The following is a 108,291-nucleotide window of genomic DNA, read 5'->3' as shown; positions in this document are numbered from 1 at the left end:
CAGCGTGTGGTCCAGAACGTAATCCGCAGAGGCTTCGGCCGAAGGCTCGGCCGATCGCAAGGCGCGCATCAGCCGCTCTAGGGCCACCGCCGCCATCTGCCGCACGGGCTGGCGCACTGTGGTGAGCGGCGGCCAGAGCGTGGTGGCCACGGTCGTGTCATCGAACCCGACCACGGTCAGGTCGCGTGGCACGTCGAGATGGCGGCGGTGGGCCACCGACACGGCCGCAGCGGCCATGTCGTCGTTGCTGGCGAAGATCGCGGTGGGCGGTGGGTTGTTGTCCAGCAGCTCCTCCGCGGCGCGCAGACCCGAAACGTAGGTGAACGCCCCTTGGGCGAGGAGGAGTTCGCCCCCCTCGACTGCGGCGATCGCCGCGCGAGCGCCTTCGAGGCGCTCGGCGCTGGCGGTCTGGTCAGGGTTTCCGGTGATGAAGCCGATCCTCCGATGGCCAAGATCCAGCAGAAGCTGGGCCATGGCCTGGCTGGCGCGGCGGTCGTCGATTCGGACGCTGATCGCGTCGCTCGGCGGGCGTCCCGCGGCGACCACCGCGACCGGGAGATGGGCGGCGCGGAGGATATCGCGCAAGACGGCGGATTCTCCTAGGGGCGGCGTCAGGACCACGCCGTGGAGGCCTGACCCCAGCAGTCTTTGCAACTCGTGGGTCGACAAGGCTTGGCCGCTTTCACCTCGCACCAGGATCAGCCGCGCTCCGGCGTTGGTGGCCTCCTCGAACACGCCGATCAGGAAGTCGCTCATAAACGCGGCGCTGGGATTGGCATAGATCACCCCGATCCGCAGTTCGCCGGCCATGACGAGATTGCGGGCGGCGAGGTTCGGTTCGTAGTTGAGTTCCTGGAGCGCGGCCAGGACCGCCAGGCGCGTCTCTTCACGCACGCTGGTGACGTCATTGATGACTCGCGACACGGTCATGCGCGAGACGCCGGCCAGTCGCGCCACATCGACGATGGTGGCGCCTCGGGCGCGGTCTGGCCTGTTCAATGGACAACCTTCACGTCTGCCAACACTGCGATCCTTGATCCGGCGTACTTGCCGCGACCCGGTTTTTGAACCGAACCGCGGCAAGGCGCCAGGCGTGGGCTAGAAGCTGTAGCGCAGGCCCACGTGATAGAACCGCCCCAGCAGGTCATAGAGCGCCGGATTGGCGTCGAGACCCGTGTTGGTCTGAGGGGAAGGCGTCGGATCCCGGTTCAGGAGATTGGCGACCTTGAAATAGGCCTGCAGATCCTTCGTCACCTTGTAGGAGCCGCTCACGTCGACATAGGTGGCGCCCTTCATCTGGTTGTAGTCGATGGTCGGATAGTTGTTGTTCACCGCCACGGTTCTACCCACCGGACAGCTGCCGGCGGCGCACTCGATGTACTGGCCGCCGATGACGCCGTCGCTGAACCAGCGCTCCTGCAGGCTGAGCATGAACCGGTCCGAGCTCCAACTCTGGACGGCGAGCACCTTCCAGTCTGGCGTGGCCCCGGAGTTTTGGCCCGCGGTATTGACGACGGAGCCGTTGGGGATGCCTTGATTGGTGACGAACTTGTGGGTGTTGGTCGCCAGGGCGCGTAGGTCGAAACGGCCCGGCACGCTTGGCAGTTCGAACCGGTAGCTGGCCTCGATGTCGAAGCCGCTGGTCTTGATCGAGGCCAGGTTGAACGTCTGTGAGTTAACGTAGGCAGTCGTCCCGGCCGGCGGGGCGAAGTTGAAGCTGCTGCAATACTGCGTCACACCCGCATAGCAGAAATTGACCACCTGCTGAGCGCTCAGGCTGGAAATGCCGCCGTTCAGCACGATGTTGTACCAGTCAACCGAGACGCTGAAGCCCGGCAGCCATTGGGGGTTCGACAGCACCACACCGAGGCTGGTGTTCTTGGCGATCTCGGGCTTCAAGTTTGCATTGCCGACCACGTTCTGGAGAACCAGCAGCGCGCCGGGGCCCGAGGGCTGGCCTGGTGGCGGCGTCGTCGACGTGGGAATGGTGAAGTTGGGTATCGTGGTGGTGACCGGGGCCGCGAAGAGCTCCGAAAGGTTGGGCGCGCGCACGTCACGCGAGGTGACGGCCCGCAGGCGGACGCCGTCGACGGGGGTGTCCCAGGTTCCGCCTACCTTCCAGGTATAGACAGTGCCCGAGGTGCTGTAGTCGGTCCAGCGGCCGGCAGCGTTCAGGTTGGCCTTGCCCGCTGCGTCCGAGTTCACCAGAGGAAGGTTTACTTCCAGATAGGCTTCCTTGACGCTGTATTTGCCGGCGCCAGAGTGATAGTTCCCCGCGTACCAGTTGTTGCCCGCCTTATTGAGCAACGGATCCGCCGGATATTCAGTGCTATAGGGCGAGGCCGCCGAGCCGTCGCCATATGGGTCGCCCTGGACGTGGTAGGCCTCGCGGCGATATTCGCCGCCCAAGGCCACAGCCACCGGTCCCGCCCAGCCTTGAATGGGCTCACCGCTGAAGTTGATGCTGGCGACGTCCTGCTTCTGGACCGAATGCTGGTGCGGGCCGTTCTCGGGCTCGATGTACTTGAGCGCCGCGTCGCTGGGCCGCTGGCCGCCGAAGACGTTGATCGGCGCGCAGCCATTGGCGCGGGCGACGGGGTCGGAACACACGATCTGGCCGTTGACCAGGGTGGCCTGGATGGCCGCCCTGTAGCGCGGGGTCAACATGATGTTGTTGACGTGGATGTTGGTGGTGTTCTCGCCGTGCGTGTAATAGGCGTCGTAGTGCCAATCCGAACCGAAGGCGGCGAACTTGCCGTCGGCGCCGATCACGCCGCGATATTGCGTCCGCGTGGGATGAACCGCGATATTATTGGGCAGCAGGGCGTTGCTGGTGCCGAAGGTGAAGCTGGTGATGTTGTTGGCCGCGCAGGCGGCCACGACCGAAGCCGGCAGATAGGGGTTGGAGCACTGCATCGTAAGGCCGGTGGTGGCCCCGCCCGGATTGGGCTGATTGCTGCTCTCGACGCGGGCGATGTTCAGCGTTCCGTAGATCTCGTTATTGTCGTCGATGTCGTAGGCGACGCGGCCATAGCTGTTCATCCGCTTGATTTCGGACTGCAGCGACGTGCCGATGCCGACATTGCCCGACAGGTCACCGCCGACGCAGAAGCCGCCGGACGAATAGCAGCCGACGACCGCGCCGTTCGCGGCCTTGGACGGCACGCCGTTGGAGCCGTACTGGAACTGGAACGGGTTGCCGGCCTGGTCGAAGGCGGTGCCCTGCAACGGCCCGGCGCTGATCAGGCCATACTTGGTGTACTGATAGGCTTGGGCGTGCTCGCGATAGAGGTACTGTGGCGAGCCGTCATTGGTGACCCCGCGATTGACCAGGGTCGCGGTGGTGTACCAGTCGCGACTGCCCGGCGCGTCTTCACCGAAGCCGCCGGCCGGCACGCCGTCCTCGTCGTCATATTCGCCGCTGACCTGGACGTGCAGGCGATCGTTCAGGAACGCCTTGCCCGCCGCCAGTTGCAGCACGACCTGCTTGTCGTCGCCATAGGTGGTCTGCCCGGCCGAGACATTGGCCTTGAAGCCTTCGAAGTGCTTGTCGGTGATGAAGTTGACCACCCCGCCGACCGCGTCGGAGCCGTATGAGGCCGAGGCGCCGCCGGTCACCACATCGACGCGCTGAACCAGCAGTTGCGGGAAGAGGCTGATGTCGGGCACGCCCGTGATGTTAGCCGGCACCACGCGCTGGCCGTCCAGCAGGGTCAGGGTCCGGATGGTGCCCAGGCCGCGCAGCGAGAACGAGCTCAGGCCCTGCGCGCCGCTCGATGTGCTGAACGTGCCCGTGGTCGCGCCGGTCGAGCCCTGCAGGGAGGGCAGTTGAGCGATGGTCGTGAAGACGTTCGGTTCGGCATTGCGCTCGAGGTCCGCTTGGCCCAGCGCCTGGGTCGGCGTCGGGGCGGTGAAGCCGGTGGATCGAATCCGCGAGCCGGTGACGACAATCTCGGTCAAGGCCGTGGCCTCTGGTTCGGGCGATGCGGGGCCAGCTGACGCCTGCGCGCTGGCCGTTCCAGCCGATACGACCATCGCGATCGCGCTCGTCGCGAGCAACACGTTCAGGAAGGGTGACGCCCCTCGTTTCCGACCTAAAGCACTCATCCCTGCAGCCTCCCGTTTTTCGTTGAGTCCATCTGCGATGGCCTAGGCAGGAAGCTGTCAGACAAGCGGGGCGCTCACCATTACGACCATGGTCGTAGGTCGGCCGATCCGGCGCGCCAGCCGCCAGCCTCGAGGGCGCGCCAAAGGCCTGCCCCCGGACTCCAGGCGGCCGCAAACCCTGGATCTATGGACGCCGGATCGCGTAGAGCGCGTGGTGGGTCAGAACAAACAGCGTCTGCTTGTCGGGGCCTCCGAACAGCAGTTGCAGTGGTCGTTCAGGGATGTCCACGCGCCCCAGCTCCCGACCGTCCGGGGCATGGACGAACACCTGGCCGTTGGCGACATAGACGCGCCCCTCCCCGTCCGTCGCGACACTCTCGCCGCCGCGGTTGGCGAAGGGCTTCAGATCGGTGATCGCGCCGTGTGTTCCAACCAAGCCACTGTAGGTCTTGTTCTCGGAACTGTTGGTCAGGAACACCCGCTGGCCAGGCTTGGCCGTCGTGAACCCGTAGGTGTCGAGCGCATCGGAGAAGCGCAGCCCCCGGAAGTCTGGTGGGCCCATCTGGAAGACGCGATAGACCGGCAAGGCCAGGCTGCCGTCGGGCGAAACATATTCCTTGGACTTCGGCAGCGCCATGTCACGGGCGAACATCTCCGCCAGGGTGGTGAACTGGTCGGTCTTGACGTCGAACTGGTCCTGAAACTCGCCGTTGTTCCACCAGTTGACTGGCAGCATGGTCGCCGCGCCCGGATGGTCAACCACCGAGGTCGGCGCGATGACCGTGACCTCCGTGTCGGGGCTGCCAGGCTTGAAGCTGTAGACGTTCCCGTCGCGGCCGTCCGACGACAGCACCAGCAGGTTTCCAGTCCCGTCGATCGCCAGGCTGACGGGATCCAGGGCGTTGTCTCGCACGATCGACAGCTTGCGCGCATCCGACCAACTGTAGATGCGTTGGTGACGGCGGTCGGTGAAATAGAGGGTCCCGGCCGCATCAACCGCCCCGCCGCCCGCCGAATAGAAGCCGTCGGCCAGCTTCTCCAGGCGGGCGCCCGCGGGGAAGACAGAGGGCGCGACGGGCGGCGGGACGACCGGCAGGTCAAGCACCGCGAACTGGCGCTCGCGCACCTCCAGGCCGCTGGTGACGTCTTGGATTGCGTTCTCGTAGGGATACTTGCTCAGGCGTAGGAAGGTGGCGCAGCCGTTCTCGTCACACAGTCCCACTCCGCTTTCGGCGTTGACCGCGACATTGCGGAAGCGAATGTCATGGGAATTGTAGATACGAGCCGCCGCCGAAGCGGGTCGGCGGGTCCGGGTGACGCGGTAGGCGTGGTAATTGGCGACGAGAATGTCGTGGGAGTCGCGGATTTCCAACGAGACGGTGTCCTCGCCCTCGCCTGCCTCCTCCTCGGTTTGCGGCGCGAGCAACTCCCAGTGGGCGACGCGGTTCAAGCTGATCTCCGTGCGCACGTGATGTTCGACCGAGGCCTGGTAGACATGGCCGGGCGTCTGGGTGTCGGACACGTAGATGCCCGAAGAGGCATAGGTGCTGGGGCTCCAGAGATTGGCGAACGTGCCGCCGCCGCCATCTGTCACCCACAGGCTGGGATACTGGCCCGCCCAGCGCCTGGCGGGGTCGGCGTCGGCCGTGGCGTTGGCGTTGTAGGGGTTGAGCCGCGTCCCGTCATACAGGTTGGTGCCGTGCCCGCCCTGGAACTTGACGTCATTGACCATCGAACGTTCGCCCGAGGTCCAGAGCAGGGCCGTGGCGCGTGGATTCACTCCGCCAGTGTTGAGCCCCAACCCCGAGACGATGTTGTCGCCCCCCGCCGCCGACAGAATCAGGGCCTTGGGCGCGCCGACACCCTGATAGCCCGGCGTGTGATCGGGCAGGACGATCTGGGTGAGACTTGGGTGCAGGCCGATCAGCACCGAGTCCGGTCGCAGCCGCAGGGTGTCGGTGACGACGTAGAAGCCCGTCGGGAAATACAGGACCCTATGGCTGTTGATGGCATGCTGGAGGACGGCGGTGTCGTCGGTCGCATTGTCGCCCTTGGCGCCCAACGCGCGGACATCGGTCCATTCCGGCACGGGCGGAAGAGCACGGATCGCCGGCGCGCGCGATTCAGGCGAGGTCGCGACAGCCTCCGCCTTCATCAGCGTCTTGGTGACGCCCATTTGGCCTAGGCCAGGCAGGGTCAGGCCATGGCTGAAGGACGTCACCCTATAGGCGGCTCCCAGGCCCGGCGCCGTCTTGCCACTGTCGCGGAAACGAACAAACATTGGGGTGTTGACGGCTGTCGCGTTCTCGAAGCCGACCTGGGTGTAGACGCTGGTTTCATTGGAAATGACGATCGCCGCCTTCGAGACGTTCTCGAACCGGACGTCCTTGCCCCAGAGCCAGTCGCCATAGCCGCGATCGATCTCGATCCCCACGGGCGTGTCGCGGAGGGCAACATTGACCAAGGTCAGGCCAGCCTCATGCTCGCGGATCGCCGCGTCGCGTTGGCCCTCGAAGGTGGAATCGAGCAGCACGAAGCCCCAGGCCGGCGAGGTCTTCTCCGTCAGAATGCCGTAACGCCCGCCCTTAAAGTGCAGGTCCTCGGCTTCATTGCCGACCTGGTACAGGCCCGCCAGGCCAGACCCGATGTCGAACATCATGTGGCTGAGATAGGCGTGCTGGGCAGCGTGGAAGCGGATCGCCGTCGCCGCTGGATTGCCCCGGCCGATCTTGAAATCAATATTGCTCATCGCTGAATAGAAGGTGCCCGAATTGGCGTCGGCGATGTCCTTATTGAAAGGCACGCTCCCGGGCGGCGGGAACGGGACGCGACGCGACGGGTCCGGCTTGGCCCCGGCGAAAATCACCATGTTGGCCAACCCCCGCTGGAACCCGGGCGCCTTGTCCGCGAGCAGGATCAGCGGGCGGGTGGCGCCGACCCCGAACACCCGCACGCCCGGCCACAGGAAGATCGTCTTGCTGATCCGGTAACGGCCCGAGGGGAGGAAAACGAGCCCGCCGCCCTCCTTGGCCGCAGCGGCGTCGATCGCGCCCTGGATCGCGGCGCTGTCGTCGGCGCGGCCATCGCCCACGGCGCGGACCACCACGGCGCGGGGATCTTCTGGTGCGGTCGCGAAGACCGACACCGAGGTCGCCGCCAGCGCCACCGGAGCGCTGGCCGCTATGATCAGAGCCATCGCCGCCATTCCTGTCGTCACCCAACCTCGCATTGCGGACCTCGAAAAAAACGTCCCGGCGCGAGGGCCGGGACAGTTGGGGGTGGACGTTTATCGGCGCGCGGCCTCTCGGCTGCGACTGCGCGAATTGGGTGTGCGCTGGGCGCGTTTCACGGCGTCACCGCGTAGAGCGCGTTGTGGGTCAGGACGAACAAGGTGCGCCGGTCTGGTCCGCCAAAGATCAGTTGCAGCGGTCGCTCGGGCAGATCGATGCGTCCCGTGGACTGGCCGTCGGCCGCGTATTTGAAGATCTGGCCGTTGGCGACAAACACCTGTCCCTGACCGTCGACCGCGACGCTTTCCCCGCCCCGGTTGGCGAAAACCTTCAGCTCGGTCAGGGCGCCGCCGGGGCCGATCTTGCCGCTGTAGGTCTTGCCCTCGGACTCATTGGTGACGAACACGCGCTCACCCGGGGCGGCCCCTATGAGACCGTGGGTCTGCAGGATGTCGGACCAGCGCCAGCCCACATGGTCCGACGGACCTTGCTCCCACACGCGGAAGGCCGGCAGGACAAGGCTGCCATCGGGCGAGACATATTCCTTGGGCTTCGGCGCGCCAGCGTCGCGGGCGAACATTTCGGCCAGAGTGGTGAATTTGTCAGTCGACGAATCGTACTGGTCCTTGAACTCCCCGTTGTTCCACCAGTTGACCGGCAACAGCGTTGTGGCGGTCGGACGCGCCGCCGCCGGGGTCGCCGCTATGGTCGTCAACGCGTCCTTGGGACCATCCGGATCTATCGAATAGACCGTGCCCTCCGGACCGAACGAGGACAGCACTAGCAGCTTGCCCGAACGATCGATCGCCAGGTTCACGGGGTCGAGCGAATGGTCGCGGACCACCTCGAGCCCCCGCGCCGTAGTCCAGCGGTAGATCCGCTGGAAACGTTTCTCGACGAAGTAGAGCGTGCCGTCCGCGCCCACGGTGGCGCCCGAGATCGACCAGAAACCGCTCGCCAAGGTCTTGATCTTCATGGGCGGAGAAGCCGCTGCGGTGGGCTGCGGCTTGGCCGGAATGTTGAGTACGGCGAACTCGCGCTCACGCGTCTCGACCTGCTGGGTCTCGTCGATCAAGGCGTTCTCGAACGGATACTTGCTGGCCCGCAGATACGTGCCGCAGCCACTGGCTCCGCACAGGGCGATGCCGCTCTCGGCATTGATATGAACATTCCGAAAACGGATATCGGACGAGTTGAACAGCTTCACCGCCGTCTTGGCGGGGTGGTAAGACCGAGTCACCCGGTAGCCGTGATAGTTGGCGAACAGGATATTGCGCGAGTTGCGGATTTCCAGCGGCACCGTGTCCGGCCCGTCGCCGACCTCCTGCTCCGTCTGTGGAGCCAGGAATTCCCAGTTCTGGACATTGTCGAGAACGAACTCGTTGCGCACATGGTGCTCGACCGACACCTCGTAGATGTGGCCGGGCGTGTCGGTGTCCGAGATGTAGAAGCCGGCCGAGGCGAAGGTGTTGGGGCTCCAGACATTGGCGAAGGTCCCGCCGCCGCCGTCGGTCACCCAGATGCTGGGATATTGCGCGTCCCAGCGGCCGTCGGCCACCGGATCGCCGCTGCGGGCCTGGGCCGCGCCAAGCGGCTTGCCGTCCATGGTCGGCGTGCCGCCGCCACCCATGATCTTGACGTCCGTGACCTGCGAGGTCGCGCCCGACCGCCAGAGCAGCGCCGAGGCGCGGGGGTTGATGCGGCCGGTGAACAGACCGATCCCCGCGAGGATGTTGTCGCCGCTACGCGGTGTCGCGATCATCGGACCCACCGCGCCGACCCCAGCATGGCGGGGATTATTGTCGGGCAAGACCAGTTGGGTCACGGCCGGATGCAGGCCAAGCATCACCGTGTCGGGACGAAGCCGCAGCGTGTCGGTGATCTTATAGAAGCCGATCGGCAGATAGAGCACGCGGTGGCTGTCGATCGCCGCCTGCAGTGCGGCGGTGTCGTCGGTCTCGCCGTCTCCCTTGACGCCCAGCGTCTTGACGTTCGTCCACGCGCTGACCGGCGGCAGCGGGCGAATGGCCGGCGCCATGACCGCCGGCGACGCCGGCAGCGCGTTGATCTCCGCCTGGGTCTTGTATTTGCCCATCTGGCCCTGACCCGGCAGTGTCAGCCCGTAGGTGAAGGACGCCACCCGATAATGGCGCCCTTTGCCGACCACCGTTTTCCCACTGTCGCGGAAGCGGGCGAAGACCGGCGTATTCGAGGCCACGGCGTTTTCGAAACCCACTTGGGTGAAGACAGTGTCCTCGTTGGAGATGACCACAGCGGCCTTCGAGACGTTCTCGAAGCGCACGTTCTTGCCCCACAGAGAGTCGCTGTAGCCCCGATCGACCTCGATCCCGACGGGCGTGTCGCTGATGGCCACATTGACCAGGGTCAGGTCCACCTCGTGCTCGCGGATCGCCGCGTCGCTCTGCCCGTCGAAGGTCGAGTCGAGGAGAGTGAACTGCCAGGCCGGCGAGGTCTTTTCGGTGACGATCCCGTAGCGGCCGCCATGAAAGTGGACGTCTTCCATGATGTTGCCGGCTTGGTAGACTCCCGCGAAGCCCGCGCCCAGACGGAAGTCCATGTGGCTGAGAAAGGCGTGCTGGGCCATGCGAAACCGCACCCCGGCCGCAGCTGGATTGCCGGCCCCGATCTCGATGTCGACATTGCTCAACGCCGAATAGAAGGTGCCGGAATTGGCGTCGCGCACCGCTTCCTTGGCGCCGACCACCGTTGGAACCGGCACGGGAACCTCGCCGACGCTATATTGGTCACCGCCCGTGAACACGATCATCGTGCCCACGCCCTTCTGAAAGCCGGGGGTGCTTGGCCCGAGCACGAAGACAGGCCGAGTAGCGCCGACACCGAAGACGCGCACGCCCGGCGGAACCAGGATGCTGCGGCTCAGGCGGTAGCGGCCAGGCGGAAGGAACACCACGCCGTGACCGGTCTTGTCGCGGGCGGCGTCGATGGCGTGCTGCACGGCGTCTGTATCATCGGCCCGGCCGTCGCCCACGCCCTTCACGCTGATCGCGCGCGGATCATCGGGAGCGGTCAGAAAAACGGACTGACTGGCGGCCAGCGCGGGGGACGCGGACGCCAGGAACACCGCCGCCAGTATGATAACTCTCATGCCGCTTCCCTGGTTACTTCAACTACGGATAAGGGGTTGGAAGCGGGTCGCCATCCACGACCATGGTCGTAGTTCTCGCCTGCTCGCCTTGCCCCTAAAACTGCATCTTCACTCCTCGGCGGGCCCGCCGACCTATCGACGGGCCCCATCGCCGGTCAGCCCAAGGACGCCGTGTGCAGCCGCCCTCCCGTCAGACTGGACCGCCTGTCGCCGTCATCATCATGGGGGTGAGCGGCAGCGGAAAATCCACGCTCGGCGCCGTTCTCGCCGATGCCTTGGGCTGTGCGTTTCTTGACGGCGACGACTTCCATGACGCGACCGCGATTAGCAAGATGAGCACCGGCCAACCGCTTGTCGACGACGACCGCTGGCCCTGGATTGATCGGTTGGGCGGCGCCATCGGCCAAGCCTTGACGCCAAGTGGAACAGCCGTGGCGGCCTGTTCAGCTCTAAGGCGCAGCTATCGCGACCGCCTCCGCGCCGCCATTCCGGCGCTCACGCGTTTCGTGCTGCTCGACCCAAATCCTGACGAGCTTCAGCGTCGCCTTGACCAACGCACCGGTCACTACATGCCCGCCAGCCTGCTAGGCAGCCAACTGGCTACGCTCGAGCGCCCGGGGGCGGACGAAGCGGCCACGGCGCTCGCCGCCGAAGCCTCGCCCCTGCAATTGCGCGACGCCACGCTGGCTTGGCTGGAAGCGAACGACCGTCAAACCGGCCGGGTTTGGCGTCTATCAGGGCATGAGCCGTTTTCGCCCCTGTGACAGATGCCATCTCATGGCGAGAGCCGCGCCGTCGCCGTCCTGCACCCGGATCGCTTCCACGATCATCTCATGCTCGCGCATCATTTCGCCGATGGCCTCTGGAGGCCGCGAGCGTGAAATGCCGACACCCGCGCGCATGATCCGATCGACGTCGGGCTGCAGCGCCTCGAACGCGTGCAGGAAGGCCGGGTTGGCGGTGGCCAGCACGATTCGGCGGTGCAGCTCCATGTCCTCGACGTGGGCTGGTGCGTTCGACAGCAGCGCCGCGCGCAACGCCATGAGGCCCTCTTCGATACTTGCCATTTCCTCCGCGGACCGCCGGGCCGCCGCAAGGCGCGCCGCTTCCGCCTCGAGCACGAAACGCACCTCGTAGCTGCCGAGCGTAGACGGCAATTCCGAGAGCGGCATGTAGGCGCTCAGCTTGTCGGACGGCCGGTTCTTGACGAACGACCCCGCCCCACGTCGCGCCTCGGTGATGCTGTCGGCCGCCAAGCGGACCAACGCTTCACGCACAATGGTGCGCGACATGCCGAAAATCTCCGACAGGCGAGCCTCGGACGGCAAACGATCCCCCACGGCCAAGCCGTCGGCGTTGATCATTTCCACGATGCCCGTGTACGCCCGGTCGGCCAAGCGGCCTTCGCTCATTCATCGATCTCCCATTCGACAGGCGCACCATTGCGCCATCCGCGTCTCGTAGAAAGCCGCGTTGACCGAGGCGGCAGCTCAGCGCGTCACCGAACTCTGTCGAGCCAGGCCATCACACTAAAACCTGTATGACAGGTTTTAGTGTCTCTCTAGCTATTACAGAATGTGCACGCTCCCAAAGCCAAAACAGCTTGAACTTGTCCAACAGATAGCGTTACCATCAGCAACGTGAACCTGCATCGACCGACCGAGTCGACGGACAAGACAGGCAGGCGCCGCGTCATTGCAAGATGAATGCGCAGGGATGAAGCAGAGGGGATCAAGCATGACCACGACGGAAGTCCGCGTTCTCGACCGGGGCCCGCAGGCGGCGTTTGGCGACCTTACGCCGACCCAGATGAAGGTCCTGGCAGGCGTCAATTCAGGACTGCTCAACAAGCAGATCGCCTTTGACCTCGGCATCGCCGAGGCCACGGTCAAGGCTCACATGACCGCCTTGATGCGCAAGCTCAACGTTCACAACCGCACTCAGGCCGCGATTGCGGCCCAAGCCATGACGCATGGACTGCGATCCGCCGCCCGATAACCTACCCGCAGGCGAAGATATCCGATCTGGCGAGATCTATCCCCTCACCGCGAGCGCCGCCCCGGCAATTTACATGACCGAACGACTACGGTTGGATCGACCTTCCGGCCAACCGTGCGAGGCTGACCCGTGCGGTCGCCCACCGCGCGCTCCCAACTTTCCATGCGCGCCCGCCCAACCAACGACCTCCCTGTCCAACACCGCGTCGCAATGATACCGCTGTTATACGAGCCGCGCATCGGACGTGCGCGCTCTGGCCGACCACTTCGGCCTGCGGGGGGCGCCATGGTTCTACATGACTTCCGAGTGGGGCTTTTGGCCCTCATAATGATCTCTTCCGCCGGCATTGCGAACGCCCAGGTGCTCTATCGCTTTGCGGAGAAGGGGCTGTTTGACGGCCGCTACGGGCCGGTCAGCCAGGCGCAGGAGAAGGCCAAGGCCGGTTTGGTCGCTTGCGGTCGCGCCGCGACGATCACGGTCGATGGGCAATTTGGTTCTGGTACGCGGACCGCGCTGGCCCGTCTGGCCACCTGCCCCGCCTTCGCCACCGTCCTGGCCGGAGACGCCGATGCGCGGTCTGGCGCGCTGACCCTCCCCTACTGGAACGCCCTGGTCGGTGGCGCGCCACCCAACGTCGATGCGCGCGCCCGCACCTTGATGCTGACCTACGAGGACACCGACTATACCCGGATGGAATGGAACTTCTGCCAGTCCAAGCCACGCTATAATCCGGCGGCTGGCGCCAATCTTTGCTTCTCCAACGACCCGCGATCCTACCTGACCTGGGGGCCAAACGGCGCCACGGGCGGTGGCGGGCGCGAGGTGCAATTGATCTTGCAGGCCGTGGACACCGCGGATCCTGTCGTGCTGGCGTCAAGCTTTGGCGTCGAGGCGGACGCCGTGCGGCGCATGTTCCGCATGCCTGATCGCACCGTCGATCGCACGCTGGAGACCTATCTTTGCGGCGTGTGGGCAGATCCGGCGCGCCGGGCGGCTTGGAAGGCTGGGTTTGACACGATCGGTCGCGTGCCCGCCGTGCGGGCCACCTTCGATGGTCTCTACAAGAGCGCAAGCCTCGATGGCGGCAAGATCCGCACCTTCATGAGCGCCTACGCCGCCAACGGCCGCGTGCCCACGGAGATCGACTACGCCTTCTTCAAGGACCGGTCCGCGCACACCAGCCCCGAACTCGGCCCCATTCGCAACGCGATCGCGACCTTGCTCGCGAGCGATCCCCTGGCTCAGGCGTGGAAGGTTCGGCGCGCCATCGCGCTGAAGGTCCGCCCCAGCGCCCAGAGGGTCGATCGCCTGGGTCGCGACGTCACCTTCTATATCGACGGCGCCACGCTGGGCGGCCTGAGCGCCGAAGAGCGCCAGGCCTGGACTGGCCGGGGTCGACTGCACGCTTCGGATGCGGGGCTGTCCGACGCCCCGTCCTTCGCGACCTTCACGCCCGGTCCTCCCTTGGTCACGACGATCGCCAATCCGGCCAGCCTGACACCAGCCGAGCGCGCGGCTTGCCCCGCTGCTGTTCTCGCCACCCGGCGGCCTTGAGTCTTTTGATCCTAGGTCACGCGGCGCCTCATCCTATATGTCGAATCTCCCCACGACTGGACCCGCCATGGCCACGCCCCTGAAGATCGACTTCGTCTCCGACATATCCTGCCCCTGGTGCATCGTCGGCCTGGGTGGACTGGAGTCCGCGCTCGAGCGGGTCGGCGATCTCGTCGAGGCCGAGATTCACTTTCAGCCGTTCGAACTCAATCCAAACATGCCGCCCGAGGGGCAGAACATCGTCGAGCATGTCGCCGAGAAGTACGGCGCGACCCGTGAGCAATCGGCAGCCAACCGCCAGGCGATCCACGACCGGGCCGCCGCCGTCGGCTTCACCATGGTGACCGATGAGAATAGCCGAATCTACAATACCTTCGACGCCCATCGTCTGCTGTACTGGGCGGGGATCGTCGGCCACCAACCGGCCCTGAAGCGTGCCCTCTTCGACGCCTATTTCACGGACGGTCGAAGCCCTGCCGACCACGAGGTGCTGGTGGCGGCCGCGCTGCAGGTTGGCCTCGACCCGCATGCCGCGCATGAGGTGCTGACCTCGGGCCGCTACGCCCAGGAGGTCCGCGAGGCCGAGCGCGCCTGGCAGGCCGCCGGGATCAGCTCGGTGCCCGCCGTGGTGATCAACGACCGCTACCTGATCTCCGGCGGACAGCCCGCGGACTATTTCGAGCAGGCCTTGCGCCAGATCGCCGCCGAGGCCTAGGACGGCGCGAGCGCCAATTCTGCGTCGGCGACCACATATCGGACATGGCGATAGTCCTGAATGATGGCAATCTGGCCCTCACGCCAAGCTAGCCACATGATGTAGCTGGGCGCTGGCCCCAGGCCGTTCTCGAAAACGGCTACGACCTCGCGGTTCTCCAGGCAGGAACCAGGTGAACCGTTGGGCTCTGGGCGTAGATCGTGAAGAACATCCCCACATCCGCCGCGCCGACACGGAGCGGATGGGCGGACTGACTGAGCCGGACGTCGTCGGCAAGTAGCGCCCGTAGGGCCTCCCAGTTTCGCTGGTTGAACAGCGTCACATAACGCGCGACGGCCGCTGAAGTCGGACGGCTGACGGGCTGGGGCGGCGCCTCGGCGTTGATGGCCTTCAGCCGCGCGCGGCCTCGCGCGCTGCCACCGGTGACCACCACACATTTGTTCTTCAGGCTCATCGTTTGCTCCATCGCTACTGAAGCTAGGACGGATGAGCCTGCGAAAAAGAGCCACGATGAGCACTCCCGCCGCTCTACAGGGCGAGGCTATGCTTGGCTTTGAGCCATTCTCGCGACCTGCGGCTGGACCAGCCGGTCCGCGCCGCGACGGACGCTAGGCGAGCGCGCGCTTGTACAACACCAGAAGTTCGGCCCAAGCCTTCTCGGCGGCCGCTTCGTCATAGACCTGGCTACCCTTGACGGTCCAGCCGTGCGCAGCGCCGGTATAGACCTCGACCTTGGCGGGCCGCTTGGCCGTGTCGAAGGCCGCCTTCAGCTTGTCTTTCACGGTCGGGTCCGACTTGTCGTCGTTGTCAGCCACCGCGATCAGGAATTCGGCGTGAGTCTTGGGGATCAGTAGATGCGGGCTGGTCGGCTGGTCGGTGACCAGACCGCCGCCGTGGAAGCTGGCCACCGCGGCGATGCGACCCGGCGCCGCCGCGGCCGTGCGGAAGGCCAGCGGCCCGCCCATGCAATAGCCCTGCACGCCAATCTTCCTGGCCTTGCTGGTCTGCTTCTGGGCGTCCAGGAAGGACACATAGGCGGCAGCGTCGCGGTCAGTGCCCTCGGGGGTCACGGTGGCGCGCAGCGGGGTCAGCTTGGCCCGGTCCTCGGGATTGGCGAAATTGAACGCGCCCTCGATCACCGGCGCCTTCTTGGCGCGGTAGTAGAGGTTGGGCACCAGCACCACATAGCCGGCCGCCGCCAGCCGGCGGCCCATGTCGCGGAACACCGGCCGCAGGCTCATCACGTCGGGCCACACCAGAACGGCCGGCCAGGCGCCCTTGCCCTTGGGATAGTAAAGGGCGGCGTCGGCCACGCCGTCCGGCGTCTTGATCTGGACGTCCTGCTCGACGACCGTGTCCTGCGCGTGGGCGGCTGTCGCGGCCAGGCCGCCGATCGCAACGGTCATCAGGCCAAAGCCGCGGCGGGAAAGGCGGGGATCGTGCACCAGGCCCTGATGGATATCGTCGTCGCACATGTCGCTTTCCTTCGCTGTCTCAGCCGCCGCGCAAACTCAAGCACCGAGACCTTGATCAATCAATGGGCCTTGCGGCGCGGCACGAGATGCAGCACGCCCACCACGACACTGCCGACGATCGATCCAACCACCGCAGAGCCCGCCGCCATCGCCATCCAACCTGTCACCGCGCCGACCACCGGTGCGGACCCCGCCCAATGCGAGCCCGTTTCGACCAGTTTGGGAATGGCGTGGAGGCCGAAGTGCTCCAGGCCATGGACAATGATCCCGCCGCCGACCCACAGCATGGCCCCTGTCCCGATCACGGTCAGCGCCTCCATGGTCACAGGCATGGCCTTGACCAGCCCGCGTCCGAAGCCGCGCAGCGGGGCCGAAGCCCCCTTGGCCAGATGCAAGCCGATGTCGTCCATCTTCACGATCAACCCGACCACGCCATAGACCACGACGGTCAGCGCGATCCCGATAACCGCCAGCGCGGCGGCCTGGATGGCCAGGGGGCGGTCGGCGACGTCGGCCAAGGCGATGGCCATGATCTCGCCCGACAGGATCAGGTCGGTGCGAATGGCGCCGGCCACCTTCTGGGCCTCGAGCTCGGCGCTGCTCTGGGCCAGTTCCTCGACCTCGTCTCCCGCCTCGTGGTGACCAAAGGACTCGATGATCTTCTCGGTGGCCTCGAAACACAGGTAGGCCCCGCCGCACATCAGGATCGGCGTCACGGCCCAAGGGGCGAAGGCGCTGAGGATCAGCGCACCGGGCAGGAGGAACAGCAGCTTGTTGCGGAACGAGCCCACCGCGATCTTCCAGACGATCGGCAGTTCGCGCTCGGGCGTGAAGCCCATGGCGTAACCCGGCGTCACGGCGGTGTCATCGATCACCACGCCGACCGCCTTGGTTCCCGCCTTGCCGGCGGCGGCGCCGACGTCGTCCAAAGAAGCGGCGGCCAGCTTGGTGATGCCGGCTATGTCGTCGAGCAGGGCGGCGAGGCCGGAGGGCATGGGGATTCTCTGGGCGGCGAGTGGAACGGTCCTTCGCGAATAGACCGGACCACCCGCCGAGGTCGAGCCTGATCAGTCCTTCTTGAGGACGGCGTCGGCCTTCTTGTCGATCTTCGTCGCCTCGGCCTTCGACATTCGGCCCGCCTTCGCGGCCTGGCTGGCGCGAGCCTTGGCGTTGCGGGCGTGGGCCTTGTCCTCGATCGGATAGGCCCGCTTGTCCGGCTCGGCGAACGCCTTGTCGGGAAGCTTGTCACGCTTTTTGGCGTCGAGTTCGGCCATGGGGGTCAGTCTTTGGGATGGGCGAGCCCGAGCGACTCGACCGGCGCGTCGTCGTCGCTGTCGCCGCCGTCGGGCGTGACAATCTCGGCGGGCTCGTCCTGGCGGGCTAGGTCGCGCGCGCCGACTCCGCCGCCCTGCTGGATGTTGCGGTTGGCTTCGACCGTCGAGGGATCGTAGCTGTCGTCGGCGTCGTCGCCGTTGGTCACGTCAAGATCGGCCATGAGAAGTCTCCACTCGTGTTCAGAGCCAACGATCGGACGCCGCGAGACGTTCCGCATGGCCCGTTCAGATTCCCTGCGGCGACCCGCAGAATAAAATCAGCCCCTGTGACAGTTGCGATCCCATCGTGACGCTCCAGATAAGCTGGACGCCGACGCGGTCGTTGGCGACCCCTTCAGGGACTGCTTCCATGCCCACACTGTTCGACCCGCTTCGCCTCGGCGACCTCGACCTGCCCAATCGTATCGTGATGGCCCCGCTCACCCGGCTAAGGGCCGGCGACAGCCAGATCCCCAACACCCTGATGGCTGAATATTACGCCCAGCGCGCCTCCGCCGGCCTGCTGATCAGCGAGGGCGTGCCGGTTTCGCCCCAAGGCGTTGGCTACCAAGGCGTGCCCGGCATCTGGTCCAAGGAACAGGTTGAGGGCTGGAAGCTGATCACCAAGGCCGTGCATGACAAGGGTGGTCGGATCTTCATGCAGATTTGGCACGTCGGCCGGGTCTCCGATCCCTCGTTCCACGACGGCGCCGCGCCGGTCGGCCCTAGCGCCCTGCCCGCCAACGGTCATGTCAGCCTACTGCGCCCCGAGCGTCCCTATCCCACGCCGCGCGCCCTCGAAACCGAGGAAGTCGCCGGCGTGGTCGAGGCCTTCCGCCTCGGCGCCCAGAACGCCAAGGACGCTGGTTTTGACGGCGTGGAACTGCACGGCGCCAATGGCTATCTGCTCGACCAATTCCTGCAGGACGGCTCCAACAAGCGCACCGACCAATACGGCGGCTCGATCGAAAACCGCGCGCGCCTGCTGCTAGACGCCACCGACGCCGCCGTCTCGGTCTTTGGCCCGGGTCGCGTGGGCGTCCACCTGGCCCCTCGCGCCGACGCCCATTCGATGGGCGACAGCGATCTCGCCGCTACATTCGGTTACATCGCCACCGAACTGGGCAAGCGCGGCATCGCCTTCCTCTGCGCCCGCGAATATTCGGGCCCAGACAGCCTGGGCGTAGATCTGCGGGCCAAGTTCGGCGGCGTCTATATCGCCAACGAGCAGTTCACCGCCGAGACCGCCCAGACGGCTCTGGATACCGGCGCGGCCGACGCCGTGGCCTTCGGCAAGGCCTATATCGCCAATCCGGACCTGGTCGAGCGCCTCAAGGCCGGCGCCGCGCTCAATGCGCCGGACCCTACGACCTTCTATGGCCCTGGCGCCAAGGGGTACACCGACTACCCGGCCCTGACGGCTCGCGAGACGGTGGCGGCGGAGTAGCGACAAGCGCTCCGAAGATTTCCGACTGAGTCCGTATCCGCTGTGCCATTTGCCGCGTTGGGCCTTCACCGCGCGGCGCACAGCGGATACAGGCTTAACCATGAGTGAGTCCAACGATCATTGGAAGACCGTCCTGCAACGGGGCGGAGCGGCGCTGGCTTTCAAGATCATCGACCCCGCCAGCGCCAAGCCGACCATGATCGCCGAGCCGGCGCCGCAGAAACGCGCCCTTCCCGTCATGGTCTATTACGCCGTGGCCGCGTCGGCGGTGGTCGATAGCTGGGTCGCCGGAGGTGACGGTCAGGTACTGATCGACCGCCCGGCCATCCTCGCCCGCCAGCGCCTGCTGAACGCCAAGGCCGCTGAACCGCCTGGCAGCACGCCGTCACCATTCTCGACCGGCTATGCGACGACCTACAAGCTGGAACTGGCGCGCTTGGCCTGGCTGGCGATCATCGACGATCCTGCTCAGCGACTGGAAGCCCTGGCCGCGACGTTCGCGCCGCCAGAATTGCGCACCAAACTCGTTTAAGCCGCCTACCAAGCCCCGGTATTAGGCATCGAGGCCCAGGGTTCGACGGCATCCAGATTGCCATCCTGCAGCAGCTCCACCGAGATATTGTCGGGCGAGCGGACGAAAGCCATGTGGCCGTCACGCGGCGGACGGTTGATCGTCACGCCCATGTCCATCAGCCGCTGGCAAGTTTCGTAGATGTCATCGACGCGGTAGGCCAGGTGGCCGAAATTGCGGCCGCCGTCATAATCTTCGGGATCCCAATTATAGGTCAACTCGACCAGAGGCGCGCGGCGCTCCTTGGCCAGTTCGACGTCCTCAGGCGCGACGAGGAACACCAGGGTAAAGCGGCCCTTGTCATTCTCCATCCGGTACATTTCGGTCAGGCCCAGGCCGTCGACATAGAAGCGCAGCGAGGCGTCGAGGTCTTTCACGCGGACCATGGTGTGAAGATAGCGCAAGGGCGGCTCCTAAGCTCGAATGGGGCTAAGTTTGAGACTACAGCGGGCGGCGCCGGTCTCGCACCCCACAATTGTGACCCGTTAGAGCTCCCGACCTGACTGCGTCAGGTCGGGAGCTCTAACCTTTTGTTTTGACGCATTTTTCTTCACGCGAACCGAAACCGCTTCGCTCGAAAAATGCTCTAGCCCGCCGTCGAGGCTGTGTCGCCCTGCAGGACACGTTGGGCGCGCTCCACGGCCTCCAGCAGGCTGGCCAGCGCCAAGCTCTCCGGGCTGTCGGCGCGATAAATTTCGCGCAGGGCGGGCACGCGATCCTGACACGCGGCCATGGCGTCGAGAGCCCGATCGATCTTGCGCGTCAGCATCACAGTAACCGCCATTTTTGTTCTACATTCGTTCTAGCTTGGCGGCCGGCCGAGTCAATGACGCGGCTACTCCGCCGCAACCGGTTTCTCTCGGGTCTGCCTGCGCCACAACGCCGCGTATTCGCCGCCAGCGTCTAGCAGAGTTGCGTGCGCGCCGCGCTCGACCACCCTGCCTCGGCGTAGGACGATGATCTCGTCGGCGTCGGCGATGGTTGATAGGCGGTGGGCCACCACCAAGGTCGTGCGCCCGGCCCTGGCTTTGCGAAGCGTGGCCTGAATCGCCGCCTCGGTGCGGCTGTCCAGGGCGCTGGTCGCCTCATCGAGGATCAATACCCGCGGGTCGGCCAGCAGGGCCCGGGCGATCCCGACCCGCTGCCGCTCGCCGCCCGACAGCTTCAGGCCGCGCTCGCCGACCTTGGTCTCCATGCCTTCGGGTAGACCTCGAATGAACTCGCCCAGCTCGGCCGCCTCGGCGGCGGCCCAGACGTCGGCCTCAGACGCCTCGGGACGGGCAAAGGCGATGTTGGCCATCAGGGTGTCGTTGAACAGGGCCACATCCTGCGGCACCAGGGCGACGGCGCGGCGCAGGGAGGTTTGTTTCAGCGCTTTCAAGTCATGGCCATCCAGGGTGACGCGCCCAGCCTGGGGGTCGATCATCCGCAGGGCCAGACGCACCATGGTGGTCTTGCCTGCCCCCGATGGACCGACGATAGCCACCGTCGTGCCGGGTTCGGCGGCGAAGGTCACGGTCTGCAGCCCCTCGGAGCGCTGTCCATGGCGGAAGGACACGCCTTCGAAGGCCACCGCCCCGCCCCGTCTGTCGGCGGGCGGCGGCAGGTCGATGGCGTCGGCGGCATCGGCCACGTCCGGCTGGGCGCGGCGCAGCTCGAGCATGGCTTCCATATCAATGAACGACTGGCGGATCTCGCGGTAGGCGAAACCCAGGATGTTCAGCGGGCCATACAGATTGACCAGGATCAGCACTGCGGCTGTGACGTCGCCCGGGCCGATGTCGCCATGTGCGGCCTCGCTGCCAGCCAGGATGGCCATGACGCCCAGACCCAGGCTCATCACCGCCGACTGGATGACGTTCAGCAGGGTCAGCGAGTTGGTCGCCTTGATATTGGCCTCGCCGTAGGTGCGCAGGGCGTTGTCATAGCCGGCCACCGCCCGGTCCTCAGCCCCGAAGGCCTTGACCGTCTCGTAGTTCAGCAAGGCGTCGACAGCCCGGCCGGCGGCCTCGGCGTCGGCCTCGTTCATCACGCGGCGATGACCGATGCGCCAGTCGGAGATCGAGAAGGTGATCACGCCATAGATCACCACAGTGACCACCGCCGTCAGGGCGAAGCGCCAGTCATAGGCCTTGGCCAGCACGACGGCAGCCATGATCAGTTCGACGGCGGTGGGCGCGATGTTGAACACCAGGCCGCGCAGCAGGAAGTCCATCGACCGCGCCCCGCGATCGATCACCCGCGACAGCGAGCCCGTGCGCTTGGTCTGGTGGAAGTCGATCGACAGCGACAGGGCGTGGGCGAAGGTCTCGACCGCCGCCCGAGTCTGGGCCGCCTGGGCGACTGGCGTGAACACTGCATCACGGGCCTGGGGCGCGGCGGCGGCGATGAACCGGATCAAGGCCCAGCCGCCAGCCAGGCCCGCGAAGGCGAAGCTGACCTGCGCGGCGGCGGTCTTGCCCTGGCTCAGCTCATTGACGGCCTTGCCCAGCAGCAAGGGGGCGATCACGCCCAGGAACTTGCCGACGAAAGTGAAGGCCAGGGCGACGGACACGCGCCAGCGCAGCCCAGGCGCCTCGGAGCGCATGACGAGGCGGGCGAGGTCGGTGAGGGCCTTCCAGCCGTTGGGCTTGACGTCCGGGGCCGAGACCGCGCCAGAGACGGCCGCGCCGCCGCGCGCCATGCCTCTCACTGGGCGCCTTCTAGCAATTGCGTGGTCTGCACGCCGCCGCCCGGCGTGATCCAATCGACACGCCAGCCTCGCGGCGTGAGGGTCGACCGCACGGGACCGCCCGACGGCGGCTGGGGTGGGCTCACCTCGAGCACGATCTGTTGCTCCCCCCCCTCGCCGGCGACCTGAATCGTACGGGCGCCAGCCCCCAAGGCCTGGTTGAGCGATAGGGCGAACCGGCCTGCCTCGTCAGCCTTGCCCTCACCACGCGTGGTGCGATCAACGCGGACGCCCAGCCCTGCGCCGGGCATGGCGACACCGGAGATCACGCCTCCGCCGCTGCGGTCGTAGTCGACGGCCAGAATGCGTGGCGACGGCGAGGTCTGGGCCAGGACCTCCGCCCCCGCCCCGGCCCGCAGCAGCACGGCCAAGCCGCCGGGGGTCACCATCAGATAGCCCTGGGCCTGCACTGTGCGCCCCTGCAGGGTCATCGACAGGCCGTAGAGCCTAGGCTCTGCGGCCTGAGGGGCCAGCAAGCGCCAATGGCCGGCCTCGTCAGCCTGACCCAACAGGGCTTCACCAGTCGGCGCGCCCAGCCGTACGCTGGACCCTGGGGCCGCCTGACCCGACAGCACCACGCCGTCGGCCTGACGGGCCGCAGAAAGAACCTCCGGCGGCTTGAGATAGTCGGCCTGGGGCGAGGCTTGCTCGGCGTCAGTCGCGGCCGGAGCGTGCCGCCAGCCTTCGCCGCCATCACAGGCTCCCAAAGCCAGGGCCGCGGCCACAGCCAGGAGCATGGCCGACTTGAAACCGATCTTCCGAATCCTGATCATGGCGTATCCAACGACCGACGACGCCCCGCCGGCCAATTTCCTGGGTGTTCACGTGCGGCGCGCCGCGCTTGTCCACAAGAACCGGCCCGCTGTTTATTTTTCCTGGAGTGGACGACGATGCCCGACCTGTCCAGCGAGCAAACCAGCCCCGGCGCCAGCGCGCTGACGTCCGTCTGCGTCTACTGCGGGTCGTCGAACACGGCCGATCCCGCTTTTCTGAACGCGGCCTTCGAAATTGGCGGCGATTTCGCCAAGGCCGGGCTGAAGCTGGTCTATGGCGGCGGCGGCGTGGGCCTGATGGGCGCCACGGCGCGCGGGGCTCATGCTGCGGGGGGCAAGGTCCTTGGCATCATCCCGGACTTTCTGCGCGGCCGTGAGCAGCCGTTCGACGACGTCGAGACCGTGATCGTCACCTCGATGCACGAGCGCAAGATGATGATGTTCGAGCGTTCCGACGCCTTCGTGGTGCTGCCCGGCGGGATCGGCACGCTGGAGGAAATCATCGAGCTCCTGTCATGGCGACGGCTAGACCTGCACGCCAAGCCGATTATGTTTCACAACCCACGCGGCTTCTGGGACCCCTTGTTCGCCCTGCTACAGCACACCATCGACGAGGGTTTGACCCCGCCCAGCCTGGCCGATTGCTGGCGGTCCGTTGAAAAGGCCAGCGATATAACGCCAACCCTACTGGCCTGGAGCTTGGAAACCAGGCAAACAAACGCTTCGGACACGCTCCGCTTCTTGACTTAGTAGCGAAAAGAAACGAACCTGAGATGGGCCGACCTCCCCTTGTCGGCCCGGGGATATAGGAAACCATCATGCGTCTTTTTGTCGCCGCGCTTGTCGCGGCTTCCGCCATGTCGTCCGCCGCCTTGGCGGCCGAGGGAGCGGTCCTCAAGCTCAAGGCCCCATCCAAGGCTCCGACCTTGATCCTGGACGGCGCCGCCTGGCGCTGCACCGGTGACGTCTGCGCCGCGCCCGCAGTCAAGTCGCTTCCGATCGGTCGCGCCTGCCGCAAGGTCGCGGCGGAACTTGGCGCGATCACGACCTTCAACTATCGCGGCGAAGAGCTGGACGCCGCCGGCCTCGCCGACTGCAACACGGCCGCCAAGTCCTAGGATTTGGACATTGACGACAGGAAGGGGCGGCCCGCACGGCGGACCGCCCCTTTTTTTTCCTATTTCCGCTCCGACGCCTTTGACGGCTGAGCCGTCGGCTTGAGCGCGGGTCTCCCGCCGACGAGCATCCCGCCCAGCAGGGCGAAGGACAGCATGGCGTGGTTCATCTTCGATACGTTCATGGCGGCGTCTCCCAGACTTCGCTTGAAAAACAAGACAGGCCGTTGGACCAGGAGACGCGCGCGGCTCACAGGGGCTTGCCCCCTCCCAGTCGTCAGCGCGTCATCGTCAAGCATGCCCCAGACTGGCCGAGACGCAAGAAAAATCGTCCGAACCCTGATGAATTCCGCCTACGGACGATGGGCGTTTTCCTTGTTCAAGCAAGGCCTTGCGTCGCAAAGAAAAACCGCCCGCGACGGCATGTCGCGGGCGGTTTCGGCTTCAATCGACAGTTGTCCGTGAACGGCGGTCAGGCCGCCTTGCCGAACGACAGTGATTCATAGCGCTTCAGGTGGTGATCGACCGAGCCGAACAGGCCCTCGATGATCGAGGCGCGCTTGAAATAGTGGCCGATGGCCAGCTCGTCGGTCATGCCCATGCCGCCGTGGATCTGGATGGCGTTCTGGCCGACGAACTTGCAGGCCCGGCCGATCCGGACCTTGGCGGCCGAGACGGCCTTGGCCCGCTCGTCGTCGCCTTCGTCCAGCTTGATGGTGGCCATATAGGTCATCGAAACGGCCTGCTCGACCTCGATGAACATGTCGACCATGCGGTGTTGAAGCACCTGGAAGTTGCTGATCGCGGTGCCGAACTGCTTGCGCTGCTTGGCGTAGTCCAGCGTACCCTCGTGCAGCTTGCGCAGCAGGCCCACGGCCTCGGCGCCGACAGCGGCCGTGGCCTCGTCCAGCACCTTGCTGACGAGCGGAAGGCCGTTACCCTCTTCACCGATCAAGGCGTCCGCGGGGATCGAGACATTCTCGAAGAACACTTCGGAGGCGCGGCCGCCGTCCACCGTCGGATAGTCGCGTGTGACGATGCCCGGCAGGGTCTTGTCGACCAGGAACACCGACACGCCGCCGGTGTCGCGCTGGCCGCCGCCGGTGCGGGCGGTGACCAACAGGTGGCTGGCGAATGGCGCGCCCACCACCACGGCCTTGTGGCCGTTCAGCACATAGCCCGCGCCGTCCTTCTTGGCCGTAGTCTTGAGGTCCTGCCAGGTGTAGCGCCCCTGCGGCTCGGCATAGGCGAAGGCAATGGTCGTCGTGCCGGCGATGATGCCTTCGATGACACTGGTCGCGCCGGCATATCCCGAGTGCTTCATGAAGCCGCCGCCGATCACCACCGTGCCCACATAGGGCTCGATGACCAGGGCTTTGCCGAACTCTTCCATGATGATCATGTTGTCGATGGCGCCCCCACCCAGGCCGCCCAGCTCTTCGCTGAACGAGGCGCCCAAGATGCCCAGTTCCTCGGCGAAGGCCTGCCAGTAGTCGGCGCGCCAGCCGCTCTCCGAGGCCACGATCTTGCGGCGGGTCTCGAAGTTGTACTTGTCCTGCAGGAAGCTCGCGACGGTGTCGCGGACCATCGACTGCTCTTCGGTGAAGTTGAAGTCCATCCCTGGGTTTCCTCTGAAGACTATTCGTCTACGATCTGTTCGTTTCTGAGCACCGCTTCCAGATGGTATTTCAGACCATCTGGCTCAACGGCTTCGACTATTAGGAAGACGTCGGCATCCTTAAACGGAAGGATCACGCGTCCAGGCGTCTTCGCCAGGAAGCCGATCCTCGGCGAGGGTTCCCCATTCGCGGAAAATTGGGTCGCCTCGAACCGCGACGGGCCCTGCTCATCGCCGAGATAGCGGACATCGCCGCGCCAACCGGCTTGAGCGCCCTCGCCTGAGCTCCAGAGAACATCTCCAGGGCGGCCGAGGAAGGTCACGAGCACCGGCGTTTGACCAGGGGCCAGCCGTGTATGGGTCACGACGCCAGGGCCGATCGCCCTCGCGGCGGCTTCCAGAACCTCGCCCCCAATGGCGTCGCGAGCCGCTCCGAACGGAGCGACCGCGATCATGGCGGCCAGGACCGGCCCATGCGGGTTCATCGACCTGTTCCGCGCCGGCCGCCTTAGAGTCCCAGCACCATCTTGGCGATGATGTTGCGTTGGATTTCGTTGGAGCCACCGTAGATCGACGTCTTGCGGACGTTGAAATAGGTCGGGGCGGCGCGATGAGCGAAGTCCGGGCCGATCGGATGGGCGTTGTCGCCGTCCTTCGGGAAGCCGCGGAAATAGGGCGCGCTGTAATGGCCGGCCGCTTCAAGCACCAGCTCGGTGATCCGTTGCTGAATCTCGGTCCCCTTGATCTTCAGCACCGAGGACTCCGGACCTGGGCCCTTGCCAGCCGCTTCACCGGCCAGGGTGCGCAACTCGGTATATTCCAGGGCCGTCAGGTCGATCTCCAGGTCGGCGACCTTGCGCTTGAACGCCGGGTCGGTCAGCAGTGGCAGGCCGTCATCGCCCAGTTCAGTCTGAGCCAACTGGCGAATTCGCTCGATGCCGCGCTTGGAGCGCGCCACGCCGGCAATGCCAGAACGCTCGTGGGCCAGCAGGAACTTGGCGCAGGTCCAGCCCTTGTTCTCGTCGAAAATGCGGTTTTCGACCGGCACCTTGACGTTCTCGAGCCAGACCTCGTTGACCTCGTGCTCGCCGCCCAGGGTAATGATCGGACGGACGGTCACGCCCGGCGACTTCATGTCGATCAGCAGGAACGAGATGCCCTCCTGGATCTTGGCCACCGGGTCGGTGCGGACAAGGCAGAAGATCCAGTCGCCGTGCTGGGCCAGGGTGGTCCAGGTCTTCTGGCCGTTGACCAGGTAGTATTCCTTGCCGTCGTCGCCAGTGAAACGCTCGGCCTTGGTCTTCAGGCTGGCCAGATCCGAACCCGCGCCCGGCTCCGAATAGCCTTGAGCCCACCAGATGTCGCCCGACAGGGTCGGCGGCAGAAAGCGTTCCTGCTGCTCGGGGGTGGCGAAGGTGTAGATCACCGGGCCGACCATGTTGATTCCGAACGGCAGGATCGGCACGCAGTCGGCGCGAGCGGTCTCTTCCGACCAGATGTATCGCTGCACCGAGGTCCAGCCCGGGCCGCCGAATTTTTCCGGCCAGGCCGGGGCGACCCAGCCTTTCTTGGCCAGGATGCGGTGCCACGAGAGAAAATCGTCTTTGGCCATCTCTTCGCCCTCCTCCTGCTTCTCGCGCAGGCCAGCGGGGTAGTTCTCGGCGATGAACGCCCGGACTTCGTCGCGGAAGGCGACGTCTTCAGGCGAGAAATCGAGGTTCATGGCGGGCTCCCGGGAAATCGGCCTCTCAAGGGGCCGTCTTGACTGTCGGGAGTCACAATAGGGTTCGAACGCGCGTTTGGAAAGATGACCTTAGCGTCAACGTAAACAACGATCAGTTTTGAGCGGAAATGGCTACCGGACCTCGCAGGCCAGCCGCACCAAGGCCAGGGCGGTGACACCGCCGACCCCCTCCTCCTCGACGATGTCCAGGTCGATCAGGGGCCGCTTGTCCAAGACCTGGAGCAGCCGCGCATGGCCCTTTGCCGTCCCGACGTGGGCGGCCTGGCAGTGGGCGATCAACGCCGGATCGATCATATGCAACACGGCGGCCGCGGCGCAGGCGGCGTAACCATCGAGCAGAACCGGAATCTTCTGCACCCGGGCCGCCAGGATCGCGCCGACCAGGGCGGCGGTCTCGCGTCCACCGAGCTGACGCAGGACTTGCAGAGGATCGGACAGATCGTCCTCAGCGGCGGCGCGGGCCACGGCGGCGGCCACCGGCTCGGGCGCCTCGGTCCAGTCGGCGGCGTCTCCGCCGAACAGGGCCAAGGCGATAGTCGCGGCGGTACGCACGGTCTCGGCGGCGATGACGCCTGGGATCAGCAGATCTGGCTGCTTGGCCAGGGCCTCCATACCGAACGCCATCGTCGCGGCGCACTCCTTCTCGCTCATCGAGGCTTTTGAGGCCGCATCTGGCGTCGGACGATCGACGGCCAGGTCGAAGGCTTCCAGTCCCGCCCCCTGAGCGCCAGCGATACGGCATACATTGGCCCCGCCCGAGGCCACGGCCTCCAGGCGAGCTCGGGCGTAACCCCTCGGCCCCACGCCCTGAACCGCGCCGGCATACAGGGCGACCACGGGACGCAGCACGACAGGCGGCGTCTTGCCGGTCCAGGCCGTCAGCCAGGTCGAGAGCTCGGCCAGGCGATCGCCGCCGGGGGGAGCGCAGGCGATTGGCGCGGACGGCGCGTCGGCCGCCAGCTTGCGGATGTCGTCGAATGGAGAAGTGGTCATGGGCGCGGACTTAAGCCAGCCCGCGCCCGATGCAAGGGCGTTCGCCGGGTCGCCTCTTGCGCCGACCGGCAGGAGGGGCGAACTTTGACCATGACCTTGGCCGCTCCATCCTCTCCACCCCGCCCCATCGCGACACCCTGCGTGAAGGTGTGCGCGGTGGACGGGCGGACCGGGGTCTGCCTGGGATGCAGACGAACCCTTCCGGAGATCGCCGGGTGGGCGCGCCTGAGCGACGAGGAGCGGGCGGCGATCATGACCGCCCTGCCCCTGCGCCCTGACCCCGTGGCCAGCCTGACGGCCGACCTGGGTTCGCCTTGAACGTCCTAGTTCGCGGCGGAGGCGTTGAGCCAGGCCGAGCAGGCGCCCGAGCGTTCAGCCAGCAATTTTTCCTTCTTGGAGCCTTGGGCCTTGTCGCCTTCCTTCTGGGCGGCGGTGATCTTGTTGCCGGCCGAGACGCGAACCGGCAGTTCGCGAGCGCTGCCTTCCTGCTTCAGGAAGGTGTCGATGTTGCTGGTGTCCAACTTGCCGAGCCCTTCCGACGCGGCCAGGCCGCGGCAGCGAGCGGCTTGCAGGAATTCATAGTTGCTGGTTCCGGCCTGGGCGGCGCCCGCCAGAGCGGAAACGACGACGGTCGCGACGATGATCTTATGCATGGCGGTGTTCCTCGATAAACATTTACTTGCCGCGAGGCATTTGCCGCGAATTGCGCAAGAACTTAAGTTAAATCGAAGTCATATTGCACATTACCTAAGTGTAATCTCACACAACAACAGTATTACGGTTTTTTAACTTGCAGTAAGATTATTGTTTAATTAACTACAATGGGTCGCGTATCTGTCGATTCACGGGTTGAAAACCCATTCGCGACTATTCTCCCCTCAACGGCCGTAGAAACGGTCAGCAAGCCTGTATGGCGGGGTGACTTCGATGCTCAAGTTCGTGACCATCGCGATCGTAGGCGCGCTCTCTGCGGTCGGGGCGGCGAAAGCCGTCGTATCGCTGGATGATCTGCGCCAGCCGGACCTGCGCGGCTCGGCCCCTGCTACCGCCTCCATCGACGACGGCGCGGCCCAGATCGTCAAGGGTCCAGACGGCCACTTCTGGGCCGAGGCCAAGGTCGATGGCCGCGCTATTCGCTTCCTGATCGACACGGGCGCCACCACGGTCGCCCTGAGCCAGACCGACGCCCAGCGCCTGGGCATCGACGTCCGCAAGCTCGATTATCGTTACACGGTGATGACCGCGTCCGGCCAAGCCCGGGCCGCTTCGGTCAAGCTGGCCAGCGTGGCGGTGGCCGGCGCGCAGGTTCACGACGTCGACGCCATGGTCATCGAGCACGGCCTGGACACGTCGCTGCTGGGCATGAGCTATCTGGGCCGCCTCTCCAGTTTCCAAGCCACGCCGCGCGCGCTGGTCCTGCGGTCGTAGGGCTTAGCTCGCGATCCTCTCGGCGAAGCGCGCCTCGCGGGCGTCCATCGCCTGGCGGACAGCGGCCGCCGCCCGATCGACGACGTTCAGCCCCGCGTCGGGGCCGACCCCCTCGACCGTGAGTATCCGGCGCCAGGCCCGCGCGCCCGGCAGGCCGTGGAACAGACCCAGCATGTGCCGGCTCATGGCCGCCAAATGCACGCCCGTCGCCAATTGCTTGGCCATATAAGGTTTGTAAAGCTCGACGGCCTCGAAGGCGTCGATAACTCGCCCTTCGCCGAACACCCGCCGGTCGACCTGACCCAACAGGCCCGGCTCGTGATAGGCCGCGCGGCCCAGCATCACCCCGTCCACGAGCTCAAGCTGCGCCAATGCAACATCCACATCGGGGACCCCGCCATTGATGATGATCGTGAGGTCCGGGCGCTGGGCCTTCAGGCGATGGACCAATGGATAGTCCAAAGGCGGTACGTCGCGGTTTTCCTTGGGTGACAGCCCCTTCAACCAGGCTTTGCGAGCATGGACCACGAAGGTCGAAACGCCAGCCTTCGCCGACAAATCGACAAGTTCGAACAGGCTCTGTTCCGGATCCTGGTCATCGACGCCGATCCGACACTTGACCGTCACCGGCACGGACACCGCCGCCGCCATCGCCGCCATGCAGTCGGCCACCAGCGCCGGCTCGCGCATCAGGCAAGCGCCGAACCGGCCACTCTGCACGCGGTCAGATGGGCAGCCTACATTCAAATTGATCTCGTCATAGCCGAAGTCCTCGCCAATCTTGGCCGCGGCCGCCAGGTCGGCGGGGTCGGAACCACCCAACTGCAGGGCCACCGGATGCTGGCCATCGTCGAAGCCGAGGAGCTTTTCGCGATCGCCGTTCAGCACGGCGCCGCTGGTGACCATTTCCGAATAGAGCAGCATCCGGCGAGACAGCACGCGATGCAACGACCGACAGTGACGGTCGCTCCAGTCCATCATAGGCGCACAAGAGAATCTATGTGATTGAAATTGCTGCATTTTTAACGTACATTCAAAGAGTTAGATAGGCGGCGTGTACACCTAAAATACGCTGAAACACGCCACTTTTCGCCACGGTACGACGCCTCACTGTACACAGGGAGTACACGAAAATTGGCCACGTTCGTGAAGCTCCCGTCCGGGTCCTGGCGCGCCGTTGTCCGCCGCAAGGGGCGCTATATAAGCGAGACCTTCCACCGGCGCGAGGACGCGCGGCGTTGGGCCACGGCGGCCGAGAGCACCATCGATCGGGGCGGCAAGCCCAAGTCCACCCGTATCGCGGACAAGCGGACCCTGGTTGACCTGATCGATCTGCATATCGAAGACCTCAAGTCGGTCGGCAAGAAGATCGGTCGAACCAAGCTCGACATGCTTAAGATGTTGAAGGCCGATCCGGTCGGGAAGTCGAAGTTCGCCGAACTGGACCGCCTTCCGCTCATCGCTTTTGGCAAGCGCCGCGCCAAGGGCGGCGCGGGTCCCGTGACGGTGGGCATGTATATCGGCACGATCAAGACCGTCCTGATCAGCGTCGCTGCGCTACATGACATTGAGACCAAGCCCGACCAGGTGGATGTGGCGCGTGTCGCCCTCACCCACCTCGGCCTGATCGGCAAGAGCAACGAGCGTGATCGACGTCCCACCGACGAGGAACTCGAGCGGCTGTTCCTCTACTTCGACACCATGAACCGCCTGAGCTTGCCGATGTCGCGGATCATGAAGTTCGCCATCGCCACAGCCATGCGCCAAGACGAGATCTGTCGCATCGTTTGGGACGACTATCTGGCCCGCACAAAGATGCTGATCATTCGGGACCGAAAGGACCCTCGAAACAAGGCCGGCAACGACCAGAGGATCCCACTCCTGGCCGCGTCTGGTTTCGACGCGGTGGCCTTGATCGAGGTGCAGCGCGAGCTTCGGCGCAACGCCGAACAACGCATCTTCCCGTATAACGGCAAGTCGATCAGCGCCGCCTTCACACGGGCCTGCGCCAAGCTGGCGATCAACGACCTCCGCTTCCACGATCTCCGCCACGAGGGCACCAGCCGTTTGTTCGAGCTGGGCCTGCGCATCGAACAGGCCGCTCTGGTCAGCGGCCACAAGGATTGGAAGATGCTCAAGCGCTACACCCACCTCCGCCCGGAATCGATTCACGACGTCCTAGCTGGCAGAACGGCGGCCTGATCCCCACTCGACTGTCGCATCGCGGGCGGCGGTCTGACGACAGGCGAGCCTAGCGCTTCCGCAAGCCGACCTTGCCGTATCCGCCGGCGATAACCCGCCATTGTGGTCTCAGGTCTCTCCGGCGACGCGCGAACACACGCGGGCGGTGATGATCTCGAGAATCCTGGCCGCAGCCCGGTCCAGCGCGGCAGGATCCAGCCGATCGAGAGCGAGGCTGGCTAAGATTGCGTGTTGGGACTTTCGACGCTCTTGCGCATAGGCCAGATCATAATGGGCGGCCATCAAGGCTTCGGCGAGATCCGCCAGGGCTCCCGCCTCGACCATCTCGCGCCAAGCCGCGAGCCGCTTCTGGCTGGGATGGATCGGCAGGCGCTCGAGGATCGCCAACAGCGCCTCGCGCTGGTGGCCGATATCGCCATAGGCCTCGACCAGGTAGCGCGCCCGTTCCGGCAGGGGCGCGGTGACCTCGATCCGCGGCGCCCGGCGCATCGCCTCCCATAGCATCGGCGGCACGACGCGGTTGCCGATCTTGCTGGACTCGGCCTCCACGACCACCGGCCGCGCTGGATCGAGCCCGTCGAGCGCCGCGATCAGTTGGCTCTCGAACAGCTTCTGACCCGGTTGCGGCTGGCCGGCCACCGCCCCGAACAGCGAGCCGCGATGACAGGCCAGGCCTTCCAAGTCGATGGTCTGCACGCCAAGGCGGGCCAGATCGTTGAGGATCGCCGTCTTGGCCGAGCCGGTGTCACCGTCCAGCAGGACCAGGTCCAGATCGCAGGGCGCGTCATAGAGTCTGGCCTGCACCCAGCGACGATAGGTCTTGTAGCCGCCCTCCAGCACCGCCGTCCGCCAGCCAACCCGCTGAAGGATGGTGGCCATGGCGTTGGACCGCTGCCCACCGCGCCAGCAATAGACCAGGGGTTTGAAGTCCTCGGGTCGGTCGGCGAGACTGGTCTCCAGGTGATGGGCGATGTTGCGCGCCACATGGGCCGCGCCGATCCGGTTGGCGCGCAGCCGCGATTTTTGGACGTAGATCGTTCCGACCTCTGCGCGCTGGGCGTCGTCGAGCACCGGCAGGTTGATCGCCCCGGGCAGATGGTCCTGGGCGAACTCGCCGGGACTGCGCACATCGATGATCTGGTCATAGGCCGCGAGCGCGGCGGGATCGGCGGATTTCAGGACCTGAAGCGGCTTCATGTCCGCCTGAGGGTCCGCCACGGGTCGATCATCATCCTGTCGGGTCTCGTCATCATCGCTTTTCTCAGCGGCGACTATGCGCGACGCGCCGGGGAATCGTAAGGTCCCCGCGAGAAGACTCGCCCGGATCGTGGTGGCGATGTTGCAGGAGCCGTCCGCTTGCCCGATCCCGTTCGACTGACCTCCCTGGCCCACGGCGGCGGCTGCGGCTGCAAGCTGTCGCCCGCCGTGCTGCGCGAGATTCTGGCCCAATCGCCGGCCGCCGGCCTGTTTCCCAACCTGATGGTGGGAACCGAAACCTCGGACGACGCCGCGGTCTGGCGGCTGAACGACCAGCAGGCCCTGGTCGCCACCACCGACTTCTTCATGCCCGTCGTCGACGATCCCCATGACTTTGGGCGCATCGCCGCGACCAACGCGCTATCGGACGTCTATGCGATGGGGGCGACGCCGATCTTCGCCCTGGCAATCGTCGGCATGCCCATCGACAAGCTGCCGTTGGAGACCATCGGCGCGATCCTGGCCGGCGGGGCCTCGGTCTGCGCGGCGGCCGGCGTACCGATCGCCGGCGGCCACTCCATCGACAGCGTCGAGCCGATCTACGGCCTGGTCGCCCTGGGTCTGGTCCATCCCGACCGCGTGCTGTCCAACCGCGGCGCGCGGGCCGGCGACGTTCTGATCCTGACCAAGGCCTTGGGCGTCGGCGTGCTGAGCGCGGCGTTCAAGCAGCAGCGCCTGTCGGCCGAGGGCTACGCGGCCCTGATCGCCACCACCACCCAGTTGAACACCGTCGGCTCGGTGCTGGGGGAGATCGCCGGGGTCCATGCCGTTACCGATGTGACCGGGTTTGGCCTGCTGGGCCATCTACTCGAGATGTGCCGCGGCGCTGGGCTCGCCGCCGAACTCGACGCCGACGCGCCGGTCCTGCTTCCCGAGGTCGCGGCCCTGGCCCAGGCGGGGGTCCGCACAGGAGCCGCCGTTCGCAACTGGGCCAGCTATGGCGCGGCAGTCCAGATTCCCCCCGCCGCGCCGGACTGGCGGCGGGATTTGCTCGCCGATCCGCAGACTAGCGGCGGCCTGCTGATCGCGGTCGCCCCCGAGGACGCCGACGCCGTTCTACGCACGGTCGTGGACGCGGGTTTCAACGCCGCCAGGGTGGTCGGGCGGATGACGGCTGGACCGCCGGAGGTGAGGGTCGACGCCTTCCTCACCTGAGGGGGCCGAAACCCCGCCCTCGCCTTTTCTTGTCCCTATCCTCTCCCTTGGTGCATCCCGGCAGCAGCAGGGCCGCGCCGGCGGCGAGACCGACGGTGGCAGCGAAGGCGGCGCGGCGGGACGGCGAACGAGTTGGGGAAGGTGTGGCTGGTCTCATCGCGCGCTTGTCCTGTAAGGTGCGCGAGGGGGCTCGAACGGCTTGAACAAGCCGTGACAAGGGTCTCGACCGCGCCTATTACGGCCCTCGTTATCGATATCCGATTTCGTGGATCTGTCAACGGAATGACCTTGCGTGCTGGAACACCACGATCTCCTCGCCGGCCTGATCCGGCTGCACGTCTTGCATCACGCCGCCGACGGCGAGATCTACGGGCAATGGATGATCGAGGAGCTTGGCCACCACGGCTACAAGCTCAGCCCCGGCACGCTCTACCCGATGCTGCACGGCATGGAACGCAAGGGCTACCTGGCCTCGCGCAAGGAACAGATCGGCAAGACCTTCCGGCGGCTCTATCGGGCCACGCCCTTGGGCTTGGAGGCGCTCGCCATCGCCAAGCTGCGCGTGCGCGAACTGGTGCGCGAGGTCCACGACCAGGCCCCGGCCTGACGGCGGAAGGCCGGGCATGACGACGGCGGAGCCCGTGGCGTCGCCCGCGCCGCGACGATCGGCCTTCGAGGTCCTGGCGGTGTCGCTGGGCCTGGGCCTGACCTCGTTCGGCGGACCGATCGCCCACCTGGCCTATTTCGAACGCGCCTATGTCCAGCGCCGCCAATGGCTGTCGGCCGACGAGTATGCGGGCCTGGTGGCGCTGTGCCAGATGTTGCCCGGCCCGGCCAGCAGCCAGGTCGGCGCCCTGATCAGCCTAAAGCGGGCCGGCTGGCTGGGCGCCCTGGCCGCCTGGATCGGCTTCACCCTGCCCTCGGCCCTGGCGCTCTACCTGTTCGCCCTGGTCGCCCCCGCCCTGAAGGATCCGCTGACGCTGGCGGGATTGCATGGCCTCAAGCTCGTGGCTGTCGCTGTCGTCGCCCAGGCGGTGTGGAGCATGGCCCGCAAGCTCTGCCCGGACCTGCCGCGCGCCGGCCTGGCCCTGGTCGCCGCCGCCCTTCTGCTGGTGGTCGGCGGCGCGGCGCTGCAACTGGTCGCCCTGGCGCTGGGAGCCATCGGCGGCGTGATCCTCTGCCGCGGTGTGGACCTGCCGCCGTCGCCGCCGGCCCTGCCCGTGCGCCGGCGCGTCGGCGTCGCCGCCTTCGCGGTCTTCATCGCGCTGCTCGTCGGCCTGCCCTGGCTGGGCAGCCTCGCCCCGGGTTCGACGACGGACCTGATGGGGGTGTTCTATCGCGCCGGCGCCCTGGTGTTCGGCGGCGGCCACGTGGTCCTGCCGCTGCTGCACGACAGCCTCGTTCCGCAAGGCTGGCTGAGCGAGGACAGGTTCCTGGCCGGCTATGGCGCGACCCAGGCCGTCCCGGGCCCGCTGTTCACCTTCGCCACCTATCTCGGCGCGGCGGCCGGGTCCCCGCACGGCGCCATGACGACCGCCCTCTGGGCCCTGGTCGCCACCGTCTTCATCTTCCTCCCGGGCATGCTGCTCGTACTGGCGGGCGTGCCGCTGTGGAGCTGGACCAGCCGACACCCGGCGGCCAAGGGAGGATTGGCCGGGGTCAACGCCGCCGTGGTCGGCGTGCTGGCGGCGGCGCTCTATGACCCCATCTGGACGAGCGCCATCCGCGACGGACGCGACGTCGCCATCGCGGCGACCGGGTTCCTGCTCCTGGAGCGCTGGAAGGCGCCGCCGCTGGCCGTCGTGATCTTGTGCGTCGCCGGCGCCATGCTCATCAAGATGACGACCTAGCCGGCCGGCGAGAGACCCATCGCACCAACCTGCCCGTCACTCCTTGGGCGCGGCCATCGGCCGGGCCGAAACGGCCGCGGCCCTCACTGCCTGATGTTGCGCTGGTGGAAGCGGCACCAGTCCGCGCTGCTGGAGGTATCCGCCGCGCCCCACCGCCGAATCCGACACGAACTCGGCGATGAAGGCTTCAATCCGGGCGTATCGCCGAGATTGGCCGTCTTGACGTAGATGTAGAGGGCCCGCGACAGCGGATAGCTGCCGTTGGTGATCGTCTGCGGGGTCGGCTTGACGCCGTTGATGCTAGCCGCCTTGATCAGATGGTCGTTCTGAGCCAGGAACGAGTAGCCAAAGACGCCCAGCACGCCAGGGCGGCGCTCGATGGTCTCGACGATGTCGTTGTCGTTTTCGCCGGCGTCGGTCCAGGCTCCGTCCGGCCGGGGCGGATCGACCTTGGCCCGGAAAGCGGCCGGATCCTTCGCCCGTAGCGCCTGCCCGGCCGGCAGCTTCCCTGCCCCCGCCTCGATGGCCAGTTCGACGAAGGCGTCGCGCGTCCCTGAGCCGGGCGGCGGTCCATAGACGCGGATCGGCGCGCCGGCAGGCTTGGCGACACCTCCTTCCAGGTCTGGAAGGGATTGGCGACGAACTGGCCGCCGCGAAGGCTGTTGGCGGCCAGGCCAAGATAGAGTTGCTCGACGGTGAAGCCATAGTCCGGGGCCTTGTCGTCAACCGCGACCACCACGCCGTCGAAACCGATCTTCAGCTTGACGACGCCGGTGACCCCGTTGGCGTTGCAGGCTTCGAACTCCGCCTTCTTCATCGGTCGCGACGCGTTGGCGATGTCGGGGAAGCGCTCGCCCGTTCCGCCGCAGAACGACTTGAAGCCGCCGCCGGTGCCGGTGCTCTCGATCTTGGCGATCTTGCCGCCGGTCTTGCGCGTGGTGTTCTCGGCGACGCGGAGCGCGAACGGATGGACTGTCGACGAGCCCGTCGCCCAGACGAAGTCTCGCGCGGCCTGGGCGCTCGAAGCGCCGGAGAGCAGCGCCACGCCCGCAACGACACCGATCAGACTCTTCATGGCTATCTTCCCTTGCGATGCGCCGCACTGCGGCGGCTTCCTCATCTTCGAGACCTGCCCTAAGGGCGTGCTTCATCAGAATCGAAGTTCGATATCGAATGTCGATTTCAATAGCAGCGGCATGTGTCAGAGATGCGAAGCTGAAGTTGGGCGTTGCGCCGCGCCGGCCTGCTCGCGGGAATTTGATCACGTGATCGCCAAGAGCCTCACCGGCGGGCTAAACGGTCCGACGACGCGTCGGATAGGATCGCCAATGACCAAGACCGCCTTCCTCTACATCGCCGCCGCCGTGGCCGAGATCGCCGGCTGCTTCAGCTTCTGGGCTTGGCTGCGGGAGGGGAAGTCGATCTGGTGGCTGGCGCCGGGCATGGCGTGCCTGGCCCTGTTCGCCTGGCTGCTGACCCAGGTCGACAGCAGCGCCGCGGGCCGCGCCTACGCCGCCTATGGCGGGGTCTATATCTGCGCGTCCCTGGCCTGGCTGTGGTCAGTGGAAGGCCTGCGTCCGGATCGCTGGGACGCGATCGGAGCGCTGATCTGCCTGGTCGGCGCCGGCGTCATCCTGCTGGGGCCGCGCGGCGCGTGAAGCAATTGCGCGGCTGGTCGCGCCTAGAGTTTGGTTATGAACACCGGATTGGAATAGAATCAGAGGTCGGCCCAGGGGTCTTCGCCAGCGACGTCCGCGACCGGCTCCAACTCATCGGTGCTGGTTCCGCGGACCCGCAGGTACAGGCTGGCGTCGAGGCGCGGCAGGGTGTGGGTCACGACGATATATTCCCCATCCCGCACCCAGGTCTCTGGCGTGAACCGCTGCTCGACGCGTGTGGTCGGGTTGGTGTCGGCTGAACGGTCCGCCGCCGGCCCGGTGACCCGGCCCACGATCAGGTCGATGCGCCTGACCTCGGGCCGCCGGCCGGCATGGTTGGCGCCGGCTGGATCGCGCACACGGATCTTGACCTCGACCGCTTCACCGGGCTTGCCGCGGACTTCGCCGCCAATCATCGCCTCGTGGCCGCCGATCGTCCTCACCGTCAAGTCAAGCTCGGAGATCAGGTCGCCGGTCGTGACGAACACGCGGCCGCCGCGAAGACCCTCCAGGATGTCGGCGTGATCGCGCGTCGCGAGCACATAGGTCTTCGAGTATTCGCCTGGCCAGAAATCATCGCCGCCGTCGCGCCAGTTGTGGTGGGAATCCGAGGTGGAGGTGATCCAACAGCCACGCCCCTCGCCCAACATCGCGTCCCAGAACCCGCCCAGTCGGGCGGTCATCTGATCGAAACCGCCAAGCGTCGGGGATTTGCCGTAGCCACCCCTGACGCCTAGCCGATTGCTGGACCCGTCAGCGCGAAGGGCGGACGCCTGGTGCCCCGGCGCGCCCTCCATGCCGATGGCGACATTGGGCGCCGTGTCGTTCCAGTTTCGAAACTCCTGGGGCGTGTAGGCGCCCCAGGCGCCGACGCCGGTGGCCGAACGAGACGGGTGGTTGGCGATGACGATCGGCGGCGACTTCAGCGCCTTCATGTGCGTCAAGGCGTCGATCATCCTTGGCTCGGTGTCCCGGGAGGGATCGCGCGGCCAGGTATCCCGCTTGGAGAAGCCATGCTCGATGCCGTGGAGCGCCTCGCGCTCGTCACGCGTGTTGGGCACGATGAGGCTGCTGTGATCGCCGGCCGGGGTGTCAAATTCCATGCCGTAGAACTGCAAGACCTCCGGCACCAGCAGGCGCGAGCGCATCAGCTCAGGATAGGCCAGATCATGATCGATCTTGGAATGGTTGGGGCCGCCGTGATCGGTCGAGACCATCCAGGCCAGACCGTGGGTCTTGGCCATCTCGGCGTTTGTCGGGATGGGATAGCGACCATCAGCGCCGAGCACCGAGGTCGGCGGCTGGGCTGGATCGGCGGCGTTCTCGGTGTAGTCGGCGCTGAACTGGCTATGGATGTGGTGATCGCCCGCCAGCCAGCGTCGCTCGCCCGACGCCGGCGTCGCGATCGACGCCGAAGGATGCGCGCGATGGACGGCAGGGGGCGAACGGCGATGCCCCGGCTGGTGGCCAAAGGCGGGGGCGGCGATCATCGCGATGCCTACCGCAGCCGAGCTCACCTTCAACCAGTTCTTCAAGGGATGTCTCCGAGGTCAGGAAAAAGCAGCGATGGAATCGCGATCAACGTCGAGCGGTCGGCGGCCGATACCCCCATTGGATGACAAGTCGTCGGGCGGCGCGACTAGGCCATCCCCGCGGGTTCGCCGAGACTTTCGAGGACATGACATTCGGCGACCGGACCCAGGCAACCCGCATGGGCGAGACAGTAGAGTTCCTGCCTCAGCGTCTGCAGCTGGGCGATCTTCTCATCGACGGCGGCGAGTTGTTGCGCCGCCAGCTGGTTGGCCTGTTCACAGGAGCGATCGGGATGGTCGGAAAGCTCAAGCAGCGAACGGATCGCTTCCACGGGAAAGCCCAGTTGGCGCGCGTGCCGGATGAAGGTGAGCCGTCGAACGGCGTCGGCGTCGTACTGCCGCCGGGCGCTCGATGTCCGCGACGGTTCGGGCAGCAGACCGATCTGCTCGTAGAAGCGGATGGTCGGGACCTTGACCCCCGTGAGGGCGGAGAGTTGGCCGATCGCGCGCGGCGCATCCGGCGAGGATCTGAGATTTTCCATCGTGGGCGCATGATAGCCCCTTGCTCCTCTAGTCACTAGAGGAAGCTGAGTGTCCTCCTGATTCAAGGGACGCCATGACCGTAGAGACCGACACCAAACCCTGCGCGACCAGTTGCTGCGGCCAGTCCGTCGTCTTCGATGGCGCCTCGCCCGCCTATCGCCGCATCCTGACGGCGGTAATCGCCATCAACGCGGCGGCCTTCATCGCGGTCGCGCTCGGCAGCCTGTCGCAGGAGTCCGCGGCCCTGGCGGCCAACGCCCTGGACTTCCTGGCCGATAGCGCCACCTACGCCATCAGCCTCTGGGTCATCGGCCGGTCGACGCGAACCCGCGCCGGCGCCGCGCTGCTCAAGGGCGCCAGCCTCGCCGTCGTCGCTGTCGCGGTCCTGAGCTTCGCGATCTGGCGGGCGATGACCGGCGCGCCGCCGCAGGGCAATGTCATCACTGGCCTTGGCGTCCTGGGCTTTCTGGCCAACCTCCTGGCCGCCCTGCTGCTGGTGCGGTTTCGCGATGGCGACGCCAATGTGCGATCCGTCTGGCTCTGCACCCGCAACGACCTGATCGAAAGCCTTGCCGTGGTTGTCGCGGGAGGGTTGGTCTGGTTGACCGGATCGCGCTGGCCCGATCTGATCACCGGTGTCTTCCTGGCTGGGGTCTTCCTGCAATCGGCCTATGTCATCGTGCGCCAGTCGCAGGCTGAACTCAGGGCCGCGGCGTGAGGCGCCCACCGGGCTCGCGGAGGATCGACCACGCGAATGCGACCTTGCGCGTCTTGCATCAGGAACGCTCCGGGCGCATCACCGTCGGCATGGGCTTGGCGCTGTTTCGGCAAACGAGCGGGTGGGTCGCCATGCTGTGCGCGGCGATCGCGCTGTCGCTCGCCGGTCAGACGGCGGCGCAGGCCTTCGAGATGGCCGACCACGCCGGACATCATGCGACCCAGGCCGCCGGCGATGTCGGGGATGACCATCACCATTGCGACGACCCGGCGATCGACGATCCCGCCAGCCCCGCCGATCCCGCTGGCGAGCCGCATCAGCACCACGTGGATCACCACGCCGTTGGCCTGGGCGTTGATCTGGCCATGCCCCTCGCGGCCCCCGCCCACCGCCAGAGCGTCGCGCCGGCGCGGAGCGTTCATCATGCGGGCCTGGCCGGTTGCGGCCTGAAGCGTCCGCCAAAGGCCTGATCCAGACCTCGACCTGTCTGTAGCCGCGCCGGCCGTTCGGCCGCGCTGATCCCTGCCTTGGAGATTTCCCATGCCCCCGACCTCGCCGGGCCGCGCGCCCGCGCGTCGCCTCGCGGCCTACGCGCGCGCGCTCATCATGAGCACGGCCCTGATCGTCGCCACGCCCGCCTTCACCCAAACGTCGTCCGCGCCTCTGTCGCTGGACGAGGCGCTGCGGCGAACCCTTTCGGCCGACCCGTCGCTGGCCGGCGTCAAGGCCCGCCTCGACGCCTCGAAAGCCAATGTCCGCCAGGCCAATGTCCGGCCCAATCCCAGCCTTGGAATGGAGGTCGAGAACTTCACCGGCAGCGGGCCGTTCTCGACGTTGGGCCGCACCGAAGCCACGCTGTCCTACCAGCAGACCTATGAGCGTGGCGGCAAGCGCCAAGCGCGCACCGCCCTGGCGCAGCGCGAGATCGGCCTGGTGGAAGCCCGTGCCCAGGTCCGGCGCCTCGACCTGGCCAAGGCCGTGCAACTGGCCTTCGTCGATGTCCTGGCCGCGCAGGCCGAGGTCGCCGTGGCTGAAGAGCGCCTGGCCGTGGCCCTGCGCGCCGAGCGGGAAGTCAGCCGCCGCGTGGCCGGCGCGCGTGACCCGCTGTTCGCCGGGGCCCGCGCCGAGGCCGAACTGGCCCAGGCCAGGGTCAGCCTGGATCGGGCCCAGACCAACGGGCGCGACGCGCGCGCTGCCCTGGCCGCCTATTGGAGCGGCTCGGCCGAGTTCTCGGTCCCGGAAGACCTGTTCGAAGACACCCGCCGCCCAGAGGGCGCGACCGCCGCGGTCGATACGCCAGACCTGAAGCTGCTGGCCGTCGAGCAGGACGTCGCCGCCGCCCGCATCGCCGTCGAGCAGACCCGGGCCGTGCAGGACCCCACCGTCAGCCTCGGCGTCCGCCACCTTCAGGACGAAGGCGCGGTGGCCCTGGTGGTCGGCGCGAGCATCCCCTTGGGCCGCTACGACACCAACCGCGGTGCCATCGACCGGGCCCGTGCCGAACGGGCGGTGATCGCGGCCGATCTGGGCGCCTTCCAGATCGAACGCGAGCGCGAGATCGCCCGCCTGATCGCTCGCCGCGCGGCCGCCGCCGCCGAGGTCAAGCGGACCGACGCGGAGGTGCTGCCCAATGCCGAGCGCGCCGTGACCCTGGTTCGCGACGGCTTCAATCGCGGCGGCTTCAGCTATCTCGACGTCATCGCCGCCCAACGCGCCCTGATCGACGCCAGGACCCGCCGGGTCGAGATCCTCAAATCCTTCCATCAAGACGGGGCGGCCCTGGATCGCCTGACCGGCGCGCACGCGATGCTCGCCCGCACGGAGCTTCAACCATGAACCCGACCCTGACCCGCCGCCCCCTGTGGGCGCTGCTTCTCGGCACGGCCGCCCTGGGCCTGACCGCCTGCGGGGCCGGCGACAAGGCCGCCAAGCCCGATGACCATGGCGAGGCCGAAGCCGAGTTCGAGCGCGGCCCCCACAACGGCCGCCTGCTGCGCGACGGCGACTTCAGCCTGGAGGTGACGGTCTTCGAGACCGGCGTCGAGCCGGAGTTCCGCTTCTATCCCTACCGCAAGGACAAGCCGATCGATCCGCGACAGGTGACCGTTGAGGTGGCCCTGACCAGGCTTGGCGGCCAAGTGGATCGCTTCACCTTCAATCCGCGGGAAGACTATCTGCGCGGCGCGGGCGTGGTGGCCGAGCCGCACTCGTTCGACGTGGCGGTCAGCGCCGGCGAGGGCGGTAGGACGCACGCCTGGCGCTATGCCTCCTATGAGGGCCGCACGACCATGACCGCCCAGGCCGCCCAGGCCGGCGGCGTCAAGATCGAGACGGCCGGCCCCATGGCGATCGGCGAGACCGTGACGCTCAACGGTCGGATCGAAGTAACGCCGGAAGGCAAGGGCGAGGTCCGCGCCTGGTATCCCGGCCGGATCATGAGTCTGCGCGGCGAGTTGGGCCAGATGGTCCGCAAGGGCCAGATCGTGGCCCGCGTCGAGTCGTCTGAGAGCCTGCAGACCTATTCGATCCCGGCCCCGATCTCGGGCCAGATCATCGAGAAGAACAGCAATGTCGGCGACGTGGCCCATGACCGGCCGATCTTCGTGATCGCCGATCCGACCAAGCTTCACGCCGAGCTGTTCGTCTATCCGCGCGACTCCGAGCGGGTCCGGGTCGGCCAGAGCGTCGAGGTGCGCAGCCTGTCGGGGACCGACCGCATCCTGGCCACGGTGGAGTCGATCCTGCCCTCGGCCGACATGGCCAGCCAAACCCAGCTGGCCCACGTCCATCTGCCCGATGGGGCCGGCCCCGCCTGGCGGCCGGGCCTGGGCGTCGAGGGCGCCGTCACCGTCGGCTCGCGACCGGCGGCCCTGGCGGTGCGGACCAAGGCCATCCAGCGCTTCCGGGACTTCGAGGTAGTGTTCGCCAAGGTCGGCGACACCTACGAGGTGCGGATGCTGGAGCTTGGCGTCCGCACGCCCGAATGGACGCAAGTCCTGGGCGGCCTGGAGCCTGGAACCCAGTACGTCACCGACGGCGCCTTCCTCATTCGCGCGGACATCGAGAAGTCCGGCGCGAGCCACGATCATTAGGGGCGCGTCATGCTGAACCGCATCATCGCCGCCTCGATCGTCCATCGCTGGGCGGTCATGGCTTTCGTCGTCGTACTGGCGGGCTTGGGGATCTGGAGTTTCCAGCGCCTGCCGATCGACGCCACCCCCGACATCACCAACGTCCAAGTCCAGATCAACACCGAGGCCGCAGGCTACTCGCCGCTCGAATCCGAACAACGGGTCACCTTCCCGGTCGAGACGGTCATCGCCGGGGTTCCGGGCCTGGAATACACCCGCTCGATCTCGCGCTATGGCCTCAGCCAGGTCACCGCCGTGTTCCGCGACGGGACCGACATCTACTTCGCCCGCCAGCTGATCAACGAGCGCCTGCAGACCGTTCGCGGCCAGCTGCCCAAGGGCGTCGAACCCGAGCTTGGCCCGATCGCCACGGGGCTGGGCGAGATCTTCATGTACACGGTCGAGGCCAGCCCGGGGGCCCGCAAGCCCGGTGGCGAGGCCTACAGCCCCGAGGACCTGCGCACCCTGCAGGACTGGGTGGTCCGGCCACAGCTGCGCAACACGCCGGGCGTCACCGAGGTCAACACCATCGGCGGCTATGTCCGCCAGTACCATGTCACCCCCTGGCCGCAGCGGCTGGCGGCCTATGGCGTGACGATGGACGAGGTGATCGCCGCACTTGAGAACAACAACGCCAATGTCGGCGCCGGCTATGTCGAGCGCTACGGCGAACAATATCTGGTCCGCACGCAGGGCCAGGCCGCCGGCATCGCGGACCTAAATCGCATCGTGGTCGCCAATCGCGGCGGCGCGCCGATCCGCATCGCCGATGTCGCCGACGTGGTGATGGGCGAGGAACTGCGCACCGGCGCGGCCACCGAGAACGGCCGCGAGGTCGTGCTGGGCACGGTGATGATGCTGGTCGGCGAGAACAGCCGCACGGTGTCGCGCGCCGTGGCCGCCAAGCTGGAGGTCGCCGCCAAGGCCCTGCCGGCCGGGGTCACCGCCAAGCCGATCTACGACCGCACCGACCTCGTCGATCGCACCATCGCCACGGTCGAGACCAACCTGGTCGAAGGCGCCCTGCTGGTGATCGTCGTGCTGTTCCTGCTGCTCGGAAACATCCGCGCCGCCCTGATCACCGCAGCGGTCATCCCGCTGGCCATGCTGATGACCATCACCGGCATGGTGCAGACCAAAACCTCGGGCAATCTGATGAGCCTGGGGGCGCTGGACTTTGGCCTGATCGTCGACGGCGCGGTGATCATCGTCGAAAACTGCCTGCGGCGGTTTGGCATGGCCCAGCACCAGCTGGGCCGGCTGCTGTCGCGGCAGGAGCGCTTCGACCTGGCCGCCGAGGCCACCGGCGAGGTGATCAAGCCGTCGCTGTTTGGCGTGCTGATCATCACCCTGGTCTATGTGCCGATCTTCGCCCTGACCGGGGTCGAGGGAAAGATGTTCCACCCGATGGCGATCACCGTCGTCATTGCACTGACCTCGGCCCTGCTGCTGTCCCTGACCTTCGTCCCCGCCGCCGTCGCGCTGTTCGTGACCGGCAGGGTCGAGGAGAAGGAGAGCAAGCTGATGGGCCTGGCCCGGCGCGCCTATGAGCCAGCCCTGGCCACGGCCTTGCGGTTCAAGACCGCCTTCGTGGCCGGGGCGATCGTCCTGGTGCTGATCGCCGGCCTGGCCGCCTCGCGCATGGGCTCGGAGTTCATTCCCAGTCTCGACGAAGGCGACATCGCCCTGCACGCCCTGCGCATTCCTGGGACCAGCCTGACCCAGGCGGTGAAGATGCAGACGGCTTTGGAGGCGCGGATCAAGCAATTCCCCGAGGTCGACAAGGTCGTGGCCAAGATGGGCACCGCCGAGGTGGCCACCGATCCGATGCCGCCCAGCGTCGCCGACACCTTCGTGCTGCTGAAGGATCGCAAGGACTGGCCCGATCCGCGCAAGCCCAAGGCCCAGCTGGTCGCCGAACTGCAGGAGGCCGTCGAGACCGTGCCGGGTAATAATTACGAGTTCACCCAGCCGATCCAGATGCGCTTCAACGAGCTGATCTCCGGGGTGCGCTCGGACGTGGCGATCAATGTCTATGGCGACGACCTCGACGTCCTGCTGCAAACCGGCAAGGCCATCGAGGAGGTGGTCGGCAAAATCGAGGGCGCCCAGGACGTCAAGGTCGAGCAGACCACCGGCTTGCCGGTGCTGCAGATCACCCCCGACCGCGACGCCCTGGCGCGGTTTGGCCTCAACATCGCCGATGTCCAGGACGTGGTCTCCGCCTCGATCGGCGGCGCGACCGCGGGCCAGATCTTCGAGGGTGACCGGCGCTTCGACATCGTCGTGCGCCTGCCGGAGGTGCTGCGACGAGACGTCGACGAGATCGGTCGGCTGCAGATCCCCCTGCCCGCTTCCGACGGCGCGCGGGGCTTCGTGCCCCTGGCCGACGTCGCCAAGGTCGAGGTGGTGATCGGTCCCAACCAGATCGGCCGCAGCGATGGCAAGCGCAAGGTCGTGGTCACGGCCAATATCCGCGGCCGCGACCTCGGCTCGTTCGTCACCGCCCTGCGGAAGGCGGTCGATGATCGAGTCGAGGTTCCGACCGGCTATTGGGTCGACTATGGCGGCACCTTCGAGCAACTGACCTCGGCCGCGCGCCGCCTGCAACTGGTCGTGCCGGCCGCCCTGTTGGTGATCTTCGGCTTGCTGTTCCTGCTCTTTCGCTCCTGGAAGGACGCCGGGGTGGTGTTCTCCGGCGTGCCCCTGGCCCTGACCGGCGGGGTCGCGGCCTTGATGATGCGGGGTCTGCCGCTGTCGATCTCGGCGGCGGTCGGGTTCATCGCCTTGTCGGGCGTCGCGGTGCTGAACGGCGTGGTGATGGTCACCTTCATTCGGAGCCTGCTCGACGAAGGCCGAAATCTCGAGGACGCGATCCGCGAAGGCGCCCTTGGGCGTCTTCGCCCCGTGCTGATGACCGCCCTGGTCGCCAGCCTCGGCTTCGTGCCGATGGCGTTCAATGTCGGGGCCGGCTCGGAGGTGCAGCGTCCGCTGGCCACCGTGGTGATCGGCGGCATCGTCTCCTCGACGATCCTGACCCTGCTGGTGCTGCCGGCGCTCTATGCCCTGGCCTCTCGGCGGCGCAAGCCCGGGGAGGTCGCGGCCTGATCCTCCTGAGGAGCGCTCCCGCCCGCCGGCCCCTGGCCGAACGGCGGGAGCGTCTCCATCTTCGGCAGTAGGGATCAGCCCGACGACGCCTCAAGGATACAGGATGCCGGACCGCGCCGAGCACTGGGAAACCCTCTACGTCACCAAGCACGCCGACACCGTCAGCTGGTATCAACTCGCGCCCGCGCCTTCGCTGGACGCCCAGGCGCGGATCACGCCCGCCAAATCCACAGGATTGATTGATGTCGGCGGTGGCGCCTCCAACCTCGTCGACGCCCTGCTCGAACGCGGCTGGCGTGACCTGGCCGTGCTCGACATCGCCCAACCGGCCCTGGACGTGGCGCGAGCCCGACTTGGGGAAAGGGCTGACGATGTCGAATGGATCGCTACGGACATCACGACCTGGCGGCCAGGGCGCCGCTACGCGATCTGGCATGACCGGGCGGTGTTCCATTTCTTGACGTAAGCCGCAGACCGGGCCGGTCACCGCCCAGCGCTGGAACAGGGCCTGGCGCCCGGCGGCGCGCTGTTGATGGCCACCTTCGCCCTGGGCGGCCCCGAACGCTGCAGCGGCCTGTCGATCGTCCAATACGGCCCCGAAAGCCTGGCGGCCGAACTGGGCGAGGCCTTCAGCCTGCAAGACAGCTGGCGCGAGGACCACGTCACGCCGGGCGGCGGCGTGCAGGCCTTCAACCGGTGCCTGTTTCGCAAGACGGGCTGAACGGCCGGCCGGTCGTCATCCCCTGAAAGCCGTTGGACGCTATCCCCTCCAGGAGGATAGGTTCTAGCCATGGTCCACGTCGTCCACGAACCCCACCCCGAGATCGTCAACCGCCTCAAGCGCGCCGAAGGGCATTTGCGCAAGACGATCGCCATGATCGAAGCGGGCCGCACCTGCCTGGACCTCGCCCAACAGCTTCACGCCATCGAAAAGGCGGTCGCCGCCGCCAAGAAGACCCTGATCCGCGACCATATCGATCACTGCTTGGCCCACGCGGCCGAGGACGATCCCAAGGGCGCGGCGCTGGGCGGTCCGCGCACCGTGAACCTGCACAGCTATTGGGGCAGTGTCGTGGTCGATGGCCTGGGGCCGGACGCCGAGACGATCGCAAAGGCGCTCAGCGCCCAGATCACCCCGGCGCAACGCAAGGCCTGGGCCAAGGACGGGCCCAAGGCCTGGGCGCTGGAAAGCTATGCGGTGGCCAAGGCGAGCGCCTACACCCTGGGCTCGGCGCCGGGCTGCGCTTCGGACACCGCGCCGATCGCGCTGCCCGACGGCTACGAGGCCAAGGCGCGGGCCGCCGCCGCGCTGCAACTCCAACGGGCCGGGGTGCGACTGGCCTATGAGCTCAATCGCGCCCTCGGCTAGGTGGGTGAAACCACGACGTCAGCGGTTCCAGAACACATGGACCTCGTCATGGGCGGTCTTGATCGTGAAGATGTCGCCATTGAGCTCAGCGTCGCGGCCCATGGCCTCCCAATCGATGTAGTAGCGCAAGCGCTCGGGGATGACCGTGGCCTCCTCGGTCACCTCCTGGATACAGTCGGCAAGGCTGTCGAAGACGCCGTGATAGTCCTCGACCAGGGCCGTTTGCGCCGCCTCCAGGTCGTCGCCGAAATGCTCCAGCACCAAGGCGCCCAAGCCGCCGTACACACGCAGGAAGGCGGCGATCTCAACCACCTTGTCGATCCCGGCATATTCGGCGATCTCGACCCCGCCAAAACCCTCATGGTCGTGAATGGCGTACTCCTCGGCGCCGGGCATGGGCGAGGCCTTCAGCATGGCGTTGATGGCGTCGCGAACCGTGTCGGCGTCGTCCTCGACATCAATCCAGACGCCATGCAGGCGCCCGTTGTTGTAGGCGGCCAGACAAGCGATATAGATCCGAGGCTCAAGTTTTTCAGTGACTTCTCCCATCTTCCTCATCCTCAAAGCAGGGGTTCAACATGAACCCTTGCCCGTCGGCGAGGCCGGGTGTGCAAGCGGAGGGGCGGCTTCGCGGGGACCCGGCTGGCAGGCCGGCAAAGCCGGCCGAAGCTGGGCGGAAGACGATCCGAAGCGCGCCGGGGGCGGCGCCCCAAGCCAAGCGCCCGCAGACGCGGGCGAAAAGAACCTGCTAGATCATCATGCCCAAGGGACCTGAACTGCCGGGCCTTGCTAACCTGATCGCTTGAACCTCACGCGGTCCTTGCCGACCAGAAGGAAGGCGTCATAGCCGGCCTCGCGCCAAGCCTTCCGCTGGACATGGGCCGTGTCGGGGTCGGTCACGTTCGCCCACCATTGCGGCCGAGTGGCGCTCTTGGGGACCATGACGCCAAGGATGCGCTCGATCTCGGGGAAGGTTAGTTCGAACTCGGCGTGCCGTTGGCGACGCAAATGTCCGCACAGGGGATCGTACTTGGCCATCCAACCAGCATGACGGAACGATCCGGACCCGTCCAATCCGCCGTAATACAGCTTCATTGGAGAACGGGCTTGAAATGGAGCATCGCAAGCCGTTCTTCCGCTGAACCGCCGCCCTGTGATCGCGCGGCCCTTTCCGAGCTGAAACCGACGGAGCTGACACTTGACCTCTATCCCCGAAGCTCGAACCCCCAATCTGGTCGATCTCCATGTCGGCGGTCGCGTTCGCATGCGCCGCAAGATGCTCGGCGTCAGCCAGGAACATCTTGCCGACGCGCTCAAGCTGACCTTTCAGCAAGTCCAGAAGTACGAGCGCGGCGCCAATCGGGTCAGCGCATCGAAGCTGTACGAGATCGCCAAGACGCTCCAGGTCCCGGTGTCATATTTCTTCGACGGCCTTGCCGATCCTGTCACCGATGAGAGCGACGATGTCGGCGAGGCGGCCAATCGGGTCATCACGGACTTTCTGAATACGCCCGAGGGCCTGGAACTGGCGGCGATCTTCCCGAAAATTGGAAAGGGTCGTGTCCGCCGCCAGATCCTGGATCTGGTTCGCGCCATGGCGGACGACGATGGTCAGCAGAAGTCGTCGTAGGGATTAGCGAGGCTTGGCGGTCAGTCAGGCGTGTTGCCGGGGCGACGATGGCAAGGGGTGCATCAACGGCCCGATGAAGAGATTGCATCCCGCAGGACCCCATCCTGGGCTGTCCGATGAGGATGACAGTACGTTCCCGGCTGCACCCAGTGCTCTCGACCAACCACCTACTCTCCCGCCGGTTCGATAGAGGCATGCGTAACGTCGCCGAAAACGCCGGATTGATCGGTCGCCCAACCAGATTCCGCCGCATCCCCCTGCCGATCATGGCTTTCCGACCCGCCTTCCACGAACAAACCCCCGGTCCGTCTCAATGAACCGCGACAGCATCGGCCCGATCAGCTTGGCCGGCTCGACGGCCTTGCCGCCGGTCTCCGCGCCCAAGGCCTGGCCATAGGCCACCAGGTCCCGGTGCAAGACGGCCGGCAGGTCCAAGGTGACCTTGACCGGGGTGTCGTCCTCGATCGGTCCCAACTTCAACTTGGTCATGGGCGGCGTCCTTCGTCATAGGGCTCAAGCACAAGATCCCGGGTCAACAGCACGCGCAGCGGCGCGCCGGGCCGAATGGTCAGGGTCGGGGCGCGAGCCAGACTGGAGCCGGCCATCTGGCGGCCGACATCGCCCGCCGCGTCCGAGGCGCCCCGGCGCACCGCTCGCGCCAGATCGGACTCGTCCGACGCGCCCGCCTCGGCTCCGACCGCGAGCAAGGTGCTCAAGGCCGCCGCCGCCAGAACCTCCCGGCCATTGCGATCGACGCCGTCCTGCAGTCCGGTCATGCCCAGCACATCGGCCGCCGGCAGCGCCCCCTGGGCCTGCCGCAGTCGTGCCCGCGACAGGTCCAGCTTGACCATAGTAAAAACTAACCTATTGGCAGATATGAGTTTTCATGGGTTGTGCGAGCCGAAGGAGCACCATAATCAGCCCTATTAACCGTCACCGCTATCATAGGGTGACAAAGCGCGTTTCCCCCGGCAGGCTTGGCTCTCTTTTGATTCCCAGCAGATGAGCTGACTTATGAACGTTTCGGATCTGATCGACGCCACCGTGGCCGCCGACGACAAGCTGACCAAGGCCCAAGCCAAGGCCATCATCGACGGCGTCTTTAAGTCGCTAACCGATGCGGCCGTGAAGGGCGAAGAAGTTTCAATCCCGGGCTTTGGAAAATTCAAGGTGCAGGCCAAGCCGGCCCGCACCGGCCGCAACCCCTCGACGGGCGCGGCGATCGAAATCGCCGCCAGCAAGAAGGTCGCGTTCACGCCGGCCAAGCAGCTGAAAGACGCCGTCAACGCCTAATTCCACGGCGAGCGGTCGGTCTCCTGCCCAGGGCGCCCGACCGCTCATCCTGGCCCGCCGTCCGCCAGAGACAATACCGGACCGCGCGCCCGCGTCCGATGAAGGGGTACGCCCCCACGTCTGACAGTAGCCTCCTGAATGCTTAAGGCGTTCCGACGACGTTTCGGGGCTCGCCCGCCGCGAACGCTTCGATATTGCTCAGTGTGATTTCCATGATCCGCCGCACCGCCTCGTCGGTGTCATAAGCGATGTGCGGCGTCACGATGACATTGGAAAATTTCAGAAGGGCGTGATTGGCCACCAAGGTCCGCATCCCGTCCGCCCCAAGGCCTGAGCCGGCCCGGAAGATATTGGCCTCGTCACGCAGCCAGGGCTCTTCGCTCAGCACGTCCAGCGCCGCCCCGGCCAGCCGTCCCTCGGTCAGGGCGTGGATCAGAGCCTCGACATTGACCACCCCGCCGCGCGCGGTGTTGACCAGCACCGCGCTCGGCTTCATCCGCGCCAGCGCCTCCGCCCCAATCAGGTCGCGCGTGCCCTCGCCGCCCGGAATGTGGAGAGTGAGGACATCGCAGGTGGCGAGGAGTTCGGGCAGCGCCACGTAGCGCATCCCCAGCGTCGCCTCCAGGCCGGGATCCGGATAGGCGTCGAAGGCGATTACGGTCATGCAGAACCCCTTGGCGATCTGGATCACCCGTCGGCCGATCCGGCCGGTCCCGACCACCCCGAGAGTCTTGCCGGCCAGGTCGAAACCGCGCAGTCCCGTCTGGCTGAAGTCACCACGCCGGGTTCGCGCTACCGCTTCCGCCACCTTGCGGGCCAAGGCCAGCAACAGGCCGAAGGTATGCTCGGCCACAGTGGGGTCGCCATAGTCGGGAACGTTGCAGACAACGATCCCAGCCGCACGGCAGTAGTCCAGGTCAATATGGTCGTAACCGGTGGAGCGGGTGGCGATCAACTTCAGCTGGCAAAACGGTCGAAGCGCCTCGGCGGTGAGCTTGGAATCAATGAAGGTCGAAAGGACCTCGACCTTCGCCACATCATCCAGCCCCGCGACGTCCAACGGCCCCGACATGCAGCGGACGGAATGGGCGGGCGCCAGCCGCTGGGCCGCGTCGCGTTCCCAGTCCTGGGCCTCGGAGATCAGCACGTCCATCAATCAGCGCTCCCGCGCCTACTGACGCGGAGCGACGAGAGCACGGGCGGGAGCCTGACGCCATTCCGGACCGCCACCTAGGTCAGGAGGAACGGCTCGAGCCGGTTGGTGGAGTCTGGCCAGCGAGGCAGAATGGCGACGTAAACGGTGTAGTCCGCCACGCCGAAGATCAGCGCGCAATCAACGACATCCCCGCCGCCAGGCCCAGGCGTCGAACGATGGGCCAGGACGCCGAGCGATCCAGCGCTGGCCCCGTCGCCTGACACATCAGCGCCCCTATGCAGCAGATGATCGGCCGCCGCACGGACCCGTCCCAGAAGTGCGACGCCTGGGCGCTGATCCAACTCAGGGTCATGGCGGCATAGGCCAACAGCCAGACACCCACCGTGGCGATCAGGATCGTCGGGGTTGGCGTAGGACGGGCGGGGATGTCATCGGCCCATTGTCGCCGCTGACGGCGGCCGCGCAAAGCGTCGTTCGCAGATGTCAGGGGACTGGCAAGACGCCAACGGCGACGGAGCCAACTCGCGATTCTGTGGCGGCCAAGTTGTTAATCGAGGGACTTCATTTCACCGCGATCGGATCACCCGCTTCGACCTTTCGGTCCGATACACTGTGCCGTCCCGGTTCGTGCCGCTCGTGCCCCTGGTGGGCAACGAGGACAGCAGCGGGCTCGTATTTCGAGCCGATATCTTCCATGTCTTCAACTTTCAGGGTGGCGCCGACTACGACGAGTTCGGTTAGACGGCCGGCGGTCATCCCAGCGCCACCTACGGCAAGGTCCGGTCCTATCAGACGCCGCGCTCTCGACGTCTGGGCTTCGGCTGGCAATTCTAAAGCGAACACGGCTGCGGGACCTTCGCGGCCCGGACCACTAATCTCGAAGCAAAGGGCGCCGACTCCGTTGGCGTTCTTTGCGCGTCCGGGCCACAGCCACAGCCACAGCCAAGCGCCGCTCGCGCAAAACGACGTCTTGATATCCATCCACGTTTGGATGACACCGGTTTCCTAGAAGACTCGAAAATGAGCGGAATTCAGGGAGGGCGTCGTGTCCCGGAAAACCAAGATCACCCTCAAGGCCTCGCTGCTGCTGTCTGCGGCCTTGACCGCCAGCGCGGGGTCGGTCCATGCGGCGGAAGCCGGGCCTGGCGGTCTGCTGTTTCATTTGTCGGGCGATAAGGGCCTCACCGCCGATCTCGCCGGCGGTGTCGCGACCCCCAACTTCGCTGACAAGGTCAAGATCAAGGCCGATCCGGTGCGCGGGGCCTATATCGAGGCGGCGGGTGATCAGACACTCAGCTGGATGGCGCCGGGCAATATCTACGCCCAGCGCGGGACCCTGAGCTTCTGGTGGCGCGCCCGCGATCCGGTGGGCACAACGCCCTTTCCGCTGTTTCGGGTAGGCTATGCCGATCACACCAGCTGGGACATGACCTGGCTGCGCATCGACTGGAACGGCAAGGGCTTCGACGCCTTCGTCACCGACGACAACCTCTCCAGGGTACGGGTCAGTACGGTGGCGGTTCCCCCCCGGCCCGACCAGTGGATCCTGGTGACCTTCAGCTGGGACGAAGCCAAGGGAATCGCCCTCTATATCGACGGCAAGAGCGTGGCCTCCAAGGCCCAGGCTGCGGCGCTGGATGCGGGGCTCGATCAGTTCGGACCCCATAGCCGGGTGATCTCGCCTCACCAGGTGCAGAGCGCTTACCAGTTCATCCGCGGCGGCGATGTCGACGACATCCGGGTCTATGACCATGCCTTGGGCGGCGCCGATGTCGCCGGGCTGGCGGCGGGCAGGGATCCGGCGTCGGCGGCCGCGCCGGCCGTGGCTGACGCCAAGACCTGGCTTTACCGCTATGGCTGGGACCGCCCTGGCGCCCTGCCGCCCTATTTGGCCGATCCCGCGACCCGCATCCGCAAGGTCGAGTTCACCGACCAGTTCGACCTGAAGCAACGCATGTCCCAGGGCTCGGACGGCATCGCCGAAACCACCTGGCCAGGGGTCTATAATCGATCCAAGCTTCCGGGCCGCCACGACTATTTCGAGCTCCCCGACTGGAACACCTATGTCGAGGGCGGCAAGGCGATCACCTTCACCCTGCCTCAGGAGCCCTGGAACCGGCTGGAGGTCCAGGGGGCGGCCTATGGCTCACTGACCGCTATCAATGGCGCGGGCGCCGAGACGCTGCTGGCCAAGCGCGCCCAAGGCCCCTTGCGGACCTTCAACAGCTTCGCGGCCTTGACCGGCGGCAAGCTGCGGTTCGACAATACCGTCCAGGAGACCCCGATCCAGGAGTTGGCGGCCTACAATGTCGCCGCCGGGGCCGAGCCGGGCGGTTTCACCCTGAGCTATGTGGTGCGCCCGCAGGCCGACCCGGCCGTCTATCCGAGCCTGGATGATCTCACCGCCTTCGTGAAGGGCCGCTACCCGGCTGGCGAAAGAACCATCCTGGCCGCCCTGCCCGCCTCGGCCCCGGTCAAGCCGGAGGCCGCCGCATCGGCGTCGGCTCTGACCAGCCCCATCCTCCACATCCTGATTCCCGCCGACTTCCGCCTGGGCCGCCCTGGCGGCGCGGTCGGCAAGTTTCAATACGGTTGGCAGGGCCTGGACATGGGCCTGGACGGCGTGGCGCTGGACATCCCGGCCCTCAAGGTCGCGGCCAGTGCAGGCGGACTGGTCCCCCTGAACATCAAGGTCAAGGACCCCCTGTGGCCGGGCCGCGACCTGATCGACATCAATGTCTCGGTCAAGCCGGGCGAGGCGCGCACGATCTTTCTCGATACTCGCGACCGCATGCTACCGGCGGGCGCTAGCCTCTATCTGTCGATCGCCAGCGCCGCGCCCGATTTCGACGCCAGGGCCCTGGACGCCATGGCTGTGCGCCTGAAGTTCAAGCCTGCGGCCGACAGCAAGGCCGAACACGTCGCCGACCGCCTGGCCCAGGCGCGCGACAACCTGGCCTTCCTGGTCGAGGAGCACGACGTCTCCAAGCGCCTGGCCCGCTACGCGCGGCTGGACCTGGAGCTGTCGGACCTGCTGAAGGTCGATCCCACCAACAAGCACGGCCGCGAGATGTGGGCCGAGCTCAATCCCGAGCAACCCGGCGTTCCGGTCACACTGCCGGTCGCGCCGGCCGGAATCCCCAAATGGGCCTTCCTGCAGGTCGAGGATCTGAAGCGCGTTCGCCACTTCATCGAGTGGTGGATCGACAAGCGCCAGGACGCCTTTGGCGACTTCGGCGGCGGCATCTCCGACGACGATGACCTGACCCAGCAATGGCCGCCGCTGGCCCTGATGGGCGACATCCCCGACAAGACCACCGCCTCGCTCAACGCTCTTCTCGACGCGGCCTACCGGAACGACATGCTTCCGCTGGGCTTGTCGAAGATCAAGACCGACGAGCTGCACTCCTACGAGGAGGCCATCAATTTGAAGGCCGAGGCGATGTACACATCGTATGGCGACCCCAAGGTCGTCGAACGCCTGATGGAGACCGCCCGGGCCTATCCGACCATCGCCAAGGCCGGGGCCGATGGTCACACCCACATCATCAGCCGGTTCTTCTCGGCGACCGACGTCTCGACCGACGGCCCATGGGGTTGGTCGCATCCCTATTCCTACCTCATCCTCCACCCGGCGATCGCGCTCGCCGACTTCAACGGCGACCCGACGATGCGCAAGCTAGTCGTCGACCTGGCCGACGGTCACCTGGCGCACGGCAAGCAGGATCCGGACGGGACCTGGCGCTATCCCGAGGAAATCCAGGCCGCCACCGGCGCCTCTCGCGGCGAACTGGCCGGCAAGAGCCGCGGCAATGTCGCGCCCATGCAGATGTTCTGGGCCGCCTGGCGATGGACTGGCGATGACAAGTACTTGCTGCCCCTGAAGGGCGAGATCGCTCGCCAGGCAGGCCGGGGCTTGGACGAGCTCAACAGCGACGTCATCGACATGCTGGGCTTGCGCGCCCAGGCCACGCCGATGATCAAGGCCCAGATCGAGAAGGGAAGCGACGATCCGTTCCTGTTGTATCAGGCTTGGCGTTCGACAGGCGACACCTCCTATCTTGAGCGCGTCTATACGGACGAGATCACCACTGCCGAGCAGCGGATGTGGATGATGACAGACGCCCACTGGTGGAGCGACCGGGTGGAGCTGTTTAGCGACACGCTGCAGCGCTCGCGCCTCGGCGGCATGGCCCTGCGGCGCAACCAGATGGCGCCAGGCCATATCGTTGGCTGGCGGTTCGACACGCCGACAGCGGCCGAAGATGTCGGCATCGTGGTCACCGGCGGACCCAAGGGGTTCAAGATTACCGGCTATAACCTGACCGGGAAGCCGATCCATGCGGTGATGACCGGTTGGGATGTCACCGCTGGTCAGTGGACCTTGGCCCGGTCAGTCGATGGCGCGGCCGCCGAGCCGGCCTCTTCCGTCGCCTTTGAGCGCACCATTGGGCTCGATGTGGTTTTTGCCCCTGGCCAAACCACGACGTTCGACCTTGCCTTGGTAATCCCCGCCGCGCCGGTCATCGACCGGCCCGACCTCGGTGTCGGCCTAGACGACGTCAAGGCCGGCAAGGGCCGGCTCACCGTCACGGTCCACAGCCTGGGCGCCAAGCCCGCGCAGGCCAGCGTCGTGGTGCTGGAGGATGCGACCGGCCGCGAACTGGCGCGCGCCACCGCCCCCGCCCTCTCCGCGCCCCTCGACCTCAAGCCCAAGACCGCCCAGATCATCCTGGCGTCGACGGCCGGCTGGAAGGCGGGCTATCGGGTGCGCATTCTCACCCCGGCCGGCGCGCCGGAAATCACCCAGCTCAACAACACTGTCATCGCCCCTTGATCAAAAATCGGAGACCCGGAGCCTCACCGCTTCGGAGACGTTGCTTGCCCATGGCCGAAACCCTCACCGTTCCCCGCGATCTCGTCGCGCGTCTGCGCGCCCGGCTGCCCGCCGTCACGCGCGAGCACCTGTTCGACTGCTACGCCATATCCGAAACCACCTGGACCAAGCTGCGCGACGGCAAGCCCGTCAAGCGTTCCACGCTCGAGCGCATCCTGCAACGCTATGAAAGGCTGATGGCTCATGCCGCCTAAGGCGTTCGCCGTCGTCCTGGCCGGCGCGCTGGCTGTCGGCTTGACGGCGTCCAACGGTCTGGCCGCCGAAGTCAGCCGCGCGCCTTACGGTGTCACCGCCGCCGGCCTCGCGGTGGAGATCTTCACCCTGAGGAACGACCACGGCATGAGCGTCAAGGTGCTGTCCTATGGCGGAATCATTACTCAGATCAACACACCGGACCGCCAAGGCGTGGTCAAGAACGTGGTGCTGGAGCTGGCCGACCTGAAGGCCTACGAAGCCAAACCCTTCTTCAGCTCGTTGTTGGGCCGCTACGCCAACCGCATTTCCGGCGGCGGCTTCACGCTCGATGGCGTGCGTCACGACTTGCCAAGCGGCCCTGACGGCGTTTCCTCGCACGGCGGCCCGACCAGCATGGCCAAACAGGTGTGGACGGGCGCCCCGTTTCAGCATCATGGCCACGCGGGGGTCACCCTGACCTATGTCGCCACCGACGGCGAAGGCGGCTATCCGGGAACGCTCAAGGTGGCGGTGACCTACACCGTCACCAGCAAGAACGCTCTGCGCATCGACTACCGGGCGACCACCGACAAGCCGACGGTGTTGAACCTTAGCCACCATGTGTATTTCAACTTGGCGGGCGGAGGCACGATCTACGACCAGACCATCCAGGTGTTCGCCAAGGCCTTCACGCCCATCGACGCCCGAAAGCTGGCGGTGGGCACGGTCGCGCCGGTGGCGGGGACGGGGATGGATTTGCGCCAGCCCGGCAAGCTGGGCGCGCGGGTGGCGTCCGACGATCCGCAGATCAAGTTCGCCAATGGCCTGGACAACAACTTCGTCATCGACGGCGGCGGGCGGGGCAGGCTGGTCCCCGCCGTGCGCATGACCGATCCCGCCAGCGGCCGCACTCTGAATCTGCGCACTAGCCAGCCCGGCGTTCAGTTGTTCAGCGCCAACAGCTTCAACGGTTCGCTGGAGACCCCCGACGGTTGTCCCCTGGGAAAGGGCGCGGGCCTGGCGCTGGAAACCCAGCATTTCGCCGATAGCCCGAACCACGCCAACTTCCCCACCACCGTGCTGCGACCGGGCCAGGTGTTCAAGGAAAACGCCGAGTTCCGGTTCGGGGTCATGAAATAGGCTCGCAGTGCAACCCCCGGCGTCCGCCGACGCTACTCATGCTTACAAGGAGATCGTCATGGCCGACCCGAACACCCCAGACACGCTCGCCAGCTTGAACAAGGCGCTGAGCGATCAGCCGAACCCGAACCTCGACGATCAAGGCGACATCGCCGCCGATGACGCCGGAGCCACGGCCTTGGCCGAAAGGGTCACAAAGGACGCGGGCGTGCAGGGTGAGGAACAGCCCGAGACCTAGACGGTCAGGCGTGCGACGGCCTCAAGCCGCCGCGCTCTGCCGGAACTCGCGGGGCGACTGGCCGTACTGATCCCGAAAGGCCCGACTGAAATGGGCCGAGCCGTTGAAGCCCCAGCGGAAGCAGATTTCCGAGATCGACAGCCGGGCGTGCTGCGGGCTGGCCAGGTCGGTGCCGCAGCGCTCGAGCCGCCGCGTGCGCAGATAGTGGCTGAAGGTCTCGTCGGCGCTGGCGAACAGCTTCTGGACATAGCGGGGCGAGACCCCCTCCTCGTCGGCCACGCGGCGAAGCGACAGGTCCGGATCGGGCAACAGGGTCTCTATGGTCTGGCACAAGCGCTGCAGGTGAGCGGTCGGCGCGCCGGATCCCACGCCGTTCCCAAAGGCGTCGGCCTCGGCGCCGCCTTCGACCAGGCAGATGGCCAGAAATTCGGTCAGAGCCAATTCGACCGGCCGAAGCTGATCGATGGTCAGGTCTTCGAGGCCATCGGCCGTCGCGCGCAGCAAACCCGACAGGATGTGAGCCACGCCGGTCGCGCCCTGCAGCCGGCCGACCCGCAGGCTGACTGGAGCGATCAGCCGGTGATCCAGCGCCACGCGCGGCGCGCGGACGAACATCAACCGGCAGCGGGTCTCCAGCCGCAACGCCGCAGCCTGGCCGGTGGGGCCATAGGCGATGTCGCCCGGGACCATGGTCTCGGCCAGATCGTCGGTGACCAGGGTACCCTCGCCGCTCAGCAGCACCGCCAGCCAGACGGCCGCGGGCTGGCCAGTACGCCGGCCCGAGATTGCCTGGGCCCCGGCCTCGACCAGGGCGAATTCCAGGCCCAGGGGCGAGGTCTGGCAGATCACCGAAGCGCTGGCCGGCTCGGCGTCCGACAGACCCTCGATCGGCAGGCCCAGGCGGCTCATCGCCTCTCGCCAGGCCGCGGCCCGTTCGGCGCGGGGGTGGCTATCGGTGCTGAACGACCAGGCCTTCATGGCGCGTCCTTGCCCGTCTTCTTGGGAAAGATGTCGCGCGGGATGCGCACGTGGCAGCCTTGCTTGCCGTCGACCACCTGGGTGACGCCGAAGTCGGACGCTACGCTCATCAGCGAATAGGCGTCGTTTCTGGACAGGCCCACATGGTCGCTGAGCAAGGTCAGCATATTCAACGAAGCGTCACGCATGGCCACATTAAGATCTTCGTGGAAACCATGGACGATCCACCACTTTGGCGTCTCCAGGAGCGGTCCGGGGGATTCGAAATCCTTGCGCAGCACGATCTGCATCAGCACGTTCAGCGAGCTCTCGATCGCCGTGCCGGAAATCTCGCCGTCGCCCTGCGAAACATGGGGGTCGCCGATCGAGAACAGCCCGCCCTCGACCTGGACGGGGTAATACATCGTCGCCCCCGCCCCGATCCGCCAGTTGTCGATATTGCCGCCATGGGCGCCGGGCGGGATGGTGCTCACCCGGCCGTCGACGGCCGGCGCCACCCCGGCGGTGCCCAGGTGCGGCCGAGCCGCCACGCGCACCCCGTTTAGGGCCGGCCGGCGGTCGCATTCCGGGCAGCTGGTGATCGTGCCGGGGATCAGGTACGTGCCCGGAAAGTCGTATGCATAGAGGGCGCTGGCGGTGTTGGTGTTTTGATCGAGCTCATAGATCGTCACCCGCTCCTTCTCGCCGAATTCCTTGTAGAGGTAGCCCCAGTTGGCGGCGAGGTTTGAGCCGTAATTGTTGCGCGGGACCATGCGGAGGTAGCGCACCTCCAGCACATCACCGGGCTTGGCGTCCTCGACATGGATCGGGCCGGTCATGATGTGGACACCGGGATTGCGATCGGCCTCGGGAATCTCGGTGAAGATCCGCGTGACCGCTTCGTCCATCATCAGATGGGGCGCGTCGCCGGCGTGGTGAGTGATCGCCTCGGCGCTGACCAGGTCACCGCTCCTGATGCGCAGGGACGGCGCGATCGACGGATCGAAATAGCCCCAATGTACGCTCGAAGGCGTGGCGAGCAGCGTGTGCAGCGCCCCGGGCAGGACATCGGGGCGGGACTGACCGGGTTCGCAGATGAAGGGCATCGGGATATCTCCGGTCCTAGGCGGCGGGCGCCAGCGTGACCGAGGTCATGCTCAGCGAGCCATGCTCGATGTGGTCGGGGGCGAAGGTGGCGGTGTCGCCCGGCAGGCGCGCGCCCAGCACGTAGAGCAGCGGCCAGTAGTGGTCGGGGCTGGGCACGGACTTGGCCGCGTCCTGGCCCTGGGAGTCGTAGTTCACCGCCCGCTCGGGCGCGTCGTCGGCGACGGACTGCTTGATGTAGTCGTTGAACCGCCGCGACCAGTCATAGGGCGCGCAGTGGCGGTCGCCCCAGTTCATGGCCGGCAGGTTGTGAACGATATTGCCCGTGCCGATGATCAGCACGCCCTCGTCGCGCAGGGGGGCGAGGCGCTTGGCCAGCTCGAAGTGCCATTCCGGCGGCTTGCTGGCGTCCATGCTGAGCTGCACCACGGGCACGTCGGCGTCCGGGTAGACCTTGCTCAGCACCGACCATGTGCCGTGGTCCAGGCCCCAGGCCTGCTGATCCAGCACCACCGGCTGCGGGGCCAGAAGCTGCGCCACCCGCGCCGCCAGGTCCGGCGAACCCGGAGCCGGATACTGCACGTCAAACAAGGCCTTAGGAAAGGAAGCTCCGAAATCGTGGATGGTGCGCGGGGCGGTCATGCCCGTGACGCCGACACCTTGAGTCAGCCAATGGGCTGAGATGCAGAGGACAGCCTTGGGCTTGCCGAACGCCTCGCCCATGGCCTTCCAGGCCTGGGTAGTGTCGTTGGTCTCAAGCGCGATCATCGGGCTGCCGTGACCGAAGAACACGACGGGCATCCGGCTCATGCGGCCACCTCCGGCTGGGCGGCTCGCATCGCGGCCCAGGCCTTCTGGTAGCGGGGCGTCAGCCAGCGATTGAACTGCACCTGGGCGCCCTCCTGCCAGCTGTAGCGGCCCCGCACCGCGAACCGCGAGCGCAGGCCCTGCTGGACGAGGGCGTCGACATGCATGTCCTGGGCGATGATCTTCCCCGCCGAGGTCATGATCATCTCCAGCCGCTCCGCGAAGCCGGGACTCTCCATTGCGCCGGGAGCCACAAGGATGCCGGTGTCCTGCTCCATGGTCTCTGGACCGGTAGGCCGCAGGATCAGGTAGATGACCATGTCGCTGGTCATCACCAGCGACAGGGTGGGCGGAACGTTGGCGAAGGTGGCGCGGTTGCGGTCCTCGTCGGTCAGCTTGGGGAAGACCGGCAGCACCGCCTTCTGGGTCGGGTTGAAGCTGGCGTCGGCATGGGTGGTGCCGTTGTAACGCAGGAAGCCGGCGTCGCCCTCACCCGCTTCCGGAAAGCTGCACAGCTCGCTGGGAATGAAGTCGTGCAGCGGGCCGCGATGCAGCTTGTTGGCGTGGTACCCGTCGTTGTTGTTCTCGAACATCACCTTCCAGTTCCAGGCGAACTGGCCGGTCATCGGCGGGGTCAGGCCCTCGGCGTTGGCGAGATCAAAATTGGCGATTGCTGTCTCGACGGCGGTCAGACGCGGGGCCAGCGCCGGCGCTTCAGCGTCGAAATTAATGAAGATGAAGCCCAGCCAGATCTCGACCTTGAAGGTCGGCAACTGCACCGACCCCTTATCGAAATCGCAGGTGCGCTCCATAGCCGGGGCGTTCACCAGCTCGCCGTTCAGCGAATAGACCCAGTGATGATAGGGGCAGACGAAACCGCGGGTATTGCCCCGGCCTTCGGCCACCAGCATGGCGCGGTGCTGGCACACGGCCGACATCGCCCTGATCTCATCGGAGCGGTTGCGGGTCACGATGATCGGCTCGCCGATAATCGTGGTCGTGAAGTAGTCGCCCTGCGCCTTGACCCAGTCGACCCGGCCCACGCACAGCCATTCGTGATTGAACAACGCGTCCTTTTCGAACTCATAGAAGGCGGCGTCGGTATAGCAGGCCGGCGGCAGGGTCTCGGCCGAACCAACGTCGAGCATCGAACGCGACAGGCCGTTGAAAAAGCCGTCGTCCAGGTGTGTGGAGGCGGGCGGACTGGTGCCCATGATGCAAGCGCTCCCTTCGAGAGATTGTTACGAAGGCTAGGCCCGGCGCGCCCCAGGGTCTTGCACCAGCGCGCACGATAACTTGGCCGTCGCCTGACGCGCGGGCGGGTTCGCCGTCTTCCGGAGCGGAAATGAGCAAAACACGCGCAGCTTTCAGCGAAGAGAAATTGCCTGAGCGCGCACGGAAAGGGATCGGGCGCACTCAGGCAAGACGCGCCCTAGGACGACGCCTAGTGTCTGATCACGACACCCGCTCTAAGGATCGCCCCGTGGACATGACGCTCGCCGACGACCTCGTCTTTTCGGAACTGAAGCCTGGGTTTGGGGCCCAGATCCTCGGCGTCGACTTACCCACGGCCACGGACGAGAAGATCGACGCGGTGGTCGCCGCCTTCCACCGCCACGGCGCCATCGTGCTGCGCGATCAGACGATGACGCCAGACGATCTGATGCGATTCATCGGCCGGTTCGGCGAGGCCGAAGACCATACTCAGACCCGGTTCACCCTGCCCGGCTATCCGAAGATCTTCATCCTCAGCAACCGGCTCGTCGACGGCCAGCCGATCGGCGCCCACAATGACGGCGTCGGCTGGCACACCGACTACAGCTACAAGCCCGAGCCGGTGATGCTGACCATGCTGTATGCGGTGGAAGTGCCCGACGAAGGTTCCGACACCCTGCTAGCCGATGGCTGCGCGGCCTGGAACGCGCTGTCGGCGGAGAAGCAGGCCGAGCTGCTGCCGCTGAGCCTGCACCACAGCTACAAGCACTTCATGGCCACCCGGCAGTTTGGCCAGCAGCAGACCTTGTCGCAGGAGCTTGAGGCGGCCAATCCCGACGTCGAGCACCCGCTGATCCGCACCCACCCCGCCGACGGCCGCAAGGCGCTGTGGCCGTCGACCGGAACCGTCACCGAGGTTATCGGCAAACCCGGTTCCGAGGGCCTGGCCCTTATCGACGAGTTGGTGGAGTTCATGACCGGCGACGACTTTGTCTACCGCCACAAGTGGCGGGCTGGCGACCTATTGATGTGGGACAACCGCTGCACCCTGCATACCGGCACGCTCTATGACGACACCCAGTACTTCCGGACCATGCACCGCCTGTGGGTGAAGGGCGACAAGCCAGTCTAGGCTCCAGATCACTTTCGGATTCAACTAAAAATCCGCTTCCCCGGCGAAGGCCGGGGCCCAGATGAAACCCACGAGCCGCTCTGGGTGAACCTGCGTCCCGACCTTGGCCGGGAAGACGGATGCGAGTGATGCTTGATTGGAACGACACATGACCAAAACCTGGTTGATCACCGGCGTCTCCGGAGGCCTCGGGCGCGAGATCGCCCTGGCGGCGCTGGCGCGCGGCGACACCGTGGTCGGCACGGTGCGCAAGGCCAGGGACGCCGACGCTTTCGAGCTGCTGGGCGGCCACGCCCTGGTGCTCGACGTCACCGACGAGGCCGCCGTGAAGGCCGGCGTCGCGCAAGCTGCGGCGCTCACGGGCCAGATCGACATCCTGGTCAACAACGCCGGCTACGGCCTGGTCGGGGCGGTGGAAGAGGCCTCGCTGGACGAGGTTCGCGCCCAGTTTGAAACCAACCTCATCGGGCCCTTGGCGATGCTGAAGGCCGTGCTACCGGCCATGCGGGCCCGTCGCGCAGGGCGGATTATCAACATCACCTCTGTGTCAGGGCTGGCGGTCTGGGCCGGCACTGGCGTCTATTGCGCCAGCAAGTGGGCGCTGGAGGGCCTGACCCAGACCCTGGCCGCCGAGGTTTCCGAGTTGGGGATCAAGGTCACCAACGTCGCCCCGGGCGGCCTGCGCACTCGCTTCTCGACGGGCTCCAAGGCGATCGTCGCGATCAAGCTCGCCGACTATGACGGCCTGGCCCGCGACGCCGAGCGGATCATGGCCGACCATGCCGGCCACGAACCGGGCGACCCGGCCAAGGCGGCCCAGGCCGTCCTGACCATCGCCGACGCCGACGCTCCGCCCCTGCACTTGCTGCTGGGCGGGGATGCGCTGACCTATGCCGGCTACGCCGCCGCCGACCTGCAGGCCGATATCGACGCCTGGAAAAACCTCACCCTGTCGATCGGCTTTGACGACGCCCCCGCCTGACGGAACCGACCATGACCAATACCCTGATCTTCGTCGACCTTGCCTCCGAAGACCCCGACGCCGCTGGCAAGTTCTACGCCGAGGTGTTCGGCTGGGAGAACGACGCCCGGCCCCAGGGCGAATACCACCGCATGGTGCCCGGCGGCTTCTTCAAGAAGCCCGATGGGACCGACAGCGAGATCGGCAACCTGCACCTGGGAATCTTCAAGTCCGCCAACGCCCGGCCCCATCCCGAGCCCGCAGGCGTCGCGCCGCGCCACCTGGCGACCGACGGCCGCAAGCCGCGCATCTGGGTGCTGATCGGCGACGACGACACGCCCGAGCGCATCCTCGACACCGCCGTCAAGCTGGGCGCGACCGAGCTGTGGCGCGACCACTACTGGTCGGAGTTCAACGGCTACAACCACGCCTTCCGCGACCCTTGGGGCAACGAGATCCTGCTGTGGGGCAAGGCGGGTCCCAGCCCGGTCATCCCGGAAAGCGTCACGCGGGAATAAGGGTCACGGCTCCAAATCGGCTTCGAACAAGCCCTCGATTTCCTGCGCGCCGTGAACGACCCGAACGATCTGGGCGCCGTCGCCTCGAAGGCGGTAGAGGGCGAGATAGCCGCCAATCACGAGCATGCGGGCGTCCGGAGCGATCTCCGGGCGCGCGGGACCTAGACGAGGATGGTCGCCCAGGGCGTTGCATCGATCGACGATCCTATCGATCAGCAGGTCGGCGGCCGCCGGACTGTCCAGAGCAATCTGCAACCAGATGTCGTCGAGATCGATCTTGGCCCGATGTGTCTGCGTGACCCGCCCCATGGCTAGGCCTTGCGAACTTCCAGCGTCGCCAAGCGCGCGCGGCCGCGTTGCTTGATGTCCTCAGCGTGGAGCGCCGCATCCTCGTTACCGTCAACACCTTCCACCCAAAGGCGGCGCAGACCCTCGACAGCCGCCGCACGGCTCTGGCGAACCTGTTTCCAGGCGCGCAGGGCGTCGCGGATCACTTCGCTGGTCGAGGCATATTCGCCGGTGGAGACCGCCTGCCGAATATCGGCTGTCAGCTCGGGCGTCAGAGCGATGCTGAGCTTTTCGACAGCGGCCATCTGGCGCTCCCATTTTGGTACGACCCAGTCGTACCACAGGCAGGCCTACGCGTCATCGCGATCTTTCAGAACGGCTTGTCGCCCGCCACCGTCACCCGGTACCCCGTGCGCGTATCCGGAAAATAGTCCCAGATCGCCTGGTGCCAAGTGCAGCGATTGTCCCAGAAGGCCACCGAGTTCTTCTTCCAACGGAAGCGCACCTGGAAGTCGGGGTTGCCGGCGTGCTGGTACAGATAGGCCAGGATCGCGGTGCTCTCGGCCTTGGGCAGGCCTATGATCTTGGTCGTGTAGGATGGATTGACGAACAGGCTCTTGCGACCGCTCACCGGGTGGGTGCGCACGATCGGGTGCACCGAGCAATTATATTTGCGGTCGATGTCCGGGAAGATCGCCTTGTAGACCAGATTGGCGTCGTGCTCGGCCGACAGCCCTTCCAGATAGGCCTTCATCTTGTCCGACAGGGTCTCATAGGCCGCGTACATGCTGGCGAAACAGGTGTCGCCGCCTTCGTCGGGCAGGACCTTGATATGCAAGATGCTGCCTAACGGTGGTTCGGGGTCGCAGGTCAGGTCGGAATGCCAGCTCTCGCCAGCCACGAATTTGGAATCAGCGTCAGCGTGGATGGCGACGATCTCGGGGTGGTCGGGCAGGCCCGGCACGCCCGAATGGATGGCCAGGTTTCCGAACTTGCGGCCGAACGCCTTGTGGGCCTCGTGATCCATCTCCTGGTCACGAAAGAAGATCACCTGATACTGGGTCAGGGCCTGGTGCACCTCCTCGAACTGGCGGTTCGACAGGGGTTGGCTGAGGTCGACGCCGAAGATTTCCGCGCCGATCCGGCGGGTCATCGGCTTCACGTCGAGGACGTCGTAGGTCATGAGCCGGGCTCCCTAAGCGTTAAGAAAGCCGCCGCGCACATAGACGAGCGGGGCCTTGGTTTCGTCGGCTATGACGCGCAGGACGCGGCCGACCAGGATTACGTGATCACCGCCGTCATGGGCGTCGTGCAGATCGCATTCGATGACCGCCGCGCAGCCGGCCAGCACCGGCGCGCCGCAGACCCCCGCCTCGACAGCGGTCAGGGCAAAGCGGTCGTCGCAGCCGAACTTGGCGAAGGCGTAGGCCAAAGGCCCCTGGTCGGCGGCTAGGATGTTGACGCAGAACACCTCCGTCGCGCTGACCGCCGCCAGGGTGCGGCTGTCGCGCTTCAGACAGACCAGCACCAGGGGCGGGTTCAGCGACAGGGCGCTGAAGGCGCTGACCGTGGTGCCGACCAGCCGCTCGTCCTGGCAGGTGGTGACCACCGTCACCCCGGCCGCGAAACTGCCCATCGCCTTGCGGAAATCGGCGAGTTCCGGCGGCGGGATCTCTTGCAAGGCGCCCTTTTTCCTCAAGACGCCCATCAGTCGTTTCCGAACGGGTTGTCGGGATAGACCGCCGAGGCCGGACGCTTCGCGCCCTCAGCGGGGCTGGCCCGGCCGCACACCGCCAGAGCGGTCAGGGCATAGACCAAAGCGCTGTCGACCAGATCCTGCGGCGTCGGCCGCCAGCGGCGAAAGCCCGTGGTGATGGCCGGAATGCGGTGCATGTTGAAGACGTTGTGATCGCGCCACATGCTCGAATAGACCGGATTGGCCAGGGCGACAGGATGGCCGAGGCTGAGCTTGGTGGCGTCGTCCACGGCGGCGACCAGGGGCGCCACCTCGCGGGCGTCGGCCTCGAATCCGTGGCGCACGACCACCGGCTCGATGTCGATGCGGCCCAGGCCGTTGTCGCGGACCATGGCCTCCAGCGAATGCTGGATGTCGGCCACGCGCTGCTTCGGGTTCAAACCCACCTCCAGATAGAGGTTCACCAGCTCGGTGCCTGCCCCGAAGGCGAACGGGATGCCGCCGCGGATCGCCGCGATCTGCGACTTGGGATTGGCCACGCCGCCGGGGCTGACATACTGGCTCGCCCTCTCCCATTCGCCGCTCCAGGCGTGGATGGCGTCGGTCAGCTTGCCGATCTTGTAGATCGGGTTGGGGTGCTGGGCCGAGGTCTCCGGATGGTCGAGCAGCGGGGTGAAGACGCCGTCGCCCCAGACCTGGAACCGGAAGACGGCATAGCCGCAACCCACCCAGGTCAGGCCAAAGTCGCAGCCCTCGGCGGCGATGGCGTAGTCGGGGGCGACGCCCCCGTGGTGGAACAGGTAGTGGGCCCCGATGTCCTTGCCCATATAGGCGACACCGCGGTGCTCCTCGATCGGCTCGGGGCCGATCTCGCCGGGACAGGCCGTAAGATAAAGTTTGCCGGCCAGCTCGTAGCCGGCGGTCTTCAGCGCCTTGGCGGCGATCATGAAGCAGCTCATCGGGCCGCGGTCATTGGCGATCGGGTATCCATAGAGCTTGCCGTCCTCCAGCCAGCACTTTTCCCATTCGGGATTGGCCAGGGTCTCGGGGCTGTACTTGTAGGCGTCCAGATCGGGGTTCCAGGTCGGCGCCTCGGTGTCGAGGTGGGCGGTAAACAGCAGGTTCTTGCCCCCCACGGTATTGGGACCCTTGCCGCCATACGTGCCGATGATGTTGGGCCGCTCCGGCGTGGCCCCGACCTTGCGCGGCGAAAAGCCCTCGCGCGCCATCCAGTCGTAGACGTAGTTGGCGACCTCCAGCTCCTTGCCCGACGGCGCGGGAATGTTGCCCAGGGTCAGGGCCAACTCGACGATCTCGTCCTGGCTGATCGCGGCGGCGATCGCGACGCGGTCGGCTTCGGTGACTTGGTAGGGCGCGCTGGCGCCCATCTGCGAAAATCCGTCAGCCATGCTCAAGCAGCCCCTTTCCAGGCGAGCTCGATCGCCGCCGTATCGGTCAGGATCGCGCTGTTCAGCTCCATCACCTTCAACGACGCCTCATGGATGTCCGCCTCGTAGGCGGCGCAGGCGTCGGTGGCGACGAAGACGTGGTAGTCGAGGCTGAAGGCGTCGCGCACGGTGCTGTCGATGCAGCACTCGGTGGTCAGGCCGGCCACCACCAACGTATCAACATCAAGCTTGGTCAGCTGGACGTCGAGATCTGTGCCGGCGAAGCCGCTGTATCGGGTCTTGGGCACCACCAATTCGCCCGGCAGCGGCTTGGGACCGTAGAACTCCGACCCCACCTCGCCGGCCCGGCAAAGGGCCGCGTCGATGTTCGGATCGCCCCCGCGCCGGCGCATGCGCTCGTTCCAGGCGGCGGAGTCGGTCTCCGGCGTGGTGTGCAGGCCGATGAACACCACCGGCACGCCGGCCGCGCGGGCGTCAGTCGCCAGCTTCTCGGCGGCCGCCAAGGCGGGCTCTACCACGCTCATGTCAATGAAGCCGCCCAGCGCGCCCTCGGGCGAGGCGAAGTCCACCTGCATGTCGATGATCAGCACCGCCGTGCGGCCCGGGGCGATCCAGCCCGCCAGGTCGTCGCCTTCTTTCGCGTTGGGCGTCTCGGTCACGGCGCTCACGGCGTTCACGAATACACCGACCGCAGGCTCGGTAGGATGTCGGCGCCGAACATCGTCAGGCCCTCGACATAGTCGGGGAAGATCAGCATCAGCCCGTCGAGCTCGCAGTAGGTAACAAACTCCTCGACCTGTGCCGCGCAGGAGGCCGGCGTGCCGACCACGGTCTGGGTCATGAAAGCGCCCTGCTGGGCGGCCACCGAATCCAGCTTCTCGGCCGGCACGCCCCAACTGGCCAGCATGGCCAGGATCGCGCCCAAGTCGGCGCCGTCCTTGTAGTGGTCGACCAGGCCTTGCGCCTTGGCGTCGGTTTCGCCGTGGACGATGGTGCACATGGCGTAGGTCTTGATGGTCTTGCCCATCTCTTCGGCCGCCCGCTTGGCGCGCAGCGAGGCGTCGCGGCGCTCGTCGGGCGTGCGGCCGCCGATGAAGCAGGCGTCGGCCTCGCGCACCGAGAACTGGAAGCCCCGATCGGACATGCCTGCGCAGATGATCTCCGGGCGCGGCTTGGACAGCGGCTTGGGCTTGGACTGGCAGTCCTTCATCGTGAAGAATTTGCCGGCGAAATCGACGCTGTCCTCGGCCCACAGGCGCTTAACCACCGTGGTCCATTCCTCGGTCAGGGCGTAGCGGTCGTCGTGGGACAGGCTATCGTCCCAAGCGCCCATCTGGTCGAACTCGCCCTTGTAGGCGCCCGCCACGATGTTGAGGCCCGCCCGGCCGCCGCTGATGTGATCGAGGGTCGCGATCATCTTGGCTGCGACCGCCGGGTTCTGCAGCAGCGGATGGATGGTGGCCCAGATGCGGACGTTCTTGGTGGCCTCGGCGATGCCGGCCATCATGGTGACGGACTCCAGGGCCGTGCCCCAATGGTCGGTCTCGCCGCCAAAGCCGCGGAACTTGCCCATCGACATCACGAAGTCCATGCCGACCTGATCGGCGGTCACCGCTGCGGCCTTGTTCTGCTGGTAGAGGCCGTCGAGGGTCGGCGTGGTCTTGGAGATGATCCAGCCGCCATTGGCGACCGGCAGGAAGACCCCGAAGTCCTTGTGCTTGGATGGGCTGTGGAACATGGGTTCCTCCTTAGGCGGCGTCTTGAAGCATACTGGGGACCGGTTCGGCGACCAGCTCTTGGGCGATGGCCTTGCGCGGTGGCCGCATGAACAGCGCCGCGATGAAGATTACGCCGATTATCGCCGCGCACACCTGGAAGGTTGGGACGAAGCTGCCCAGGCGGTCGCGCATCACGCCGCCGACCACCGGCCCCAGGGCGGAGACCGCGCCGATCAGGCAGACTAGGGAGAAGATCTCCAGGTTGTTCTTGCGACCATAATAGTTGAGCAGAAGGATGCTGACCGCCAGCACCGTCAGGCCAAACCCGACCCCAACCCCGACGGCGAACAGCATCATCAGCGGCCAGGTGGTGGCGTGGGCCAGGGCCAGCAGGCCGACGGCCATCATCCCTTGGGCGCCGGCCAGCAGCCAGCGCGGATCGACCCGGTCGCCCAGCAAGCCGCCGCCCATCCGGGCCACCACCTGCATCAGGGATTCCAGGCTGATGGCGGCCACCGCCACGGCCGAGACCACGCCCAGTTCGCTGAAATGGGTCGGCGCCAGGCTGACGGCGGTCACCCCACCCAGCAGGTGGGCGAAATAGGCGGCCAGGATCACGTAGAACTGCGGTGTGGCGATCGCCTCCTTCACCGACCAGTCCGTGGCGGTGCGGTAGACCTTGGCGTTGACGGGGGCGGCCTGGATGTCTTCGGCCACGGCCTTGTCGGTGACGACCGCCGCGGCCTCGAGCCAGGCCTGGCCACCGACCAAGGCCGCGCACAGGGCGCCGACCACCACCGAAGCGACGGCCTGGGCCCACCAGTAGGGACGCCAGCCGCCATGGGCCAGGTTCATGCCTTCCACCGCCATCCAAGGGCCGACGACGCCGCCCAGCGAACCGATGGTGAAATAGATTCCGAATGGCAGGGCGCGCTTCTTGAACAGCATCGACAGCACGTGGGTACCGGGGATCAGGGCCATCATCTGGTAGCCCACGCCCAACAGCGCCGTGCCGACAAGATAAACGGTCAGGCCCGGTGAGGCGGCGAGGCAGGCAAATCCCGCCACCATTACCGCCGAGCCGGCGATGATGGTGCCACGCACCCCGATCTTGCGGATCAGCATGGCCGGCAGCTTGGACGAGGCCCCGCAGAACGCGCCGAGGAAGGTGAATCCCAGGAAGGCGGGACCAAAGCCCCAGCCCTGCTCCTTGATCATCGCCGGCAGCACGACCCCCAGCGACGAAAAGGTCGAGGCGGTGATCAGGAACAGCAGCAGGCTCAGCGCGCCGAGCAGCAGCCAGGACCTCCACGGGATCGTCGTCGACATGGGCGTGCGAGCCTCCATGCTTAAGCGAGTCCCCGCCGCCCGATCGAGGCGGCGGGGAAAGTGGGAACTAGAACTTGCGGGCCAGGGTCACGCGCCACTCTCGGCCCTTGCTGGGCAGCGCGCCGAGGTTGGCGTAGCTGTCGGCGTCGGGCGTGAAGTAGAGCTTGTCGAACAGGTTATCGATGTTGCCTGTCACCGTGTACGGACCATATTCGTAATAGGCCGAGGCGCTGGCGACGTAATAGGCCGGATAGGTCACGGCGTTCCGCACTGTGCCGGCCGTCTTGGTCACATGGGTGACGCCCAACGTGCCGCCGACCTTGCCCCAGTCGTAGTCGTCGCTGGTATAGGCGCCGTACAGGCTGACCACCGATTTCGGGATCAGGGTGTAGTCATAGTCCCCGCCCCGGCCGGGCAGACCGCTCGGCCCGCCAAAGCTCCAGACCACATAGGTACCGCCGAACGCCTGCGACCCTGGGACACCGGCGGTATAGGCCGGGATATACTGGAACGAGGTGTCCGGCCCCTTTACCGTGGTGTGCTGGCTGTTGCCCGAGAAGGTGAAGCTGAAGTTCTCGCTGGCCAGCCAGCGGACTTCCAGCTCGACGCCCTTGGCGCGGGTGCCGGTCGGAGTGCCGCTGATGCCGGTCAGTTGGGTGCGGTTCTGGCGATAGCCGGCCAGCGACCCGACCAGGGTGCCCTGGAACCACTGGAACTTCACGCCGGCCTCGGCGAGGTCGCTATCCGACAGCCAGGCGTCGCTGGGATCGGCCACCAGGCTTGCGGCCACGTCGCCCGCCTGGCTCATCTCCAGGGCCGAGGCCTTGGCGTAGGTGATGTAGGGCATCAGGCCGGCCGGCAGCTTGTAGGTGGCGCTGGCGGTATAGGTGCCCTTGCCCTTGCTGGCCTTCTGCTCGCCCGACGCCTGGTAGCTAAGCACGCCAGTGTCGTGCGAGGTGACGTCGTAGTCGTCATAGCGACCACCCAGCATCAGGTTCAGCTTGTCGCCGATCAGGATGTCGGTGGTGAAGAACACGCCCTGCTGGGTCCAGTCGGTCTTGTTGTCGTTCTCCCAGGCCAAGCCCAGCACGCCCGCGCCGGTCTCGGTGGTGAACGGGCTGTCGATGATGTCGGCGGCCGTGGCGCCGTGGGCGATGTCGCGACGATCGAGGGCGATCACGCCGCTGTTGTAGCTCTCGCGCCGACGGCCCGAGAAGTCGCGGTATGAGGCGCCGATGAACGACTTGGCCTTCACCAGGCCGTCCATGAAGTCGTTGGCGAAGTTGTAGGTCAGGCGAGCTTCCCAGACCTGGCTGTCGACCCAGGAAGGGTAGCCATAGGAAACGAAGCGTTTGTTCTCTTGGTCGTCATAGAACAGCTGCGCCTTGATCGCGCTGGTCGGCGATAGGTCCTTGGCGAGGTCGAAATATAGGGTGTTGGTGTCAGTCTTCGAAAAGTCAGCCGGGCTGATATAGACCGTGCGCGGTGACAGCTTGGTCGTGCCCAGGCCGGTGTCCAGGATATGCGCGGCGTTGGTGTTATAGAAGTTGTAATAGGGGATGTAGAGCGGGTTGAAGGTGGGGTCGTAATAGTAGGGGTTGGCGCTGTTGCAGCTGATTTCGTTCAGGGTCATTCGGCCGTTGCCGTCGCTATCCTTCAGCGTGGTGTCGCGGCCCGTCGTGTAGGTCTGATTGTTGATCAGGTTCTGGGTCAGGCGGTTCCAGCCAGCGGTCTGCACGTCGCCGTCGGAATGGTACTTCATGCCGCCAAAGGCCGTGCTCCAGCCGTTACCCAGCTCGAAGTCGGCCGAGATTTCGCCGGTCTGGCGGCGCGGATAGATGCCCTTGTAGAAGCTGTGGCTGTCCTCGACCTCGCCATAAGCATAGACGCCGCCGGTCACCGGGCCGAAGTTCACCGGCAGGCCAAGCTGGGCGGTGGCGTTCTTCTTGTTGTACGAGCCGTAGGTCGCCGTGACCTCGGCGGTCGGTTCGCTCAGATAGCCGCCCTCATTCTTCCCGGACTTTGGGATGAAGTTGAGCATGCCGCCCACCTTGCCCGAGCCATAGATCGGGGTGGGCGGACCGCGGACGATCTGGATCTGGTCGGCCGCGCCGATCGGTGTCGAATAGGTGCCGCGGTTTTCGATGCGCTTGAAGCCGCGGAAATAGTTCTCGGCCAGAGTGCCGCGGATGTTGAGTGCGCCCGGCACGCCGTAGAAGCTGGCGGTGTAGGCGCCGGGCGAGACCTTGGTCAGGCCGTCGATGGTCTGGATGCCATAGCGCTGCAGCGTGGTGTCGCTGACGAAGCTGGCCGAGCGCGGGGTCTCCAGCAACGGCTTGTCCAGACCAAAGACCGTATTGTTGGGTCTGGTTTCCAGCAGACCGGCCTTGTCGCGCGCCTTGACGATGATCTCATCGACCGAGGTCGAGGGATCAGCCGGAGCGGTGTCCGCTGCGAAGGCATGGCTCGACGCGGCCACGGTCGAGAGGGCGAGCAGCACAGCGGCGGAAGATCCCGCCATCAAAAGCCGTTGGTTCGACATGACGTCCTCGTTCAAGGCGGTCGCGCCCATCACCCGCGGTGATATCCCCAGGACGACGCCTCTTGAGACCCAGCATCATCCCTCCTCGCCGTTCTGGCCGGATCGTCCTCTGACATTTTGAAGGAAATGTCCTTGTCGCTCGGTTCTTGCCCAGTCGATGGGGTGTTGCGCACGGCGAAGGTCAAGATACTTGATCCTCCGCGCACAAGGGGCCGCCAAAAGCGATCGCTGACTTACCCGCTTTAGCAAGAGGGCGATGTCGCCGCACACGGAACGTTCGGCCGACAATGATGCGTGGCGCCACACCGTCGCGAAACTTTGACAAAAATAGACGGCACTTGATCGTCACGGCCGCGTTCTGGTTAAGACGGGGTGTGTGGTTCGCCGCCAAGTTCTTCAGACCCCAAGCAACAGGATCTCGCCCATGAAAACCCTGCTCGGCGCCACTGCGGCGCTCGCCTTGCTCACTGGGGCGACAAGCGCCCACGCCGCTCGCGACTATGTCTGGGCCGCCGGCTCATCGACCGTGTTCCCGTTCTCCACCCGCACCGCCGAGAACTTCGCCAAGAAGACCGGCAAAAAAGCGCCCAAGGTCGAAAGCCTGGGCACCGGCGGCGGCATCAAGATGTTCTGCGGCGGCATGGGCGAAAAGTTCCCCGACATCGCCAACGCCTCGCGCCCGATGAAGAAGTCCGAATTCGCCGCCTGCAAGGCCGCCGGCGTCAACAACATCGTCGAGCTCAAGATCGGTTTCGACGGCATCGTCGTGGCCATGGACAAGCAAGCCCCCGACTACAATTTCAAGGTCGAGCACCTGTATCTGGGCCTGGCCCAAAACGCCCTGCGCGGCGGCCAATTCGTGGCCAATCCCTACAAGTCCTGGAAAGACATCGGCGCGGGCCTGCCGGCCAACCGCATCTTGGTCTACGGCCCGCCGCCCACCTCGGGCACCCGCGACGCCTTCGTGGAACTAGCCATCGAAAACGGCGCCAAGGCGTTCCCGACCGCCAAGAAACTGCATGACGCCGACGAAAAGGCCTTCAAGGCCAAGGTCGACCCGCTGCGCACCGACGGCCCCTGGGTGGATGCCGGCGAGAACGACAACGCCATTGTCGGCACCATCGAGAAGACCCCGGGCGCGCTAGGCGTCTTCGGCTACAGCTTCCTCGAAGAAAACGCCAACCGCATCAAGGCCGCCAGCGTCAACGGCGTGAAGCCCTCGGCACAGACGATCGCCAGCGGCCAGTACCCGCTGGCGCGCTCGCTCTACGTCTACGTCAAGAAGGACCAGGTGGGCGTGACCCCAGGCCTGAAGGAATTCATCGCTGAATTGGTCTCCGACTCCGCCAGTGGCCGGGGCGGCTACCTGCAGGGCCGCGGTCTGATCCCCCTACCCCCGGCCCAGCACGAAGCCCAGAAAGCCGCCGCCGGCAAGCTGACGCCGATGGCCGCGCCGAGGTCGTAAGGCTTTCGTTCAAGAACACGGAAACGGCCCCGGAGCGATCCGGGGCCGTTTTTCATTGCGCATGACCAGCGCGAATTAGTTCGTAGGCTGCTCGGAAGGCGCCCGCGACGTCATACCTGCGGCGGCGGCGTCATCAGCCATCTGGGCGTCGACCGGGGCGGCGGGAAGACCGGCGGTCGCCTGGGCCGGAACGGTCGCCACCGGCGGCGGCTCAGCGTGCGGAGCGGTGGTCACCGGCAGGGGGCGAGCGGCCGCTGCAGCAGCATCGCCGGCCTCCGTGCGGATTTCGGTCGGCCCATCTTCATAGCCGCCATCCATATTCATGGAACTGGCCATCAGCAGTACGCCGGCCGTGGCCACGGCCCCGACCAAGGCTCCCAGAAGAATCCATCCGAACGGGTTGCTCTTGCGTTCGGTCTTGGCCATCCGGGTCTTTCCTCTGATCTGCGGCCCCGCCTAGGAGCCGACCCAACGCCGGACAGGTCCGACGTCGAGGTGGACGAATTTACTGTCGGGGTAATAACCCACACCGCCCCGTCCGAGATCCAAGGCCGCGGCCCGAACGCGATCCAAAGCGACGTCCTCCAGATAGATATCAATCGCCTTGCCGTCCATGTGCAGGCTGCGTTTGGCGACCTCACCGCTGCGTTCATGCAACATGGCGTTGGTCTTGGGGGACCGGTAACCCGAGATGACCTGGTAGTGGGCCTTGGTATTGGTCTTCTGGGCGACATCGGCCAGGGTGTCGAACAGGCGGGGGTTCATCGGGTGGACGTCGCCGGTGCGATAGTCGCGCAGCACCTTGTCCAGGGCCTCGACGGCGTCGGGCACGTACTCGCCCTTTTCGAAATAGACCGCCTCGAGTTTTTCCTCAGTGTGAATGTTGCGCAACTTCAGCCAGCGTTGCGCATTTGAAGGAGGACCATAGGACGCGGCCGGAGCCGGCGCGACGTCAGCCAGACCCTCGGGCGGCAAGCCCTCGGACATTTGCGACTGGCGCATCAGCAAGTCGCCGATCAAATCAGCGGCAGAAAGTTTGGCTTGGGCGAACGCCGCCATTGGCCCGACCGCGCTCGCGCCGAGCACACCGAAACCAAGCCCCAAAAGCTTTCGTCGATCGATCATGGTACGCTTCCCCGGACTGACCCTGCGAGATTGCCGGAAGGCTGGATCCCCGCACTTGGCGATCCTCAAGCAGACATTAGAACGCACGAGTCCTTTCGGAACTGAAAAGGCTCGTGACGGGGAAGAGGCCCTAAGCGCGCCCTGGGGTCAAGCTGAGCCGGTTCCGGATGCGGCAATACGCTGCACCAGCACCCTATCCCAGCCATAGGGATCATCGCGGAAGTTTACTTGCCCGTCTGGCGTCACATAGGCCGTCCAGTAGAGCAGAAATACGGCGATTGGTTGAGCTAGGGGCGCGCGGACGGTCTTGCCGGCCGCGATAGTCGCGTCGACCACCTCAGGACTCCAGGCCGGATCACTGCCCAGCAGCTGTTTGGCCAGAGGGATCGGCTTCTCCAGACGCACGCACCCGTGGCTGGCCAAACGGCTGAAGCTTGAGAACCGCGCGCGGCTGGGGGTGTCGTGCAGGTAGACGCCGTAAGGGTTGGCGAAGTCGAATTTTACCAGGCCCAAAGCCGCCTTGGGGCCGGCCTTCTGCTGCAGGCGCGAGCCGCCGTCGCCGGTGGGAATGACAATGAAGTCGTTGTTGGCGAAATAGCTCGGGTTGGCCCGCTGCTTGGGCCATAGCTCCTTAGTGGCGATCGAGGACGGCACGTTCCAGGGCGGGTTCAGCACGATGGAGGTGACGGTCGAGGACAGCATTGGCGTCTCGTCGCCTGGACGGCCGGTCACCGCGCGCATGGTCAGGGTCGGGGCGTCGTCATGGAAGACGCTCATCACCGCAGCTGCGATATTGACCTGGATCCGGTCGGCCGGCAGTTGCTGCGGCAGCCAGCGCCAGCGTTCCATATTGGCCAGGATCTGATCGATCCGGCGCTCAACGGGTAGGTTCAGCGCCGCCAGCGTTGCAGGGCCGAGGCCGCCATCGGGGTTGAGGCCAAAGCGCTTCTGGGCGCGCATCAGCGCCTGTTGCAAAGCCTCGTCGAACACCGGGGCCGAGTCGACGGCTATGGTCGAGTCTTCAACGGCCAGCCGGGCCTCCAGCGCGGCGATGCGCGGATCGTTGGTCGCCCCCAGCTTCAGCGGCGCGCCCCCGGGAACCATCCCCCAACCGCCTCGCATGGCGATCTCGCGATAGGTCACCAGGCCTTTACGCAGGGTCTGATAGCCAGTGTAGGGCGGCGGCAGGCCATCGAGCCACGGACCCAGGCGATCCTGCGCGGCGGCCAGGACGAAGTCCGCACCGGGATCGTACGGCAAGGGACGCAGGCCCCAGTTATTCAGGAACGCCTCGGGCGCCAACCGGCCGGAGTGCACGGCGCGGGCATAGCGCAGGGTCAGAGCGATCAACTGGGTCTGGCCGACCTGGCGCGTGCCGGTATCCCGCGCGCCCAGCATCGGCACGATGGAGTCCGGCGAGAAGGCGGTGGGTTCGAAACCATGGCTTGGCGCCTGGGCCAGGGTCCGCACCAGCATATCGGCTTGATCGGGCCGTAAGACCACGCTGGTCGGAACAGGCGCGAAGCTCAACGGCTGTGGCGGCCCTAGAACGAGCGGCGCGTTCTGAACCTGGGCGCCGACCGCGCCAAGCGTCATGAAGGAAAGCGCGCCGCCAAGCAGTGCGTCACGTTTGGTCCAGGTCTTGATCACCGTCAAAAGGTCTCGCCGCACGCTCGTACGCGGCCAGTCCGCGTACACTCAAATGGCCGTCACGTCGCTCGCGCGTCAACGCAAGTAGCGCGGAAGGCGAACGGTTCAAACCGCTTAAGGTTCTTTATTTTCGTTGCGGAACCTAACGGCCACACTGGCGGTTTCTTCCGGCGTCGGGGCGCGCGAACGCGCCCTTCGAGTTTCAGGACTTCAACCCATGAAGATCGCCCAGGTGCCCCCCCTGTACGAAGCTGTTCCGCCGCGCTTCTATGGCGGCACGGAACGCGTCGTGGCGCATCTGACCGACGCCCTGGTCGATCTGGGCCACGAGGTCACCCTGTTCGCCTCCAGCGACGCCAAGACCAAGGCAGAATTGGTGGCCGTGCGCGATCAGGCCATCCGCCTCGACCCCGCGCCGCTGAAGTCAGATCTGGCCGCCCACATGTCCATGCTGGCGGAGGTCAAGCGCCAGGCGCACCGCTTCGACGTCATCCACTTCCACACCGACATGGTGCAGTTCCCGATGTTCGAGGAGATGGCGGCCAAGACCCTGACCACCCTGCACGGCCGCCTGGATCTGAAGGATCTGCCTGGCGTCTATCGCCGCTGGACCCAATATCCGCTGATCTCCATCTCCGACGACCAGCGCCGCCCGCTGCCCTTTGCGAATTGGGCCGGGACGGTGCTGCACGGCATGGCCGCCGAGGTCTACGACTTCAACGCTAAGCCTGACGGCTACCTGGCGTTCCTCGGGCGCATTTCGCCCGAGAAGGGTCCCGACCGCGCCATCGCCATCGCCAAGCGCCTCGGCAAGAAACTGAAGATCGCCGCCAAGATCGACGCGGCCGATCGCGCCTATTTCCACGCCGAAATCGAGCACCTGCTCGATGATCCGCTGATCGAGTTCGTGGGAGAGATCGGCGATCATCAAAAATCGGAATTCCTCGGCAAGGCTGACGCTTTGCTGTTCCCCATCGCCTGGCCCGAACCCTTCGGCCTGGTGATGATCGAGGCCATGGCCTGCGGCACCCCAGTCATCGCCTACGACTGCGGCTCGGTTCCAGAGGTGATCGAGAATGGCCGGACCGGTTTCATCGTCACAGATGAGGACGGTGCCGTTGAAGCCGTGCGACGCGTGGGTGAAATCGATCGTTTCGGCGTTCGCCAGCGCTTTGAAGAGCGGTTCTCGGCCATCGCGATGGCGAACCGCTATCTGGACATCTACGATCATCTCGAAAAAGCGACCGCGCCGAAGCGCCTGACGCTGGCTCAAAGCGCCTGAGCATCGCGGCTCCGGGAACGCCCCGTCCGCGACACGATCAGGTTTTAGGACTCGCCAACCCGCCCGCCGCATCATCGCGGCGCGGCGGGCTTTCGAGGGACCTCAGCGCAAGAGGCCAAGTTCATGGATGATATGACGCCGGACGCCCCCACGGGCTCGGTTGAACAGGGCGAGACGGGCGAACCCCGGTCGCCCTCCAACCTTTTCGCCTTAAAGGACAAGGACACCTTCTTGGTGGCCGACGCCTTCGGCGACGTTATGGGCGCGGCCGACGGACTCTTTCATGACGACACGCGCCTGCTGTCCAAGCTGCGCCTGCTGCTGGGCAACCGTTCGCCGGCCCTGCTGAGCGCGTCCGTTTCGCAGGACAATGTGTTCTTCACCTCGCACTCGACCAACGAGCCCCTGCCCGCCTTGGGCGGCGCGGCGGCGCCGCATGGCGCCATCCATGTCGAGCGCAAGCGGTTCCTGTGGGACCAACGGCTCTATGAGCGCCTGCGCTTCGTCAACTACAGCCGCGACATGGTGATCCTGCCCGTCGGCCTCGAGTACGACGCCGACTTCCACGACATGTTCGAAGTGCGCGGGTCCAAGCGCCCCGCGGGCCGTGGCCGCGTTTTGCCAGCGGAGATGGACGGGCGCAGCGTCACCTACGCTTATGATGGGCTGGACGGGGTGCGTCGCACCAGCGTGGTTTCATTTTCCGATCCGCCGGGCCGCCTGGGTCCGCAACGCGCCGACTTCATGTTCATGCTGACGCCGGAAACCCATTTCGACCTCCATATCGAGGTCGGGGTGAAGCCGGACCACCCGCCGACCCGCGAGCGTTGGCGCGACGCCGCCGCTCGGGCCCGGGTCGATATGCGCAAGCGCCGGCGGCGGGGGGCGCGGCTGCACAGCTCGGGCCGGCTCTTCAACGACTGGCTGGAAAAGTCTCGGGCGGATCTGGCCCTGTTGACCACCGAGTTCGCGACCGGCCCCTATCCCTATGCCGGCATTCCCTGGTTCTCGACGCCGTTCGGCCGCGACGCAATCATCACCGCCTGGCAGGTGCTGTGGATCGAGCCGGGCCTGGCCAAGGGCGTGTTGGGCTATCTGGCCGAACACCAGGCCTTGGAGGTCAGCGCCTTCCGCGACAGCGCACCGGGCAAGATAATGCACGAGACCCGCAAGGGCGAGATGACCGCGCTCGGCGAGTTGCCGTTCGGCCGCTATTACGGCGGGGTCGACACCACGCCGCTGTTCGTGGCCCTGGCCTGCGCCTATGCCGAACGTACGGGCGACCTGACCTTCATCGAGAATTTGTGGACGCCACTGACGGCGGCCATCGCCTGGATCGAGCACTTCGGCGACAGCGACGGCGACGGCCTGATCGACTACGCCAGGGGCCTGGACTCCGGTTTGTCCAACCAGAACTGGAAGGACAGCGAGGACAGCGTCTTCCACGAGGACGGCAAATTTCCCGACGGCCCGATCGCCGTCGTCGAGGTCCAGGGCTACGCCTTCGCCGCTTTCAAGGGCATGGCGGACCTGGCCGAGCGGCGCGGCGATCCGCAGAACGCCGAACGTTGGCGAGCCAAGGCCGAGCATCTGCGCCAACAGGTCGAGGACAAGTTCTGGATGGAGGACAAGGGCTTCTACGCCATGGCCATCGACGGTCACGGCAAGCCCTGCCGGGTCAAGGGCTCCAACCCCGGCCACCTGCTGTTCTGCGGCCTGCCCTCGCCCGACCGCGCCAAGAAGGTGGCCGACACTTTGCTGTCGGCGGCCTTCCACAACGGTTTCGGCGTGCGGACCCTGGCCCAAGGCGAACCGCGATTTAACCCGATGAGCTACCACAACGGTTCGGTCTGGCCGCACGATACCGCGATTTGCGCCATGGGGCTGGCGCGCTACGGCCATCGCGACGGGGTGGTGCAGATGACCTCGGGCCTGTTCGAAACAGCAGCCCACTATGAAATGCGGCTGCCCGAGCTGTTCTGCGGTTTCCCACGCCAGCCGGGCGAGCCGCCCGTGGCCTATCCGGTGGCCTGCCTGCCCCAGGCTTGGGCGGCTGGCTCGGCCTTCATGATGCTGCAGGCGTGCCTGGGGATCACCGTAGACGGCTGGAAGAATGAGGTGCACCTCACCGATCCGCGCCTGCCCATCGGCATCGATCACCTGACCATCGGCGGCCTTGGCGTCGGCGACGCCCTGACCGATATCAGTTTCGAACACAACGGACCGCGCGTCGCGGCCCATGTCGGCAAAGGTTCGACCGTACCACTGCTCATCCGGCGATGACCCGAAGTCAGTATCCTCCGGAAAAAGCCGGGTGCAGGAAAGCCCGCGAGAGACTCCTGACGAGTCTGGGTCCCGACCATTTTCGTCGGGAAAACGGAAACAAGAAACCAGCATAACGAGGCCCCCATGCCCCAAACCCTTGACCTTTTCCCGATCGGCAACTGCGCGGTCAACGCCCTGATCGACCGCGGCGGCCGCTTCGTCTGGACCTGCATGCCGCGCGTCGATTCCGATCCGGTGTTCAGTAGCCTGCTGGGCGGTCTGGAGCCTGAAGATCCCGCGGCGCAGGGGACGTGGGAGGTCGCGGTCGAGGGCAAGCAAACCATCGACCAGGCCTATCTGCGCAACACCCCGATCCTGCGCACGGTGATCACCGACGCCGACGGCGCCAGCCTGGAGATCCTCGACTTCGCACCCCGTTATCGCCAATTCGGTCGAATCTTCCGCCCTACCGCGTTCATCCGTCTGGTCCGGCCAATCAGTGGCGTCTGCCGCATTACTTTGCGGGCCCGCCCGACCGCCGAGTGGGGCGCCAAGCTCGCCGAGCATACGAACGGCTCCAACCACATTCGCTACCTCGGCTCGGACATGACCCTGCGTCTGACCACCGACGCGCCGGTGTCGCACATTCTGGAAGAGCGCACCTTCCGTCTGGAACAGCCGATCGCCATGTTCCTGGGCGCTGACGAGGGGTTCAACGCCGATATCGGGGCCACCTGCACCCGCATGCTGCAACAGACCGAAGAATATTGGCTGGAATGGGTGCGTGGCCTCGCCGTGCCGCTCGACTACCAGAGCGCGGTGATCCGCGCGGCCATCACCTTGAAGCTCTGCACCCACGAGGAGACCGGCGCGATCGTCGCGGCCATGACCACCTCGATCCCCGAACATGCCAACAGTGGTCGCAATTGGGACTACCGCTACTGCTGGATGCGCGACGCCTATTACGTGGTTCAGGCCCTGAACCGCCTGGGCGCGGTCGACATTCTGGAGAACTATCTGGGCTATCTGCGCAACATCGTCGACCGCGCCGACGGCGGCCATATCCAGCCGCTGTTCGGCGTGGGCTTCGAGCCGCAACTGACCGAGCGCTTCGCCCCCGACCTGCCCGGCTATCGCGGCATGGGGCCGGTGCGCATCGGCAACCAGGCCTTCGAGCACCAGCAGCACGACGTCTATGGCCAGATCATCCTGTCCTCCACCCAGGCCTTCTTCGACGAGCGCCTTTTGCGACCCGGAACGGTCGAGGACTTCAAGAACCTGGAGCCGGTGGGCGAACGGGCTTTCCAGCTTCACGACCAGCCGGACGCCAGCCTGTGGGAGTTCCGCGGCCGGGCCAATGTCCACACCTATTCGGCGGTGATGTGCTGGGCGGCCTGCGACAGGCTGGGCAACGCCGCCGCCAAGCTCGGCCTGGCCGACCGGGCCGACTTCTGGAATGCCCGCGCCGCCCAGGTCCGCGCCACCATCGACAAACGCGCCTGGAATGAGGAACTCGGTCGCTTCGCCGCCACCTTCGAGGGCGACGAACTGGACGCCAGCCTGCTGCAGTTGGTCGATCTGCGCTTTCTCGAGGCCAATGACCCGCGCAATGTCGCCACCGTCGAGGCCGTCGAGGCGGGCCTGCGCAAGGGCTCCTACCTGCTGCGCTACGCCATCCCCGACGACTTCGGCGCCCCGCAGACTGCGTTCAACATCTGCACCTTCTGGCTGGTCGAGGCCCTCTACCTGGCCGGTCGCATCGAGGAGGCGCGGGCGCTGTTCGAGGAGATGCTGGCGCGCCGCACCACCGCCGGCCTGCTGTCGGAGGACATCGGCTTCGCGGACGGCGAGCTGTGGGGCAACTATCCGCAAACCTACAGCCTGGTCGGCCTGATCAACTGCGCGGTGCTGCTAAGCCGGCCTTGGACGTCGGTGCGGTGAGAGGCAAGACCGCTCGAAAATTAGCGGTCGCTAGCGCCATCTTGCCGTCAGAAAAATATGGCTATCTTGATAGCCATACGGAGATCCCATGAGCACCTGCAGCGTAGCGGACGCCAAGAATGGCGCCCTCCAAGTGGATGTGGACGGTCTGGGTGTTGCGGCCGTCGATCGAGGCCGGACTGCGATGCTTCTCGGTCCACTCGGTCCCAATCATCACGGGCTGTCGCCGAATTTCATCTCCGAATAGGCGAGGTCGCCCTCGGCGTCCTCAATCAGCGTCGCCAGGTCGAAGCCGAACGCCGCCTCCAGGAATTTGAGCGCGGAATTGGGATCTCGATAGCACAGGGCCGAGGTGAAACCGTTGCGGGTCGGACGAGGCTCCATTGCGAATATCCGCAATATTTAACAGATATCGCAACTATATGAGTAAGGGGGTTTATCGACAGGTCGGCTGGCGCGCCTAGAGCATTTCCCGACCTGACTGCGTCAGGCCGTGAGCTCTAATATTTTGTTTTGACGCATTTTTCTTCACGCGAACCGGAACCACTTCGCTCGAAAAATGCTCTAGCGCAGCGCCGGCCCGATCGGCCAGATCCGCCCATCGCCCTTCTCGCCCCGAACGCCGATCAAGCGCGTCAGCAACGGATAGACAGCGACATTGTCGAACACCGGCAGGACCACGCCGGGCCGGAAGGCTGGGCCGTGGGCGACGAACACCGCGCGCATGTCGGAGTCGGCAGGATCGTAACCATGCGCTCCGCCGTCGCGCGGATGCTCATCCCAGCGTTTCTTGATCGAGGTCGCGGTGGTGAAGTACCAGCCCTTTTCGGCCAGGCAGACGATCGGTTGAACACGGGGATTGGCGCCGTAACCAAAACGGGCCGGGATCTTGGCCTTCTCCCAGCAGGTCAGGTGGGGGATGGGCTTGAGCAGCGCCGCGCGCACCTCGGCCTCGTGCCCGACCAGCGGCCGAACGCCGACGACCGATCCCGTGCCGACCAGGCGCACCTTGGGGGGATCAACGATCGTCGCCAGATCAATCAACTTGCTCAGCGGTTGGGGCGCCATGCCGTGGTCGGCGACGACGACGATATTGGTGGTGTCGTAGAGTCCCCTCACCTTCAGGCCCGCCACCAGGCGCGCCACGGCCGTGTCCACCTCGACGATCGCGGTGTTCACCTCCGGCGAGACCGGGCCGTAATGGTGGCCCTGGGTATCGACGACATCGAAATAGAGGGTGGTGAAGCCCAGCTCGGGTGCGTCGGAATCGATCCAGGACAGCAGGGTGTCGACCCTGTCGTTCGAGGCGAGCTTCTCGTCGAACACCTGCCAGCGGCTGGGCCGAACGCCCTCGATCTCCGACTCCGAGCCAGGCCAGAACAGCGTGCCAGCGTGAACGCCCTGGCGTTCGGCGGTCACCCAGAGCGGCGTTGCCTGGCTCCACCAACGCCCGTCACTGACCGCCTGGTGGTTCGACATCTTGAAGGCGACGCCGGGAATTTCGGCGTCCTCCATGGTGTTGTCGACCACGCCATTGTGGTCCGGGCGCTTGCCGGTGATCAGCGTGTAGTGGTTCGGATAGGTCAGGCTGGGAAACGACGGCCGCATCGCGCCGCGCACGCCGTCGGCGGCCAGGGCGCTCAGGGTCGGGGTCTCGCCCCGGTCCAGATAGTCGGGCCGAAAGCCGTCGAGTGACACCAGGATGGTCAGGGCTGACTTGGGTGGCGACGGCGCGGACGTCGCGCATGCGCCCAGCGTCAGGGCCAGAACCAGGGCGAACCAACGATGAGCAGCGAACATCAAGCGCCTCCAACTCAAGCTCCTTGGTCTATAGCTCAGTCATGTGACGGCGCTACGCATGACGGCGACTTAACTTGGCGGGCCCGCTCCGCCCGGCCATAGTCCCCGCGTGTCGCAGGGAGTCGCCGCCATGACCAACGCCGAAATCGGCTGTCCATGAGTTTCGCCCTGGAGGCCGAGGGCCTGACCAAGACCTATGGCGCGGTGCGCGCCCTGGACGGGCTGTCGCTGAGCATCCCGGCCGGGGGCGTGTTCGGCGTGCTGGGTCCCAACGGCGCGGGCAAGAGCACCTTGTTTCGCATCGCCTTGGGCCTGGTGCGACCCACCAGTGGCTCGGCGAAGCTGTTCGGCGCCAGCGCCGGCGGCACGGCCTCGCTGCGCCGGGTCGGCGCGATGATCGAGACCCCGCGCTATCCGCCCTATCTGACCGCCCGCGACACCCTCAAGATGCTGGCGCTGGAAAGCGGCGCGGCGGGCGCCGACATCGAATATTGGCTTGAGCGGGTGGGCCTAGGCGGCGCGGCCGACCGCAAGACCGGCGGCTTCTCGGTGGGCATGAAGCAGCGGCTGGGCCTGGCGGCGGCCTTCTTCACCCGCCCTGAACTCGTGATCCTGGACGAGCCGACCAGCGGCATGGACCCTGCCGGCATCCAGGAGATCCGGGCCCTGATCCGCGATCTGGCCGACAGGGAGGGCGTGACCATTATACTGGCCAGCCACCAGTTGGACGAGGTGCGCCGGGTCTGTGACCGGGTGGCGATCCTGTCCAAGGGTAGGCTGGCCTCGGAGGGCTCGGTCGAGAGCCTAACGGGCGGCCGCGCGCGGCTGCGTCTATCGGTGACGCCGATCGACAAGGCCTTGGCCGTGCTCGGCGATCGTGGCGTGCCCGACGGTCCCGACGCCGTGTTGGCCGACCTGCCCCGCGCCGAGACCCCCGCCCTGATCCGCGCCCTGGTCGAGGCCGGCGTCGAGATCACCGAGGCCCGCTGGCGCGAGGCCGATCTGGAGAGCGCCTATCTGGGCGCGCTGGAAGACTCTGACCTCAAGACCGGGAACGCCGCCGATGCTCGCTGACGCCATCGCCGCCGAGCGTTTCCGGCTGATCCGCGACCGAACCGGCGTGTTCTGGGGCTTCCTGTTCGTGCCCCTCGCTTCGCTGTTGTTTAGCCTGGCCACCGACATCTTCGTGCGCGCCGCTTTCCACCGCACCATCCCTGGCGCGACCACCGACCTGGCCAACCGGACCCTGGGCGCGGTGGCGGGCGCGGCGGGGCCCGTCACCGCCCTATTCCTGCTGATCGGCGCGGCGGCCATCGTCGCCGGCGACTATCGCTGGGAGACCTGGCGCCTGGTGACCCCGCGCAACGGCCGCCTCAACCTGCTGACCGCCAAGTTGATCGTCTTCGCCGAAGCCGCCGCCTGGAGCTTGCTGCTCACCGCAGTCGTGGCCGTTCTTGCTGGAGTGTTCAGCAGCGCGGTCAACGCCGCGCCGCTGGTCGGCCCGCCGGCAGGCTCAAACGTCCTGGGCCAGTTTGCGGGCGTGTTCCTGATCACGTGGCTGCAAATGATCCTGGTCGGCGCCTTGGCGGCCATGATCGGCGTGGTGACGCGTTCGACCATGGGCGCGGTCGTGGCGGGCCTGGTGGTGGTGGTGGTCCAGTCCACCCTGGCGACCATGGCTCAGGAAACCACTTGGAAGGCCCTGGCGATCCCAGCCTACGCCGCTCGCACCCTGAAGACCTTTGTCGCCGCTCCGGCAGGCATGCGGCCCGAGGCTGGTCCGGCGGGTTTGGGACTGTTGCTGCTGCTGGTCTGGCTGGTGATCTTGGCTGGCGCCGCCGTGATGCTGTTCAAGCGGCAGGATCTGACGAAGGAATAGCGATGGGGCTTGGACGCATCTCGGTTATCGCGCGGTGGCAGCAGGCCCTGGTTGTCGCTGGGTGTGGCCTATGGCTCTCGGCCTGCGCAACGCCGAAAGCGTCCGTAACGCTTTCTGTCGAGGATCAGCGCACGGCCGACCGGATCGCGCTCGGTCAGGAAGTAGCGGCGCTGGAGAAGCAGGGCATCGACAGCCCGCTGATCCTCGCGGGTCCAGCCGCGCGACAGCCGGCGCGCCCCGCGCGGCTTCCACGCCAGCGTTCAGGGCCAGCAGGCTGGTCTCGAAAGCGATCTCGTCCATGACGCCCAGAATCTCCGAAACCTTGGCCGACTAGGTTTCGATCTGAACCAGGGCCTCGGCGGCCCGGCCGACGACCTGGCTGGAGCGGTGGGCCACGGACCGGCTGTCGATCACCGCCGCATTGGCCTCGTTGGCCCCCTCGGCGGTGCGCTTGACGCTGGCGCTGACCTCGCCCAGGGCCGAGGCCGTCTCGGCCAGGCTGGCGGCCTGCCGCTCTGTGCGCGCCGACAGGTTCTCGATGGCGTCGCTAATTTCGCCCACTCCAGACCGCTGCACGCTGGCCACACCGATCACCTCGCCCAACGCCCCCTCCAGAGTCGCCATCGCCCGGTTGAAATCGCCGCGTAGACCTTCATAGGCTTGCGGGAACGCGGTCTGCAGCCGCGCCGTCAGGTCGCCGGCCGAGAGCCGGGCCACGGCAGCGCCCAAGGCTTCGACGACCTGAAGGCGGCCTGCTTCCTCGGCCTGACGTTCGGCGTCGCGCTGGGCCTTGGTGGACTGGGTTTGCGCCTGTTCGGCGGCGATTCGCGCTTCGGCGGCCTGGCGTTCGACGATCGCCTCGCGGAACACCGCCACCGAGGTGGCCATACCGCCGATCTCGTCGCCCCGTCCCGCGAACGGCACGGCGCTTTCATAGTCCCCGGCCGCCAGCCGGACCACGAAGCCGGTCATGGCCTCGATGGGTTGGACAATGCGGCGGCTCATAAGTGCGACGCCGCCGCCGACCCCGGCCAGCACCAACACGCCGGCCCCGCCCAGCAGCATGAAAGCCAGACGGGTCTGGTGAGCGGCGGCCGCTCGACGGCCTGAGCGTCTCGATTGGCCATCACCACGACCTTGGCGATCACGGCCCGATGGGCCTCGTAGGCGGCGTCGGCGCGGGCCAGGCCCTGGCGGGCGCAGTCCAGGTCGCCGGACCGCACGGCCGGCAGGATCTCCTGGTCGATCACGCGCCAGAAGTCGGCGGCGGGGGCGGCGGACTGGTTGACCAGCATGTCGCGCATGTCCGCGTCGATCGACGCTTTCGTCCAGTAATCGCGGCGGCTGCCGTAATCCTTGCGCAGTTCGCCAGCTTGTCGGTGGCTGCCTGCACGGTCTCGGAATGGGCCACCAGCTTGGTCGCCACTAGAGCATTTTTCGAGCGAAGCGGTTCCGGTTCGCGTGAAGAAAAATGCGTCAAAACAGAAGATTAGAGCTCACGGCCTGACGCAGTCAGGTCCGGAAATGCTCTAGGTCGGCCTCGACAACATAGAGCGGCGGCGGCAAGATGTCGGCGACGATGTCCTTGTTGTTGACGATCTGCTTGAACAAGGGCCCGCCGACCCGCAGGCCCTCGATCGCGAACAGGGCGACGCCGCCCGCCAGGCCTACGCCGAAAGCCAATGCGCAGCCAAAAGCTCGCATGCACCGGAGATTTTCATCCCCTACCTTCCCCAGATCACCCCGGCGAAGGTTGCTCCAGCCAAGTGAATAAAATCTCAACGACGACGCTAAGCGTGCAGGGCCAAACGTCGCGTTGAAGCGGGGAGGATACGAAAAAGGCCCTGGATCGCTCCGGGGCCTTTTCCGTCCGGCTCGCGCTGGAATTTAGTCGTCGGAGTCGTTGGAGAACACCGGGCCGGAGTCCTTGCCCTTGGCCGAGACGTCGCGGTCGACGAATTCGATGACGGCCAGCGGCGCGTTGTCGCCGTAGCGGAAGCCGGCCCTCAGGACGCGGATATAGCCGCCCTGGCGTTCCTGGTAACGCGGGCCGATGGCGGCGAACAGCTTGTGGACCTGCTCGACGTCGCGAACGATGCTGATGGCCTGACGACGGGCGTGCAGGTCGCCGCGCTTGGCCAGGGTGACCAGCTTTTCGACGAAGGGACGCAGTTCCTTGGCCTTGGGCAGGGTGGTGACGATCTGCTCGTGCTTGATCAGCGAGGCCGACATGTTGGCGAACATGGCGGTGCGGTGAGCGGACGTACGACCGAGCTTACGGTGAGCCTTACCGTGACGCATTGTAGTGTCTCCTGGGCCGTGGCCCGCTGTTGCGCATCAAGAGCGCTGATTGTCACCAATCCCAGCTGTGTCCCTGCCAGGGTCAGAACGAAGCGCCGGGACCCTCCACCGCTGTTGCGGCTTCAAAAGGCCCAGGCCGCCCGCCATCCCGAAAGGATGACGAGCGGCCCGGATTAGGCGCGATACGCGTACTTGGTCTTAGATCTGGTCTTCGAACTTCTTGGCCAGGTCTTCGATGTTTTCGGGCGGCCAGTTTGGCACGTCCATGCCCAGGTGCAGACCCATGCCGGCCAGCACTTCCTTGATTTCGTTCAAGGACTTGCGGCCGAAGTTCGGGGTGCGGAGCATCTCGGCTTCGGTCTTCTGGATCAGGTCGCCGATGTAGACGATGTTGTCGTTCTTCAGGCAGTTGGCCGAACGAACCGACAGTTCCAGCTCATCGACCTTCTTCAGGAGCGCCGGGTTAAACGGCAGTTCCGGCTTGGCCTCGTCGGCGGTCTTGGCCTTGGGCTCTTCGAAGGTGATGAAGATCTGCAGCTGGTCTTGCAGGATGCGGGCGGCGTAGGCCACCGCGTCCACCGGCGTAACGGCGCCGTTGGTTTCCACTTCCAGGATCAGCTTGTCATAGTCGAGCGACTGGCCTTGACGGGTGGGCTCGACACGGTAGGCGACGCGCTTGACCGGCGAGTACAGGGCGTCGACGGCGATCAGGCCGATCGGCGCATCTTCCGGACGGTTCTTCTCGGCGGGGACATAGCCCTTGCCGGTGTTGACCGTGAACTCCATGCGTACCGAAGCGCCGTCGTCCAGAGTGCAGAGGACGTGGTCGGGGTTCAGGATTTCGATGTCCGAAGGCGTTTCGATTTGACCAGCGGTCACCGGGCCGGGGCCGGTGGCGCGCAGCGTCATGCGCTTCGGGCCCTCGGCGTGCATGCGCACGGCCAGTTGCTTGATGTTCAGAACGATATCGACGACGTCCTCGCGGACGCCTTCGAGCGAGGAGAATTCGTGCACGACACCATCAATCTGAATGGCGGTGACGGCGGCGCCCTGCAGCGAGGAGAGCAGGACACGGCGGAGAGCGTTGCCGAGCGTCACGCCAAAGCCGCGTTCGAGCGGCTCAGCCACGATACGAGCCTTGCGGGTCGCGTCGGCGCCAGTCTCGATTTGCGGCTTCTCAGGACGGATCAGCTCGTTCCAGTTTCTTTCGATCACGTGGTCGATCCCTTGAACGCGGCTCGCCGGCCGCGAATCTCGCAGCCGGCGATGGAGAATAGGATAGTAAAAATACTAGACGCGTCGACGCTTGGGCGGACGGCAGCCGTTGTGCGGAATCGGCGTCACGTCGCGGATCGTCGTAATGGTCATGCCGGCGGCCTGAAGGGCGCGCAGGGCGGACTCACGGCCCGAACCCGGACCCGACACGTTGACCTCGAGGGTCTTCACACCGTGTTCAGCGGCCTTCTTGCCAGCGTCTTCCGCAGCCATTTGAGCGGCATACGGGGTCGACTTGCGCGAGCCCTTGAAGCCCATCGCGCCGGCGCTCGACCAGGAAATAGTGTTTCCCTGAGCGTCGGTGATGGTGATCATGGTGTTGTTGAACGAGGCGTTCACGTGCGCCACGCCCGAGGTGATGTTCTTGCGTTCGCGCTTTTTAACGCGTGCCGGTTCCTTGGCCATCGTTCAGGCTGCCTTACTTCTTCTTGCCGGCGATCGGCTTGGCCGGGCCCTTGCGGGTGCGGGCATTGGTGTGGGTGCGCTGACCGCGGACCGGCAGGCCCTTACGGTGACGCAGGCCGCGATAGCAGGCCAGGTCCATCAAGCGCTTGATGTTCATCGAATTTTCGCGGCGCAGGTCGCCTTCGACGGTGAAGTCCTTGTCGATCGTTTCACGGATCGAAAGCACTTCGGCGTCGGTCAGCTGGTTGACCCGGCGGGCGTCATCGATGCCCACCTTCGTGACGATGTCACGAGCGGACTTCTGGCCAATGCCATGAATATACTGAAGCGCGATCAAAACGCGCTTGTTCGTCGGAATGTTGACGCCTGCAATACGGGCCACGTCTAATGTTCTCCTAGTCACGCACTAAAGACGCGAACGGCGCGCCCGGCCCGGTCTTACGACCCAGTCCGGCGCGCACAGATCGCGCCCTTTCGCGGAAGCGCCCCGTTATAGGGATAGTTGCGCATCCGTCAATGGCGGAATCCGATCGAATGAAAGGATTCCAACGAAGTCTTAAGCCACGACCGAAAGCGCGGCGTCGATGGAGCCGGCGACCGTTTCCACGGAAGCCATGCCATCCAGTTCCGTGAGCTTTCCTTGCTCGCGATAGTAGGGAAGTAGCGGCGCAGTCTGGGCGTTGTAGGCCGCCAGGCGCGTCACAAACACTTCCGGATTGTCATCGGGGCGACTCTGCTCGGCGAATCGCTTGCTGATCCGCGCGATGAGCGCCGGCTCGTCTACCTTGAGTCGGAGAACGGAGTCGATCTTCTGGCCCCGCTTGGCCAGCATGGCGTCCAGAGCCTGCGCCTGAGGCACGGTGCGGGGGAAACCGTCGAAGATGGCGCCACCGGCGGCTTCCGCCTCTGGCAGGCGCTGCTCGATCAGGGCAATCACGATGTCGTCGGGAACCAGGGCGCCCCGGGCCAGTACGTCCTTGACCGCCAGGCCCAGCTCCGAGCCCGAGGCGATGGCGGCGCGCAGCATGTCGCCGGTTGAGAGCTGAACCATGCCACGCTCCTCGACCAAGCGCTTGGCCTGTGTGCCCTTCCCCGCCGCAGGCGGCCCGAACAGGATCAAGTTCATCAATGCATTTCCCGCGTGTCCACGAGTCTGCCGCCCGTGTCCGTCAGACCTAGAGTGGGTTCAGCAAAAACGGAAGCCGGTTTGTGACAAACCGGCTTCCGCCTTCTGGCCTTCCGTCGCGTCGGCCCCGTTTTAGGGGTGGGGCTTAGCGCCCCTTGCCGCCGCGCAACTTCGACTTCTTGATCAGACCTTCGTACTGGTGGGCCAGCAGATGCGACTGAATCTGGGCGACCGTGTCCATGGTCACGGTCACGACGATCAGGATCGAGGTGCCGCCCAGGGTGAACTTGGTCGGGCCCATGCTGTTCATCATCAGCTCCGGCAGCACGCAGACGGCGGTGATGTAGGCCGCGCCGATCACGGTCAGGCGGGTCAGGACGTAGTCCAGATATTCCGCCGTGCGCTTGCCTGGACGGATGCCCGGCATGAAGCCGCCGTACTTGCGCAGGTTCTCGGCCGTCTCCTCGGGGTTGAACACCACGGAGGTGTAGAAGAACGAGAAGAAGATGATCAGGGTGGCGTAGAGCACCATGAATAGCGGCTGGCCGTGCTGCAGGGCGCCGACCGCGGTCGGCAGCCACTGGGCCCAGCTCGGCAGGTTGGCGGTGGCCAGGAAGCCCATGGCCGTGGTCGGCAGCAGCAACAGGCTGGAGGCGAAGATCGGCGGGATCACCCCGGCGGTGTTCAGCTTCAGCGGGATAAACGAGGTGTCGCCACCGATCATCCGGTTACCCTGCTGACGCTTGGGGTAATGGATCAGGATCCGGCGCTGAGAGCGTTCGACGAAGACGATGAAGAAGATCACCGCCACGGCCAGGATGGCGACGGCGAGCAAGGCGAAGCCCGACATCGACCCGGTCTGAACCTGGGTGAACATCTGGATCACGGCGCGCGGCAGGGCCGAGACAATGCCAGTGAAAATGATCAGCGAGACGCCGTTGCCGACGCCGCGGCTGGTGATCTGCTCGCCCAGCCACATCAGGAACAGAGTGCCGCCGGTCAGGGCGACAACGGTGGAGACGACGAAGAACGCCGGGGCGATGCCGCCCACCACCATGCCAGCCTGGCTCTGCAAGCCGATAGCGATCGAGAACGACTGCACCACGGCCAGCACGACCGCCAGGTAGCGAGTGTACTGGTTGAGGGTCTTGCGGCCGGCTTCGCCGCCTTCCTTTTTCAGCTTTTCCCACGGCGGATACACCGAGCCCATCAGCTGCACGATGATCGAGGCGCTGATGTAGGGCATAACATTCAGCGAGAACACGGCCATGCGCTGAACCGCGCCGCCCGAGAACATGTTGAACATCCCCAAGATGCCCTTCGACTGGCCGGCGAAAGCCGCGGCGAAGGCTTCCGGATTGATCCCCGGGATCGGCACATAGGTGCCGAGCCGATAGACGATCAAGGCGATGAGCGTGAACCAGATGCGCTTGTGAAGTTCGGTGGCCTTCTGGAAGGACCCGAAGTTCATGTTGGCTGCGAGTTGTTCGGCGGCCGAGGCCATTCATATCCCCACGTCGAGAGCGCGCGCCGCTTCCGCGGTCATGTGCGCTCCAAGCATAATTCAGAGCCGGACAGCGGATCGGAATGAATCATTCGATCCGGGCCAAACCCAAGTACGGAGCCGTACATAGGTGAGGCTCGCCGTGATGTCACGGCGAGCCTCGTTATTCTGTCATCCCGATGGGAAACCGAGGAAATTATGCAAGGCGTCCGCCCTGCCCTCCCCGCGATCCCAGGCGCCCGGAAAGGACGTCCAGGATGACCATACGGTTCTAGGCCTCGGCTTGAACCTTGACCTTCTTGGTCACGGTCACCGAACCGCCAGCGGCTTCGACGGCCTTGATGGCCGCTTCGGTCGCCGAATAGACGGTCAGCTTGAGGGCGGTCTTGATCTCGCCCTTGCCCAGCAACTTCACGCCGTCCAGTTCGCGACGGATCACGCCGGCCGCGACCAGTTCAGCGACGCCAAGCTCGGCGCCGGCCTTAAACTTGCCAGCTTCCACGGCCTGTTCCAGGCGCCACAGGTTCACTTCGGCGAAGTCGAGGCGGAAAGGGTTGTTGAAGCCGCGCTTAGGCATACGCATGTGCAGCGGCATCTGGCCGCCTTCGAAGCCGGCGATGGCGACGCCCGAGCGGGCCTTCTGGCCCTTGACGCCGCGACCGGCGGTCTTGCCCTTGCCCGAACCCGGGCCGCGGCCGACGCGCATGCGGCCCTTGGTCGAACCTGGGGCCGGAGCCAGTTCATTAAGCTTGGTCATGTGTGCCTCTCCTTGGAGATCTGCGCCCGGCCAGCGGCCGGACTCGGCTTTCAAACGATAGAATCTTCAAACGAAAACCACCCCGGCTTTCACCGGGGTGGCGATTTCGACGTCTCGTAGCAGAACTACTCGACGATTTCCAGCAGGTGCGCGACCTTGCGGATCATGCCGCGAACCGAAGGGGTGTCTTCCAACTCGGACTCGCGTCCCAGCTTGTTGAGACCCAAGCCGGTCAGCGTGGCGCGCTGAACGGCGTTGCGACGGATCGGGCTGCCGGTTTGGCGAACCTTGACGGTTTTTGCTTCAGCCATGTCTTAGCCCTCGATGGCGTCCGGAGCCGAGGCTCCGTCGGCGCGGCGGCCGAGAATGTCGCCAACCTTCTTGCCGCGCTTGGCGGCGATCTGGCGAGGCGACGATTGAACCTTCAGGGCCTCGAACGTGGCGCGAACCATGTTGTACGGGTTGCTGGAACCCGTCGACTTGGCCACGACGTCCTGGACGCCCAGGGTCTCGAGAACCGCGCGCATCGGACCACCGGCGATGACGCCCGTGCCGGGAGGGGCGGCGCGCATCATGATCTTGCCAGCGCCCCAACGGCCGTAGCCGTCGTGGTGCAGGGTGCGCGATTCCCGCAGGGGAACGCGAACCATGGTCTTCTTGGCTTCCTCGGTCGCCTTGCGGATGGCTTCCGGCACTTCACGCGCCTTGCCATGACCGAACCCGACGCGACCCTTTTGGTCGCCAACGACCATAAGAGCAGCGAAGCTGAAGCGACGGCCGCCCTTAACGGTGGCCGCGACGCGGTTGATGTGGACGAGCTTTTCGACGATGTCGCTGTCGGCCCGCTCTTCCGGGGCGTTGCGGTCGCGACGGCCACGATTGGGGCCGCCGTCTCCACGCTGTTGATCACCACGAGCCATGCTGTGATTTCCCTTAGAAATTCAGGCCGGCTTCGCGCGCGGCGTCGGCCAGGGCTTTCACCCGACCGTGGAATATATAGCCGCCGCGATCGAAGACGACGTCCTTGACGCCTTTTTCGATGGCGCGTTCGGCGACGAGCTTGCCGACCAGGGCGGCCGCGTCCCTGTCCGCCCCCTTGGTCGCGGCTTCCCCCTCGAGGGTGGAAGCCGAGGCCAAGGTCACGCCGCGTTCATCATCGATGACCTGGGCGTAGATGTTCTTGGACGAACGGAAGACCGACAGACGCGGTCGACCATTGGACAGGGCCTTGAGGCGGGTGCGGGTGCGTTGGGCACGACGCACGGCGGATTCGCGAGGTGAGAGCGCCATGGCTTACTTCTTCTTGCCTTCCTTGCGGCGAACCTTTTCGCCAGCATACCGCACGCCTTTACCCTTGTAGGGCTCGGGCGGACGAATGCGGCGAATTTTCGCGGCAATCTCGCCGACCGCCTGCTTGTCAGCGCCGGCGATCTTGATTTCGGTCTGCTTGGGCACCGCGAAGGTGACGCCAGCCGGAGGCTCGACGTTCACATCGTGGGAGAAACCGAGCTGGATGGAGAGCGCGTCGCCCTTCATCGCGGCGCGGTAACCAACGCCCACCAGTTCGAGGGTTTCCTCGAAGCCAGTGGTGACGCCCTGCACCATGTTGGCGACCAGCGTGCGGGACAGACCCCACATCGACTTGGCGCGCTTGCTGTCATCGCGGGCCACCAGCAGAAGGTCGGAACCTTCCTGGCTGATGGTGATCTCTTCCGCGATGGTCCAGGAGAGCTGACCCTTGGGGCCCTTGACCGTGACGGTCTGCCCGTCGAGCGTGATATTCACGCCCGAGGGGATCGCGACGGCTTTCTTACCGATCCGTGACATGTTTTTTCCCTCCCGCGCCTAGTAGACGCGGCAGAGGACTTCGCCACCGACATTAGCGTCGCGGGCGGCGGAGTCCGACATGACGCCTTTCGGCGTCGAAAGGATCGAGATACCAAGGCCGTTCTTGATCGGCTTCAGGTCCTTGATCGACGAATAGACGCGGCGGCCCGGCTTGGACACGCGTGCGATTTCGGCGATCACGGGCTCACCGTCAAAATACTTGAGCTCGATCTCGAATTCGGGGAACGCGCCGGGCTTTTCCACGAGCGAATAACCGCGGATGTAGCCTTCGTCGGCCAGCACGTCCAGGACGCGGGCGCGCAGCTTCGAAGCTGGCGTCGCGACCTTGGCGCGCTTGCGCGTGGCGGCGTTCTTGATGCGAGCGATCATATCGCTCAGGGGATCGTTCATCGACATCTGATCGTCCTCACCAGCTCGACTTGACGAGGCCGGGGATCTGGCCCGACGAGCCAAGCTCGCGGAGCGCAATCCGGCTCATCTTCAGCTTGCGATAATAGGCGCGCGGGCGGCCCGTCACTTCGCATCGGTTACGAATGCGAACGGCGGACGAGCTGCGCGGAAGCTTCGCGAGCTTCAGGCGGGCTTCGAAGCGTTCTTCGAGCGGCAGGCTTTCGTCATTGGCGATCGCCTTCAGCGCGACGCGCTTGCTGGCATACTGCTTGACGAGGGCCTTGACCGCGAGGTTGCGATTTACAGCGCTTTTCTTTGCCATGGTGCTTTTCCCTGCCCGCTCTTAATTCGTGAACGGGAACTGGAATTCCTTCAGGAGAGCCTTGGCTTCCTGATCGGTCTTCGCAGTGGTGCAGACGATGATGTCCATGCCCCAGATCTGTTCAATCTGGTCATAGTTGATTTCCGGGAACACCAGGTGCTCCTTCAGGCCCATGGCGTAGTTGCCACGACCGTCGAAGCTCTTGCCGTTCAGACCGCGGAAGTCCTTCACGCGCGGCAGCGCGATCGTGACCAGACGGTCGAGGAACTCGTACATCTTGTCCTTGCGGAGGGTCACCTTCGCGCCGACCACCATGCCTTCGCGCAGCTTGAAGCCGGCGATCGACTTGCGGGCCTTCGTGGGGACCGGCTTCTGGCCAGCGATGGCCATCAGATCCTTCAGCGCGGTCTGGGCCTTCTTGGAGTCGGCCACAGCTTCGCCGATGCCCATGTTCAGGACGATCTTGTCCAGCTTGGGGATCTGCATTTCGTTGGTGTACGCGAACTGTTCCTTCAAAGCGGCGCGGATGCGCGCGCGATATTCGGACTTCAGCCGCGGCTCGTAAGCTTGATCAACCATTGATCACCTCGCCCGTGGTCTTGGCGAAACGCACCTTCTTGTCGCCTTCAACCTTGAAGCCGACGCGGGTGGGTTTGCCGTTGGAATCCACGATGGCGACGTTCGAGACGTGCAGCGCGGCTTCCTTGCTCTTGATGCCGCCTTGCGGATCGGCTTGGGTGGCCTTGGTGTGGCGTTGAACGAGGTTCACGCCTTGCACCAGGACCCGGTTCGCCTTGACGATGACCTGGGTCACAGCGCCTTGCTTGCCCTTGTCCTTGCCGGCCAGGACAACAACGCGGTCGCCCTTTTTGATCTTGGCAGCCATTACAGCACCTCGGGGGCGAGGGAGATGATCTTCATGTGGTTCTTCGCGCGCAGTTCACGAGGAACCGGGCCGAAAATCCGCGTGCCGACCGGCTCGCTCTGCTTGTTGACGATGACCGCGGCGTTCTTGTCAAAACGGATCAGCGACCCGTCCTTACGCTTCATGCCTTGGTTGACCCGAACGACGACGGCGCGAAGCACGTCACCCTTCTTCACGCGGCCACGAGGAATGGCTTCCTTCACGGACACGACGATCACGTCACCGACGCTGGCGTAGCGGCGACCCGCCCCACCCAGCACCTTGATGCACATGACCCGGCGAGCGCCGGAGTTGTCGGCGACTTCCAGGTTAGTTTGCATCTGGATCATGGTTCAAACCTTCCAGATTAAGCCGAGACCTTGGGAAGGACTTCCCAGGTCTTCAGCTTGGACTTCGGAGCACATTCGACGATGCGGGCGACTTCACCAGCCTTGTACGAGTTGCTCTCATCATGTGCGTGGTACTTCTTGGACCGACGCACGATCTTCTTCAGCAGCGGGTGAACGATGGTCCGTTCAACCTTGACCACTACGGTCTTGTCGCCCTTATCGGAGACGACAACCCCTTCGAGGATACGCTTGGGCATATCGTTCTCCTTAAGCCGCGGCCTTGGCGCGCAGCACGGTCTTGATGCGGGCGATATCCTTGCGGATCTCGCCAACGCGGTGGGTCTTTTCCACCTGACCGGTCGCGGCCTGAAAGCGCAGGTTGAACTGCTCCTTCTTGAGGCTGAGCAGCTGCTCGGCGAGTTGGTCAGGCGTCATGCCCCGGATATCAGCAATCTTGGTCATGCCGCTTCGGCCTCCAGAGCCGCACCAGCGTCGATGCGGGTGACGACACGGGTACGGATCGGCAGCTTGGCCGCGCCGAGGCGCAGCGCTTCGCGGGCGACATCGTCCGGCACGCCGTCGATTTCGAACATGATGCGACCCGGAGCCACGCGAGCGGCCCAGTGGTCGACGGCGCCCTTGCCCTTACCCATCCGGACTTCGGCCGGCTTGCCGGTGACCGGCACGTCGGGGAAGATACGGATCCAGACACGGCCTTGACGCTTCATCTGGCGAGTGATCGCGCGGCGAGCCGCTTCGATCTGACGCGCCGTGATGCGCTCCGGCTCAACGGCCTTGAGGCCGTAGGAGCCGAAATTCAGCAGGGTGCCGCCCTTCGAAGTGCCGTGGATACGGCCCTTGAACTGCTTGCGGAACTTGGTTTTTTTCGGTGACAGCATAGCGCTCTATCCTTAGCCCCGATCGCGACGGCCGCGATCACCCCGGTCGGGACGATCGCCGCGCTCGCGTCCGCCACCTTCGCCGGCCGGGCCGGATTCAGTGGCGAGACGCTTGTCGAGCGCCATCGGGTCGTGGTCCAGCACTTCGCCTTTGAAGATCCAGGTCTTCACGCCGATGATGCCGTAGGTGGTCTTGGCTTCCGCGAAACCGTAGTCGATGTCGGCGCGCAGGGTGTGGAGCGGCACGCGACCTTCGCGATACCATTCCATCCGCGCGATTTCAGCGCCGCCGAGGCGACCCGACACGTTGATGCGGATGCCCTTGGCGCCAAGACGAACGGCCGATTGGATCGACCGCTTCATGGCGCGACGGAAGGCGATACGGCGCTCAAGCTGCTGGGCGATGGACTCGGCCACCAGCTGGGCGTCGGTTTCGGGCTTGCGGATCTCGACGATGTTCAGGTGAACCTCGCCTTCGGTCATCACCGACAGGTCCTTGCGGAGCTTGTCGATGTCGGCGCCCTTCTTGCCGATGATCACGCCGGGACGCGCCGCATAGATCGTGACGCGGCACTTCTTGTGCGGACGCTCGATGATGATGCGCGACACGCCGGCCAGATACAGGCGCTTCTTCAGCATCGTGCGGACCGCGAGGTCCTGATGAAGAAGCTTGCCGTACTGGGCGCCGTCGGCGAACCAACGGCTGTCCCAGGTACGATTGATGCCGAGCCGCAGCCCGACTGGATTGACTTTCTGACCCATTAGGCGGCCTCACCCAGTTCGCGGACCACGATGGTGATCTCGGAGAACGGCTTTTCAACGCGCGTCGCACGGCCGCGGGCGCGGGGCGAGAAGCGCTTCATAACCAGATTCTTGCCCACATAGGCCTCGGCGACGACCAGCGAGTCGATGTCGAGGTTGTGGTTGTTCTCGGCGTTGGAAATGGCCGAGTACAGCGCCTTGCGGACATCCTGAGCGATACGCTTGTGGCTGAATTCGAGCTCGTTCAGAGCGCGCTGGACGTTCAGACCACGAATGGACTGGGCGACCAGGTTCAGCTTGCGAGCGCTGGTGCGCAGGGTACGAACCTTGCACATCGCCTCGTTGGCCGGCAGGCGGCGAGCTTGTTTAGCTTGGCTCATGGCCTACTTCCTCTTCGCCTTCTTGTCGGCGGCGTGGCCGGGGAAGCTGCGGGTGGGTGCGAACTCACCGAACTTCATGCCGACCATGTCTTCCGACACGGAGACGGGGATGTGCTTGTGACCGTTGTGCACGCCAAACACCAGGCCGACGAACTGCGGCATGATGGTCGAGCGACGCGACCAGGTCTTGATCACATCCTTGCGGCCCGACGCCAGGGCGACATCGGCTTTCTTCAGGAGGTACCCGTCGACAAACGGGCCTTTCCAGACGGAGCGGGTCATGGCTTAGCGGCCCTTTTTCGCTTTGTGGCGCGAACGGATGATATATTTGTCCGTGGCCTTGTTGACGCGGGTCTTGGCGCCCTTGGTCGGCTTACCGGCCGGGGTCACCGGGTTACGACCGCCGGAGGTACGGCCTTCGCCGCCGCCGTGGGGGTGATCGACCGGGTTCATGGCGACGCCACGAACGTGAGGACGACGGCCCATGTGGCGAACGCGACCGGCCTTGCCGAGGTTCTGGTTCGAGTGGTCCGGGTTCGACACGGCGCCCACGGTGGCCAGGCAGGTGTCGAGCACCATGCGCAGCTCGCCCGAGTTCAGACGGATCTGGGCGTAACCGGCGTCACGACCGACCAGCTGGGCATAGGCGCCAGCCGAACGCGCGATCTGGCCACCCTTGGCGGGCTTGAGCTCGACATTGTGGATGATCGTGCCGATCGGCATCGTCCGCAGCGGCGAGCTGTTACCCGGCTTCACGTCGACCTTGTCGGCGGTGACGACTTCGTCACCGGCCTTGAGGCGCTGCGGGGCCAGGATGTAGGAGAGCTCACCATCTTCCTGATACTTGATCAGGGCGATGAAGGCGGTGCGGTTCGGATCATATTCAAGGCGAACGACGGTGGCCGTGCCTTGCTTGCGACGCTTGAAGTCGACCAGACGGTAAAGACGCTTGGCGCCGCCGCCGCGGAAGCGAACCGCGATGCGGCCATTGCCGCCACGGCCGCCCGACTTGGTCAGACCTTCAACCAGCTTCTTTTCCGGGCGGCCCTTGTGGAGCTCGCTGCGGTCGATCAGCACCAGGCCGCGTTGGCCCGGGCTAGTCGGATTATAATGCTTCAAGGCCATCTGGTTAGAGCCCCGTCGTGATGTCGATCGACTGGCCTTCGGCCAGGGTCACGATGGCTTTTTTGACATCGGAACGGCGTCCGATGATGCCGCGGAAGCGCTTGGTCTTGCCCTTGGTGACCATGGTGTTGACCTTGGTGACCTTGACCTTGAACAGCTCTTCGACTGCGGCGGCGATTTCGTCCTTCGACGCATCGGCGGACACCCGGAAGACAACCTTGTTCTGCTCGCTGAGCAGGGTGGCCTTCTCGGTGATCACCGGCGACAGGATCGTGTCGTAGTGGCGGGCGGTAGCGGCCATTACGCGGCTTCCTTCTCAGCGAAGCGCGCCGAGATCGCTTCCACCGCGTCCTTGGTGAGGACCAGGGTATGGCGACGCAGCACGTCATAGACGTTCAGGCCGGCGTTCGGCAGCACGTCGATGTTCGGAATGTTGCGGGCGGCGAGCTTGAAGTTACCGTCCACTTCCGGACCCGCGATGACCAGGGCGTTCTTCAGGCCCATCTTGTCGAAGTTGGCGCGCAGGGCGGCCGTCTTCGGATCGGTCAGAGCCACGTTATCCAGCACGATGATCGAGCCGGCCTTGGCCTTTGACGACAGAGCGTGGCGCAGAGCCATGGCGCGGATCTTCTTGGGAAGATCGAACGCGTGACTGCGCACGACGGGGCCGTGAGCCTTGGCGCCGCCGACGAATTGAGCCGCACGGCGCGAACCGTGACGAGCCGAGCCGGTGCCCTTTTGCTTGTACATCTTCTTGCCCGTACGAGAGACCTCGTTACGAACCTGAATCTTGTGGTTCCCGGAGCGGCGCTTGGCCAGCTGCCAGGTGACGACGCGTTGCAGGATGTCACTGCGGATGTCGGCGATGCCAAAGATGGCGTCGTCGAGATCAACGGAGCCAGCGCTGCCGCCGTCCAGATTGATGACGTCGAGTTTCATTAGCCTTCGCCCTCTTCGGTCGTCGCCGCGGAGGTTTCTTCAGCGGGGGTTTCAGCAGCGGCCTCGGCCGGAGCTGCGCCAGCCGAACGGAAGGCGCCCGGACGCGGCAGATCGGCCGGAGCGGCCTTCTTGATCGCGTCGCGAACCTTGACGTACGAGCCTTCCGAGCCAGGGACGGCGCCCTTGACCAGGATAAGGCCGCGCTCAACGTCCACTTTCCAGACGGTGACGTTCAGGGTGGTGACGGTTTCCTGACCCAGGTGACCGGCCATCTTCTTGCCCTTGAACGTACGACCCGGATCCTGGCGTTGGCCAGTCGAGCCGTGCGAACGGTGCGAGACCGAGACGCCGTGGGTAGCGCGCAGACCGCCGAAGTTCCAACGCTTCATGGCGCCGGCGAAACCCTTACCGACGGTGACGCCTTGGATATCGACCTTCTGGCCAGCGACGTAGTGGTCGGCGGTGAATTCCGCGCCCACTTCGATCAGGGCGGCTTCATCAACGCGGAATTCGGCGACGACCCGCTTGGGCTCGACCGAGTTCTTGGCGAAGTGACCGCGCATGGCGTTCGGGGTGTTCTTCGGCTTCCTGGCGCCGGCGCCGAGTTGCAGGGCGGTGTAACCGTCCTTCTCGACCGTGCGCTGGGCCGTCACCTGGCAGCCGTCCAGCGAAAGGACGGTGACGGGGATGTGCTGTCCGGCTTCGTCAAAGAACCGGGTCATGCCCAGCTTCTTGGCGAGAACGCCTGTGCGTTGTGCGGGGAGAGTCATCTGTTCGGCTCTCCTTACAGCTTGATTTCGACGTCGACGCCAGCCGAGAGGTCGAGCTTCATCAGCGCGTCCACGGTCTGCGGAGTCGGATCAACGATGTCGAGGACGCGCTTGTGCGTACGGATCTCGAACTGCTCGCGCGACTTCTTGTCGACGTGCGGCGAGCGGTTGACGGTGAATTTCTCGATAAGCGTGGGCAGGGGGATAGGACCCCGTACCGTCGCACCCGTGCGCTTGGCCGTATTGACGATCTCGCGCGTGGAATGATCCAACACGCGGTGATCGAAGGCCTTGAGCCGGATGCGGATGTTCTGACGATCCATATCGCTCGGTTTCCTAGTGGGCTGCGCCCGCGTCTCGAACCATTTCAAAGACCAACCCGGAACCCCTCCAAAGAGAGAACTCCGCACGCAGCGTCCGCAAAACAAATAGGCCCCGGCGGTCACCCGCTAGGGCCGGTGACTGAAAACTGCGCCCCAAAAGGCGCTGCCCGAAGTCGTTCGCGGACCGCGTTTGAACCCGAAAGTTCACAGCCGATCCAACAGAGTGGGGCTTTTACGTGCCAGAATCGGTTTCGTCAAGCGGTTCGGGGCCGGTTTTGGGCGACGTTGGGGAGACAGGCCAAGGGCCCCTCTCCTCCCCTCATCCCCGGCGAAGGCCGAGACCAAAGCTGAGTTTGATCGCTCGCTCGCAAGAAGGCCAGCGCCACGGCTTGGGTCCCGGATTTCGCCAGGATGGAGGGAGTTTGGGAACGCGAGGCGACAATTAGCGCTGTCGGACGAAACGTGCGTCCTGCTTGAGAAGAGGAGGCATGAACGTGCGCGCTTAGGCGTAGGGTACGCCAGCCCGTCACCGCAAGTGTCACAAAACTGCATCAATTCGCCGCTCACCCACTGGGCGCGGGTTGTGAACCCAGCCAAAGCTCCATAAATCCGCCCCTCCTCGACGGACGGGCGGCCCTCCCCAAAACGACCGCCCGCCGATCGAGGCCACACAGTAAGGGGATTACCCACTATGAAGACCCAACTCTTTGCCGCCGCCGCCGTCCTGGCGCTGGCCGTCTCCGCCCCAGCCTTCGCCCAGAACATCGGCTCGGTCGGCGCCGCCGTGAACTATACCGACATCGACACCGGCTTTGGCGACGCCAACGGCACCTCGGTCAAGGTCGACGGCAACGTCGCCATCCCGACCGGCGCCTGGACCGTGACCCTGAACGGCGCCGTCACGGTCAACGACAACGACATCAGCGACGAGACCGTCGCCTCCACCGCCGCTCACCTGACCACCAAGGTCGGCGACACCGTTCGCGTCGGCGGCTTCGCGGCCCTGTCGCGTCCGTCGAACGACACCCTCTGGGCCGTCGGCGCTGAAGCCAGCAAGTACTTTACCAACGTCACGCTGAACGGCCTCGTCGCCTATGGCCAGTCGAACGACCTGGACGCCGACCTGTACGCCGTGCGCGGTGAAGCCCGCTACTTCGCCTCGGACGACTTCCGTCTGGACGTGGGCGCCGGCTATTCCAAGCTCGACGCCGACGCCGGCTTCAACGCCGACATCTGGGACGTCAATGCCGGCGGGGAATACAAGTTCGCCAACACCGGCTGGTCGACCTTCGGCAAGTACACCCACACCGAATCCGAAGACCTGGCCGACCTGAAGGCAGACGCCGTGAAGGTGGGCTTCCGCTACACCTTCGGCGGCAGCCTGAAGGCCCGCGACGCGGCCGGCGCCGACCTGATCGACGCCGACAGCCTGTTTGGCTTCGGCGTCCGCTAACACGGACACCGTTGGCCACCAGCGGACAAAGGGACGCCCCGGAGCTCAGGCTCCGGGGCGTTTCGCTCTCTCTATATATAGAGCGTCGTCTAGCGACCGATGATCACGTCGCCAGAGCCGGCGACCGACTTGCTGACCGGACCCTCGGCCTTGGCGATGCGCACGTCGCCCGAACCGGCCACCGACACATCGACCTTGCCGGCCACCCCGCCGAAGTCGACGTCGCCCGAGCCCATTATGCTGACATCCACCGACCGCGCGCGGCCGCCCAGGATGGTCACGTCGCCGGAGCCGGCGATGTTGGCGTCGATGGCCCCCGCGACGCTAGCAGTGTTCACCCCGCCCGAGCCGGCGATATTGACCTCCAGATCGCCGCCGATCTCCTGAGTCTTCACGTCGCCCGAGCCGGCGATATTGATCTCGGCCGAGCCGGCGCTACCGGCCTTGGTGTCGCCCGAGCCCGCCTGGCTCAGTTCCAGTTTGCCCTTGACGTTGGCGACCGTCCAATCGCCGCAGCCGGCGTTGGCCAGTTCCAGCTTGTCGGTGCGACCGACGCTGCCGAACACCGCGCCGGCGGCGGCGATCTCGGCGTTCATCGGCGTGCGGATGACGATCTGCGGCATGTCTTCCCACTTCACGTCGCCGACCCCGCGCACGTGGACCGTCAGACTGCCCATCACCGAGTTGCAGCCATTGATGCGGTTCATCCTCAGGCCTCCGTCGACGATGGTCTCCGAGCCGTTCTGGCGAACGGTGAGCGGCAGGTTCTGGTTGGTGGTCAGAAATTCGACCTTCACGTCTCCGCGGGCTTCGGGGATCACCACCACCCGGGCGACGGCGTCTTTGATCTTCACGGACGGGTCGGCTTGGGCGGCTCCGGCAAAGCCAAGAGCAGCGGCGCCGGCGGCCAGGATCAGAAGTGCGCGCATGGAAGTCCCTCGAACGAATGGTTTGTTGAGGGAAAGTTAGCCGGGCCCTTATCGAGAAACGACTTAATTCGAGGTCATGACCCTGATGTCATGATCTTGCCAAGGTCGCCGTCGCGGCGCCAAGCCGCCGAGGTCGCCTTGCAGGTGGGCGCGTCGTCGCGTCCGTCGTCGCCAACGGGACGGCCAGCACGTTGAAGATGACCTCAACGTTCGCCTGACGCACTCTGTCCCCATGGCCACCATCATTGACACCCGCCGCGACCAGATGTTTCCCCGCCTGACGCCGGAGGAGATCGATCGCATCCGCCGGTTCGGCGACCTCGGCATGGTCGGCAAGCTGGATCCGGACCGGATCTACGACGTCGCCGTGGTCGGAGCCGGTCCGACGGGCTTGGCCACCGCAGTGTACGCGGCCTCCGAAGGACTGTCGGTTCTGGTGCTCGACACCCGGGCGTTCGGCGGCCAGGCGGGCGCCTCGGTGTGGATCGAGAACTATCTAGGTTTTCCCACCGGCGTGTCTGGCATGGCCCTGATGGCCTGGGCCTAAAACCAGGCCCAGAAGTTCGGCGCCAATCTGGCGATCCCCGACGAGGTGGCGACGCTCGACTGTGATGGCGAAAGCACCGGCTATCACCTGCAGCTGACCAGCGGCGAGACCACCCAGGCCAAGGCCGTGGTGATCGCCAGCGGCGCGCGTTACCGGCGGCTGGAGGTCGCCAATCTCGACCAGTTCGAGGGCAGCTCAGTGCATTATTGGACCCGCCGCTCGAGGCCAAGCTGTGCGCGGGCCAGGCGGTGGCGCTGGTTGGGGCCGGCAATTCGGCGGGCCAGGCGGCGGTCTATCTGGCCAGCCAGGTCGCCAAGGTACGGACGGTGATGCACGGCGAAAGCCTGCACGCCAGCATGCCGCGCTACCTGATCGACCGCATCGGGAGCTCGCCCAATATCGAGCTGCTGGCCCGCAGAGAGACCATCCAGCTGGATGGTGAGGACGGCCAGCTCAGCGCCGTGCACCGCCGCCACCTGGACACCGGCGAGCAACATTGCAGCCCGATCAGCCATCTCTTCCTGTTCATCAGGGCCCAGCCCAACACCGCCTGGCTGGCCCAGTGCCATGTCGAATTCGACAACCACGGCTTCGTGCGCACGGGTCCGCACCTGTCGCTTGGGACCCCGGTGCTGCAGACCCGCCGCCACGGCGTGTTCGCGATAGGCGACGTGCGGGCGGGATCGCTCAAGCGGGTCGCCGAGGCGATGGGTGAAGGGGCGCAGATGGTGGTGGCGATCCACGCGTATCTGGCGGAGCCGGTGAATGGCGGCCTAGGTCCTCTCCCTTTGGGCTAGCAGGTTCACACATCTCGATTGAGCGAGTGGACGAGCTCTGATTCATTGGGTTCATCTGACGGGAGATGGCGATGGATCTGCTGCTGGGGCGGTTTGGCGACCGCCGCCTGGA

121 protein-coding genes and 3 pseudogenes (1 of these 124 only partly in view) are annotated in these 108,291 nt (G+C 65.8%); 40 read left to right on the top strand and 84 right to left on the bottom strand.

Annotated elements, in window-relative coordinates; genetic code table 11:
• The 4 genes from ACP696_RS00620 to ACP696_RS00605 all read right to left on the bottom strand — a co-directional run.
• Positions 1-999: the 5' portion of a LacI family DNA-binding transcriptional regulator gene (locus ACP696_RS00620; RefSeq protein ID WP_426011721.1), read on the bottom strand. It extends 81 nt beyond the left edge of the window; the window shows 999 of its 1,080 coding nt (coding positions 1-999); the start codon lies at positions 997-999; its stop codon lies off the left edge, out of view.
• Between the two features lie 99 nt (positions 1,000-1,098).
• Positions 1,099-4,107 carry a TonB-dependent receptor plug domain-containing protein gene (locus ACP696_RS00615; protein WP_426011722.1) on the bottom strand — a complete coding sequence of 1,003 codons (3,009 nt, stop codon included), beginning with the start codon at positions 4,105-4,107 and terminating at the stop codon, positions 1,099-1,101.
• A gap of 184 nt (positions 4,108-4,291) precedes the next feature.
• Positions 4,292-7,303, bottom strand: coding sequence for a glycosyl hydrolase family 28-related protein (locus ACP696_RS00610; RefSeq protein ID WP_426043360.1), 3,012 nt, complete (start codon positions 7,301-7,303; stop codon positions 4,292-4,294).
• 149 nt (positions 7,304-7,452) lie between these two features.
• Positions 7,453-10,464: a glycosyl hydrolase family 28-related protein gene (locus ACP696_RS00605; protein ID WP_426043359.1), complete on the bottom strand. Its 3,012-nt coding sequence runs from the start codon at positions 10,462-10,464 to the stop codon at positions 7,453-7,455.
• Between the two features lie 221 nt (positions 10,465-10,685).
• Between ACP696_RS00605 and ACP696_RS00600 the strand changes: the two genes are divergently transcribed.
• Positions 10,686-11,228, top strand: coding sequence for a gluconokinase (locus ACP696_RS00600; RefSeq protein ID WP_426030057.1), 543 nt, complete (start codon positions 10,686-10,688; stop codon positions 11,226-11,228).
• On the opposite strand, the gene ACP696_RS00595 is transcribed toward ACP696_RS00600, so the two are convergent.
• A complete protein-coding gene (locus ACP696_RS00595) occupies positions 11,199-11,876 on the bottom strand; it encodes a FadR/GntR family transcriptional regulator (RefSeq protein WP_426011725.1) in 678 nt (225 codons plus the stop codon). The two genes, ACP696_RS00600 and ACP696_RS00595, sit on opposite strands and share 30 nt — an antisense overlap.
• Positions 11,877-12,201: 325 nt before the next feature.
• On the opposite strand from ACP696_RS00595, the gene ACP696_RS00590 reads away from it, so the two are divergent.
• From ACP696_RS00590 to ACP696_RS00580, 3 genes are all read left to right on the top strand, one after another.
• On the top strand, positions 12,202-12,462 hold the full coding sequence (locus ACP696_RS00590) for a helix-turn-helix domain-containing protein (protein WP_426030058.1): 261 nt from the start codon (positions 12,202-12,204) through the stop codon (positions 12,460-12,462).
• Positions 12,463-12,789: 327 nt separating this feature from the next.
• Entirely contained in the window at positions 12,790-14,016 is a 1,227-nt protein-coding gene (locus tag ACP696_RS00585) for a hypothetical protein (protein WP_426011727.1), read from the top strand.
• Positions 14,017-14,083: 67 nt separating this feature from the next.
• On the top strand, positions 14,084-14,731 hold the full coding sequence (locus ACP696_RS00580; RefSeq protein ID WP_426011728.1) for a DsbA family oxidoreductase: 648 nt from the start codon (positions 14,084-14,086) through the stop codon (positions 14,729-14,731).
• Positions 14,732-14,870: 139 nt separating this feature from the next.
• Here ACP696_RS00580 and ACP696_RS00575 read toward each other — a convergent pair whose 3' ends face one another.
• From ACP696_RS00575 to ACP696_RS00555, 5 genes are all read right to left on the bottom strand, one after another.
• Entirely contained in the window at positions 14,871-15,185 is a 315-nt protein-coding gene (locus ACP696_RS00575) for a nuclear transport factor 2 family protein (RefSeq protein ID WP_426011729.1), read from the bottom strand.
• Positions 15,186-15,339: 154 nt separating this feature from the next.
• Positions 15,340-16,206 carry a dienelactone hydrolase family protein gene (locus ACP696_RS00570; protein WP_426011730.1) on the bottom strand — a complete coding sequence of 289 codons (867 nt, stop codon included), beginning with the start codon at positions 16,204-16,206 and terminating at the stop codon, positions 15,340-15,342.
• 59 nt (positions 16,207-16,265) lie between these two features.
• Positions 16,266-17,201 carry a DUF808 domain-containing protein gene (locus tag ACP696_RS00565; protein ID WP_426011731.1) on the bottom strand — a complete coding sequence of 312 codons (936 nt, stop codon included), beginning with the start codon at positions 17,199-17,201 and terminating at the stop codon, positions 16,266-16,268.
• A 72-nt stretch (positions 17,202-17,273) separates the two neighbouring features.
• Complete coding sequence (locus ACP696_RS00560; protein WP_426011732.1) at positions 17,274-17,480, bottom strand: hypothetical protein; 207 nt, start codon at positions 17,478-17,480, stop codon at positions 17,274-17,276.
• 5 nt (positions 17,481-17,485) lie between these two features.
• Positions 17,486-17,701: a hypothetical protein gene (locus ACP696_RS00555; protein WP_426011733.1), complete on the bottom strand. Its 216-nt coding sequence runs from the start codon at positions 17,699-17,701 to the stop codon at positions 17,486-17,488.
• A 188-nt stretch (positions 17,702-17,889) separates the two neighbouring features.
• On the opposite strand from ACP696_RS00555, the gene ACP696_RS00550 reads away from it, so the two are divergent.
• Both ACP696_RS00550 and ACP696_RS00545 read left to right on the top strand, forming a co-directional pair.
• On the top strand, positions 17,890-18,966 hold the full coding sequence (locus tag ACP696_RS00550; RefSeq protein WP_426011734.1) for an alkene reductase: 1,077 nt from the start codon (positions 17,890-17,892) through the stop codon (positions 18,964-18,966).
• Positions 18,967-19,066: 100 nt separating this feature from the next.
• Complete coding sequence (locus tag ACP696_RS00545; protein ID WP_426011735.1) at positions 19,067-19,498, top strand: hypothetical protein; 432 nt, start codon at positions 19,067-19,069, stop codon at positions 19,496-19,498.
• A gap of 5 nt (positions 19,499-19,503) precedes the next feature.
• Here the strand turns inward: ACP696_RS00545 and ACP696_RS00540 are convergent, their stop codons facing one another.
• The 4 genes from ACP696_RS00540 to ACP696_RS00525 all read right to left on the bottom strand — a co-directional run bounded on the left by ACP696_RS00540 (position 19,504) and on the right by ACP696_RS00525 (position 23,041).
• Entirely contained in the window at positions 19,504-19,941 is a 438-nt protein-coding gene (locus tag ACP696_RS00540) for a VOC family protein (protein ID WP_426011736.1), read from the bottom strand.
• 182 nt (positions 19,942-20,123) lie between these two features.
• On the bottom strand, positions 20,124-20,321 hold the full coding sequence (locus ACP696_RS00535; RefSeq protein ID WP_426011737.1) for a hypothetical protein: 198 nt from the start codon (positions 20,319-20,321) through the stop codon (positions 20,124-20,126).
• Between the two features lie 51 nt (positions 20,322-20,372).
• A complete protein-coding gene (locus ACP696_RS00530) occupies positions 20,373-22,295 on the bottom strand; it encodes an ABCB family ABC transporter ATP-binding protein/permease (protein ID WP_426011842.1) in 1,923 nt (640 codons plus the stop codon).
• Complete coding sequence (locus ACP696_RS00525; protein ID WP_426011738.1) at positions 22,226-23,041, bottom strand: hypothetical protein; 816 nt, start codon at positions 23,039-23,041, stop codon at positions 22,226-22,228. Before ACP696_RS00525 ends, ACP696_RS00530 begins: the two co-directional genes overlap by 70 nt.
• A 117-nt stretch (positions 23,042-23,158) precedes the next feature.
• Here ACP696_RS00525 and ACP696_RS00520 point away from each other — a divergent pair, with 117 nt between their 5' ends.
• Together ACP696_RS00520 and ACP696_RS00515 are read left to right on the top strand one after the other, a co-directional pair.
• Positions 23,159-23,791 (top strand): TIGR00730 family Rossman fold protein, encoded by a 633-nt coding sequence (locus ACP696_RS00520; RefSeq protein ID WP_426011739.1) that lies wholly within the window; start codon positions 23,159-23,161, stop codon positions 23,789-23,791.
• Positions 23,792-23,859: 68 nt separating this feature from the next.
• Positions 23,860-24,159, top strand: a complete 300-nt coding sequence (locus tag ACP696_RS00515; protein WP_426011740.1) for a CC_3452 family protein — start codon at positions 23,860-23,862, stop codon at positions 24,157-24,159.
• 59 nt (positions 24,160-24,218) lie between these two features.
• Here the strand turns inward: ACP696_RS00515 and ACP696_RS00510 are convergent, their stop codons facing one another.
• The 5 genes from ACP696_RS00510 to ACP696_RS00490 all read right to left on the bottom strand — a co-directional run bounded on the left by ACP696_RS00510 (position 24,219) and on the right by ACP696_RS00490 (position 28,511).
• Positions 24,219-24,356 (bottom strand): hypothetical protein, encoded by a 138-nt coding sequence (locus ACP696_RS00510; protein WP_426011843.1) that lies wholly within the window; start codon positions 24,354-24,356, stop codon positions 24,219-24,221.
• Between the two features lie 272 nt (positions 24,357-24,628).
• A complete protein-coding gene (locus tag ACP696_RS00505; protein WP_426043358.1) occupies positions 24,629-25,774 on the bottom strand; it encodes an acyl-CoA dehydrogenase family protein in 1,146 nt (381 codons plus the stop codon).
• Positions 25,775-25,794: 20 nt separating this feature from the next.
• Complete coding sequence (locus ACP696_RS00500) at positions 25,795-26,259, bottom strand: hypothetical protein (RefSeq protein WP_426011742.1); 465 nt, start codon at positions 26,257-26,259, stop codon at positions 25,795-25,797.
• Between the two features lie 23 nt (positions 26,260-26,282).
• A complete protein-coding gene (locus ACP696_RS00495; protein ID WP_426011743.1) occupies positions 26,283-27,497 on the bottom strand; it encodes an acyl-CoA dehydrogenase family protein in 1,215 nt (404 codons plus the stop codon).
• Positions 27,498-27,629: 132 nt separating this feature from the next.
• A complete protein-coding gene (locus ACP696_RS00490; protein WP_426011744.1) occupies positions 27,630-28,511 on the bottom strand; it encodes a nicotinate-nucleotide--dimethylbenzimidazole phosphoribosyltransferase in 882 nt (293 codons plus the stop codon).
• 90 nt (positions 28,512-28,601) lie between these two features.
• On the opposite strand from ACP696_RS00490, the gene ACP696_RS00485 reads away from it, so the two are divergent.
• Entirely contained in the window at positions 28,602-28,829 is a 228-nt protein-coding gene (locus ACP696_RS00485) for a DUF1289 domain-containing protein (RefSeq protein ID WP_426011844.1), read from the top strand.
• A gap of 5 nt (positions 28,830-28,834) precedes the next feature.
• On the opposite strand, the gene ACP696_RS00480 is transcribed toward ACP696_RS00485, so the two are convergent.
• Complete coding sequence (locus tag ACP696_RS00480; RefSeq protein ID WP_426011745.1) at positions 28,835-29,164, bottom strand: hypothetical protein; 330 nt, start codon at positions 29,162-29,164, stop codon at positions 28,835-28,837.
• Between the two features lie 274 nt (positions 29,165-29,438).
• Between ACP696_RS00480 and ACP696_RS00475 the strand changes: the two genes are divergently transcribed.
• Positions 29,439-29,939 (top strand): TIGR02281 family clan AA aspartic protease, encoded by a 501-nt coding sequence (locus ACP696_RS00475; RefSeq protein WP_426011746.1) that lies wholly within the window; start codon positions 29,439-29,441, stop codon positions 29,937-29,939.
• Positions 29,940-29,942: 3 nt separating this feature from the next.
• On the opposite strand, the gene dusA is transcribed toward ACP696_RS00475, so the two are convergent.
• Positions 29,943-30,959, bottom strand: a complete 1,017-nt coding sequence (dusA, locus tag ACP696_RS00470; RefSeq protein WP_426011747.1) for a tRNA dihydrouridine(20/20a) synthase DusA — start codon at positions 30,957-30,959, stop codon at positions 29,943-29,945.
• 126 nt (positions 30,960-31,085) lie between these two features.
• Between dusA and ACP696_RS00465 the strand changes: the two genes are divergently transcribed.
• The gene (locus tag ACP696_RS00465; protein ID WP_426011748.1) at positions 31,086-32,141 is read left to right on the top strand and encodes a site-specific integrase; all 1,056 of its coding nucleotides are present in this window, start codon (positions 31,086-31,088) and stop codon (positions 32,139-32,141) included.
• A gap of 108 nt (positions 32,142-32,249) precedes the next feature.
• On the opposite strand, the gene mnmH is transcribed toward ACP696_RS00465, so the two are convergent.
• Complete coding sequence (gene mnmH, locus ACP696_RS00460) at positions 32,250-33,338, bottom strand: tRNA 2-selenouridine(34) synthase MnmH (RefSeq protein WP_426011749.1); 1,089 nt, start codon at positions 33,336-33,338, stop codon at positions 32,250-32,252.
• Between the two features lie 159 nt (positions 33,339-33,497).
• On the opposite strand from mnmH, the gene selD reads away from it, so the two are divergent.
• The 3 genes from selD (at position 33,498) to chrA (ending at position 36,403) form a co-directional block, all read left to right on the top strand.
• Positions 33,498-34,553 (top strand): selenide, water dikinase SelD, encoded by a 1,056-nt coding sequence (gene selD / locus ACP696_RS00455; RefSeq protein WP_426011750.1) that lies wholly within the window; start codon positions 33,498-33,500, stop codon positions 34,551-34,553.
• A gap of 292 nt (positions 34,554-34,845) precedes the next feature.
• Complete coding sequence (locus ACP696_RS00450; protein WP_426011751.1) at positions 34,846-35,160, top strand: PadR family transcriptional regulator; 315 nt, start codon at positions 34,846-34,848, stop codon at positions 35,158-35,160.
• Positions 35,161-35,176: 16 nt separating this feature from the next.
• The gene (chrA, locus tag ACP696_RS00445) at positions 35,177-36,403 is read left to right on the top strand and encodes a chromate efflux transporter (RefSeq protein ID WP_426011752.1); all 1,227 of its coding nucleotides are present in this window, start codon (positions 35,177-35,179) and stop codon (positions 36,401-36,403) included.
• Between the two features lie 36 nt (positions 36,404-36,439).
• On the opposite strand, the pseudogene ACP696_RS00440 reads toward chrA, so the two are convergent.
• Positions 36,440-37,478 (bottom strand): annotated as a pseudogene (locus tag ACP696_RS00440) (substrate-binding domain-containing protein).
• Positions 37,479-37,731: 253 nt separating this feature from the next.
• Between ACP696_RS00440 and ACP696_RS00435 the strand changes: the two are divergent.
• Entirely contained in the window at positions 37,732-38,061 is a 330-nt protein-coding gene (locus ACP696_RS00435; RefSeq protein WP_426011753.1) for a YnfA family protein, read from the top strand.
• A gap of 59 nt (positions 38,062-38,120) precedes the next feature.
• On the opposite strand, the gene ACP696_RS00430 is transcribed toward ACP696_RS00435, so the two are convergent.
• Together ACP696_RS00430 and ACP696_RS00425 are read right to left on the bottom strand one after the other, a co-directional pair.
• Positions 38,121-39,596 carry a phosphoesterase gene (locus ACP696_RS00430; protein ID WP_426011754.1) on the bottom strand — a complete coding sequence of 492 codons (1,476 nt, stop codon included), beginning with the start codon at positions 39,594-39,596 and terminating at the stop codon, positions 38,121-38,123.
• A 104-nt stretch (positions 39,597-39,700) separates the two neighbouring features.
• The gene (locus tag ACP696_RS00425) at positions 39,701-40,135 is read right to left on the bottom strand and encodes a MerR family transcriptional regulator (protein ID WP_426043357.1); all 435 of its coding nucleotides are present in this window, start codon (positions 40,133-40,135) and stop codon (positions 39,701-39,703) included.
• 74 nt (positions 40,136-40,209) lie between these two features.
• Between ACP696_RS00425 and ACP696_RS00420 the strand changes: the two genes are divergently transcribed.
• Complete coding sequence (locus tag ACP696_RS00420) at positions 40,210-40,854, top strand: cation transporter (protein ID WP_426043356.1); 645 nt, start codon at positions 40,210-40,212, stop codon at positions 40,852-40,854.
• On the opposite strand, the gene ACP696_RS00415 is transcribed toward ACP696_RS00420, so the two are convergent.
• Entirely contained in the window at positions 40,806-41,279 is a 474-nt protein-coding gene (locus ACP696_RS00415; protein WP_426043355.1) for a hypothetical protein, read from the bottom strand. The genes ACP696_RS00420 and ACP696_RS00415 overlap by 49 nt on opposite strands.
• A 115-nt stretch (positions 41,280-41,394) precedes the next feature.
• Between ACP696_RS00415 and ACP696_RS00410 the strand changes: the two genes are divergently transcribed.
• From ACP696_RS00410 to ACP696_RS00385, 6 genes are all read left to right on the top strand, one after another.
• Positions 41,395-42,690: a TolC family protein gene (locus tag ACP696_RS00410; RefSeq protein WP_426011758.1), complete on the top strand. Its 1,296-nt coding sequence runs from the start codon at positions 41,395-41,397 to the stop codon at positions 42,688-42,690.
• Positions 42,687-43,946 carry an efflux RND transporter periplasmic adaptor subunit gene (locus ACP696_RS00405; protein ID WP_426011759.1) on the top strand — a complete coding sequence of 420 codons (1,260 nt, stop codon included), beginning with the start codon at positions 42,687-42,689 and terminating at the stop codon, positions 43,944-43,946. The genes ACP696_RS00410 and ACP696_RS00405 overlap by 4 nt, the downstream gene beginning before the upstream one ends.
• 9 nt (positions 43,947-43,955) lie before the next feature.
• On the top strand, positions 43,956-47,093 hold the full coding sequence (locus tag ACP696_RS00400) for an efflux RND transporter permease subunit (RefSeq protein WP_426043354.1): 3,138 nt from the start codon (positions 43,956-43,958) through the stop codon (positions 47,091-47,093).
• Positions 47,094-47,196: 103 nt separating this feature from the next.
• Entirely contained in the window at positions 47,197-47,559 is a 363-nt protein-coding gene (locus ACP696_RS00395) for a class I SAM-dependent methyltransferase (protein ID WP_426011761.1), read from the top strand.
• 66 nt (positions 47,560-47,625) lie between these two features.
• Positions 47,626-47,814, top strand: a complete 189-nt coding sequence (locus ACP696_RS00390) for a hypothetical protein (protein WP_426011762.1) — start codon at positions 47,626-47,628, stop codon at positions 47,812-47,814.
• Between the two features lie 69 nt (positions 47,815-47,883).
• Entirely contained in the window at positions 47,884-48,462 is a 579-nt protein-coding gene (locus ACP696_RS00385) for a S1/P1 nuclease (RefSeq protein WP_426011763.1), read from the top strand.
• A gap of 18 nt (positions 48,463-48,480) precedes the next feature.
• Here the strand turns inward: ACP696_RS00385 and ACP696_RS00380 are convergent, their stop codons facing one another.
• Positions 48,481-49,011 carry an antirestriction protein ArdA gene (locus ACP696_RS00380; protein WP_426011764.1) on the bottom strand — a complete coding sequence of 177 codons (531 nt, stop codon included), beginning with the start codon at positions 49,009-49,011 and terminating at the stop codon, positions 48,481-48,483.
• Between the two features lie 240 nt (positions 49,012-49,251).
• Positions 49,252-49,557, bottom strand: coding sequence for a DUF7662 domain-containing protein (locus tag ACP696_RS00375; RefSeq protein ID WP_426011765.1), 306 nt, complete (start codon positions 49,555-49,557; stop codon positions 49,252-49,254).
• Positions 49,558-49,660: 103 nt separating this feature from the next.
• On the opposite strand from ACP696_RS00375, the gene ACP696_RS00370 reads away from it, so the two are divergent.
• Complete coding sequence (locus ACP696_RS00370; RefSeq protein ID WP_426011766.1) at positions 49,661-50,092, top strand: helix-turn-helix domain-containing protein; 432 nt, start codon at positions 49,661-49,663, stop codon at positions 50,090-50,092.
• A gap of 264 nt (positions 50,093-50,356) precedes the next feature.
• Here the strand turns inward: ACP696_RS00370 and ACP696_RS00365 are convergent, their stop codons facing one another.
• Both ACP696_RS00365 and ACP696_RS00360 read right to left on the bottom strand, forming a co-directional pair.
• Positions 50,357-50,581, bottom strand: coding sequence for a DUF2274 domain-containing protein (locus tag ACP696_RS00365; RefSeq protein ID WP_426011767.1), 225 nt, complete (start codon positions 50,579-50,581; stop codon positions 50,357-50,359).
• Entirely contained in the window at positions 50,578-50,970 is a 393-nt protein-coding gene (locus tag ACP696_RS00360) for a TrbI/VirB10 family protein (protein WP_426011845.1), read from the bottom strand. Before ACP696_RS00360 ends, ACP696_RS00365 begins: the two co-directional genes overlap by 4 nt.
• A gap of 136 nt (positions 50,971-51,106) precedes the next feature.
• On the opposite strand from ACP696_RS00360, the gene ACP696_RS00355 reads away from it, so the two are divergent.
• Positions 51,107-51,385, top strand: a complete 279-nt coding sequence (locus ACP696_RS00355) for an HU family DNA-binding protein (RefSeq protein ID WP_426011768.1) — start codon at positions 51,107-51,109, stop codon at positions 51,383-51,385.
• Between the two features lie 142 nt (positions 51,386-51,527).
• On the opposite strand, the gene ACP696_RS00350 is transcribed toward ACP696_RS00355, so the two are convergent.
• From ACP696_RS00350 to ACP696_RS00340, 3 genes are all read right to left on the bottom strand, one after another.
• A complete protein-coding gene (locus tag ACP696_RS00350; RefSeq protein WP_426011769.1) occupies positions 51,528-52,538 on the bottom strand; it encodes a hydroxyacid dehydrogenase in 1,011 nt (336 codons plus the stop codon).
• Positions 52,539-52,707: 169 nt separating this feature from the next.
• Positions 52,708-53,007, bottom strand: a complete 300-nt coding sequence (locus tag ACP696_RS00345) for a hypothetical protein (RefSeq protein WP_426011770.1) — start codon at positions 53,005-53,007, stop codon at positions 52,708-52,710.
• Positions 53,008-53,102: 95 nt separating this feature from the next.
• Entirely contained in the window at positions 53,103-53,297 is a 195-nt protein-coding gene (locus ACP696_RS00340; protein ID WP_426011771.1) for a hypothetical protein, read from the bottom strand.
• Positions 53,298-53,586: 289 nt separating this feature from the next.
• Between ACP696_RS00340 and ACP696_RS00335 the strand changes: the two genes are divergently transcribed.
• From ACP696_RS00335 to ACP696_RS00320, 4 genes are read left to right on the top strand one after another with little or no spacing between them, the layout of a single operon-like run.
• Entirely contained in the window at positions 53,587-57,378 is a 3,792-nt protein-coding gene (locus ACP696_RS00335; RefSeq protein WP_426011772.1) for a LamG-like jellyroll fold domain-containing protein, read from the top strand.
• 50 nt (positions 57,379-57,428) lie between these two features.
• On the top strand, positions 57,429-57,632 hold the full coding sequence (locus ACP696_RS00330) for a hypothetical protein (protein WP_426011773.1): 204 nt from the start codon (positions 57,429-57,431) through the stop codon (positions 57,630-57,632).
• Positions 57,622-58,752 (top strand): aldose epimerase family protein, encoded by a 1,131-nt coding sequence (locus tag ACP696_RS00325; protein ID WP_426011774.1) that lies wholly within the window; start codon positions 57,622-57,624, stop codon positions 58,750-58,752. Before ACP696_RS00330 ends, ACP696_RS00325 begins: the two co-directional genes overlap by 11 nt.
• 58 nt (positions 58,753-58,810) lie before the next feature.
• Positions 58,811-58,990, top strand: a complete 180-nt coding sequence (locus ACP696_RS00320; RefSeq protein ID WP_426011775.1) for a hypothetical protein — start codon at positions 58,811-58,813, stop codon at positions 58,988-58,990.
• A 21-nt stretch (positions 58,991-59,011) separates the two neighbouring features.
• Here ACP696_RS00320 and ACP696_RS00315 read toward each other — a convergent pair whose 3' ends face one another.
• From ACP696_RS00315 to ACP696_RS00300, 4 genes are read right to left on the bottom strand one after another with little or no spacing between them, the layout of a single operon-like run.
• A complete protein-coding gene (locus tag ACP696_RS00315) occupies positions 59,012-59,968 on the bottom strand; it encodes a helix-turn-helix domain-containing protein (RefSeq protein WP_426011776.1) in 957 nt (318 codons plus the stop codon).
• Complete coding sequence (locus ACP696_RS00310; protein WP_426011777.1) at positions 59,965-61,053, bottom strand: acetamidase/formamidase family protein; 1,089 nt, start codon at positions 61,051-61,053, stop codon at positions 59,965-59,967. The genes ACP696_RS00315 and ACP696_RS00310 overlap by 4 nt, the downstream gene beginning before the upstream one ends.
• Before the next feature lie 16 nt (positions 61,054-61,069).
• Entirely contained in the window at positions 61,070-61,861 is a 792-nt protein-coding gene (ygiD, locus tag ACP696_RS00305; protein WP_426011778.1) for a 4,5-DOPA dioxygenase extradiol, read from the bottom strand.
• Complete coding sequence (locus tag ACP696_RS00300; RefSeq protein ID WP_426011779.1) at positions 61,858-63,072, bottom strand: aromatic ring-hydroxylating oxygenase subunit alpha; 1,215 nt, start codon at positions 63,070-63,072, stop codon at positions 61,858-61,860. The genes ygiD and ACP696_RS00300 overlap by 4 nt, the downstream gene beginning before the upstream one ends.
• A 275-nt stretch (positions 63,073-63,347) precedes the next feature.
• On the opposite strand from ACP696_RS00300, the gene ACP696_RS00295 reads away from it, so the two are divergent.
• The 3 genes from ACP696_RS00295 (at position 63,348) to ACP696_RS00285 (ending at position 65,684) form a co-directional block, all read left to right on the top strand.
• Positions 63,348-64,205: a TauD/TfdA dioxygenase family protein gene (locus tag ACP696_RS00295; protein ID WP_426011780.1), complete on the top strand. Its 858-nt coding sequence runs from the start codon at positions 63,348-63,350 to the stop codon at positions 64,203-64,205.
• A 148-nt stretch (positions 64,206-64,353) separates the two neighbouring features.
• A complete protein-coding gene (locus ACP696_RS00290) occupies positions 64,354-65,187 on the top strand; it encodes an oxidoreductase (RefSeq protein ID WP_426011781.1) in 834 nt (277 codons plus the stop codon).
• A gap of 11 nt (positions 65,188-65,198) precedes the next feature.
• Positions 65,199-65,684 carry a VOC family protein gene (locus ACP696_RS00285; protein WP_426011782.1) on the top strand — a complete coding sequence of 162 codons (486 nt, stop codon included), beginning with the start codon at positions 65,199-65,201 and terminating at the stop codon, positions 65,682-65,684.
• 3 nt (positions 65,685-65,687) lie between these two features.
• Here the strand turns inward: ACP696_RS00285 and ACP696_RS00280 are convergent, their stop codons facing one another.
• The 9 genes from ACP696_RS00280 to ACP696_RS00240 all read right to left on the bottom strand — a co-directional run bounded on the left by ACP696_RS00280 (position 65,688) and on the right by ACP696_RS00240 (position 74,666).
• Positions 65,688-65,993 (bottom strand): type II toxin-antitoxin system RelE/ParE family toxin, encoded by a 306-nt coding sequence (locus tag ACP696_RS00280; RefSeq protein WP_426011783.1) that lies wholly within the window; start codon positions 65,991-65,993, stop codon positions 65,688-65,690.
• A gap of 2 nt (positions 65,994-65,995) precedes the next feature.
• Positions 65,996-66,277, bottom strand: coding sequence for a type II toxin-antitoxin system ParD family antitoxin (locus tag ACP696_RS00275; protein ID WP_426011784.1), 282 nt, complete (start codon positions 66,275-66,277; stop codon positions 65,996-65,998).
• A 65-nt stretch (positions 66,278-66,342) separates the two neighbouring features.
• Entirely contained in the window at positions 66,343-67,155 is an 813-nt protein-coding gene (locus ACP696_RS00270) for a TauD/TfdA dioxygenase family protein (RefSeq protein ID WP_426011785.1), read from the bottom strand.
• A gap of 12 nt (positions 67,156-67,167) precedes the next feature.
• Positions 67,168-67,680, bottom strand: a complete 513-nt coding sequence (locus ACP696_RS00265; protein ID WP_426011786.1) for a flavin reductase family protein — start codon at positions 67,678-67,680, stop codon at positions 67,168-67,170.
• A complete protein-coding gene (locus ACP696_RS00260) occupies positions 67,680-69,077 on the bottom strand; it encodes a peptidase M20 (protein ID WP_426011787.1) in 1,398 nt (465 codons plus the stop codon). Before ACP696_RS00260 ends, ACP696_RS00265 begins: the two co-directional genes overlap by 1 nt.
• A gap of 2 nt (positions 69,078-69,079) precedes the next feature.
• The gene (locus tag ACP696_RS00255; RefSeq protein ID WP_426011846.1) at positions 69,080-69,745 is read right to left on the bottom strand and encodes a cysteine hydrolase family protein; all 666 of its coding nucleotides are present in this window, start codon (positions 69,743-69,745) and stop codon (positions 69,080-69,082) included.
• A gap of 5 nt (positions 69,746-69,750) precedes the next feature.
• Positions 69,751-70,815: an LLM class flavin-dependent oxidoreductase gene (locus ACP696_RS00250; protein ID WP_426011788.1), complete on the bottom strand. Its 1,065-nt coding sequence runs from the start codon at positions 70,813-70,815 to the stop codon at positions 69,751-69,753.
• Positions 70,816-70,825: 10 nt separating this feature from the next.
• Complete coding sequence (locus tag ACP696_RS00245; protein WP_426011789.1) at positions 70,826-72,124, bottom strand: CynX/NimT family MFS transporter; 1,299 nt, start codon at positions 72,122-72,124, stop codon at positions 70,826-70,828.
• A 67-nt stretch (positions 72,125-72,191) separates the two neighbouring features.
• A complete protein-coding gene (locus ACP696_RS00240) occupies positions 72,192-74,666 on the bottom strand; it encodes a TonB-dependent siderophore receptor (protein WP_426011847.1) in 2,475 nt (824 codons plus the stop codon).
• 424 nt (positions 74,667-75,090) lie between these two features.
• Between ACP696_RS00240 and ACP696_RS00235 the strand changes: the two genes are divergently transcribed.
• Positions 75,091-76,131: a substrate-binding domain-containing protein gene (locus ACP696_RS00235; RefSeq protein WP_426011790.1), complete on the top strand. Its 1,041-nt coding sequence runs from the start codon at positions 75,091-75,093 to the stop codon at positions 76,129-76,131.
• Positions 76,132-76,206: 75 nt separating this feature from the next.
• Here the strand turns inward: ACP696_RS00235 and ACP696_RS00230 are convergent, their stop codons facing one another.
• From ACP696_RS00230 to ACP696_RS00220, 3 genes are all read right to left on the bottom strand, one after another.
• Positions 76,207-76,557, bottom strand: a complete 351-nt coding sequence (locus ACP696_RS00230; protein WP_426011791.1) for a hypothetical protein — start codon at positions 76,555-76,557, stop codon at positions 76,207-76,209.
• A gap of 30 nt (positions 76,558-76,587) precedes the next feature.
• Positions 76,588-77,256, bottom strand: coding sequence for a DUF882 domain-containing protein (locus ACP696_RS00225; protein WP_426011792.1), 669 nt, complete (start codon positions 77,254-77,256; stop codon positions 76,588-76,590).
• A 147-nt stretch (positions 77,257-77,403) separates the two neighbouring features.
• Positions 77,404-78,852 (bottom strand): L,D-transpeptidase family protein, encoded by a 1,449-nt coding sequence (locus ACP696_RS00220; protein ID WP_426043420.1) that lies wholly within the window; start codon positions 78,850-78,852, stop codon positions 77,404-77,406.
• A gap of 271 nt (positions 78,853-79,123) precedes the next feature.
• Between ACP696_RS00220 and ACP696_RS00215 the strand changes: the two genes are divergently transcribed.
• The 3 genes from ACP696_RS00215 (at position 79,124) to ACP696_RS00205 (ending at position 84,394) form a co-directional block, all read left to right on the top strand.
• Entirely contained in the window at positions 79,124-80,188 is a 1,065-nt protein-coding gene (locus ACP696_RS00215) for a glycosyltransferase family 4 protein (RefSeq protein ID WP_426011794.1), read from the top strand.
• 123 nt (positions 80,189-80,311) lie between these two features.
• On the top strand, positions 80,312-82,471 hold the full coding sequence (locus ACP696_RS00210) for a glycogen debranching N-terminal domain-containing protein (protein ID WP_426011795.1): 2,160 nt from the start codon (positions 80,312-80,314) through the stop codon (positions 82,469-82,471).
• Positions 82,472-82,597: 126 nt separating this feature from the next.
• Positions 82,598-84,394, top strand: a complete 1,797-nt coding sequence (locus tag ACP696_RS00205; RefSeq protein WP_426011796.1) for a glycoside hydrolase family 15 protein — start codon at positions 82,598-82,600, stop codon at positions 84,392-84,394.
• Positions 84,395-84,607: 213 nt separating this feature from the next.
• On the opposite strand, the gene ACP696_RS00200 is transcribed toward ACP696_RS00205, so the two are convergent.
• Positions 84,608-84,778 (bottom strand): hypothetical protein, encoded by a 171-nt coding sequence (locus ACP696_RS00200; RefSeq protein WP_426043353.1) that lies wholly within the window; start codon positions 84,776-84,778, stop codon positions 84,608-84,610.
• Between the two features lie 180 nt (positions 84,779-84,958).
• On the bottom strand, positions 84,959-86,194 hold the full coding sequence (locus tag ACP696_RS00195; protein ID WP_426043352.1) for an ectonucleotide pyrophosphatase/phosphodiesterase: 1,236 nt from the start codon (positions 86,192-86,194) through the stop codon (positions 84,959-84,961).
• 156 nt (positions 86,195-86,350) lie between these two features.
• On the opposite strand from ACP696_RS00195, the gene ACP696_RS00190 reads away from it, so the two are divergent.
• Together ACP696_RS00190 and ACP696_RS00185 are read left to right on the top strand one after the other, a co-directional pair.
• Positions 86,351-87,268, top strand: a complete 918-nt coding sequence (locus tag ACP696_RS00190) for an ABC transporter ATP-binding protein (RefSeq protein WP_426043351.1) — start codon at positions 86,351-86,353, stop codon at positions 87,266-87,268.
• Positions 87,258-88,073, top strand: a complete 816-nt coding sequence (locus tag ACP696_RS00185) for an ABC transporter permease (RefSeq protein ID WP_426030118.1) — start codon at positions 87,258-87,260, stop codon at positions 88,071-88,073. Before ACP696_RS00190 ends, ACP696_RS00185 begins: the two co-directional genes overlap by 11 nt.
• 24 nt (positions 88,074-88,097) lie before the next feature.
• Here the strand turns inward: ACP696_RS00185 and ACP696_RS00180 are convergent.
• The 32 genes and pseudogenes from ACP696_RS00180 to ACP696_RS00025 form a co-directional block, all read right to left on the bottom strand.
• Positions 88,098-88,391, bottom strand: a pseudogene (locus tag ACP696_RS00180) (hypothetical protein); the annotation flags it as partial.
• 12 nt (positions 88,392-88,403) lie between these two features.
• Positions 88,404-89,138 (bottom strand): HAMP domain-containing protein, encoded by a 735-nt coding sequence (locus tag ACP696_RS00175; RefSeq protein WP_426011801.1) that lies wholly within the window; start codon positions 89,136-89,138, stop codon positions 88,404-88,406.
• Positions 89,075-89,377, bottom strand: coding sequence for a hypothetical protein (locus tag ACP696_RS00170; RefSeq protein ID WP_426043350.1), 303 nt, complete (start codon positions 89,375-89,377; stop codon positions 89,075-89,077). The genes ACP696_RS00175 and ACP696_RS00170 overlap by 64 nt, the downstream gene beginning before the upstream one ends.
• Positions 89,378-89,585: 208 nt before the next feature.
• Positions 89,586-89,756, bottom strand: a complete 171-nt coding sequence (locus tag ACP696_RS00165) for a hypothetical protein (RefSeq protein WP_426043349.1) — start codon at positions 89,754-89,756, stop codon at positions 89,586-89,588.
• A gap of 204 nt (positions 89,757-89,960) precedes the next feature.
• Positions 89,961-90,374 carry a 50S ribosomal protein L17 gene (rplQ, locus tag ACP696_RS00160; RefSeq protein ID WP_426011804.1) on the bottom strand — a complete coding sequence of 138 codons (414 nt, stop codon included), beginning with the start codon at positions 90,372-90,374 and terminating at the stop codon, positions 89,961-89,963.
• 198 nt (positions 90,375-90,572) lie between these two features.
• Positions 90,573-91,589, bottom strand: a complete 1,017-nt coding sequence (locus ACP696_RS00155) for a DNA-directed RNA polymerase subunit alpha (protein ID WP_426011805.1) — start codon at positions 91,587-91,589, stop codon at positions 90,573-90,575.
• A gap of 75 nt (positions 91,590-91,664) precedes the next feature.
• Positions 91,665-92,054, bottom strand: coding sequence for a 30S ribosomal protein S11 (gene rpsK, locus ACP696_RS00150; RefSeq protein WP_007662706.1), 390 nt, complete (start codon positions 92,052-92,054; stop codon positions 91,665-91,667).
• 13 nt (positions 92,055-92,067) lie between these two features.
• Entirely contained in the window at positions 92,068-92,436 is a 369-nt protein-coding gene (gene rpsM / locus ACP696_RS00145; RefSeq protein ID WP_422179256.1) for a 30S ribosomal protein S13, read from the bottom strand.
• Positions 92,437-92,610: 174 nt separating this feature from the next.
• Entirely contained in the window at positions 92,611-93,180 is a 570-nt protein-coding gene (locus ACP696_RS00140; RefSeq protein ID WP_426011806.1) for an adenylate kinase, read from the bottom strand.
• Between the two features lie 145 nt (positions 93,181-93,325).
• Positions 93,326-94,684 (bottom strand): preprotein translocase subunit SecY, encoded by a 1,359-nt coding sequence (secY, locus tag ACP696_RS00135; protein ID WP_426011807.1) that lies wholly within the window; start codon positions 94,682-94,684, stop codon positions 93,326-93,328.
• A gap of 271 nt (positions 94,685-94,955) precedes the next feature.
• A complete protein-coding gene (gene rplO, locus ACP696_RS00130) occupies positions 94,956-95,441 on the bottom strand; it encodes a 50S ribosomal protein L15 (RefSeq protein WP_426011808.1) in 486 nt (161 codons plus the stop codon).
• A gap of 125 nt (positions 95,442-95,566) precedes the next feature.
• Entirely contained in the window at positions 95,567-95,752 is a 186-nt protein-coding gene (rpmD, locus tag ACP696_RS00125; RefSeq protein WP_426011809.1) for a 50S ribosomal protein L30, read from the bottom strand.
• Between the two features lie 3 nt (positions 95,753-95,755).
• On the bottom strand, positions 95,756-96,361 hold the full coding sequence (gene rpsE / locus ACP696_RS00120; protein WP_426011810.1) for a 30S ribosomal protein S5: 606 nt from the start codon (positions 96,359-96,361) through the stop codon (positions 95,756-95,758).
• Between the two features lie 13 nt (positions 96,362-96,374).
• A complete protein-coding gene (gene rplR, locus ACP696_RS00115) occupies positions 96,375-96,731 on the bottom strand; it encodes a 50S ribosomal protein L18 (protein ID WP_426011811.1) in 357 nt (118 codons plus the stop codon).
• Positions 96,732-96,734: 3 nt separating this feature from the next.
• Positions 96,735-97,268 (bottom strand): 50S ribosomal protein L6, encoded by a 534-nt coding sequence (gene rplF / locus ACP696_RS00110; protein WP_426043348.1) that lies wholly within the window; start codon positions 97,266-97,268, stop codon positions 96,735-96,737.
• Positions 97,269-97,286: 18 nt separating this feature from the next.
• Complete coding sequence (gene rpsH, locus ACP696_RS00105) at positions 97,287-97,685, bottom strand: 30S ribosomal protein S8 (protein ID WP_012285676.1); 399 nt, start codon at positions 97,683-97,685, stop codon at positions 97,287-97,289.
• Between the two features lie 10 nt (positions 97,686-97,695).
• Complete coding sequence (gene rpsN / locus ACP696_RS00100) at positions 97,696-98,001, bottom strand: 30S ribosomal protein S14 (protein ID WP_007662736.1); 306 nt, start codon at positions 97,999-98,001, stop codon at positions 97,696-97,698.
• A gap of 21 nt (positions 98,002-98,022) precedes the next feature.
• Positions 98,023-98,580 carry a 50S ribosomal protein L5 gene (rplE, locus tag ACP696_RS00095; protein ID WP_426011813.1) on the bottom strand — a complete coding sequence of 186 codons (558 nt, stop codon included), beginning with the start codon at positions 98,578-98,580 and terminating at the stop codon, positions 98,023-98,025.
• Entirely contained in the window at positions 98,573-98,887 is a 315-nt protein-coding gene (gene rplX / locus ACP696_RS00090; protein ID WP_426011814.1) for a 50S ribosomal protein L24, read from the bottom strand. The genes rplE and rplX overlap by 8 nt, the downstream gene beginning before the upstream one ends.
• Positions 98,887-99,255 (bottom strand): 50S ribosomal protein L14, encoded by a 369-nt coding sequence (gene rplN, locus ACP696_RS00085; protein ID WP_007662742.1) that lies wholly within the window; start codon positions 99,253-99,255, stop codon positions 98,887-98,889. The genes rplX and rplN overlap by 1 nt, the downstream gene beginning before the upstream one ends.
• Positions 99,256-99,272: 17 nt before the next feature.
• Positions 99,273-99,512 (bottom strand): 30S ribosomal protein S17, encoded by a 240-nt coding sequence (gene rpsQ, locus ACP696_RS00080; protein ID WP_426011815.1) that lies wholly within the window; start codon positions 99,510-99,512, stop codon positions 99,273-99,275.
• A 10-nt stretch (positions 99,513-99,522) separates the two neighbouring features.
• Positions 99,523-99,717 (bottom strand): 50S ribosomal protein L29, encoded by a 195-nt coding sequence (gene rpmC / locus ACP696_RS00075; RefSeq protein WP_035049361.1) that lies wholly within the window; start codon positions 99,715-99,717, stop codon positions 99,523-99,525.
• Positions 99,714-100,154 (bottom strand): 50S ribosomal protein L16, encoded by a 441-nt coding sequence (rplP, locus tag ACP696_RS00070; RefSeq protein ID WP_426011816.1) that lies wholly within the window; start codon positions 100,152-100,154, stop codon positions 99,714-99,716. The genes rpmC and rplP overlap by 4 nt, the downstream gene beginning before the upstream one ends.
• Positions 100,155-100,166: 12 nt before the next feature.
• Positions 100,167-100,916 (bottom strand): 30S ribosomal protein S3, encoded by a 750-nt coding sequence (gene rpsC / locus ACP696_RS00065; RefSeq protein WP_426011817.1) that lies wholly within the window; start codon positions 100,914-100,916, stop codon positions 100,167-100,169.
• The gene (rplV, locus tag ACP696_RS00060) at positions 100,916-101,296 is read right to left on the bottom strand and encodes a 50S ribosomal protein L22 (protein WP_007662752.1); all 381 of its coding nucleotides are present in this window, start codon (positions 101,294-101,296) and stop codon (positions 100,916-100,918) included. The genes rpsC and rplV overlap by 1 nt, the downstream gene beginning before the upstream one ends.
• Before the next feature lie 3 nt (positions 101,297-101,299).
• Positions 101,300-101,578, bottom strand: coding sequence for a 30S ribosomal protein S19 (rpsS, locus tag ACP696_RS00055; RefSeq protein ID WP_007662753.1), 279 nt, complete (start codon positions 101,576-101,578; stop codon positions 101,300-101,302).
• A 3-nt stretch (positions 101,579-101,581) separates the two neighbouring features.
• Entirely contained in the window at positions 101,582-102,421 is an 840-nt protein-coding gene (rplB, locus tag ACP696_RS00050; protein WP_426011818.1) for a 50S ribosomal protein L2, read from the bottom strand.
• A 4-nt stretch (positions 102,422-102,425) separates the two neighbouring features.
• Positions 102,426-102,722 carry a 50S ribosomal protein L23 gene (locus tag ACP696_RS00045; RefSeq protein ID WP_419251732.1) on the bottom strand — a complete coding sequence of 99 codons (297 nt, stop codon included), beginning with the start codon at positions 102,720-102,722 and terminating at the stop codon, positions 102,426-102,428.
• Positions 102,722-103,360, bottom strand: a complete 639-nt coding sequence (gene rplD / locus ACP696_RS00040) for a 50S ribosomal protein L4 (protein WP_426011819.1) — start codon at positions 103,358-103,360, stop codon at positions 102,722-102,724. Before rplD ends, ACP696_RS00045 begins: the two co-directional genes overlap by 1 nt.
• Entirely contained in the window at positions 103,360-104,130 is a 771-nt protein-coding gene (gene rplC / locus ACP696_RS00035; RefSeq protein WP_426011820.1) for a 50S ribosomal protein L3, read from the bottom strand. Before rplC ends, rplD begins: the two co-directional genes overlap by 1 nt.
• A 14-nt stretch (positions 104,131-104,144) precedes the next feature.
• Entirely contained in the window at positions 104,145-104,453 is a 309-nt protein-coding gene (gene rpsJ, locus ACP696_RS00030) for a 30S ribosomal protein S10 (protein WP_004616952.1), read from the bottom strand.
• A gap of 13 nt (positions 104,454-104,466) precedes the next feature.
• A pseudogene (locus ACP696_RS00025) lies at positions 104,467-104,566 on the bottom strand (hypothetical protein); the annotation flags it as partial.
• Positions 104,567-105,144: 578 nt separating this feature from the next.
• Between ACP696_RS00025 and ACP696_RS00020 the strand changes: the two are divergent.
• A complete protein-coding gene (locus tag ACP696_RS00020) occupies positions 105,145-105,906 on the top strand; it encodes a hypothetical protein (protein ID WP_426011821.1) in 762 nt (253 codons plus the stop codon).
• Positions 105,907-105,995: 89 nt separating this feature from the next.
• Here ACP696_RS00020 and ACP696_RS00015 read toward each other — a convergent pair whose 3' ends face one another.
• Positions 105,996-106,835, bottom strand: coding sequence for a GIN domain-containing protein (locus ACP696_RS00015; protein ID WP_426011822.1), 840 nt, complete (start codon positions 106,833-106,835; stop codon positions 105,996-105,998).
• Positions 106,836-107,067: 232 nt separating this feature from the next.
• Here ACP696_RS00015 and ACP696_RS00010 point away from each other — a divergent pair, with 232 nt between their 5' ends.
• A complete protein-coding gene (locus ACP696_RS00010; RefSeq protein ID WP_426011823.1) occupies positions 107,068-107,382 on the top strand; it encodes an NAD(P)/FAD-dependent oxidoreductase in 315 nt (104 codons plus the stop codon).
• Positions 107,383-107,588: 206 nt separating this feature from the next.
• Complete coding sequence (locus tag ACP696_RS00005; RefSeq protein ID WP_426011824.1) at positions 107,589-108,179, top strand: NAD(P)/FAD-dependent oxidoreductase; 591 nt, start codon at positions 107,589-107,591, stop codon at positions 108,177-108,179.
• Positions 108,180-108,291: the final 112 nt, after the last annotated feature.

Source organism: Caulobacter sp. DWR3-1-2 (assembly GCF_049896225.1).
Classification (GTDB): Bacteria; Pseudomonadota; Alphaproteobacteria; order Caulobacterales; family Caulobacteraceae; genus Caulobacter.
The sequence above is the reverse complement of the archived record's forward strand: the minus strand, read 5'-3'. Positions and strand labels throughout refer to the sequence as shown.

Coding starts and splice junctions, on each gene's coding strand:
- ACP696_RS00615 (WP_426011722.1), bottom strand. CDS start 4,107: ATGAGTGCTTTAGGTCGGAAACGAGGGGCGTCACCCTTCCTGAACGTG.
- ACP696_RS00610 (WP_426043360.1), bottom strand. CDS start 7,303: ATGGCTCTGATCATAGCGGCCAGCGCTCCGGTGGCGCTGGCGGCGACC.
- ACP696_RS00605 (WP_426043359.1), bottom strand. CDS start 10,464: ATGAGAGTTATCATACTGGCGGCGGTGTTCCTGGCGTCCGCGTCCCCC.
- ACP696_RS00600 (WP_426030057.1), top strand. CDS start 10,686: ATGGGGGTGAGCGGCAGCGGAAAATCCACGCTCGGCGCCGTTCTCGCC.
- ACP696_RS00595 (WP_426011725.1), bottom strand. CDS start 11,876: ATGAGCGAAGGCCGCTTGGCCGACCGGGCGTACACGGGCATCGTGGAA.
- ACP696_RS00590 (WP_426030058.1), top strand. CDS start 12,202: ATGACCACGACGGAAGTCCGCGTTCTCGACCGGGGCCCGCAGGCGGCG.
- ACP696_RS00585 (WP_426011727.1), top strand. CDS start 12,790: ATGATCTCTTCCGCCGGCATTGCGAACGCCCAGGTGCTCTATCGCTTT.
- ACP696_RS00580 (WP_426011728.1), top strand. CDS start 14,084: ATGGCCACGCCCCTGAAGATCGACTTCGTCTCCGACATATCCTGCCCC.
- ACP696_RS00575 (WP_426011729.1), bottom strand. CDS start 15,185: ATGAGCCTGAAGAACAAATGTGTGGTGGTCACCGGTGGCAGCGCGCGA.
- ACP696_RS00570 (WP_426011730.1), bottom strand. CDS start 16,206: ATGTGCGACGACGATATCCATCAGGGCCTGGTGCACGATCCCCGCCTT.
- ACP696_RS00565 (WP_426011731.1), bottom strand. CDS start 17,201: ATGCCCTCCGGCCTCGCCGCCCTGCTCGACGACATAGCCGGCATCACC.
- ACP696_RS00560 (WP_426011732.1), bottom strand. CDS start 17,480: ATGGCCGAACTCGACGCCAAAAAGCGTGACAAGCTTCCCGACAAGGCG.
- ACP696_RS00555 (WP_426011733.1), bottom strand. CDS start 17,701: ATGGCCGATCTTGACGTGACCAACGGCGACGACGCCGACGACAGCTAC.
- ACP696_RS00550 (WP_426011734.1), top strand. CDS start 17,890: ATGCCCACACTGTTCGACCCGCTTCGCCTCGGCGACCTCGACCTGCCC.
- ACP696_RS00545 (WP_426011735.1), top strand. CDS start 19,067: ATGAGTGAGTCCAACGATCATTGGAAGACCGTCCTGCAACGGGGCGGA.
- ACP696_RS00535 (WP_426011737.1), bottom strand. CDS start 20,321: ATGGCGGTTACTGTGATGCTGACGCGCAAGATCGATCGGGCTCTCGAC.
- ACP696_RS00525 (WP_426011738.1), bottom strand. CDS start 23,041: ATGATCAGGATTCGGAAGATCGGTTTCAAGTCGGCCATGCTCCTGGCT.
- ACP696_RS00520 (WP_426011739.1), top strand. CDS start 23,159: ATGCCCGACCTGTCCAGCGAGCAAACCAGCCCCGGCGCCAGCGCGCTG.
- ACP696_RS00515 (WP_426011740.1), top strand. CDS start 23,860: ATGCGTCTTTTTGTCGCCGCGCTTGTCGCGGCTTCCGCCATGTCGTCC.
- ACP696_RS00505 (WP_426043358.1), bottom strand. CDS start 25,774: ATGGACTTCAACTTCACCGAAGAGCAGTCGATGGTCCGCGACACCGTC.
- ACP696_RS00500 (WP_426011742.1), bottom strand. CDS start 26,259: ATGAACCCGCATGGGCCGGTCCTGGCCGCCATGATCGCGGTCGCTCCG.
- ACP696_RS00495 (WP_426011743.1), bottom strand. CDS start 27,497: ATGAACCTCGATTTCTCGCCTGAAGACGTCGCCTTCCGCGACGAAGTC.
- ACP696_RS00490 (WP_426011744.1), bottom strand. CDS start 28,511: ATGACCACTTCTCCATTCGACGACATCCGCAAGCTGGCGGCCGACGCG.
- ACP696_RS00485 (WP_426011844.1), top strand. CDS start 28,602: ATGACCTTGGCCGCTCCATCCTCTCCACCCCGCCCCATCGCGACACCC.
- ACP696_RS00480 (WP_426011745.1), bottom strand. CDS start 29,164: ATGCATAAGATCATCGTCGCGACCGTCGTCGTTTCCGCTCTGGCGGGC.
- ACP696_RS00475 (WP_426011746.1), top strand. CDS start 29,439: ATGCTCAAGTTCGTGACCATCGCGATCGTAGGCGCGCTCTCTGCGGTC.
- dusA (WP_426011747.1), bottom strand. CDS start 30,959: ATGCAGCAATTTCAATCACATAGATTCTCTTGTGCGCCTATGATGGAC.
- mnmH (WP_426011749.1), bottom strand. CDS start 33,338: ATGAAGCCGCTTCAGGTCCTGAAATCCGCCGATCCCGCCGCGCTCGCG.
- chrA (WP_426011752.1), top strand. CDS start 35,177: ATGACGACGGCGGAGCCCGTGGCGTCGCCCGCGCCGCGACGATCGGCC.
- ACP696_RS00435 (WP_426011753.1), top strand. CDS start 37,732: ATGACCAAGACCGCCTTCCTCTACATCGCCGCCGCCGTGGCCGAGATC.
- ACP696_RS00425 (WP_426043357.1), bottom strand. CDS start 40,135: ATGGAAAATCTCAGATCCTCGCCGGATGCGCCGCGCGCGATCGGCCAA.
- ACP696_RS00420 (WP_426043356.1), top strand. CDS start 40,210: ATGACCGTAGAGACCGACACCAAACCCTGCGCGACCAGTTGCTGCGGC.
- ACP696_RS00415 (WP_426043355.1), bottom strand. CDS start 41,279: ATGATGAACGCTCCGCGCCGGCGCGACGCTCTGGCGGTGGGCGGGGGC.
- ACP696_RS00410 (WP_426011758.1), top strand. CDS start 41,395: ATGCCCCCGACCTCGCCGGGCCGCGCGCCCGCGCGTCGCCTCGCGGCC.
- ACP696_RS00405 (WP_426011759.1), top strand. CDS start 42,687: ATGAACCCGACCCTGACCCGCCGCCCCCTGTGGGCGCTGCTTCTCGGC.
- ACP696_RS00400 (WP_426043354.1), top strand. CDS start 43,956: ATGCTGAACCGCATCATCGCCGCCTCGATCGTCCATCGCTGGGCGGTC.
- ACP696_RS00395 (WP_426011761.1), top strand. CDS start 47,197: ATGCCGGACCGCGCCGAGCACTGGGAAACCCTCTACGTCACCAAGCAC.
- ACP696_RS00390 (WP_426011762.1), top strand. CDS start 47,626: ATGGCCACCTTCGCCCTGGGCGGCCCCGAACGCTGCAGCGGCCTGTCG.
- ACP696_RS00385 (WP_426011763.1), top strand. CDS start 47,884: ATGGTCCACGTCGTCCACGAACCCCACCCCGAGATCGTCAACCGCCTC.
- ACP696_RS00380 (WP_426011764.1), bottom strand. CDS start 49,011: ATGGGAGAAGTCACTGAAAAACTTGAGCCTCGGATCTATATCGCTTGT.
- ACP696_RS00375 (WP_426011765.1), bottom strand. CDS start 49,557: ATGAAGCTGTATTACGGCGGATTGGACGGGTCCGGATCGTTCCGTCAT.
- ACP696_RS00365 (WP_426011767.1), bottom strand. CDS start 50,581: ATGACCAAGTTGAAGTTGGGACCGATCGAGGACGACACCCCGGTCAAG.
- ACP696_RS00355 (WP_426011768.1), top strand. CDS start 51,107: ATGAACGTTTCGGATCTGATCGACGCCACCGTGGCCGCCGACGACAAG.
- ACP696_RS00350 (WP_426011769.1), bottom strand. CDS start 52,538: ATGGACGTGCTGATCTCCGAGGCCCAGGACTGGGAACGCGACGCGGCC.
- ACP696_RS00340 (WP_426011771.1), bottom strand. CDS start 53,297: ATGACCGCCGGCCGTCTAACCGAACTCGTCGTAGTCGGCGCCACCCTG.
- ACP696_RS00330 (WP_426011773.1), top strand. CDS start 57,429: ATGGCCGAAACCCTCACCGTTCCCCGCGATCTCGTCGCGCGTCTGCGC.
- ACP696_RS00325 (WP_426011774.1), top strand. CDS start 57,622: ATGCCGCCTAAGGCGTTCGCCGTCGTCCTGGCCGGCGCGCTGGCTGTC.
- ACP696_RS00320 (WP_426011775.1), top strand. CDS start 58,811: ATGGCCGACCCGAACACCCCAGACACGCTCGCCAGCTTGAACAAGGCG.
- ACP696_RS00315 (WP_426011776.1), bottom strand. CDS start 59,968: ATGAAGGCCTGGTCGTTCAGCACCGATAGCCACCCCCGCGCCGAACGG.
- ACP696_RS00310 (WP_426011777.1), bottom strand. CDS start 61,053: ATGCCCTTCATCTGCGAACCCGGTCAGTCCCGCCCCGATGTCCTGCCC.
- ygiD (WP_426011778.1), bottom strand. CDS start 61,861: ATGAGCCGGATGCCCGTCGTGTTCTTCGGTCACGGCAGCCCGATGATC.
- ACP696_RS00300 (WP_426011779.1), bottom strand. CDS start 63,072: ATGGGCACCAGTCCGCCCGCCTCCACACACCTGGACGACGGCTTTTTC.
- ACP696_RS00295 (WP_426011780.1), top strand. CDS start 63,348: ATGACGCTCGCCGACGACCTCGTCTTTTCGGAACTGAAGCCTGGGTTT.
- ACP696_RS00290 (WP_426011781.1), top strand. CDS start 64,354: ATGACCAAAACCTGGTTGATCACCGGCGTCTCCGGAGGCCTCGGGCGC.
- ACP696_RS00285 (WP_426011782.1), top strand. CDS start 65,199: ATGACCAATACCCTGATCTTCGTCGACCTTGCCTCCGAAGACCCCGAC.
- ACP696_RS00280 (WP_426011783.1), bottom strand. CDS start 65,993: ATGGGGCGGGTCACGCAGACACATCGGGCCAAGATCGATCTCGACGAC.
- ACP696_RS00275 (WP_426011784.1), bottom strand. CDS start 66,277: ATGGCCGCTGTCGAAAAGCTCAGCATCGCTCTGACGCCCGAGCTGACA.
- ACP696_RS00270 (WP_426011785.1), bottom strand. CDS start 67,155: ATGACCTACGACGTCCTCGACGTGAAGCCGATGACCCGCCGGATCGGC.
- ACP696_RS00265 (WP_426011786.1), bottom strand. CDS start 67,680: ATGGGCGTCTTGAGGAAAAAGGGCGCCTTGCAAGAGATCCCGCCGCCG.
- ACP696_RS00260 (WP_426011787.1), bottom strand. CDS start 69,077: ATGGCTGACGGATTTTCGCAGATGGGCGCCAGCGCGCCCTACCAAGTC.
- ACP696_RS00250 (WP_426011788.1), bottom strand. CDS start 70,815: ATGTTCCACAGCCCATCCAAGCACAAGGACTTCGGGGTCTTCCTGCCG.
- ACP696_RS00245 (WP_426011789.1), bottom strand. CDS start 72,124: ATGTCGACGACGATCCCGTGGAGGTCCTGGCTGCTGCTCGGCGCGCTG.
- ACP696_RS00240 (WP_426011847.1), bottom strand. CDS start 74,666: ATGTCGAACCAACGGCTTTTGATGGCGGGATCTTCCGCCGCTGTGCTG.
- ACP696_RS00235 (WP_426011790.1), top strand. CDS start 75,091: ATGAAAACCCTGCTCGGCGCCACTGCGGCGCTCGCCTTGCTCACTGGG.
- ACP696_RS00230 (WP_426011791.1), bottom strand. CDS start 76,557: ATGGCCAAGACCGAACGCAAGAGCAACCCGTTCGGATGGATTCTTCTG.
- ACP696_RS00225 (WP_426011792.1), bottom strand. CDS start 77,256: ATGATCGATCGACGAAAGCTTTTGGGGCTTGGTTTCGGTGTGCTCGGC.
- ACP696_RS00220 (WP_426043420.1), bottom strand. CDS start 78,852: ATGACGCTTGGCGCGGTCGGCGCCCAGGTTCAGAACGCGCCGCTCGTT.
- ACP696_RS00215 (WP_426011794.1), top strand. CDS start 79,124: ATGAAGATCGCCCAGGTGCCCCCCCTGTACGAAGCTGTTCCGCCGCGC.
- ACP696_RS00210 (WP_426011795.1), top strand. CDS start 80,312: ATGGATGATATGACGCCGGACGCCCCCACGGGCTCGGTTGAACAGGGC.
- ACP696_RS00205 (WP_426011796.1), top strand. CDS start 82,598: ATGCCCCAAACCCTTGACCTTTTCCCGATCGGCAACTGCGCGGTCAAC.
- ACP696_RS00200 (WP_426043353.1), bottom strand. CDS start 84,778: ATGGAGCCTCGTCCGACCCGCAACGGTTTCACCTCGGCCCTGTGCTAT.
- ACP696_RS00195 (WP_426043352.1), bottom strand. CDS start 86,194: ATGTTCGCTGCTCATCGTTGGTTCGCCCTGGTTCTGGCCCTGACGCTG.
- ACP696_RS00190 (WP_426043351.1), top strand. CDS start 86,351: ATGAGTTTCGCCCTGGAGGCCGAGGGCCTGACCAAGACCTATGGCGCG.
- ACP696_RS00185 (WP_426030118.1), top strand. CDS start 87,258: ATGCTCGCTGACGCCATCGCCGCCGAGCGTTTCCGGCTGATCCGCGAC.
- ACP696_RS00175 (WP_426011801.1), bottom strand. CDS start 89,138: ATGCTGCTGGGCGGGGCCGGCGTGTTGGTGCTGGCCGGGGTCGGCGGC.
- ACP696_RS00170 (WP_426043350.1), bottom strand. CDS start 89,377: ATGCGCGACATGCTGGTCAACCAGTCCGCCGCCCCCGCCGCCGACTTC.
- rplQ (WP_426011804.1), bottom strand. CDS start 90,374: ATGCGTCACGGTAAGGCTCACCGTAAGCTCGGTCGTACGTCCGCTCAC.
- rpsK (WP_007662706.1), bottom strand. CDS start 92,054: ATGGCCAAGGAACCGGCACGCGTTAAAAAGCGCGAACGCAAGAACATC.
- ACP696_RS00140 (WP_426011806.1), bottom strand. CDS start 93,180: ATGAACTTGATCCTGTTCGGGCCGCCTGCGGCGGGGAAGGGCACACAG.
- secY (WP_426011807.1), bottom strand. CDS start 94,684: ATGGCCTCGGCCGCCGAACAACTCGCAGCCAACATGAACTTCGGGTCC.
- rplO (WP_426011808.1), bottom strand. CDS start 95,441: ATGACCAAGCTTAATGAACTGGCTCCGGCCCCAGGTTCGACCAAGGGC.
- rpmD (WP_426011809.1), bottom strand. CDS start 95,752: ATGGCTGAAGCAAAAACCGTCAAGGTTCGCCAAACCGGCAGCCCGATC.
- rpsE (WP_426011810.1), bottom strand. CDS start 96,361: ATGGCTCGTGGTGATCAACAGCGTGGAGACGGCGGCCCCAATCGTGGC.
- rplR (WP_426011811.1), bottom strand. CDS start 96,731: ATGGCGCTCTCACCTCGCGAATCCGCCGTGCGTCGTGCCCAACGCACC.
- rplF (WP_426043348.1), bottom strand. CDS start 97,268: ATGTCACGGATCGGTAAGAAAGCCGTCGCGATCCCCTCGGGCGTGAAT.
- rpsH (WP_012285676.1), bottom strand. CDS start 97,685: ATGTCGATGAACGATCCCCTGAGCGATATGATCGCTCGCATCAAGAAC.
- rpsN (WP_007662736.1), bottom strand. CDS start 98,001: ATGGCAAAGAAAAGCGCTGTAAATCGCAACCTCGCGGTCAAGGCCCTC.
- rplE (WP_426011813.1), bottom strand. CDS start 98,580: ATGGTTGATCAAGCTTACGAGCCGCGGCTGAAGTCCGAATATCGCGCG.
- rplX (WP_426011814.1), bottom strand. CDS start 98,887: ATGGCTGCCAAGATCAAAAAGGGCGACCGCGTTGTTGTCCTGGCCGGC.
- rplN (WP_007662742.1), bottom strand. CDS start 99,255: ATGATCCAGATGCAAACTAACCTGGAAGTCGCCGACAACTCCGGCGCT.
- rpsQ (WP_426011815.1), bottom strand. CDS start 99,512: ATGCCCAAGCGTATCCTCGAAGGGGTTGTCGTCTCCGATAAGGGCGAC.
- rpmC (WP_035049361.1), bottom strand. CDS start 99,717: ATGACCAAGATTGCTGATATCCGGGGCATGACGCCTGACCAACTCGCC.
- rplP (WP_426011816.1), bottom strand. CDS start 100,154: ATGCTGTCACCGAAAAAAACCAAGTTCCGCAAGCAGTTCAAGGGCCGT.
- rpsC (WP_426011817.1), bottom strand. CDS start 100,916: ATGGGTCAGAAAGTCAATCCAGTCGGGCTGCGGCTCGGCATCAATCGT.
- rplV (WP_007662752.1), bottom strand. CDS start 101,296: ATGAGCCAAGCTAAACAAGCTCGCCGCCTGCCGGCCAACGAGGCGATG.
- rpsS (WP_007662753.1), bottom strand. CDS start 101,578: ATGACCCGCTCCGTCTGGAAAGGCCCGTTTGTCGACGGGTACCTCCTG.
- rplB (WP_426011818.1), bottom strand. CDS start 102,421: ATGGCCTTGAAGCATTATAATCCGACTAGCCCGGGCCAACGCGGCCTG.
- ACP696_RS00045 (WP_419251732.1), bottom strand. CDS start 102,722: ATGGCCGCTACCGCCCGCCACTACGACACGATCCTGTCGCCGGTGATC.
- rplD (WP_426011819.1), bottom strand. CDS start 103,360: ATGAAACTCGACGTCATCAATCTGGACGGCGGCAGCGCTGGCTCCGTT.
- rplC (WP_426011820.1), bottom strand. CDS start 104,130: ATGACTCTCCCCGCACAACGCACAGGCGTTCTCGCCAAGAAGCTGGGC.
- rpsJ (WP_004616952.1), bottom strand. CDS start 104,453: ATGGATCGTCAGAACATCCGCATCCGGCTCAAGGCCTTCGATCACCGC.
- ACP696_RS00020 (WP_426011821.1), top strand. CDS start 105,145: ATGAAGACCCAACTCTTTGCCGCCGCCGCCGTCCTGGCGCTGGCCGTC.
- ACP696_RS00015 (WP_426011822.1), bottom strand. CDS start 106,835: ATGCGCGCACTTCTGATCCTGGCCGCCGGCGCCGCTGCTCTTGGCTTT.
- ACP696_RS00010 (WP_426011823.1), top strand. CDS start 107,068: ATGGCCACCATCATTGACACCCGCCGCGACCAGATGTTTCCCCGCCTG.